This window comes from Sphingomonas adhaesiva (assembly GCF_002374855.1).
GTDB lineage: Bacteria > Pseudomonadota > Alphaproteobacteria > Sphingomonadales > Sphingomonadaceae > Sphingomonas > Sphingomonas adhaesiva.
Map to the genome: position 1 here is coordinate 1 of NZ_NWVC01000005.1, position 114,284 is coordinate 114,284.

The following is a 114,284-nucleotide window of genomic DNA, read 5'->3' on the forward strand; positions in this document are numbered from 1 at the left end:
TTGGACGGCACGTCGCGCCACGGCGCACCACACCGCAGCCGCCAGAGTATGCCGTTGACGATCCCACGGTTCTGTTCGGGAGGCCTGCCCCGGCCCCGGTTTTTGCGCTCGATCGGCAGCAAATCCTTCAGGATGCGCCATTCCGCCTCGGTGAGATCGCCCCGGCTCAAGCCTGCCTCCAAAAGGCAGTGTTGAATCAACCTCTGGCCACCGCGTCAATCTCGGCGCTACCAATCACAGGAAGCGGATGAATATTTCAATCGTGCCTATTCGGAGGTGCTATGGCTCTGGTTGAGGTGATCGAGGACGAGGATGCGACACAGCCCTTGTTCGTGGCGGAGTTCGACTTCTTGCCGCGCGTGGGCGAGCATCTCGCGCGCGATACAGAGGGCTACTTCCAATATTACAACATCATCAAAATCTGGCACCGCAGGACACGGAGGACGGAGCCTTCCGAGCGTGCCTCCTTGTTACACTCGACGATTAATCATGCGGAATTTGTCCACGCCGCCTAGAAGAGCGGTTGTGCTGTCGTTGTTTTCTGCACTGACGGCGGGCACATGACACCCGCCAAGGTGTTGGTCAGGGCCTGTCTCTTGGGCAGGCCGGTGCGATTGCAGATACGCGATCCTGACCGATGGCAGCCCATCGTGCGGGGGCAGTTTCATCGATGACGGCCTCCACTCTAGTTTTGGCAACACAACATGGCTCGCTGCGGCTAACGCCGCACGTCATGCCGCGGCTTTCAAGCTTCCCGATTGAGAACCTGTAACGGGAATTCCCAGCCCAGCCCCGCATCTGGCAGCCGCCTGCTGGTTCCGCATTCCCGAAACCATCCACCGGAGACGGGATAACGGGAAAGAAGCGTCGCCCGATCCGGATCGGCGGATCGACCCAGTCCGATGTCCTCAGCGCACTGCCGCCGCCAGCACGGCGCGGGTGCCGGCGTGGGCTGAATCATATTCCACGATCGAATCGAGGCTCTGCGCCATGGCGCGGATCAGGCGGGTGCCCACGCCGGTGCCCTTGGGCGTGGCGTCGCCGATGCCGATGCCGTCGTCCTCCACCGTCAGGCGGAAGCGTTCGTCGCCTTCGCGGATCAGCGCGACGCGCACTTCGCCCTGGCCGTCGGGATAGGCGTATTTGCAGGCGTTGCTGACCAGTTCGGTGACGATCACGCCCAGCGACACCGCGCGGTCGGTCGGCAGCTGCACCGATTCGGCATCCAGCAGCAGCGCGCGCGGGCGGTCGGTGGTCGACCAGGTTTCCGACAGTTCGCGGATCAGCTGCGCCAGATAGTCGCGCATGTCGACATGTTCGACGTCATGGCCGGTGTAGAGGCGGCGGTGGACGTGCGCGATCGCGACGATGCGGCGCTCGGTATCCTCCAGCGCGGCGCGCGCCGCGGCATCGGTGACCGACCCGGCCTGCAGCCGGACCATCGCCGAGACGAGCTGGAGCGAATTGGCGACGCGGTGGTTCACCTCCGCCAGCAGCGCCTCCAGCCGGGCGTTGCTGGCGCGCAGCGCGGCCTCCGCCTGCGACTTTCCGGCATGCAGCTCGGCGCGGGCCAGCACCTGCTTGAACGAGGCGTCGAGCAGGTCGAAGAAATCCTCGCCCGGCGTCTTCACGACGTAATCGGCCGCGCCGGCGCGCAGCGCCGCGACCGCGACGCGCGTTTCCTCCGATCCGGTGACGTAGACGATCGCGGGCGGGGCGGGCAGCTGCATCAGCTGCGCCATCGTCTCCAGCCCGTCGATGCCGGGCATGTAGTGATCGACCGCGACCAGATCGAACCCGCCGGCGCGCGCCGCGGCCACGCCGGCCTCACCGCCGTCGGCGGTCACCACCGCATAGCCGCGGCGGGTCAGCGCCCGCTCGACCAGCCGGCGGATGCCCGCATCGTCGTCGATGTAGAGGACGCGCGGGCCCATGATCTGGCTCAGCCGACATCGCCGAGATCGGGTACCTGGATCACCGACAGGAACAGCCCGAGCTGGCGGATCGCCTGCGCGAAATTCTCGTAATTCACCGGCTTGGTGATGTAGACGTTGGCGCCCAGATCGTAGCAGCGCTGGATTTCGCGGCTGTCGTCGGTGGTGGTCAGCACCACCACCGGGGTACGCCGCACCGCCGCGTCGCCGCCCTTGATCCGCGCCAGGATGTCGGTGCCGCTCATGTCGGGCAGATTGAGATCGAGCAGGACCAGCGCCGGGCCGTTGTGCGCCGGGCCGCCGTCGTCGTTGAAGATGAAGTCGATCGCGCTGGTGCCGTCGGTGAAGTGACGGATATCGTTCATGATCCCGGCACGACGGATGTTCTTCTCGATCAGCCGGGCGTGGCCTTCGTCATCCTCGATCATGATGATGCTGACGGACTGGTGCGCGTTCATTGGCCGGATTCCTGCGATGCGTAGGTCATGGGTAGCGACAATCGGAACGTGGCGCCTTCACCCAAAGTGGAAGAGAGGTCGATCAGCCCGCCGAGACGGAACACCAGCGCGCGCACCGTGGCAAGCCCGATTCCCTCGCCGGGGCGATCCTGCGCGCCGGAACGGCGGAACAGATCGAACACGCGCGCATGGTCGCGCGGGTCGATGCCGCGGCCGTTGTCGGCGATTTCGAACACCGCACGCGCTCCCTCCCGGTGCCCGCGGACCACGATCCGTCCGGGAACGCCGGGGCGCAGATATTTCACCGCATTCTCGATCAGGTTGGACAGGATCTGGTCGATCGAGAACCGGTCGCTGACGATCTCGGGCAGCGTGCCTTCCACCTCCAGCGTGGCGTCGGCGTCGGCCAGCCGGTGCGCCAGCGTCTCGCGGATCTGCGCGACCATCGCGGCGATGTCGAGCGGTTCGGGCGCCAGCGCGCGGCGCCCCTGGCGCGACAGCTGGAGGATGGCGTTGATCAGCCGGTCCATCTTCTGCGTCGAGGTGCGGATGAAGCCGATCGCCTCGGGCAGGTCCTCGCGCGCGGCGAAGCGGGCGTCGTCGGTCAGCAGCTGCGGCGCATCCGCCTCGACCCGGTCGACCAGCTGCGACAGCTGACCGGTCGCGCTTTCCAGTTCCGCGGTGAAACCCATGACGTTGACCAGCGGGGAACGCAGGTCGTGGCTGACGATATAGGCGAAGCGCTGGATTTCCTCGTTCGCGCGCGTCAGATCGGCGGTCCGTTCGGTGACGCGATCCTCCAGCCCGGCGTTGAGCGCGCGGAGCGCATCGTGCGATCGCGCCAGGTCGCGGGTGTAGCCCAGCACCGTCAGCAGCGAGGCGATGACCGCGACCGCCAGCAGGATGCCCGCCACGACGAGGACGACGTAGAACATCCGCTCGCTGTTGACGACGTCGCGCTCGCGGCTTGCCAGAAGGCGGCGCTCCTCCTGCGCCATGTGGTCGAGCGTGGTACGGATCGACGCCATCGGCAGCGCGGAATGTTCGACATCGAACGCGGCACGCGCGCCGGCGACGTCGCCCGCGGCGATGCGCCCGATCGACTCTTCACGCATCGTCACCAGCTTGCGGACCTGGTCGAGCAGCGTCGCATAACTGGCGACCTGAACCGGGTTGTCGCTGGTCAGCCGCCGGATCCGCTTCAGCGCGGGCGGCAGTGCGCGCGCGCTGTTGCGATAGATCACCAGGAAATCGCGCTGCCCGGGCGCCAGCAGATAGCCGCGCCGCGTCGTCTCGCCGCGTTCCAGCAACTGCCGCGCGTCGAGGATCGCATTCTCCACCTCATAGGTGTGCGACAGGGCGCGGATATGCTGCTGGCTGCGACCGGTCATCCATGCGGCTGCCCCGCCGGCCAGGATCAGCGCCAGGAACGCGACCGCCATGACCCCGCGCAGGCGGCGGCCGATCCCTTCGTCCCGAAGGATCGCGCGAATGTCCAAGGGTGCCATCGTCAGTGCGCGTATCGCGCATGACCGCGCGGCGCCAGCCCCGGCGGCGAATTACAGCAGCAATTCCTGCGGGCTGATCCGCCCGACATGCCCGCCGCCGCGGCGCCGCGCCATCTCCGTTTCGGCGGTGAAGCGGATGTCGGGATCGCGATCGGTCATGAACTTGACCAGGCTCTCCTCCTCGATCTCGCGCCATTCCTTGCCGCGATCGGGGCCGTAGCGGACGCGCGGCAGCAATCCCGGCGCCTTCGACCATTCGATCAGTTGCGCCACGGACGCCTCGTTCAGCTGGTCGCGCAGATGATGCGCGGTGACATAGGCGTCGGGAAAGGCGCGATGCGCGGGCAGGCCGCGTTCGTGCTCCAGCCCCGCCGGCTTGCGCCAGTAGCGCAGCACCTGGTTGGAGAAGCTGGGTGAATCGGGCCACAGCCGCAGCGCGCATTTCCACGTGCAGATCCAGTCAGCGCCATGCGTCAGCGCGGGGGTGCAGAACTGTTCCTCGAACGCGGCCCGATGCGCGGCCAGCGCGATGCGGCGCGGCCACGGGTCCAGCACCTGCCGCGCGACATCCTGCCACCAGGGTGCGTCGGCGACATCCTCGTCACGGATATGGTGGACCGCCTGGGTAATCGGCGGCATCGGCCGGCCGGGGTTGACCAGGATGTTGCCGCCCTCGCCATGCAATTCCCACCGGCCGTCGGCGCCCAGCGCCACGTCCTGCCAGCCGACCTCGCACACGCCATGGACGGGCGGGGGGGAGCCGGTCGTCTCCAGGTCGATGACGCGGATGATCTGGCTCTGGGTACGGCGGGGATACATCATCGGGAATATAGTGGGCGTTCAGGTGCGCGAATACCACCGCACGCCGTCACGCATCGCATGGACCGCGCGCCCGCTCAGCTCCAGCCGGCGCAGGTGCGCCAGCGTCTCGCCGGTGGCCATGCCGATCACGTCCGGGCCGATCGGGCGGCGGAACAGCTGGCCGAAACAGTCGACCGCGCGCCGCGGCGTCGCCAGATGCGCCTCCAGCGCGTCCAGCCGGTCGAGATGCTCGCGCTCCAGCGCGTCGAGCCGGGCATGCAGGCCATAGAAGGGGTCGCCATGCCCCGGCAGCACCAGCAGGTCGTCGGGCAACGCGCGGAACCGCTCGATCGAGGCGAGCCAGTCGCCTAGCGGGTCGCCCCCCGGTTCGTTGGCGTGGAGCGAGACGTTGGAGCTGATCCGCGGCAGCACCTGGTCGCCGGCGATCAGGATGCGGCGTTCCTCGTCCAGCAGGCAGGCGTGTTCGGGGCTGTGCCCGCTGCCCACCACCACGCGCCATGCCGCGCCGCCGATCGACAGCGTCTCGCCGTCGCGGATGCGGGTGTAGCCGAGCGGGAGCGGCGCGATCATCTTCCCAAACTGCGCGAAGCCGCCTTTCGACGCCTCGGCGATCTGCGCATCGTCCCAGCCGGCGGCGCGCCAGAAGGCGACCTGTTCCTCCGGCACTTCCGGCCGGGCATCGGCCGACAGCATCCGCGCCATCAGCCATTCGGTGCGCGTCATCAGGATCGGCGCATGGGCGAAGCGACGTGACAGCCAGCCGGCCAGCCCGATATGGTCGGGGTGCATGTGCGTGCACAGAATGCGCGCGATCCGCTGACCGGCAAGCGGGCCGTCGAGGATCGTGCGCCACGCCTCCGTCGAGCGCGGCGAGGCGGTGCCGGTGTCGATCGCCAGCAGCTCGCCCGATCCGTCCGCGCCATCGTCGAGGATCAGGCCGTTGACGTGCTTGAGCGGCCCCGACATCGGCACCCGCCACCAACGGATGCCGGGCGCGATCGTCAGCAGCTCGCCCGGCTGCGGCGCGCGGTCGCCGAACGGGAAGGTGAGGCCGGCGGCGCTGGTCGGCACCAGGCTTTCGTCGCCGATCAGGCCGCGCTGGAAATGGGTTGCCATGCCCGTGACGCTAGGCCCGGCGGGCGGGCGATGTCACGCGCTAAGTGAAGCGGGCGGCTTAGCAGCGGCCGCCCGGCCCCGTCGGGCTTATCGCTTGAACGGATCCTCGAACCCGCCGATCCGGGCCGGCTCGCCCGCGCCTTCCGCCTCGCGGCTGGCCTGCTCGCGCTCGGCGCGCAGCGACGCGATCAGCGCCTCGCGATCGCCGTCCAGGCGAGTGTCGGTCTGCTGCTGCTCGATGCCCGCGGCCTTCGCCGCCTTCGACACCGCGGCGTCCAGTTCGCGCTGCGTGGTCAGGCCCAGCGTGACCGGGTCCTTGGGCGTGATGTTGGCGATGTTCCAGTGGCTGCGATCGCGGATCGCGGCGATGGTGGTGCGGGTGGTGCCGATCAGGTTGCCGATCGCGCCGTCCGAGATTTCCGGGTGGTTGCGGATGATCCAGGCGATGCCGTCGGGCTTGTCCTGCCGCTTGCTGACCGGGGTATAGCGCGGCCCCTTGGTGCGGCGCACCTGGTCCGGCCCCTTGGTCATCTTCATGCGGTAATCGGGGTTGGCCTGCGCCTTGTCGATTTCGTCCTGCGTCAGTTCGTGCGCACGCACGGGATCGCGGCCAGTCAGCTTCGTCGCGGCGGTATCGTCCGCGATCGCCTGCACCTCCAGGATGTGCAGGCCGCAGAAATCGGCGATCTGTTCGAACGACAGCGCGGTATTGTCGACCAGCCAGGAGGCGGTGGCATGCGGCATGAGCGGCTGGGCCATGCGGGGAACTCCATAAATACAAAGGGCCGCCCCTTACCGGAGCGGCCGCAATCTCCCCTGACTTAGTGCACGCCGCCCGCAAGGGCAAGCGCGCGGGTTACGCCGCGCGTGCCAGTGCCGAACCGAACGGTTCCAGCGCGTCCAGGAACTGTCGCGCGCTGGCCGCCCAGGTGAAGCGCGCACCCGCGGCGGCGCAGGTGTCGCGGTCCAGCGCCAGCGCGCCCGCGATCGCGGCGGGAAGGTCCGCGTTCATCACCCCGGTGTCGGGGGTCAGCACGTCGAGCGGGCCGGGCACCGGATAGGCGGCGACCGGCGTGCCGCACGCCAGCGCCTCGATCATCACCAGCCCGAACGTGTCGGTGCGGCTGGGAAACACCAGCGCATCGGCGGAGCGATAGGCGGCGGCCAGATCGTCCGCGAACAACGCGCCCAGGAAGATCGCGTCGGGGAACTGCCGTTGCAGCGCCGCGCGCGCCGGCCCGTCGCCGACCACCACCTTGGTGCCGGGCACGTCTGCCGACAGGAAGGCGGCGATGTTCTTTTCCACCGCCACGCGCCCGACGTGCAGCAGCACCGGCCCGGCCAGCCCCTGCATCGCCGGCAGCCGCGCGCCGTCGGGGGAGAAGACCGGCGCCACCCCGCGGCCCCAGCGCCGCACGCGCGGCAGCCCATGGTCGCGCAGCGCGCCCTCGATCGTCGGCGTGGACGCCAGGATCGCGGCGGCGGGGGCATGGAACCAGCGGACGTAGCGCCAGATCCATTCAGGGTCCGCACCGGTGCGCGCGGCGACATATTCGGGGAATTGCGTGTGATAGGCGGTCGTGAACGGCAGGTGCCGCGACAGGCACCAGCGCCGCGCCGCCACCCCCAGCGGGCCTTCGGTGGCGATATGCACCGCCTGCGCCCCGAACGCGGCGATGCGCCGCCCGATCGCGGCGGGGGTCATCAGCGCAAGCCGGATTTCCGGATAGGTGGGGCAGGGCACCGAACGCACCCCGGCGGGGGAGACGACCAGTATCTCATGCCCCTGCGCGCGCAGTTCGGCGATGACCGATTCGAGCGTGCGCACCACGCCGTTGACCTGCGGCGCCCAGGCGTCGGTGACGATCGCGATCCGCATCGCCCGCCTCAGGCCGCGGCCAGCGCGAGCGGTTCGTCGGCGGTTTCGCGGCGTGCGATCTCGTCCGCCCAGTGGAGGATTTCCATCGTGCCGTCGAAATGCTCGACCAGCGCGGTGCACCCCTCCACCCAGTCGCCGTCGTTGTAATAGGCGACGCCGGCGATCTCGCGGATCTCGGCGGTGTGGATATGGCCGCACACCACCCCGTCGACGCCGCGGCTGCCCGCTGCCTCGGCGACGATTTCCTCGAAGCGGGAGATGAAGGCGACCGCGTTCTTCACCTTGGCCTTGGCATGCTTGCTGAGCGACCAATAGGGCATGCCGAACTTGCGGCGCACCGCGCTGACCGCGCGGTTCAGCGTCATCAGCGCGGTATAGGCCGCATCGCCGACATGCGCGAGCCAGCGGTGCGACAGCGTGATCGCGTCGAATTCGTCGCCGTGCAGCACCAGCAGGCGGCGGCCGTCGGCGGTTTCGTGCACCGCCTTGCGCCGGATCCTGATCCCGCCGAAGTCCAGCCCCGCGAACTGGCGGAACATCTCGTCGTGGTTGCCGGGGATGTAGACCATGCGCGTGCCGCGCCGCGCGCGCTTCATCAACCGCCAGATGACGTCGTTGTGCGCGGCGGGCCAGAAGAACCTCTTCTTCAGCTGCCAGCCGTCGATGATGTCGCCGACCAGGTACATCGTGTCGCTGTCGACATGGTCGAGGAAGTCGATCAGCATGTCAGCGTTGCAGCCGCGCGTGCCCAGGTGCACGTCGCTGATCCAGATCGTGCGATAGCGACGGCGGTCGCTGCTCGCCTGTTCCGGGCGATGCGGGCGCGAGTTCGCGAAGTCGAACAGATCGGTGACGTCGGCGAAATGGCCGGTGGCATCGGTCGCGTCGGTCGTCATGTCCGTCAGCTGCATCGGGGTCGTCCTCCCTCGCCCGCCAGCTATGCCGCCGGTATGTTACGCGGCCATCACGCGGCCATGACGGTTGCGCGGCCGCGGCGTGACGGTTGTGGGTCACTCGCGTGCCCGCCCGCTGTTGCAGCGCGGGCACGGTCGGCGGGAGAAATGCCGCTGTCGCGTGACTGCAACATGGCGCTGCTTTAGGGGCGGGATGCGCGCCCGGCGCAACGTCCGCTTCGTGCAGGGCCGGGGGCGTCAGGGAGAAGTTCGATGATCCGTTTCACCAAGTTCACCGGCGCCGTCGCCGCCGCGGCGCTGCTGTCGCTGTCCACCGCCGCCGCCGCCGCCGCGCCCGCCAACCCGGCCGCGTCGCTGTCGGTCGCCAAGAGCGCGCGTGCCGCCGCGCCGGCCGCCAGGTCGAGCAAGATCGGCGCGGACGTGCCGGGCAGCACGCTCATCAACATCGGCATCCTGGCGGCGCTGGTCGCCGGCGTGCTGGTCGCGACCGGCAGCGGCAACGACAGCGACAGCAACTAAACCATGCTGCCACCGGGCGGCGTCCCTGCCGCCCGGACATGCGCACCCGTTACGGGCATCAGGCCGCCGCGATCATTCGACGGTGAGCACGATCTTCCCGATATGGTCGCCCGCCTCCATCCGGCGATGCGCGTCCGCCGCCTGGTCGAGCGGGAAGGTGCGGTCGATCACCGGTTTCAGCCGTCCTTCGGCGACATGCGGCCAGACGGTGCGCGCGATCTCATCGGTGACCAGCGCCTTGAACCCCGCGTCGCGCGCGCGCAGCGTCGATCCGGTCAGCGTCAGCCGGCGGCGCATGATCTCGAACAGCGGGACCGTGGCGTTCGCGCCGCCCTGTACCGCGATCGACACGTGCCGCCCGTCGTCGGCCAGGCATTTGAGGTTGCGCGGCACGTAATCGCCGCCGACCATGTCGAGCACCGCCGCGCACCCGTGCCCGCTGGTGATCTCCTTGACGCGCTCGACGAAATCCTCGGTGCGATAGTTGATCGCATGATGCGCGCCCAGCGCGCGCGCGGCCTGCGCCTTCTCATCCGATCCTACCGTGACGATGATCTCCAGCCCGAACAGCCGCGACAGTGCGATCGCCATCGTGCCGATCCCCGACGTGCCGCCATGGACCAGCACGATATCGCCCTCCACCGCGAAGGCGCGTTCGAACAGGTTGGTCCACACCGTGTACAGCGTCTCGGGGATGGCGGCGGCCTCCACCATCGTCAGCGCGTCGGGCACGGGCAGGCATTGCGCCGCGGGGGCGAGCACATAGTCGGCATAGCCGCCGCCCGCGACCAGTGCGCAGACCCGCTGGCCCAGCAGCGCCGGTTCGGCCCCATCGCCCAGCGCGACGACCGTGCCCGATACCTCGAGGCCCGGGATCGACGGTGCGCCCGGCGGCGGAGGATAGAGGCCGCGGCGCTGCATCACGTCGGGCCGGTTCACCCCGGCGGCGGCGACGCGGATCAGCACCTCGTCCGCGCCGGCGACGGGGATCGGCCGTTCCACGACGTGCAGCACCTCCGGTCCGCCGGCTGCCTCGGGGTCGATCGCCCGCATCGTTCGTGGTCCGTCGCTCATCGCCTCGCCCGTCCCCCTCGTGCGGCTGGTCGATCGCCTTATTGACTTGGCGCCGCGGCCGGTCAACGTTCGTCGCGTGGACCTGGACGACATCCTTGGGCCGCGGCCCGACGACCCGCTGACCGCGCTGATCGCGCAGGACCTCGATCGCCTGTCGGTCGCCGAGCTGGAAGCGCGGGTCACCGCGCTGGAGGCGGAGATCGCCCGCACCCGCCGCAAGATCGACGGCGCCGTCAGCCACCGGGCCAGCGCCGACGCGCTGTTCAGGCGGTGAGCGGACGCGCACCGACGCGGCGGCCCCGGCCGGCCGGCGGTGCGACATTCTCCGCGCCCGATCCGGCGGTGCTTGATGCGCGGCCCGTCCGTCACGACATTCGTGTGAAAGGCGACATGTCCCCTGCGTGCCGCCTGCAAGGAGTATCGTAATGCCTTCATTCGCCAGCGCCCTTGAGACCACGCTGCACAAGGCGCTCGAGGCCGCTTCCTCGCGCCGCCACGAATATGCGACGCTGGAACACCTGCTGCTCGCGCTGATCGACGACGAGCATGCCAGCCAGGTGATGACCGCGTGCGGGGTGGACACGGGCGAGTTGAAGACCACGGTCGCGCATTATCTCGACACCGAGCTGGGCGCGCTGAAGGTCGATGCCGCGACCGATCCGTCGCCGACCAGCGGGTTCCAGCGCGTCGTCCAGCGCGCGATCCTGCACGTCCAGTCGTCCGGCCGCGACGAGGTGACCGGCGCCAACGTGCTGGTCGCGCTGTTTTCCGAACGCGAAAGCTATGCGGTCTATTTCCTTCAGCAGCAGGACATGAGCCGGCTGGATGCGGTCAGCTACATCAGCCACGGCGTCGGCAAGGGGAATGCCACGCCCGAGGCGACGAGCGTGAAGGGCGCCGCCGAGGAAGAGAAGAAGGAAAAGGCCGAGGCGGGCGGCAAGAAGGGCGAGAGCGCGCTCAAGCAGTTCACCGTCGACCTCAACGAAAAGGCGAAGATCGGCAAGGTCGATCCGCTGATCGGGCGCTCGGCCGAAGTCGATCGCACGGTGCAGATCCTGTGCCGCCGATCGAAGAACAATCCGCTGTACGTGGGCGATCCGGGCGTCGGCAAGACCGCCATCGCCGAGGGGCTGGCGCGCAAGATCGTCGAGGGCGACGTGCCCGACGTGCTGAAGCCGGCCGTCATCTACTCGCTCGACATGGGCGCTTTGCTGGCGGGCACCCGCTATCGCGGCGACTTCGAGGAGCGGCTGAAGGCGGTTGTCAATGAATTGGAGAAGCTGCCTGACGCCGTGCTGTTCATCGACGAGATCCATACCGTGATCGGTGCCGGCGCGACCAGCGGCGGCGCGATGGATGCGTCGAACCTGCTGAAGCCAGCGTTGTCGGGCGGCACGATCCGCTGCATCGGGTCGACCACCTACAAGGAGTTTCGCAACCATTTCGAGAAGGACCGAGCGCTGCTGCGCCGGTTCCAGAAGATCGACGTCAACGAACCGACGATCGAGGACACGATCAAGATCCTCGCCGGCCTGCGCTCCGCGTTCGAGGAGCATCACAGCGTCAAGTACACGCCCGACGCGATCAAGAGCGCGGTGGAGCTGTCGGCGCGCTACATCAACGACCGCAAGCTGCCCGACAAGGCGATCGACGTGATCGACGAGGTGGGCGCGATGCAGATGCTGGTGCCGCCGTCGAAGCGCAAGAAGACGATCACCCCCAAGGAGATCGAGGCGGTGATCGCGACGATGGCGCGCATCCCGCCCAAGAGCGTGTCCACCGACGACAAGAAGCAGCTGGAGACGCTGGAAACCGACCTGAAGCGCGTCGTGTTCGGGCAGAACGTGGCGATCGAGAAGCTGGCGTCGGCGATCAAGCTGGCGCGCGCGGGGCTGCGCGAACCGGAAAAGCCGATCGGCAACTATTTGTTCACCGGCCCGACCGGCGTCGGCAAGACCGAGGTGGCCAAGCAATTGTCGACGATCCTGGGCATCCCGCTCCAGCGGTTCGACATGAGCGAATATATGGAGCGGCATTCGGTCAGCCGGCTGATCGGTGCGCCGCCGGGCTATGTCGGGTTCGACCAGGGCGGGCTGTTGACCGATGCGGTCGACCAGAATCCGCACTGCGTGCTGCTGCTGGACGAGATCGAGAAGGCGCATCCCGACCTGTTCAACATCCTGTTGCAGGTGATGGACAACGGGCGGCTGACCGACCAGCACGGCAAGACCGTCGATTTCCGCAACGTCATCCTCATCATGACGACCAATGCGGGCGCGTCCGACATGGCGCGCGAGACGGTCGGCTTCGGCAACCTGACCCGCGAGGGCGAGGACGAGCAGGCGGTGCAGCGGATGTTCACGCCGGAATTCCGCAACCGCCTCGATGCGATCGTGCCGTTCGGCTACCTGCCGACCGAAGTGGTGGCGCGTGTCGTCGACAAGTTCATCCTGCAGCTGGAACTGCAGCTGGCCGACCGCGACGTGCACATCAAGCTGGACGAGGAGGCCAAGAAGTGGCTGACCGAAAAGGGCTATGACAAGCTGTACGGCGCCCGCCCGATGGGCCGCCTGATCCAGGAGAAGATCAAGCAGCCGCTGGCCGAGGAACTGCTGTTCGGCAAGCTGGTGCATGGCGGCGAGGTGACGGTGCATCTGAAGGACGGCGCGCTGACCTTCGCCATCGAGCCGGCCGCACCGAAGAAGCCGGGCAAGAAGAAGGGTGGCAAGGCCGCGCCGGTCGAGGCCGGCTGAGCCGCGCCATTGCCGCCCGGATGAATGATGCCTGCGGACGGGCCGGGTGGTGACACCCGGCCCGTTTCGTTCATCGCGATGCCAGCGCCGGCGTCAAATTTCGTCCGTCATCCCGGTATTTACCTTCCCTTTGCCTCCGCGCTGCTAGGGCGCGTGGCATGGTGCCGCACCTGTTCCGTTCCTGGCTGGTCCTGCTTGCTGCGATGGTGGCGGGCGCCGTCGCCGTCGCCTGGGCGTCGCCCGCGGCGGCGTGGAGCGGGACGCCGGTGGCGACCTGTCTCAAGCGGGTCGCACCCGGCGACACGCCCGCGGCGATCTTCGCCAGCCTTGGTGGCTTCGACTGTTCCGGACGGGAACGGCGATGGGGCGCGGGGGATTTCTGGGTTCTGTCGGGGCCGCTTTCCACCGATGGCGGGCAGCGATCGCTGGTGCGATCGGCGAGCGTCTATCAGGAAGGCGCGACGCTCTACTCGCGCGGCGACGACGGGCGGATCGCGCACATCGCGTTCGACCGGCACGATGCGTGGCGGCGGTTGCGGATCGGTGCGTTCTTCGAACTGCCGGTCCCGGTCGCCGATTCCCGCACGGTCCAGTTGCTGTGGCGGGTGAAGGGTACGACCAATACCCGCGGCGTGGTGCTCAACCCGCGCTTGCTGACGGTGGACGAGGGGCAGCGCGACGACCTGATGCTGACCGCTTTCTACGCGGGATTCGCCGGACTGTGCCTGTCGTTGCTGCTGTCGAACTTCGCGCTGTGGCGGGCGCTGCGGCAGGGGTACCACCCTTATTATTGCGCGATGATCCTGTGCCTGCTGGTCTACGCCGCCAGTTCGTCCGGCTGGCTGGGCATGGTGACGGGGATGGACAACAACCTCCGCCTCAAGCTCAACGTCACGCTGCTGGGCGGAGCGATCATCGGCGCGATCGCGTTCGCGCGCGTCTTCCTGGGCAGGCAAATGATGCCCGAGGCGGTGCGCCGCCTGACGCGGGCGGTGGCGGTGTTCCTGCTGGGCGCGATGGCGACCTATCTGATCGTGTGGCCGCACTGGCCGCTGGCGATCGACCGGCTGCTGCTGGTCGCGTTTTCCGCCACGCTGGCGCTGGTGGTTCCGGTGCTGTGGGGGGCGTGGCGCGCGCGCGTGCCCTATGCGCGGATCTTCGCGATCGCGTGGAGCGCGCCGATCACGCTCGCGATGCTGCGGATCGCCCAGGCCGCCGGATGGATCGGGTGGAGCTTCTGGCTCGACAATTCGACGCTGGTGTCGATGGCGCTGGAGGCATCGTTCAGCGCGCTGGCGATCGCCTGGCGGATCAAGGTGGTAAGCGAGGAGCGCGATGCCGCGCGCGAGAAGGAGACGCTGGCGCGGATGCTGGCGGACAGCGACGCGCTGACCGGGCTGCTCAACCGCCGCAGCTTCCTGCGCGAGGCGATCGGCGATCCCGCACCGCGGCTGCTGGTGCTGATCGACATCGACCATTTCCGCCGGGTCAACGAAACGCTGGGGCATGACGGGGGCGACGAGGTGCTGCGCGTGTTCGCTGCGGCACTGCGCGAGGCGGCGCCCCCGGGCGCGCTGATCGCGCGGATGGGGGGTGAGGAGTTCGCGATCCTGGTGCCCGCGCATCTGACCGGATTGCCGGAACAGGTGCTGGACACGATTCGCGGCGCACAGATGCCGTTCGACCTGAAGGTGACCGCCTCGATCGGCAGCGCGCTGGGCGTGATCGGGACCGAGGCGGATTGGGTCGTGCTGTACCGCGAGGCGGATCGCGCGCTCTACGATGCCAAGCGCGCCGGGCGCGACCGGGTACGCTGGGTCAAGGCCGCCTGAAAACGCTCGAATTCGACCCGCGATGCGCGTAACGTCCGCCGCCGAGGGAGCAGTGCCATGGATCGTCAGCCGGATTATCGTCGTCCCCGGATCGTCGTCGCGGCCATGGCGCTGGGGCTGCTGGCGCTGTCGCAGCGCGAGACGCCGGTGGTCGGGACGATCTCGATCGACGTCGACGCTGCCCACGCCCCGCAGATCGCCGCCACGCTCGCCCCGCCGCTGGACCGGGTCGCGATGGTGATGATCGACATCGGCGGCCGGCTGATCCGCTAACGTCGCGGCGATCCGGCGGCGGCGCGACGGCGGTTGCCGTCACCGCCGCGCTTGCTTACAGTCGTGTCAATGACGGATGAGGAAGCCTGGCGCAGCGCCTATCGCCACCCCGTGCCCTGGGGCACCGATTATCCGCCGATGTCGATGGTCGACCTGTTCGGCCGGTCGGCGGAGCGCCACGCCGTGCGGCCGGCGATCGACTTCATGGGGCGGCGCTACGATTACGGGCAATTGGCCGATGCGGTGCGCCGCGTCGCGACCGGGCTGGCGCGGATCGGGGTGGGGAAGGGGGACCGGGTCGGCCTGTTCCTGCCCAACGTCCCGCATTACCTGGCCGCCTATCACGGCGCGCTGCGCGCCGGTGCGACGGTCGTCAATCTCTCCCCGCTCTATACCGTCGATGAATTGTGCCATCAGATCGAGGATTCGGGCACGCGCGTGCTGTTCACGCTGAACGCAGCCCAATTGTTGCCGACCGCGCTGGCGGTATTGGACAAGAGCGCGCTGGAGCGCGTGATCGTGGGGTCGATCGCCGGCGTGCTGCCGCCCGTCAAGTCGCTGCTGTACCGATGGTTCAAGCGCGCGGAGACCGCGCCGCGCCCCGACGATGCGCGCGTCACCGCCTTTTCGCGACTGATCGACAATCGCGGCGATGCGCCGCCCGTCGCGATCGATCCCGAACGCGACATCGCGCTGCTGCAATATACCGGCGGGACCACCGGCGTGCCCAAGGGGGCGATGCTGACCCATGCCAACGTCGCGGCCAATGCGCGGCAGGTCTCGGACCTCGATCCGCATCGCGAGGCGACCGACCGCATCCTGGGCGTGCTGCCGCTGTTCCACGTCTTCGCCAATACCTGCGTCATGAACCGGACGATCGCGACCGGTGGCGAGATGGTGCTGCTGCCACGGTTCGACGCCAGACAGGCGCTGGCCGCGATCACGCGCACGCGCCCGACGGCGCTGCCCGGCGTGCCGACGATGTACCAGGCGCTGCTGGACCATCCCGCGCTGGCGGGCACCGATTTCTCGTCGCTGCGCGTCTGCATCTCGGGCGGCGCGCCGCTCAACGCCGAACTGAAGCAGCGGTGGGAAGCCGCGACCGGATCGGTGCTGGTCGAGGGTTATGGCCTGTCGGAATCGAGCGGGGTGCTGAGCGTCAATCCCTATGAAGGCGCGCAGAAGGCCGGGACGATCGGCCAGCCGCTGCCCGCGACGATCCTGCGGCTGGTCGACAAGGAAGACCCGGCGCGCGACGCGCCGCCGGGGCAGCCGGGCGAGATCGTCGCGCGCGGGCCGCAGGTGATGGCCGGTTACTGGAACCGTCCGGACACCGACGGCACCACCTTCGCCACCGACGCGCAGGGGAACCGCTGGCTGCGAACCGGCGATGTCGGCACGATCGATGCCGACGGCTTCGTCGCGATCGTCGACCGGCTGAAGGACATGATCGCGGTCGGCGGGTTCAAGGTCTTCCCCAGCCAGATCGAGGCGATCCTGTACCGCCATCCCGCGGTTCGCGAGGCCCTGGTCATCGGAATGCCGGATGCGTACCGCGGCGAGGTGCCGCGCGCCTATGTCACGCTGGCCGATGATGCCGCGCCGGGGATCGACGGCGCCGCGCTGATGGCGTGGCTGAACCCGCAACTGGGCAAGCATGAACGGGTCGATGCGGTGGTGGTGCGCGATACCCTGCCCAAGACGATGATCGGCAAGCTCAGCCGCAAGGACTTGTTGATCGAGGTGCGGGCGGCGGCGAGCAGTTGACCGCCGCCCACCCGGATCAGCCGAACACGGTCTTCAGATTCATGAATTCGTGGAGGCCGTAGGGGCCGAGTTCGCGCCCGTGGCCGGAGCGCTTGACCCCGCCGAACGGCGCCTCCGGCGAGGAGGCGAGCATCCGGTTCACCGCGGTCATCCCCGCCTCGATATCGCGGACGAAGCGTGCCTGTTCGTCGGCGTCGTTGGTCCACACCGACGATCCCAGTCCGAACGGCACGTCATTGGCCAGCGCAATCGCGGCGTCGATGTCGTCGGCGCGGAACACCATCGCGATCGGGCCGAAGACCTCCTCCTGCGCAACCGGGTGGTCGACGGGCACGTCGACGACGACGCCGGCGGACATGAACGCGCCGCGACCCGGCAGCGCCTCGCCGCCCAGCAGTAGGCGCCCGCCCGCGGCCTTCAGCTGTTCGATCTGGTCGAGCACGGTGTCGCGCTGCTCGATGCTGGACAGCGGCCCCATGTCGGTGGCCGGGTCCATCGGATCGCCGGCGGCGACCGCTCGCATCGCAGCGCAGAAGCGGTCGAGGAATGCATCGTAGACGTCCGCATGGACGATCATCCGCTTGGCGCAGATGCACGACTGGCCGGTGTTCTGCACCCGCGCCTTGGCCGCGACCTTTGCCGCCTCATCCAGATCGGCGGAGGGCATGACGATGAACGGGTCGGAGCCGCCCAGTTCCAGCACGACCTTCTTGAGCGCGCGGCCCGCCGATTCGGCGACCTTCATCCCCGCGCCCTCGCTGCCGGTCAGCGTCACCGCGACGATGCGCGGGTCGGCGATCAGCGCATCGACCTTGTCGGCGCGGATCGGCAGGTTCTGGAACACGCCGGCCGGGGCGCCGGCGGCGATGATCGCCTCATCGATCGCGGCGGCGCACCCTTGCGTCAGCGAGGCGTGCTTGAGCAGCCCGACATTCCCCGCCAGCAGCGTCGGCGCGACGAAGCGCACCACCTGCCAGTACGGGAAATTCCACGGCATCACCGCCAGTACCGGCCCCTGCGGCAGGTAATGGGTGGTGGCCGGACCCGCGGCGGTCTGAAAGGTCACCGGCTCGAGCATCGCCGGGCCGTTCTGCGCGTAGTGGCGGAAGCCGGCGGCGCATTTCCCCACCTCGGCGATCGCGGAGGCGAGCGTCTTGCCCATTTCGCGCGTGGCGATTTCCGCCAGGCGGCGCTTGTCCGCCTCGAACCGCTCGGCGATCCGTTCGAGCAGCGCGGCGCGCTCTGCGAGGGGGACGAGCCGCCACTGGCGATAGGCGTCGTGCGCGCGGGCGATGCGCGCCTCCACCTCGTCTGTGGTCAGTTCGGCGAAGGTGGCGCCGGGCGTGCCGGTCGCGGGGTCGATGCTCTGGAACATGGTGGCGGACAACGTATCACGCCGTGCGAGGTTCAGCGAGACGCCAACAACTTCGCGCCGCCGTTCTTGACCCCCGGGGCGGCCCCGTCGCATAGCGGGGCGATGGAGCAGGACATCGAGACGCTGTCGTTCGAAGCGGGTTTGCGCGAACTCGAGGAGATCGTGGGGCGGCTGGAGTCCGGCGATACCCCGCTGGAGGAGGCGATCCGCCTGTACGAGCGCGGCAGCGCGCTGCGGCAGCGGTGCGCTGACCGGCTGGACGCGGCGCAGGCGCGGATCGAGGCGATCCGCCTGGGCGCGGACGGCAAGCCCGCCGGTACGCAGCCGTTCGCCGCCGGATGAGCGGCGTCATCACCGCGAACCCGGCGCTGCACGCCGCGCTGAAGGAAGTCGCGGCCGAGATGGACCGCCGCTTCGACGCGCTGCTGAAGGTGCCGGACGATCCGCGCGCGCCGCTGTACCGCGCGATGCGCCATGCGACGATCGGTGGGGGCAAGCGGCTGCGCCCGCTGCTGGTGTTCGCCACCGCGCGGCTGTTCGAGGTGTCGCGCGATGCCGCGGGGCGGGTGGCGACCGCGCTGGAGGCGATCCACGTCTATTCGCTGATCCATGACGATCTGCCCGCGATGGACGACGACGACCTGCGCCACGGCAAGCCGACGGTGCACAAGGCGTTCGACGAGGCGACCGCGATCCTGGCGGGCGACTGCCTGCACGCGCTGGCGTTCGAGGTGCTGGCCGATCCGGCGACCCATGCCGACCCGTTCGTCCGTGCCGAGCTGATCGCCGACCTGGCGCGCGCCTCCGGCCCATCCGGCATGGCCGGGGGGCAGGCGATGGACCTGGCCGCCGATGGCGCGCAGTTCGACCTGGGTACCGTCACCCGGTTGCAGCAGATGAAGACCGGCGCGCTGATCGGCGCGGCGGTGGAGGCGGGCGCGATCCTGGGTCGCGTGGCGCCCGAGGGGCGCGTCCACCTGCGTGGCTATGCGCACGACCTGGGGCTGGCGTTCCAGATCGTCGACGACCTGATGGACGTCGAGGGCGACGAGAAGCTGGCGGGCAAGAAGCTGCGCAAGGACGGCGAACAGGGCAAGGAGACGTTCGTCTCGCTTCTGGGGATCGACCGCGCGCGCCAGCAGTCGCGGCTGCTGGTCGACCAGGCGATCGACCACCTGCGCTCCTATGGCGCAGAAGCCGACCTGTTGCGCGCGATCGCCCGCTACGTCGTGGAACGCGACCGGTGACCGACGCGGCCGTCGCCGTCGCGGCGTGCCGACCCATCCCCTCCTGCTGGTGACGAGCATCATGACCGCATCCCCCCGCATCGGCGTCTATCCCGGCACGTTCGACCCGATCACTTTGGGTCACATGGACATCATCCGGCGCGGCGCGAAGCTGGTCGACCGGCTGGTGATCGGGGTGACCACCAACCCCAGCAAGTCGCCGATGTTCTCGCTCGACGAACGCATGGCGATGGTCCGCCGCGAGGTGGAGGCGATCGGGGGGGAGATCCACGTCGTCTGTTTCGATTCGCTGCTGATGAACTTCGCCGAGCGCGAGGGGGCGAGCATGATCGTGCGCGGGCTGCGCGCGGTCGCCGACTTCGAATACGAATATCAGATGGCGGGCATGAACCAGCAGCTGAACGACCGGATCGAGACGGTCTTCCTGATGGCCGACGTGGGGCTGCAGCCGATCGCATCGAAGCTGGTGAAGGAAATCGCGATGTTTGGCGGCGATATCGCCAAGTTCGTCAGCCCCGACGTGTGCCGCGACGTCGTGGCGCGCGTCGAGAAGATCGGCCGGCGCGGCAGCTGATCGCCGCCCGTTTCGCCGTGCGCCGGGCGAATCCATTCAGTTTGGCGCAAGCCGGCTTTTGCTTTAGGACCGCGCGGGTTCCCGCTTCTCGAACGAAAGTCACGATGCGTCCGTTCGCTATCCTCGCCGCCCTGGTGGCCGCGTTCGTCACCCTTCCCGCCGTTGCGCAGACCACCGCCGCCGCGGCGCCGGTCGCCCCGCCGGCGATCACCGACAAGAGCAACATCTGGGTGCTGGACCTGTCCACCGGCGGGCGGGTGGAGATTCTGCTGCGTCCCGACGTCGCGCCGAAGATGGTCGAGCGGGTGAAGACGCTGACCCGCCAGCATTTCTATGACGGGCTGGTGTTCCACCGCGTCATCGACGGCTTCATGGCGCAGGGCGGCGATCCGCGCGGTGACGGCACCGGCGGCAGCCAGCTGCCCGACCTGCCGGCGGAGTTCAACTCGCTCCCCCATGTGCGCGGCGCGGTCGCCGCCGCGCGGGCGGAGAAGGAAGACAGCGCGAACAGCCAGTTCTACATCGTCTTCCAGCCGCGCTTCCAGCTCGACCGGAAATATACGGTGTTCGGCCGCGTCCTGACCGGCATGCCCTATGTCGACGCGATCGAGCGCGGCGAGCCGCCGGCCAATCCGTCGCGCGTGATCCACGCCTATATCGCCAGCGACAATCCCCCCGCCTACGCGCCCCCGCCGCCCGCGATCACCGCGCCCGCGACGCTGCCGACGCTGGCGGGGACGACGCCGAAAAAGGCGAAGCCGCCGGTCCGGGCCAGCACCCGCCCGCGCTGAGGCGCGCGACGACGATGCTGGTCGACCTGTTCGATTTCGCGCTGCCGCCGGAGCGGATCGCGCTACGCCCCGCCGCGCCGCGCGATACCGCGCGGATGCTGGTGGTGACGCCCGATGCGCTCGCCGACCGGATCGTGCGCGATCTGCCGTCTCAGCTGCGGCGCGGCGATCTGCTGGTGTTCAACGATACGCGCGTGATCCCGGCGCAGCTGGAGGGGACGCGCGGCGACGCGCGGATCGGTGCGACGCTGCACAAGCGCGAAGGCCCGCGCCGCTGGCGCGCGTTCGTGCGCAATGCGCGGCGGCTGCGCGACGGCGACCTGATCGACTTCGGCGCCGGGGTCGCGGCGGCGGCGCGCGATCGGGCGGACGACGGCAGCTGGGCGCTGGAGTTCGCCGGCGACGAGCCGGTCGAGCTGCTGCTGGAGCGCGCCGGGCGGATGCCGCTGCCCCCGTACATCGCGGGCAAGCGCGCCACCGACGCGCGCGACGCCGACGATTACCAGACGATGTTCGCCAACGAACCCGGCGCGGTCGCCGCCCCGACCGCGGCGCTGCACTTCACGCCGGATCTGCTGGCTGCGCTGGCGGCGGCCGGGGTCGACCATGCGACGCTGACGCTGCATGTCGGCGCGGGGACGTTCCTGCCGGTGAAGGCCGACGATACCGCCGACCATCGGATGCACGCCGAATGGGGGCGGATCGACGCCGCCACCGCCGAGCGCCTCAACACAGTGCGCGCGGCCGGCGGACGCGTGATCGCGGTGGGCACCACGTCGCTGCGGCTGATCGAAAGCGCGGCGGGCGACGATGGCGTGATCCGCCCGTTCGAGGGCGACACCGCCATCTTCATCACCCCGGGCTATCGCTTCCGCGGGATCGACGGCCTGATGACCAATTTCCACCTGCCGCGCTCGACGCTGTTCATGCTGGTCTCGGCACTGATGGGGCTGGAGCGGATGCAGGCGGCCTATGCGCATGCGATCACGCGGGACTATCGCTTCTACAGCTACGGCGACGCATCGCTGCTACTGCCCTGATCGTGTGCCCGATCGGCCGGCGTGCGGGTCGCCAGCGCCAGCGCGACCGCATGGGCGACCAGCGCGTGGCCGTGCGGGTTCCAATGGCCGTCGAGGGGTGCCCGGTCGATCGGGCGATGGTCGCGCGCCACCGCGGCGGCGAAGATCGGCGCCGTCGCTACCGTCCGGATTCCCGCCGCATCCGCTTCGCGACGGAGCCACGCGCGCGCCACATCGTCGCGATCGGGGCAGGCGGGGGGCGGCGCGGCCGCTGCGGCGACCGGCGCGGGGTGCTCGCCGTCGAACACCAGCACGACCCGCTGCGGCGGCAGCGACAGCGCGGTCGGCAATGCCGCCAGCCACCGCGCCAGCAGCCGCCGGTCGGCGGCTTCCAGTCGTGCCGGCACGCAGCGCGTTGCCCGTTCGCTGGCGAAGCCGGAGGCGAACAGCGTCGCGGCGCTGAGCTTCAGGTTGCCACGCGCATAGCGCAGCACGGCCAGATCGCGCGCCATCTTCGCCATCCGTCCGCGCCGCCGTTCCGGCACGATCCGGATCAGGTCGGGCCCGTCGTCCCAGCGGAAGAAGCCCGGCGCGCTGCCGAACCCCTCGACAACATCGCCCTTGGTCACCAGCACGACCGCCCAGCGCGGTCGATAGCGCGCGCCCGCGAGCCGTGCCACGCCCAGGTAATGCGGCAGCGACGCGCCGGAGGATCCGAAATTGTAGACCTGATCCGCGGGCAGGCCCAGATCGTGCGCGAGCCGCGCCTGGAGCATCGTCGGATAGGGGTTCATATAGCCTTCGACGAAGCTGTCGCCGATCACCACGCCCACGTGCGCGCCGTCGCGATAGTCGAACGGGGCGATATAGCCGGCATTGTTGATCGTGCCGCGCTGCACGTTCTCCAGCGCCCAGCCCGACGAGGACGTGAACCGCGAATTCGGAACCAGCCGATGCGCGGGCCAGCCCGGGACCGGATCGGCTGCGGCGATCCCGGCGGGGATCGGCAGCGCGCGCAGGACCAGTTCCGCAAGCAGCACCGCGGCGATCAGGCCGGCGAGGAGGAAGCCGAGGGGCCGGGCCAGCATCGTCACCCCTAGAAGTTGAAGTAGATGAAGGCGCTGTTGGTGCGCGACGCCGCGACCATCGCCAGCCAGATCACGACGATCAGTGCGCCGCCGATCGCGATCATCGCGCCGTCACCGCGCCGGGCCAGCGACCGGTCCAGCGCGGCGGCGAGCGGCCCGTCGACGATCCGCTGCGAATTGGGCAGCAGCGCCGCTGCGGCGGCCAGCGGGACGAGCACCAGCCAGTGCGACGGCGTCGCCGCCAGCACGTCCTGCGACGGCTGCCGGCCCGCCATCGCGCCGAGCATGTGCATCGCCTCACCCACCGACGTCGCGCGGAAGAATACCCAGGCGACGACGACGGCGACCATCGTCAGCCCCCATCCGATGATCCGGCCACCGCGACCGCCGCGATCCGGGCCGAGGGCGAGGCGCGCCGCCGCCCAGTTCCAGACATGGTTGATGATGAGATAGACGCCGTGCAGCGCGCCCCAGATCACGAAGGTCCACGCCGCGCCGTGCCACAGGCCGCCCAGCACCATCGTGACGAACAGGTTCACGTATCGCCGCGCCTTGCCGCGCCGGTTGCCGCCCAGTGCGATGTAGAGATAGTCGCGCAGGAACCGCGACAGCGTCATGTGCCAGCGGCGCCAGAAATCGACGATGCTGGTGGATTGATAGGGCGAATCGAAATTGAACGGCAGCCGGATGCCGAACAGCAGCGATATGCCCACCGCCATGTCCGAATAGCCCGAGAAATCGAAATAGATCTGCAATGCATAAGCGATCGCGCCTTCCCAGGCATGCGCCGGGCCGACCGCCCCGCCGGCCGCGGCGTTGAACGCCGCGTCGGCCATGTCCGAGATGCTGTCGGCGACCAGCACCTTCTTGGCCAGCCCGATGACCAGGAACCCCAGGCCCAGGCCGATATTGCGCAGCCGCGGGCGATAGGTCGCGCGGTCCGCGAACTGCGGCATCATTTCGGCGTGGTGCAGGATCGGCCCGGCGATCAGGTGCGGGAAATAGGTGACGAACAGCAGATAGGACAGCGGCCGGTGTTCGCGCACCTTCCCGTGATAGGCGTCGACCAGATAGGCGATCTGGGTGAAGGTGAAGAAGGAAATGCCGATCGGCAGCACCACCGACAACGCCGGCCAGGCGATGCCGATCGCGCCCAGCGATTCGGCGAAGAAGTTGTAATATTTATAATAGCCAAGGATCAAAAGATCGGCCGCGATGAACAGCGCGGCGCAGTTCCACGCGCGTCTGCGCGACCCCGCGCCCGCGATGACCAGTCCGCCGCAGAAATTGAGCGCGATCGACCCCAGCAGCAGGATCAGAAACTGCGGAACCCAATAGCCGTAGAAGGTCAGCGATGCCGCGGCGAGCCACGCGATCCCCGCCGCCGCGCCGCCGAACCGCGCGACGACAAAGAATCCGGCAAGCGTGATCGGCAGGAAGAGGAACAGGAACAGTCCGGACGTGAAGAGCAACGCAACGCCCCTGACATGCTGTCGTCGTCCAGCGCTAGGCAGTGGCGCTTGCCCGTGTCAAGGACGATCGCCCAGGGCAAGGCGGAGCGGGGCGGGTTGCTATGCCGGCCCCGTGCCGCCCCGCCGCGGCATCACGCCTCCACGATCAACGGGCGATCCCGCCGGCCGCGAGCACCGCCAGCGTCACCAGTTCGCTGGCGGTGGCGGTCATCGCGGCGATCTGCACCGGCTTTTCCATGCCGACCAGCATCGGGCCGATCATCTGGTCGCCGCCCAGTTCGCGCAGCAGCTTGGCGGAGATATTGGCCGATTGCAGCCCCGGCATCACCAGAATGTTGGCCGGCCCGGACAGGCGGGCGAACGGGTAATTGGCCAGCTGGCGCGGGTTGAGCGCGACGTCAGGGGCCATTTCGCCTTCATATTCGAAGCTGACCTGCCGCTTGTCGAGCGCGGTCACCGCCTCGCGGATATTGTCCAGCCACTGGCCCGACGGATTGCCGAAGGTGGAATAGCTGAGGAAGGCAACGCGTGGTTCGTGGCCCATGCGGCGCGCGACCGCGGCGGTCTGTTCCGCGATGTCGGCCAGTTCCTCCGCCGTCGGGCGCTCGTTGACGGTGGTGTCGGCGATGAAGACGGTGTGCGACTGGCCGACCATCACATGGATGCCGAACGCGGTGCGGCCGGGCGCCGGATCGATCACGCGCCGCACCTCGCGCATCGACTGCGCCCAGGGGCGGGTGACGCCGGTGATCATCGCATCCGCCTCGCCCAGCTGAAGCAGGACGGAGCCGAAGATGTTGCGGTCCTGGTTGATCATCCGCTCGACTTCGCGGCGCAGGAAACCGCGGCGCTGGAGGCGGGCGTAGAGGAAATCGACCATCCGCGGCACCAGCGGCGACACGCGGCTGTTGTGCAGTTCATATTCTTCCGGGTTGGCGATCCCCAGTTCGCGCAGCCGGTCGTACACGTCGTCGCGCCCGACCAGCACCGGCGTGCCATAGCCGCCTTCCTTGAAGGCGATCGCGGCGCGCAGCACCACTTCCTCCTCGCCCTCCGCGAACAGCACGCGCTTGGGATGCGCCTTGGCGCCTTCATAGGCCAGGCTGAGGACCGCCGTGGTCGGGTTGAGGCGGGCGCGCAGCGCATCGCGATAGGCGGCCATGTCGAGGATCGGCTTGGTCGCGACGCCCGAATCCATCGCCGCCTTCGCCACCGCGACCGACACCAGTTCCATCAGGCGGGGATCGAACGGCGCGGGGATGATATATTCGGGGCCGAACGAATGGCGCACGCCATAAGCGGCGGCGACCTCTTCGGGCACGCGCTCACGCGCCAGTTCGGCGATCGCATTGGCGGCGGCGATTTTCATCGCATCGTTGATCCCCGTCGCGCGCACGTCCAGCGCGCCGCGGAAGATGAACGGGAAGCCGAGCACGTTGTTGACCTGGTTCGGATAGTCCGACCGGCCGGTGGCGACGATCGCGTCGGGGCGCGCGGCCTTCGCCAGTTCGGGGCGGATTTCCGGTTCCGGGTTGGCCATCGCGAAGATGATCGGCGCGGGCGCCATGTCCTTGACCATTTCCGGCTTCAGCGCGCCGGCGGCGGACAGGCCCAGGAACACGTCGGCGCCGCTCAGCGCCTCGGTCAGGGTACGGCGGTCGGTGTTGGCGGCATGCGCGGACTGCCACTGGTTCACACCGTCGCGGCCCTGGTAGATCACGCCGGTGCGGTCGCAGATCAGCACGTTGTCGTGGCGCACGCCCATCGCCTTGATGAGTTCGGTGCACGCGATCGCCGCCGCGCCCGCACCGTTCACGACGACCTTCACCTCCTCCAGCTTGCGCCCTGTCAGCAGACAGGCGTTGATCAGGCCCGCGGCGCAGATGATCGCGGTGCCGTGCTGGTCGTCATGGAAGACCGGAATGTTCATCCGCTCGCGCAGCGTCTGCTCGATGATGAAGCACTCGGGCGCCTTGATATCCTCGAGGTTGATCCCGCCGAAGCTGGGTTCCAGCAGCGCGACCGCGTTGACGAAGGCGTCGACGTCCTCGGTCGCGACCTCCAGGTCGATCGAATCGACGTCGGCGAACCGCTTGAAGAGCACCGCCTTGCCCTCCATCACCGGCTTGGAGGCGAGCGCGCCGAGATTGCCCAGCCCCAGGATCGCGGTGCCGTTCGAGATGACCGCGACCAGATTGCCCTTGGCCGTATAGTCGTAGGCGGTCGCCGGATCGTCGGCGATCGCGCGCACCGGCACGGCGACGCCGGGGGAATAAGCGAGCGCCAGATCGCGCTGCGTCGCCATCGGTTTGGACGCGACGATCTCGATCTTGCCGGGGCGCCCTTCCGAATGGAACAGCAGCGCCTCGCGCTCGGAAAACTGGATGTTGCGATCTTCGGTGGCGGTGCGGTCGTCGGTCATGCCCTGCCCTTAGGGAAAGCGGCGGGAAATGGGAACGGTCGGGACGCAAACCGGTACGATCAGGCAACAAAATTTCCGCAATCCAGCGAGCGTGCGTCGTCAGGCGTCGGCCAGCTCGTCCATCGCCACCATCTGGGCGATCGTCGGCGCCATCGGCACCTGTCCCAGCCGGCGGATGTCGAGCGCGGTCACGCCGACCAGCGCCACGTCGCCAAAGCGCCGGTCGCCGGTTTCGACGACGATGCCGTCATAGGTCTGGCGCAGCATCGGCCACGCAACCTCTAGCCCTGCAACCCGCCGGCCGCGGATGCGCAGCAGCGCGATGCGCGCGTCCGACAAAAGCACCAGCGCGGCGCGTCCGTCGGCGGAGATCACCGCATCGACCGCCTGCGTCCCCGGCAGTGCGTCGTGCGCGGCGTCCAGCGCCTCGTCGATCGTGCGCATCATGCGATCGGGACGGCCGATCTTCAGCAATGCCGCAAGCCCCATCGTCGCGCCCTCAGCCCGCTTGCTGCGCCACCGCGTCCATCAGCGGGCGCAGGCCGGATATGTCATAGCCCGCGCCGGCGGCCTTGGCGGTCAGCGTGTCGGGATCCTCGCCCAGCCCGGCGCCGGCCAGCGCCCACAGGTTGCACGAGCGCGTGCCCGAGCGGCAATAGGCCAGCACCGGCCCGCCGGCATCCTCCAGCGCGGCGATCATCGCCTGCACCTGTGGAAACGAAAAGCCGGCGTGGGTGACCGGGATCGCGGTATACGACAGCCCGGCGGCCTCCGCCGCGGCGCGGATCGCATCGCCATCCGGCTGGCCCGCTTCCTCGCCATCGGGGCGGTTGTTGACGATCGCGACATAGCCGGCGGCCGCGATGGCGGGGATGTCGTCTGGCCGGATTTGCGGCGCGACCGCGATCATGGCGTCGATGGATCGGAGCATGCCGGCGACACTAAACCAGCCGAATCGACATTACGAGTGGTCGGCGATCACTTTCAGGAAGGCATCGCCATAAGCATCCAGCTTTCGCTGGCCCACGCCGGTGATCCGCCCCAGCGCGGCGGGCGTGGCGGGGCGCATCGCCGCCATGTCGCGCAGCACCGAATCGTGGAAGATGACGTATGGCGGCACGCCCTGTTCCTTCGCCAGATCGCGGCGGCAGGCGCGCAACCCCTCGAACAGCGGATCGTCGACCGGATTGGCATCCGCCCCGCCGCCCGCGCCGCGGCGCCGCCGCTCGCGCTTCGGCGGTTCGACCAGCGGCAGCGTCGCCTCGCCCTTTAGCAGCGCCCGCGCGGACGGGCCGAACTCCAGCCCGCCGTGCGGGTTGGTGCGCAGCGCGTCCTTCAGCAGCAACGCGCGCGCCACCGGCTTGAGCAGGCGCAGTTCATCCGCGGTGACGATATTCCACACCGACAGCGCCTCATGCCCGTTCATCAGGCTGCGCTCGGTCGACTGGCCGGTCAGCACCTGCTCGATATAACCCGCACCAAACATCTGCCCGGTGCGGAACACCGCGGACAGATATTTCTGCGCCACCTGCGTCGCGTCGACGGCGGCGGGCGGGTTCAGGCAATTGTCGCAATTGCCGCAGGTTTCGGGCGGCTGCTCGCCGAAATGCCGCAGCAGGATCGCGCGGCGGCACCCCGCGGTCTCGACCAGCGCGCCCAGCGCCGTCAGCCGCGCGCGCTCGCCCGGCTGGCGCGCCGGCTCGACCTCGGCGATGCGCTGGCGCGCGCGGGCGAAATCCTCCGCCCCCCAGAACAGGTGCGCGACCGCCGGATCGCCGTCGCGCCCGGCACGCCCGGTTTCCTGATAATAGGCCTCGATCGACTTGGGCAGGCCGGCATGCGCGACGAAGCGGACGTCGGGCTTGTCGATCCCCATGCCGAACGCGATCGTGGCGCAGATCACCATATCCTCGGATTCGACGAACGCGGCCTGGTTGGCGGCGCGCACCGATGCGTCCAGTCCGGCGTGATAGACGCGCACCGGGCGCCCGGTGCGGGCGAGCGATTCGGCCATCTTCTCGGTGCCCGCGCGTGACTGGACATAGACGATGCCGGGGCCGGGGGTGCGTGCGATCAGGTCCGCGATCTGGCGCGGCGTATTGTCGCGCGGGGTGATCGTGTAGCGGATGTTCGGCCGGTCGAACCCGGCGACGATCATACCGTCGTGCGGGATGCCCAGCTGTTCCAGCACGTCGGCACGGGTATGTTCGTCGGCGGTGGCGGTCAGCGCCAGCCGGGGTACGTCCGGGAACCGGTCCAGCAGCGGGCGCAGCAGGCGATAGTCGGGGCGGAAGTCATGCCCCCATTCGCTGACGCAATGCGCCTCGTCGATCGCGAACAGCGCGATGCGGCCACGGTCCAGCAGGTCGCGGAAATCCCCGGTAGAGGCGCGTTCGGGCGCGACGTAGAGCAGGTCGAGATCGCCATCCAGGAAGCGCCCGCGTGTCTCCGCACGGTTTTCGTCCACGCTGGTCAGCGTCGCGGCGCGCAACCCCACCGCCTGCGCTGCGCGTAACTGGTCGTGCATCAGCGCGATCAGCGGGCTGACGACGACGCACGTCCCCTCCAGCATCGCGGAGGGCAGCTGGTAGCATAGCGACTTGCCCGCGCCGGTCGGCATCACCGCCAGCGTCCGCTGCCCGGCGAGCACGCGCGCGACCACCTGCTCCTGCACGCCGCGAAACGCGGGGAAGCCGAAAATGCGGTGAAGCGCGGAGACGGGATCGCTGACGGCGGCCATCGCGGCGTCATCTAGGACGGGCAGCGGCGAGGGACAACCGCTGTCGCAGGCGACGCGGGGGAGGAGCGAGGCGGAACGCGCGAGCGCGCGGCGCGTAGGGCGCTTCGTATCCCGTCAGGAGCAATGCATGTCCCCGCGTCCCAATCTGGCCCTGTTCACCTTCGGCGCCGCCGCCATCCTGTCCGCGTGCGAGCGGCGGACGGAGGATCACGGCGCCAACGCGGTCGCGCCGATGGCCGCGGCGCCCGCCGCCAAGGGGGTGGACGCGCCGGTGCCGGCCGAGGCAGGGCCGAACTGATGAACCGGGTACACGACAACCGTTCCGAACAGGAATTCGAGATCACCGTCGACGGCCACCGCGCCGTCGCCGCCTATCAGCTGGAAGGCGATACGATCGTCTTCACGCACACATTGGTCCCGGCCGAGATCGAGGGGCGCGGCGTGGCGTCCAAGCTGATCCGCAGCGCGCTGGACAGTGCGCGCGACCACGGGTTGAAGGTGGTGCCGCAATGCCGCTTCGTGCGCGCCTATATCGACAAGCACCCCGAGGTTCAGGACCTGCTGGCGTAGCGGCCTCTGGTGTTCCGACATTCGCCGGAACACCAGACGTGCCGGTTACGGATTGATGCGGTTGCCGTTGGCGTCGAGGCCCAGGCCGTTGAGAAGCGGCGTGACCTCCGGATCCTTGCCGTAGAAGGCCCGGAACATCGTCGCATAATCCTCGGTATGCCCCTTCGACAGGATCATGTCGCGGAACCGCTGGCCGTTGGCGCGGGTCAGCCCGCCGTTCTTCTCGAACCAGGAATAGGCGTTTTCGTCCAGCATCTTGGTCCACTGATAGGCGTAATAGCCGGCCGAATAGCCGTTGCCCCAAATGTGCAGGAAATAGCTGGAGCGATAGCGCGGCGGCACGTCGGTGGTGTCGAGACCGGACGCCGCCAGCGCCTTGGCCTCGAACGCATCGGCGTCCTGGCGTGGGGCGTCGGCGGGCAGTGAATGCCAGCTCATGTCGAGCTGCGACGCGGCCAGTGCCTCACCGAAGCCGTAGCCTGAGTTGAACGTGCCCGCGCGCTTGATCTTGTCGACCAGTGCCGCCGGGATCGGCTTGCCGGTGCGATAGTCGACCGCGTAATGCGCCAGCACCTTCGGGTCGAGCGCCCAATGTTCGTTGAACTGCGACGGGAATTCAACGAAGTCGCGCGCGGTATTGGTGCCCGACACGCTGGGATAGACCTGGTTCGCGAACAGCCCATGCAGCGCATGGCCGAATTCGTGGAACATCGTGGTCACATCGTCGAAGGTGATGAGCGCGGGCTGCCCCACCGCCGGCTTGGTGAAATTGCCGACGTTGTAGATGACCGGCTTCGTCCCCAAGAGCTTCGACTGGTTGACGAAATTTGACATCCACGCGCCGCCGTTCTTGTTGTCGCGCTTCCAATAGTCGAAGTACATCAGGCCAAGCGGCTGGCCGTTTTCCTCGAACACCTCGTACACCGACACGTCGGGATGCCAGACGGGCAGGTCGGTGCGCTTCTTGAACGACAGGCCGTACAGCTGGTTGGCGGCGTAGAAGACGCCGTCGTTCAGCACCTTGTCGATCTCGAAATACGGCTTCAGCTCGTCCTGATTGAGGTCGTACTTCGCCTTGCGCAGCTTTTCGGAATAGAAATCCCAGTCCCACGGCTTCAGGTCGAAATTGCCGCCCTCGGCCCTGATCTGCGCCTGCAGCTCGCCGGCCTCGCGCTTCTGTTCGACCGCCACGGGCGCGGCGATCTGGCGGATGAAGGACAGCGCGGTGGCGGGGTTCTTCGCCATCTGGTCGGCTAGCTTGTAATCGGCCCAGCTGGCGAAGCCGAGCAACTTGGCCTTTTGCGCGCGCAACTGCGCGATCTGCGCGATCGTCTGGCGCGTGTCGTTGGCATCGCCCTTTTCCGCGCGGGTCCAGCTGGCGTTGAACAGCGCCTCGCGCGTCGCGCGATCGGTCAGCGTCGCCAGCAGCGGCTGCTGCGTGGTGTTCTGGAGCGACAGGACATATGTGCCCGGCAGCCCGCGCGCAGCGGCGTCGGCGGCCGCCGCGGCGATTTCCGCGTCGGACAGGCCCGCCAGCTTCGCCTTGTCATCGACGACCAGCGCGCCCGCCTTGGCGGCGGCGAGCAGCCGCTGCTTGAAGCTGGTTTCCAGCGTCGACAGCTGGCCGTTGATCGTGCGCAGCGTCTGCTGGTCCGCGGCCGACAGCTGCGCGCCCGCGCGCACCATGTCCTGATAGGTTTCGGTGAGGACCATCGCCTGTTCCGGCGTCAGCCCCAGTGTGGCGCGCCGGTCGTACAGCGCCTTCACCCGCGCGAACAGCTTCGCATCCAGGTTGATCGCGTCGCTGTGCGCCGCCATCAGCGGGGCCAGTTCTTCCTCGGTCTTCTGCAGGACATCGTTGGTGTTGGCGCCGTTGACGCCGTCGAAGGCGTTGTTGGCGCGCTCCAGCAACCGGCCCGAGCGTTCCAGCGCGGCGATCGTATTGTCGAACGTCGGCGTGGAGCGGTCGGCGGCGATCCGCGCGATCTCGGCGCGCTGTTCGGACATGCCCGCCTTGATCGCGGGCAGATAGTCGGTGTCCTTGATCCGGTCGAACGGCGGTGCCTGGAACGGCAGCGTGCTGGGCCTGGCGAACGGATTGCTCGCGGGCAGCGTCTGCGCCGACACGGCGGTGGTGGTCATCAACGCCGCGGTGGCGGCGGCAAGCAGCGAACGCATTCGAACTCCTCGTGATCGCGGATCCATGTCAGGCAGATGCACCGTGCCGCACGATGCGGCAAGGCTGCTGTCGTACCGCTGAACGAACCTGCGCCGCGTGCGCTCATGCCGCCGCGCTCTCCGCCTCCGCCTCGCCGCTTTCGGCGGCCTGGCGCGCCCACATTTCGGCATAAAGGCCGCCGTGCGCCAGAAGATCGGCATGGCTGCCGCGTTCGACCACACGGCCGGCTTCCAGCACGACGATCTGATCGGCGTGGACGATCGTCGACAGGCGGTGCGCGATCACCACGGTGGTGCGGCCGCGCTCGATCGCCTCCAGCGTCTCCATGATCTCCGCCTCGGTACGGCTGTCGAGCGCGCTGGTCGCCTCGTCCAGGATCAGGATCGGCGGGTTCTTGAGCAGCGTGCGCGCGATCGCGACGCGCTGCTTCTCGCCCCCCGACAGCTTCAGCCCGCGTTCGCCGACGCGGGTCGCATAGCCTTCGGGCTGGCGTTCGATGAAGCCGGCGATCGCCGCGCCGCGCGCCGCCGCGGCGATATCCGCTTCGCCCGCGCCTTCGCGGCCATAGGCGATGTTGTAGCCGATCGTGTCGTTGAACAGCACCGTATCCTGCGGCACGATGCCGATCGCGGCGCGCAGGCTGTCCTGCGTGACGGCGCGGATATCCTGCCCGTCGATCGTGATCCGCCCCGACCCGATGTCGTAGAAGCGGTACATCAGCCGTGCGAGCGTCGACTTGCCCGCACCCGACGGCCCGACTACCGCCAGCGTCGTGCCGGGCGGCACGTCCAGGTCGATGCCCTTCAGGATCGGCTGGCCGGCGTCATACCCGAATTCGACCGCCTCGAACCGCACGTGCCCGCGCGCCACCGCCAGCGGCGGCGCGCCGGGGGCGTCGACGACCTCCGACGGCGTGTCGATCAGGTCGAACATCGCGCCCATGTCGATCACCCCCTGCCGCACGGTGCGATAGACCATGCCGAGCAGGTCGAGCGGGCGGAACAATTGCGCCAGCAGCGTCGACACCAGCACCACGTTGCCCGCGGTAAACCGCCCCTGGCTCCACCCCCAGGCGACCCAGGCCATTCCGGCGCCCAGCATCGCATTGGTGATCAGCGCCTGCCCGATGTTGAGCCACGCCAGGCTGTTCTCGCTCTTCACGGCGGCCTGCGCATAGGCGCGCATCGCACGATCGTAGCGTTGCGCCTCGCGCTCCTCGGCGCCGAAATATTTCACCGTCTCGAAGTTGAGCAGCGAATCGACCGCGTGCGCGACCGCGCCGGTATCCAGATCGTTCATCTTCTCGCGCAGGCTCGATCGCCAGTCGGTGACGACGCGCGTGAACCAGATGTAGACGACGACCATCACGATCGTCGCCGCCACCAGCGGCCAGCCGAACTTCACCTGGAAGATGCCCAGCACCAGCACCAGTTCCAGCACCGTCGGCGCGATGTTGAACAGCAGGAAGTACAGCATCGTGTCGATGCTCTTGGTGCCGCGCTCCACCACCTTGGTCACCGCACCGGTGCGCCGTTCCAGATGGAAGCGCAGCGACAGGCGGTGGAGGTGGCGGAAGACGCGTGCCGCCAGCCGCCGGGTCGCTTCCTGCCCGACACGCTCGAACACGGTATTGCGCAGATTGTCGAACAGGGTGGTGCCGAACCGCGCGGCGGCATAGCCCACGACCAGCAGCACGATCAGCGACACCGGGGTCGTCGCCACGCCCATCCCATCCACCGCGCCCTGCAGGGCAAACGGCGCGCCATAGACCTGCACCAGCTTCGACAGGACGACGAGCGCCATCGCCCCCACCACCCGCCGCCGCATCCCCGGCGCGTCGTTGGGCCACAGATCGGGCAGGAAGCGGCGCAGCGTCGGCAGCAGGGGGCGATCGGCGCCGGAGGAACGGGTCATCGTGTCGGGAGGCATCGCCCTGACATGTCGGCCTCGTGGTGCGCTGCGTCAACCACGCCGGCCTCGCCGGGAACGGTGCGCCGAATCGAGCGTTTTCAGCGGTGTAGGGAGGCAGGCATGGAACCGGTGTTCTTCGTTCTGGCGATCATGGGCTGCGGCGACGGGGCAAGTGACTGTGCGCAGGCGCGAATCGAGCCGGCGCATTATGCCACGATCCAGCAATGCCAGGCGGCGATGCCCGCGGCCCTCGCCCGCAACACGGACGTGGACTACCCCGTCGTCAGCGCCGCCTGCCGCCGCAACGGCCCGCAGATCGTCTATCGCGGTGCGGTCCGGAAGCGCAGCTGAGCGTCAGTTTCTCCGCGCGGTGACGAAATAGTCGAGCGTGGTCGACCCGCCCAGGGTGAACCCCTTGGTCCCCAGCGTCAGGCCGGTAACGTCGATCACCTCCAGTCCGGCGTCAGCGATCATCGCAGTCAGTTCGTCCGGCGCCAGGAACCTGTCCCAGTCATGCGTGCCGCGCGGCACCTGGCCCAGCCGCTCCGCCGCCTCGACCAGTGCAAACCGGCTCAGCCACGTGCGGTTGGGCGTGCTCATCACCAGCAGCCCACCCGGCGCCACGCTCGCGGCCAGCGCGGCGACGAAGGCGTGCGGATCGGCGACATGCTCGACCACCTCCATCGAGGTGACAAGATCGAACGTCTCGCCCGCCACTGCCTCGACACCACCGACGCGATAGTCGACCGTTAACCTGCGGCCCTCGGCATGGAGCCGCGCCACCGCGATGCTTTCGGCCGCCGCGTCCACCGCGGTCACCGCCGCGCCCATCCGCGCCAGCGGCTCGGCGAGCAGCCCCGCGCCGCACCCCATGTCGAGCGCGCGCCGCCCGGCCAGCGGGGTGAAGCCGGCATCGTCCAGATCCCAATGTCGATCGATCGCACCGCGCAGATAGCGCAGCCGCACCGGGTTGAGCCGGTGGAGCATTGCCGACGACCCCTTGGGGTCCCACCATTCCTGCGCCAGCTTGCCGAAATGCGCCGCCTCCGCCGCGACGATCGACGGATGCGGAGTGGTTGCGGTTGTTACGCTTGCGTCGGTCATGCGCGCTTCCTATCAGGACGCCCCTTCTATCCCAAGGCGTTTGGACAGGCTGTGGCGCGCATCGTCATGAAATTCGGCGGCACCTCGATGGCGGGGAGCGAACGGATTCGCTCGGTCGCCGCGCGGGTGAAACGCGAGGTGGCGGCGGGCAACCAGGTCGCGGTGGTCGTGTCGGCGATGGCGGGCGAGACCGACCGGCTGGTCGGTTTCTGCCGCGAAGCCTCGCCACTGTACGATCCGCGCGAATATGACGTCGTGGTCGCCGCGGGCGAACAGGTGACCAGCGGGCTGCTGGCGATCGCGCTGCAGGCGATTGGCGTGCCGGCGCGCTCGTGGCTCGGCTGGCAGCTGCCGATCCACACCGACGACGCCCATGCCAAGGCGCGGATCGGGGAGATCGACACCGGGGCGCTCGACGCCAGCCTGGCCGCGGGCGAGGTCGCGGTCATCCCCGGGTTCCAGGGCGTCACCGACGACGGCCGGATCACCACGCTGGGCCGCGGCGGATCGGATACGTCGGCGGTGGCGATGGCGGCGGCGATGAAGGCCGACCGCTGCGACATCTACACCGACGTTGACGGTGTCTACACCACCGATCCGCGCATCGTGCCGCGCGCGCGCAAGCTCGCCAAGGTCACGTATGAAGAGATGCTGGAACTGGCCAGCGTCGGGGCCAAGGTGCTCCAGACGCGCTCGGTCGGTCTGGCGATGAAGAAGAACGTCCGCGTTCAGGTGCTGTCGTCGTTCACGGGCGAGGACGCGCCGATGGCGGACACGCTGCCCGGAACGATGATCGTGGGCGAAGAGGAGATAACCGACGTGGAACGCCAGCTCATCACCGGTATCGCGCACGACAAGAACGAGGCGAAGATCACGCTGACCGCGGTGCCCGACAAGCCGGGCGCGGTGGCCAGCGTGTTCGAGCCGCTGGCCGCGGCGAACATCAACGTCGACATGATCATCCAGAATATCGCGCACCAGAGCGCGGGTTCGGCCAGCGCGACCGACGTGACCTTCACCGTCCCCGCCGCCGATCTGGCGCGTTCGATCGAGGCGCTGAACCAGGCGCGCGGCGCGATCGGCTTCGCCGATCTGGTCCACGACACGCGCGTGGCGAAGGTCAGCGTCGTCGGCGTGGGGATGCGCAGCCACGCGGGCGTCGCCAGCACGATGTTCACCACGCTGGGCGCGCGCGGGATCAACATCCAGGCGATCTCCACCAGCGAGATCAAGGTCAGCGTGCTGATCCACGAGGACGAAACCGAACTGGCGGTGCGCGTGCTGCACACCGCCTACGGGCTGGACGCGGAAGAGGCGGCGTAACCGAACGGCGTCATCCCGGCGCCGGCTGGGATCTCGTGCCGCAGACCTACGGCTGACGGGCAAAGGCCCCGGCCTGCGCCGGGGCGACGGCGATCGTTACCCCGCGGGCGCCTCGCTCGCGACCTGCGCATCGGGGATGCGCGTCGCCTCCGCCTGGAACCCCAGCGTCGCACGGCCGTGCGCGACGCCCGCGATGTCGGCGACGAGGTAAAGCGGGCGGCGCTTCGCCTCGATATACAGCCGGCCGAGATATTCGCCGATCATCCCCAGCACGAACATCTGGATCGCGCTGAGCACCACGACGACCAGCATCGTCGAGGTCCAGCCCTGCACGCGCCCGCCGCTGAAATAGCCGAAGGCGATGTAGAACAGCAAAAGCAGCGAACAGCCCGCCAGGATCACCGACAGATGGCTGGCCCAGCGCAGCGGCGCGGTGGAGAAGCCGGTGACCGCGTCGAGCGCGAGGCGGATCATCTTGGCGAGCGGATAATTGGTCTCCCCCGCGTGCCGCTCCGCACGGTCATAGGGAAACGGCACCTGCCGGAAGCCGACCCACGCCACCATCCCGCGGATGAAGCGCGCCTGTTCGGGCAGCGCCAGCAACGCGTCGAGCGCGCGGCGTGTCATCAGACGGAAATCGCCGGTGTCGAGCGGGATCGGCGTGTCGGTGACGCGGTCGAGCACGCGGTAGAAGGCCGCGGCGGTCGCCTTCTTGAACCAGGTTTCCCCGGCGCGCTGGCGGCGGACGGCGTAGACGACGTCGGCGCCGTCGCGCGCCATCACCGCGCGCATCTCGGTCAGCAGTTCGGGCGGGTCCTGCAGATCGGCGTCGATGATGAGGATCTGCTGCCCCGAACACAGGTCCAGCCCGGCGGTGAGCGCGAGCTGGTGGCCGTGGTTGCGCGACAGATTGATCGCGACGACGTGGCAGTCGGCGGTCGCCAGCGCCTGCATCACCGCCCAGCTGTCATCGCGCGAGCCGTCGTTGACGAGCACGATCTCATGATCCGCGCCGACCGCCGCGAAGGCGGCGGCCGACACGCGGGCATGGAGAAGCGGCAACGTGGCTTCTTCGTTGTAGCAGGGGATGACGACCGAGAGCGCGGGACGGTGCATGGTGGCGCCGCGCTTTAGCGGCGGATCAGCCCGACGTCACGACCTTTACCAACATTCCGGGACGAAGCGTGGCGTCCGCGTCCAGCCCGTTGAGCGTCAGGAAGCGGTCCCGCTGGAGCGTGGGATAGGCCATCTGGCGCGCAAAAGTGTCGATCGTGTCGCCGTTCTTCACCGTCAGGATGCGGATCCGCTTGCCCTTGATCGCCGATGCGTCCGCCGAGGACAGCGTCGCCATGCTGGCCACCAGCGGCTGCAACGCACCCGTCCCGGCGCCCGCCGGAGTCACGATCGTCCAGTAATTGGTCGCATCGGGGAAGCGATAGGCGACGATCGTCGCGTCGACCGCGCGCCCGTTCGCGGCGGCGCGCACGGTGGACACGGCGTAGGGAAGGCCGTTGGCGGAGCCGGTGCGCACGTCATCGGGCACGGACGTCGCGCCGAGCGCGCGGAAACGCGCCGCGATGAACCCGGGCAGATCGCCCGTCGCGGTGGCGGTGCGCAGCTGCGCCTGACCGCCATTGCCCGCGACGGTGACCGCCTGCGTCCCGTTCGCGATCGTGTAACCGGCCGGTGCGGTGAAGCGCAGCCGCAGTCCGGGGTGGCGGAAGGTCTGCCCCTCGATCACGCCCTCGCGCGGATCGTCGTCGTAGCGCAGGCCATCGAGGCGGCGCAGGAATGCCGTATCCTGCGCGGGCTGCACCTCGGGACGCCCGGTCGCCGCGGCCAGCTTCGCGGCGCGACGGATGCGGTCGATGCTGTTGGGATGGGTCGACGCCCAGGTCGGCACGGCATTGGCATCGCGCCCCGCCACCCGTGCCTGCAGCGTGGTGGCGGCGTTGAGCTGCGCCAGCATGTCGGCGGCGGCATAGGGATCGTAGCCCGCGGCGGTGATATATCTGACCCCCAGCGAATCGGCGGCATATTCCTGATCGCGGCCGTATTTCAGCGTGTACAGCCCCGCCGCCTGCTGCGCGCCCGCGCCGACCAGCTGGCCGACCGCGCCATTGCCCGCCACCGCGCCGACGATCCCGGCGAGAACGCCCGCGATCGTCCCGGTCTTCTGCCGGCCGGCGGAATGGCGCGCGGCGACGTGCCCGACCTCATGCCCCATCACCGAGGCCAGTTCCGCTTCCGAGTTCATCAGCGCGAGCAGCTGGCGCGTGACGTAGATATAGCCGCCGGGAATCGCGAAGGCGTTTTCGACGGGCGAGTTGAGCAAGGCGACGGTGAAATCGCCCTGCGCGTTCGACAGCCCGGACTGGACCGCCACGCGCTTGCCGACCTGTTCGACATAGGCGGCCTGCGGCCCGTCGTAGCGCCCGCCGAATTCGGCCAGCAGCTGCGGATTGGCCTGCGCGCCCTGCGCCTTGTCCGAAGCGGAGATGCTGCGCACCGCGTTCGATTGCGCGAGGGCGGGCGCCGCCGACGAGGCGAGCGCGGCGGCGATGGTGATGTGGCGCAACATGGATCAGTGTCCTCCCGTTTCCCCACACAATGCCCGATCCGGCACGGGGTTTCCGCGCGACCGTTCGTTACCGGCGCGGCACGATCGGCGAAACTTTTTTGATGGTCGGGCGTGAGGACGTGCCACAAGCGTGCGTCATTCCCGATGAAGCCGCCCGCGAACGAGGCGGCCCATCCAGGGATCCATGCCATGCACCAGCGACCTGATCGCCGCTCTCTCCTTGCCCTCGGCACCTGCACGCTCGCGCTGATCGCCGCGCAGGCGCACGCGCAGACGGCCGTGCCCGAAAGCCCGCCGCCGTCGGTCGAGGAAGCGCGCGAGAGCGAGGCGCCCGCCGCGGGCGAGGAGATCGTCATCACCGGATCGCGCATCGCGCGCCCCGATTACGTCGCCAATTCCCCGATCGTGTCGCTGTCGCAGGACACGCTGGAAAATACCGGGCGGGTCACCGTCGAAAGCGCGCTGACCCAGCTGCCGCAGTTCAGCGGCGCGTTCGGCGCGGGCAACGGCGGCAGCACGTCGACCGGGCTGAACGGCGGGCAGGCCTATGCCAGCCTGCGCGGGCTGGGGTCGAAGCGGACGCTGCTGCTGCTCGACGGGCGGCGCATCCAGCCGTCGAACCCCGACGGGTCGGTCGACCTCAACATCCTGCCCGAGGCGCTGATCGAGAATATCGAGGTCATCACCGGCGGCGCGTCGACCACCTATGGGTCGGACGCGACCGCGGGCGTCGTCAATTTCCGGCTGAAGCGCAATTTCAAGGGGCTGGAGTTGAACGGCCAGACCGGCGTCAGCGATTACGGCGACGGCAATTCCTATCGCCTGACCGCGACGATGGGGTCGAAGTTCGCCGACGATCGCGGATCGGCGGTGCTGTCGATCGACTATACCAACCGCGAACGCGCGTTGCAGCAGGGGCGCGATTACTACGTGTTCCGCCAGTCGACGCCGGGGCTGGCGACGATCCCGCAGGGCACCGTGCTGTTCGGCAGCAACACGCCGACGCTGGCGTCGGTCAATGCAGTGTTCCAGGGCCAGTACGGCACGCCCGCGCTGACCGGCAATGCGGCGGGCCGCTACACCGGGCAGATCGGCTTCAACACCGACCAGACGCTGTTTTCGACGTCGGGCGTCCCCGTCTACAACTTCCGCGATCCGCAGACCGACGAGGCGTATATCGTCAATTCGGGGACCAATTCGCAGCAGGTCAATTTCGGTTACAACGGCGCGTCGCTGCAATCCGACCTCGACCGGTGGAGCGTGTTCGGCAAGGTCGATTACGACGTGTCGGACGATGTGAAGGCGTTCGTCCAGGCGACCTACACCACCTATACCTCGCTGGGGGTCGCCAACCCGACGCTGGCGTCGAACGTCTACGGCCTGACCGTGCCGACGACCAATCCGTTCATCCCGGCGGCGTTCAGGACGATCCTGTCGACGCGCGCCAACCCCAATGCCCCCTTCACCTTCTACAAGGCGCTGAACATCCTGGGGCCGCGGTATCAGCAATACGATTATGACGTGTGGCAGGTGACGGCCGGGCTGTCGGGCAAGCTGGGCATCCGCGACTGGACCTGGGACCTGTACGCATCGACCAGCCAGGCCAAGTTCCGCAACGAACAGCGCGGCGGCGCCAGCGCCAGTGCGACCGCGCAGCTGCTCAATTCGCCGACCGGCGGCACCGAGCTATGCGCGGGCGGGTTCAATCCGTTCGGCAACCTGACCCCGTCGCAGGCGTGCATCGACTATATCAGCCGCCGCACGCTCAACACCAACGACCTGAAGCAGCGCACCGTCGAGGGGACGATCCAGGGCGGGCTGTTCACCTTGCCCGCCGGCGAGGTGCGCTTCGCGGTCGGCGGCGACTATCGCTACAATTCCTATGGCTTCCAGCCCGACAGCCAGCTGTCGCTGCCCAACGGCACCAGCGACGTCCTGGGCTATTCGGTGCTGCGCGCGGCGGGCGGATCGGTCAGCACGGGCGAAGCGTTCGGCGAATTGCTGGTGCCGTTGCTGCACGATATCCCGCTGATCCAGCAGCTCGATCTGGACCTGGGCTATCGTTATTCGAACTACGATTCGGTCGGCGGCGTCCATGCGTACAAGGCCGACGTGACGTGGCGCGTGTTCGAACCGCTGCGGCTGCGCGGCGGGTACAATCGCTCGATCCGCGCGCCGAGCGTGGGCGAGCTGTTCGCGCCGGTATCGACCGGGTCGGTGGCGATCGGCACCGCCAGCAGCACGACGACCAACGGCGATCCGTGCGACACGCGCTCGTCGTACCGCCGCGGCGCCAATGCCACGCAGGTGCGCAACCTGTGCCTGGCGCAGGGCATCCCGACGTCGATCATCGACAGCTACCAGCTGGGCACGGCGCAGGTCTTCGCGCTGACCGGCGGCAACCCGCAATTGAAGGAGGAAACCGCCGACACCTTCTCCGCCGGCGGCGTGCTGCAATCGCCGTTCGCGGGGGTGTTCAAGAACCTGTCGCTGTCGGTCGATTTCTACTCGATCAAGATCAAGGATGCGGTGGGGCCGCTGTCGATCGCGCAGGCGTTCCAGTTCTGCTTCAATTCGGGCGGCAACAACCCGAATTACGCGGCGAACAACTATTATTGCTCGCTCATCACCCGCAACACCGACACCGGCGTGCCGGTCAACCCGCTCCAGCCGCTGCTGAACCTGGGCACGTACGAGGTGCGGGGCGTGGACATCCAGTTCGACTGGCGCTTCCCGATCGGCGCCAATGCGGGGACGTTCGCGATCAATTCGGCGGTCAGCTACCTCGACCGGTTCCGGATCCAGGCGCTGCCCGGCGCGCCCAATTACGATTACGCCGGGTCGATCGGCGTGGGCGTGGAGACCACCGCGGGCACCGCGCATCCGCGGTGGAAGGCGATCACGTCGGCCACCTATACGCTGGGTCAGGCCAGCCTGGGGCTGCGCTGGCGCTATATCGACAGCATGATCAATTCGGCCAAGGTGGTGTCGCCCGCCAGCACGACGCGCGGGGTACGGGCGTATAACGTCTTCGACCTGAACGCGCGGTTCGACGTCGACGACAATACACAGTTCCGCATGGGCGCGACCAACCTGTTCAATCGCGCGCCGCCGCAGGTGGGCGACCAGGAAGGCAATTACGACCCGCAGAATTACGACGTGATCGGCCGCTATTTCTTCATCGGCGCAACAAAGAAGTTCTGATCGTGATACGACCGGTCAAGGGAGGATCGATGATGACCAAGATGATGACCGCCGCCGCTGCGCTGGCCGCCGGCATGCTGCTGGCGGCGGCCCCCGCCACCGCGCAGCTGGCGCCCGCCGACAGCAGCCAGATCCTGGCCAATGCCGCCGCGGGCGAGAAGGCGATGGCGGACGCGGCGCTGCAGATCTGGAAGTTCGCGGAAGTGGGCTATCAGGAAACGCAAAGCTCCGCCTTGTTGCAGGCGCGGCTGAAGGCGGCGGGCTTCGCCGTGACGCCGGGCGTCGCGGGGGAGCCGACCGCGTTCGTCGCCAGCTTCAGGAACGGGGCGGGGCCGGTGATCGGCGTGCTGGCCGAATTCGACGCGTTGCCCGGCCTGTCGCAGGCCGCGGCGCCGACGCGCCAGCCGCTGGGCGGGCCGGCGGGGCATGGCTGCGGCCACAATCTGTTCGGCGCGGCCAGCAGCTATGCCGCGATCGCGGTGAAGGAGTGGATGGTCAAGAACAACGTCAAGGGCGAGATCCGCGTCTATGGCACCCCGGCCGAGGAAGGCGGATCGGGCAAGGTGTACATGGTGCGCGAGGGGCTGTTCCGCGACGTCGACACCGTGCTCCACTGGCACCCCGGCAATGCCAACAGCGCGGCGCAGGGGCCGAGCATGGCCAACATCTCCGGCAAGTTCCGCTTCCACGGCATCTCCGCGCACGCCGCGGGCAACCCCGACAAGGGGCGCTCGGCGCTCGACGGGGTGGAGGCGATGGACGCGATGGTCAACATGATGCGCGAGCATATCCCCGACCGCACGCGCATCCATTACGTCATCACTAACGGCGGCAAGGCGCCCAACGTCGTCCCCGACGAAGCGGAGGTCTATTATTACGTCCGCCACACCGACCCCAAGGTCGTGCAGGCGGTGTGGGAATGGGTGAAGCAGGCCGCCAGCGGCGCGGCGATGGGCACGCAGACCAAGGTCGACGTGGAGGTGACCGGCGGCGTCTATTCGCTGCTGCCCAATGCGGCGCTGATGAAGGTCATGGACCGGTCGCTGCGCGGCGCGGGGACGATCACCTGGACGCCCGAGGAACTGGCGTTCGGGCAGAAGATCCAGCAGACGTTCGCGAACGGCGGGGCCGGCGCGCCCGCGCTGGCCAGCGTGGGCGAGGTGCAGCCCGCGGTGCTGGTCGACGATGCGATGGGCGGATCGACCGACGTCGCCGACGTCAGCTGGGTGGTGCCGACGGTGGGGCTGTCGACTGCCACCTTCGTCCCCGGATCGGCCGGGCACAGCTGGCAGAACGTCGCCGCGGCGGGCAGCAGCATCGGCATCAAGGGCGCCGCGCTGGCGACCAAGACGCTGGCGCTGGCTGCGGCCGACCTGTTCCGGTCGCCCGACGCGATCGCCGCGGCCAAGCAGGAATTCGCCGCCAAGCGCGGGGCGAGCTTCCAGTACAAGGCGCTGCTGGGCGATCGCCAGCCGCCGCTCGACTATCGCAAGACCGCCGGCGAGTGAGACGGGTGGCGCCCCCGGCCCGGGCCGGGGGCGCTACGCCTTGAACGCCAGCCCGGCGAGCACCGCCAGCGCGATCAGCGCGGCCATCTGCACCGTCGTCCAGTCGATCCAGCCGACCGCGTCGAGGTCGCGCCGCCGGCCGCGCCGCGCCTGCCGCCACGCGGCGAACAGCGCCAGCAGCGCGCAGCCGGCCGCCAGCCCCGCCAGCAGGGCTTGTGCATCGCTCATCGCTGCGCCAGCCTCCCGCGCATCATCACCGGGAGAATGAGATGCCGTACCGCCGTTCGTCCGTGCCGATCGCCGTCATCGCGATCGCCGGCTCCGCCGCCATGCTCCACGCCGCGCCAGAACCGCGCGTCGATCCTGCGGTGGCGCGCGCCGTCGCCGCCCCCGAACGCAGCGCCGCGGACCGCGCCCGCGACGCCGCCCGCCACCCCGCTCAGACGCTTGCCTTCTTCGGCGTGACGCCCGCGGCGAAGGTGGTGGAATTCTCCCCCGGCGGCGGCTGGTACACGCAGATCCTGGCGCGCATCCCGGCCGGCGGCGGCAGCTATACCGCGCTGACCACCCCCGGGAAGGGCGCGGACGCGGCGCGCGCGATGCTCGCGGCCAAGGGGCTGAAGGGCAATGTCGCCACGATCGACCCGGCGACCGGCGCCACCGACGTGCCCGCGGGCAGCCAGGACGTGGTGCTGACGTTCCGCAACGTCCACAATCTGACCATGGCGGGCGGCGACGTGCCCGCCAATGCGTTCAAGGCGTGGTTCGCGATGCTGCGCCCCGGCGGCACGCTGGGCGTGGTCGACCACCGCCTGCCGGAGGACGCGGACGCCGCGCGCGAGCGCGACAGCGGCTATGTCAAGCGGTCCAGCGTGATCCGGCTGGCCGAGGCGGCGGGATTCCGGCTGGCGGGCGAAAGCGCGGTCAATGCCAATCCGAAGGATACGCACGATCATCCCCAGGGCGTGTGGACGTTGCCGCCGACCTTCGCGCTGAAGGACGTCGACCGCGCCAAATATGCCGCGATCGGCGAAAGCGACCGCATGACGCTGAAGTTCGTCAAGCCGCGCTGACCCGCGCGCGCGGGCGGCTCAATCGCCGAGCTTGTCGACCTTCTCGCGGAGGCTGGCCAGCTCGGCCTTGAGCGCGGCGATCTCGCTGTCCTTGGTGCCGTTGGCGGGGGGCGGCGACGGGGCGGCGGTGCCGGGCGCGACCGCACCCGACTTGAACGCATTGGCCGCCGCCTCGAACATCGCCATATTGTGCTTGGCGATCTCCGCGAAGGGCGAGCCGGCGAACGCGCCCTCCACCGCGGTCTTGAACTGCGACTGGTTGCGGCGGAAACTGTCCATCGACGCGTCGAGATAACCGGGCACCATCGCCTGCATCGAATCGCCGTACAGCGCGATCAGCTGGCGCAGGAAATTGACCGGCAGCATCGTCTGCCCGCGGCTTTCCTCCTCCATGATGATCTGGGTCAGGACGTTGTGGGTGATGTCCTCATCGGTTTTGGCATCGACGACGCGGAATTCGCGCCCCTCGCGCGTCATCGCGGCAAGATGTTCGAGGGTGATGTAGGAGGAGCTTTCGGTGTTGTAGAGCCGGCGATTGGCGTATTTCTTGATGACCACGGCCCCGTCGGCGTTCGACTGCTTCTTCATCGTGAAAGCTCCCCATGACCGTTTTTCCATGCGGTACCGCACAAAATACCGCGCCGCAACACGGGCCTAGGCCGCTGCCGCTGTTCATCGACATGCTGCGCCGCGAAACCGCAGCATCGCCGGAGCGCCGCGCCGCCGCGCTGGCGGGGCTGCGCCGCTATCAGGAGGCGCCGCGCACGGTGCGGCGGATGAAGCCCGCGCGGTACCGCAAGGGCGCGGCGCGGCTGCGCGATCATCGTACCGGCGGCGACACCGGGCTGCCGCCGGTGGTGTTCATCCCCTCGCTTATCAACCCGCCGTTCGTGCTGGACCTGGCGCCGGGGCGCTCGCTGGTCGGGCATGTCGCGGCGGCGGGGTTTCCGGCGTGGCTGGTCGATTGGGGCAGCCCGCGCCCGCAGGACGTCGGGCTGGATCTGGCGGGGCATGTCACCGACCGGCTGCTGCCGCTGATCGCCAGGCTGGAGCGGCCGCCGGTGCTGGTCGGCTATTGCCTGGGCGGCACGCTGGCGCTGGCGGCGGCGCACCTGCTGGGCGATCGCGTCGCGGGGGTCGTGACGATCGCCGCGCCGTGGCGCTTTGCGGGCTATGGCGAGGCGGCGCGCGCGGCGCTGGCGGCGCTGTGGGACGAAGCGGGGCCGGCGTCGCGCGCGCTGGGGGTGTTGCCGATGGAGGTGCTGCAGACCGCGTTCTGGCGGCTCGACCCCGCCCGCACCGTGGCGAAGTACGAGGCCTTCGCGACGATGGACGCAGAGCGCGCCGCCACCTTCGTGCTGCTGGAGGACTGGGCCAACGGCGGCGCGCCGCTGACCCATGCCGCGGGCGCCGACCTGTTCGACACGCTGGTGGCGCAGGACCGGCCGGGGCAGGGCGAGTGGCGGGTCGGCGGCATGGTGATCGACCCGGCGGCGCTGCGCTGCCCGGCGGCCGAATTCGTCTCGCTCAGCGACCGCATCGTCCCCGCCGCCACCGCCGCCGGCCTCGCCGATCGCCGCGACCTGGCGATGGGGCATGTGGGGATGGTGATGGGCGGCGGGGCGAAGGGGGCGGTGTGGGGTCCGCTGGTGGAGTGGCTGCATGATGCGCGCTGAACGATGCGACGTACTGATGCACGAATGTAACGAAGCATTTCCGTTTTTGTCGCAAATTTGCAACACGGATTAAAAAACGATGACAGACCGTCGCCAGTATCTTGCCAAAGGAGGCGCGAAACCTGTCTGTTAGATGAACGGAAATCACCGTTCATCGAGGGTCAGATGAAACTCAACGCTTTTCTGGGCGCGACTGCGCTCATGGGTACGCTTGTGCTCGTTCCGTCCGTTTCTGCGCAGGCGTCGTCACGGGACGACACCGGTCAACAACTTGCGCAGGAGCAGGTCGCGGAGGCCGAAGCCGGTACGGAGATCGTCGTCACCGGTTCGCGCATCAACCGCCCCAATCTTGCGTCGACGATTCCGATCACTTCGGTCGGTCCGCAGGACATCCTTGCGACGGGCACGATCTCGGTCGGCGATCAGCTGAACGAACTGCCGCAACTTCGCGCGACCTACAGCCAGGCCAATTCGACCCGCTTCATCGGCACCGCCGGATCGAACTTCCTCGATTTGCGCGGCCTTGGCATCGACCGCACGCTGGTGCTCGTCAACGGCCGTCGCCACGTGTCGACCTCGCCCGGCGGGTTCCAGTGGGACGTGAACAACATCAACGCCGACCTGCTGGAGCGCGTCGACGTCGTCACGGGCGGCAACTCGGCGATCTACGGGTCGGACGCGGTCGCGGGCGTGGTCAACTTCATCCTGAAGCGCGACTATGACGGCCTGCAGCTGCGCGGCCAGGGTGGCATCTCCGGCGAGGGCGACCGCGGTTCCTATTCGGTGAGCGGCATCGCGGGGAAGAATTTCGCTGAAGGTCGCGGCAATATCACCGTTGCCGTGGAGTATGCGAAGGCGAACCCGCTGTTCTACAACCAGCGCGAACAGGGGCGTGACCGTCGCCAGTTCCAGCTGGTGCAGAACACCTCCTCCCAGAACAACCCGTCCAACGGTCCGATCCGAGGCGTGGAGCCGGCGACGGGTGACGGCATCCCCGACACCGCGTTCATCGGCGGGCTGCGTCGCACGGAAACCTCGGAATACGGCCTGTTCGTCGCCACCTGCCCGGTTGCACCGGCAGCGGGCGAATCGACGGCCGCGTTCAACGCACGTCGCGGTCTTGCCTGCTCGGGCCTGTTCAATCCGAACAGCACGAATGCGCTGGCGCAGTTCGGCAACGGCTTCGTCTTCCAGAACGACGGCACGCTGATCCGCAATCCATGCGGCACCGATTTCCGGCCGTTCCAGTCGGGCAATTGCATCGGCGGGCTCGGCTCCACGCTGCGTGGCAATGGCCAGTTCCAGCCCGGTCTGGAGCGCGTCAACGCCAACATCAACGCCGCGTTCGAAGTGTCGCCGGCGTTCCGTCCGTTCGTCGAGGCATCCTATACCCGCGTGAATGCGTTGCAGGAATCGTCCCCGACCTTCGGCACCTACACGCTCAGCACCGCCAACCCGTTCCTGACCGATCAGGCGCGCGCGCTGCTGCAGAGCGTGCTGGCACCGGGCGTGACGACGTTCACCATCGGCCGCAACAACCAGGACTTCGGCCCGCGTGGCGAGCGCCACAAGCGTGAGACGTTCCGGATCGTCGGCGGTGTCGGCGGCTCGTTCGCCGATAACTTCCGATACGAGGTGTCGGCCAACTACGGTCGCTACGACGGCTATTACGAAACCGGCGGCAACATCCTGTCCTCGGGCAGCGGGTTCAACTTGGCCAGCCCGTTCGGCAAGGCCGTAAATGCTGTTGCAGCACCGGCGGGGTACACCGGCACCAACTTCGTTACCGGTCCCAACGGTGTGCGCGCGATTTGCGCGGTGAACGGCGACGCGAGCACCGCCAACGACGATCCGAACTGCGTGCCCGCCAATCTCTTCGGCATCGGCAACGTCGATCCGCGATCGCTGGCCTATTTCGGCTACACGTCGTGGCGCAAGCAGCGCAACGAGCAGTTCGTCCTGTCGGGCTTCCTTTCGGGCGACACGGCGAGCTTCTTCAACCTTCCGGGCGGCCCCGTGGGCTTCGCGGTGGGTGGCGAATACCGCACCGAGAAGCAGTTCGCGACCTATGATCCGCGCACCGCGGCGGGCGAGACCTTCCTGAACATCATCCCGGCGTTCACGCCGCCGACGTACAAGATCAAGGAAGCCTATGCCGAGGTGCGCTTACCGCTCCTCGCCAATACGCCCTTCTTCCACGAACTGACGGTCGAGGGCGCGGCGCGCGTCTCCGACTATAACCTTGGGCAGACGGGCACGGTGTGGGCCTGGAACGGCGGCGTCACCTGGGCGCCGGTACGCGATCTGCGTTTCCGCGGCAGCTATCAGCAGTCTGTGCGCGCGCCGACGCTGGGCAACCTGTTCAGCGCGGCGAGCCAGACGTTCAACAATGCGTTCGCCGACCCGTGCAGCACGATCAACATCAACAACAATCCCAACCGTCCGCGCAATTGCGCTGCCGCTGGCGTGCCGACGACGCAGACCTTCACGGTCGGCGGCGTCACCACGACGGAGCCGTTTACCAACCGCCCGAACGGCGGCGTGGCAGCGGCCAACACGGGCAACCCGCTGCTGCGGGAAGAGCGTGGGCGCAGCTTCACGCTGGGTGGCGTGTTCCAGCCGAGCGCGCTGCCGGGCTTCAACCTGTCGGTCGACTATTGGAACATCGAGGTGAAGAACGTCATCTTCACGCTCGCGCCGCAGACCGTTCTTGAGCAGTGCTACGACAATCCGTCGGGCATCGACAATCCGTTCTGCGCCTCGGTCAACCGCCTGCCCAACGGGACGTTCGCCGGCCAGACGACGGTCATCCAGGGCGGTTCGGTCGTCACCATCAACAACCCCGGCTTCTCCACCTTCGGCCGCCCGTTCAACTACGCACGGCAGAAGACGAGCGGGATCGACGTCGACGCGGGCTATCGCCACGATTTCGGGGACGGCGTGACGTTCAACATCCGCGGTCTGGCGAGCTACCTCATCAACCGGGACAACTACACCGACATCAGCCAGCCGAACTTCATCAACCAGCAGAAGTTCGAACTGGGTGATCCGGAATGGCGCTTCCAGGTGACGAACATCCTGGATACGGGTGCCGTCTCGTTCAATTACCAGGTGCAGTACATCGGGAAGCAGATCCTGAACGGGTACGAGTACGAAACGTTCTTCCCGCTGCAGGGCCGTGCGCCCTATAACCCCGATGCGACGCCGTTTCCCTTCTATCCGGCGCAATGGTACCACAACATCCGCGCCGAATTCGATATCGAGCAGGGGTCGCAGTTCTACGTCGGCGTCGACAATTTCACCAATACGCGGCCGCCGTACGACCTGCTCGGAAACGAAGGTGGGTCATTGTACGATCCGACGGGCCGCTTCTTCTACGCGGGTTTCCGCGCGAAGTTCTGAGCCGGTCTTCTACGTTACTGACGGGCCGCTTCCCCCAGGGAAGCGGCCCGTTTCTTATGCCCAGATCCGGTCGAACCGCTTCCCCAGGCCGGTGAGCAGTTCGTACTGGCTGCGGCCCGACGCGGCGGCGGCGCGGGGCAGGTCGGGGTCGAAGGCGATCCAGTCGCCTTCCGCCAGCGCGGTGCCGGTCAGGTCCAGCGCGACCAGGTCCATCGAGACGCGGCCGATCACCGGCAGCCATGCGCCGTCGCCCGCCAGCGCGCGCGCGCGTCCGCGGTCGGAAAAGCCGCGGCCGTAGCCGTCGGCATAGCCGAGGTTGGCGATGCCCACCGGCGTGTCGGCGGGCGCGGTCCAGGTGGCGTTGTAACCCACCACCTCGCCCGCGCGCACGATGCGGCGCTGGAGCAACTGCGCCTCGATCGTGACGACCGGGCGGATCGTGTCGGCCAGCGCGGGGCAGGGGATGCCGCCGTACAGCGCCAGCCCCGGGCGGGTGAGGTCGAAGGCATAGTCACGGCCCAGCGCGATCCCGGCGGAATTGGCCAGGCTCATCCGCCGCGCGCCCGTCGCCCCGCGCAGCGCGGCGAAGCGGCGCAGCTGGTCGCGGTTCATCGCCGCATCGGGTTCGTCGGCGCAGGCCAGGTGGCTCATCAGCGTGTCGATCGCGAGGCCGTCGAGCAGCCCGTCGGCGATGTCCGCGGCGGCGATGCCCAGCCGGTTCATGCCGGTGTCGACCATCACGTCGCACGCCCGCCCCCCGCCGCCGGCGCGCCAGCGTGCGACCTGTTGCGGGGTGTTGAGCACGGGGCGGACGTGCGGCAGCGCGGCGGCGGCCGCCATGTCCTCGGCGCGGACGCCGTGCAGGACGGAGAGGCCTAGCGCGCTCTCGACAGGCAGCGCCGCCGCCTCCGCCCAGGACGAGACGAACAGGTCGCGGCACCCCGCCGCCGCCAGCCGCTGCGCCACCGCCGCCGCGCCCAGCCCGTAGCCGTCGGCCTTCACCGCCGCGCCGCATGCCGCGCCCGCACCGCTCATCCGCGCCAGCGCGCGCCAGTTGGCGACGAGCGCATCGGCGGACAGGCGCAGGCGGTGAGGGGCGGTGTCGGGGAGGGGCGTCATCCCCGCGCAGGTAGCGCGCGCGGCGCGATCACGCCACCGCGGCCGCGCCGTGGCGATCATCCTTGAGGCCGAACAGCGTGACCAGCAGCGCCAGCACCACGACCGCGAACGTGTACCACAGCCCGGCATAGGGATCGCCGGTCCTGGCGACGATATACTGGCTGATGAACGGCAGGAACCCGCCGAAATAGCCGGTGCCCAGATGATAGGGGATCGACAGCGAGGAATAGCGGATCGCGGGTGGAAACATCTCCGCCAGCAGCGCCGCGACCGGGCCGTAGGTGACCCCCGACAGCAGCGACATGGCGAGGATCGCGACCAGAATCAGCGCGATATTGCCCGGCGACGGGCGCACCGGCGTCAGATCGTACCCGGCCCGCGCCAGTGCGGCGTCGAGCGCGGCGGGATCGGCGACAGGCGCGGCGCCCGTGCCGATCGCGGCATAGGCGCTGGGACCGGCCACCACGGAATAGGGCACGCCCCTTTTCGACAGATGGTCGAGCAGCTTGCCGCACGGGGTCGCCTGCACCTTGTCGAACGGGCTGTAGCTGCATCGCGGGCCATGGACGACCACCGGCTGCGTCGCCGCCGCGCGGGCCAGCCCCGGATTGGCGGCCGCGCCCATCAGCCAGAAGATCGGGAACAGCAGCACCAGCGTCAGGATATAGCCCGCGACGATCGGCTTCTTGCGCCCGATCCGGTCGGACACGTGCCCGAACAGCAAGAACCAGCCGACCCCCGCCGCCACGCCGACCCCGGTGATGACCTGCGCGGTGGTTTCCTCCACGCGCATCGTCGTCTGGAGGAAGGACAGGACGGTGAACATCGCGGTGTACCAGATCACCGTCAGCCCGGCGGCGATGCCGAACAGCGCGACGATCATCCGTTTCAGGTTGCCCGGATAGGTGAAGCTTTCCTTGATCGGGTTGGCGACCTGCTCCCCGGCGGCGCGCATCTTTCGGAAGACCGGGCTTTCGGACAGTTTCAGCCGCATCCACAGCGAGATGGCGAGCAGCACGACCGAAAAGAGGAACGGGATGCGCCAGCCCCATGCGCTCCACGTCGCGGCGGGCAGCATCGCCTTCACGATGAGGATCACCGCCAGGCTGAGCAGGAAGCCGCCGACCACCCCGGCCTGGATGAAGCTGGTGTAGAAGCCCGACCGGCCGCGCGGCGAATGTTCGGCGACATAGATCGCCGCGCCGCCATATTCGCCGCCCAGTGCCAGCCCCTGCGCCACGCGCAGCAACAGGACGATCGCGGGCGCGGCCATGCCGATCGCCGATGCCTCCGGCGTCAGCCCGACGCCGGCGGTGGCGATGCCCATCAGCGCGATGGTGGCCAGGAAGGTGTATTTGCGGCCCAGCCGGTCGCCGAGATAGCCGAACACCACCGCGCCGAGCGGGCGGAAGCCGAAACCGACCGCAAAGCCGGCCCAGGCCAGCAGCGTCTGCACCGTTTCGTTGCCGGCGGGGAAGAAGGCGCGGCCGATGATCCCCGATGCGGCCAGCGTGCCGTAGATGAAGAAATCATACCATTCGAACACGGTGCCGAGCGCGGAGGCGGAAATGACCAGCCGGATGTCGGCGGTGCCCGGCGCGTCATCCGCCCCCATCGTGATGCCGCTTGTGCCGTGCGATGCCATCGCGCTCTCCCCCTCGTTATCGGCGACAGGTTTACCCGCCCGGTCGGTCGCGGCAAGGTGGGGGCATGAACATCCTGATCTTCTACGGTTCCTATCGCGCCGACCGCGCCGGTATCCGGCTGGCGCGGTTCCTGACCGAACGGTTCGCGGGCGAGGGGCATGACGCGCAGCTGGTCGATGCGCAGGAGGTCGGGCTGCCGATGCTGGACCGCATGTACAAGGAATATCCCAAGGGCGAGGCGCCGCCCGCGATGGAGGCGCTGGCGGTGCGCATCCGCACCGCCGATGCGTTCGTGTTCGTCACCGGCGAGTATAATTGGGGGCCGCAGCCCGGACTGAAGAACCTGACCGACCATTTCCTGGAGGAATGGTTCTGGCGTCCGGCGGCGATCGCCAGCTATTCGGCCGGGCGGCTGGCCGGCGCGCGCGCCAGTTCGATCTGGCACGCGATCCTTCCCGAAATGGGGATGCCGGTGATCCCCAGTACGCTGACCGTCGGGCCGATCGCGGCGACGCTGGATGCCGACGGGCGGCCGCTCGGCGATGCCGGCGCGTCGCTGGAACGCGCGTTCGGGCGCTTCGCGCGCGACCTCGCCTGGTGGGCGCAGGCGGCGCGGGCGCAGCGCGAGCGGGTGGCCCCGCCCTATTGAAGCCGCGCCCGCCTTGGTGCATCGGCGGGACGACAGGCCGGGGGAGAGCGGGATGAAGCAGTACGATATCGTCATCGTCGGTGCCGGCCATGCGGGCGCGCAGGCGGCGATCGCGCTGCGCCAGCGCAAGTTCGACGGCACGATCGCGCTGATCGGCGACGAGCCTGAACTCCCCTATGAACGCCCGCCGCTGTCCAAGGAATATCTGGCGCAGGACAAGCAGTTCGAACGCATCCTCCTGCGCCCCGCCGCCTTCTGGGACGAAAAGCAGGTGGCGATGATCCCCGGCACGCGCATCGTGTCGGTCGACCCCGCGGCGCATCAGGTCACCAGCCAGGACGGCGAGACGATCGGCTACGGCACGCTGATCTGGGCGACCGGCGGCGCGCCGCGGCGGCTGACCTGCGCCGGTCACGACCTGACCGGGGTGCATGCGGTGCGCACCCGTGCCGATGTCGACCGGCTGATGGGCGAGTTGCCGACGACGCGCCGCGTGGTGGTGATCGGCGGCGGCTATATCGGGCTGGAGGCCGCGGCGGTCCTGACCAAGCTGGGCAAGCAGGTCGTGCTGCTGGAGGCGCTGCCGCGCGTGCTGGCGCGGGTGGCGGGCGAGCCGCTGTCGCGCTTCTACGAGGCGGAGCATCGCGCGCATGGCGTCGAGGTGCGGCTGGACGCCCGCGTCGATTGCATCGTCGGCGACGGCGCGCGCGTCACCGGCGTGCGGATGGCCGATGGTGAGACGCTGTCGTGCGAGATGGTGATCGTCGGCATCGGCATCATCCCCGCGGTCGAGCCGCTGCTGGCGGCGGGGGCCGAGGGCGGGAACGGCGTGGCGGTGGACGCGCAATGCCGCACCTCGCTTCCCCACGTGCTGGCGATCGGCGACTGCGCGCTTCACGCCAACCGCTTCGCCGATGGCGCATCGATCCGGCTGGAATCGGTGCAGAACGCCAACGACCAGGCGACGATCGTGGCCAAGGCGCTGACGGGCGCGGCGGAGGATTACGAGGCGGTGCCGTGGTTCTGGTCGAACCAGTACGACCTGAAGCTGCAGACCGTCGGCCTGTCGACCGGGCATGACGAGGCGGTGCTGCGCGGCGATCCGGCGACGCGCAGCTTCTCGCTGGTGTATCTGAAGCAGGGGCGCGTGATCGCGCTCGATTGCGTCAACGCGACCAAGGATTATGTGCAGGGCCGCGCGCTGGTGGTGGCCGGGGCGGCCATTCCGGCCGATCGGCTGGGCGATGCGGGCGTCCCGCTGAAGGAACTGGCGGCGGGGTGACGCGGCGTTACCGCTCCGTCAGTCGTTCCACGTCGCTTCCGCCTGCATCGCCACCGGGCCGCCGGGGCGGGCGGTCCACAGTCGCATCGTCGCGCCGTCGCGCGGGCCGGCGTGGCAGCGCAGCGTATCGGTGTCGAAGATCGTCGACAGGCTGCGGAAGGTGAAGCGATCGGGCGCGCGCCCGCCGCGGCGCGTCGCCAGGTCGATCAGCAGCGTCGCCTGCAACGGGCCATGCACCACCAGGCCGGCATAGCCTTCCACCTGCGTGGCATAGCGATGGTCGTAATGGATGCGGTGCGCGTTGAAGGTGAGCGCGGAATAGCGGAACAGCAGCGTCGGCGACGGCACGACCGTTTCCACCACCGCGCCCTCCGGCGCCGGTTGCGGCGCGGCGGGCGGCAGCACGGTGGCGGTGTCGCGGTAGACGATCGTCTGGCGATCGCGGACCGCGCAGCTGCCGTCGGCGCGATGAAACGCATGATCGACGGTGACGAAGCACAAGGTGCCGCTGCGCCCGTCCTTCACCACCACATCCGCCACGCGCGAGCGGCGGGTGACCCCCTCTCCCACGCGCAGGTCGCCGGAAAATTCGATGTCGCCGCCCGCCCACATGCGGCGTGGCAGCGGCACCGGGGGCAGGAACCCGCCACGCCGCGGATGCCCGTCCGGTCCCAGTGCGGCGGCGTCCGCGGCGGGCTGGCACAGGCAGAAATGGATCAGCCGCGGCGCGAGGTCGCGCTCGTCGACCAGTCCCAGCGTGGCGCGGAATTTCTGGACCATCGCCGGAGCGACGATGTCGTTCGCGGCTTCTTCCGAGCCGATCCAGGCGCGCAGCTCTTTCATCGCCTTTCCCCCTCCTCCGATCCGCGTACCCCGGTCGTGCGGGCCGCATCGCGCCATGCCGTCGTCAGGCCCGGCAGTATCCTTCCCCGGACTTGACGATCAGGCAATTCTTTTTCCCTGCAAGCCACTTAAGGCCGGTTGCGTCGCCATCGCCGGGAACGGCGACCTCGTCCACGCCGTTGCGGGTGAAGCGCAGCCCCTCCGCAGTGACCGAACCCGGGAAGGTGCCGCGATGGTCGAGATCCCATTGCATCTCCAGCGTCACGCCGCCGCCCGCGCGCCTCGTGACGTTCAGGAACATTCCTTCCACGCCCACCCAACGGCCAAGATAATCGGCCTCCAGCTTCGCCGTTGCGGCGGGTAGCGGCGCGACCGCATTGGCAGCGGGGGCGACGGATGGCGTGATCGCGTCCGTCGCGGCCGCCGCAGTGGGCATTACGGCGTTGCCGGGGGCGGTGTCGGGCGCGGCGGGCTGGCCGCAGGCCGCGAGCGGGAGGGCGAGGAGCGCGAGCGCGAATGTCCTGGTCATGGATGACCAACCGATGACGATCGGTGCGTGTTCCGGGTGGCGTTCGCGGGCGCGCGCCGCTACAGGCTCGCGGACGTTCCACCGCCATGGGAGTCGCCCCCCTTGCGTATCGCGATCGCCTGCGATCATGCCGCCGTCCCGCTCAAGAACGACCTGCGCGACTGGTTGTCCGCAGAGGGGCACGAGATGCTCGACCTGGGCACGCATGACGATGCCAGCGTCCACTATCCCGATTACGGCCGCAAGCTGGCCGATGCGATCGCATCGGGCGCGGCGGAGCGCGGAATCGCGCTGTGCGGATCGGGGATCGGCATCATGATCGCCGCCAACCGCAACCCGGCGGTACGCTGCGCGCTGGTCGCCGAGCCGCTGTCCGCCGAACTGGCGCGCAGCCACAACGATGCCAATGCCATCGCGATGGGCGCACGGCTGATCGGGCCGGAAATGGCCCGCGCCTGCGTCCGCGCGTTCCTGTCCACCGATTTCCTCGGCGGGCGCCATGCCGCGCGCGTCGACATGCTCAAGGAGTCCGTATGAGCACGAACCCCGCCGCCCTCAACGACGTCCAGCCGGACGGCTTCTTCACCCGCACGCTGGCCGATGCCGATCCGGCGGTGTTCGCCGGCGTCGAACACGAACTGACGCGTGAGCAGACGCAGATCGAGCTGATCGCGTCGGAGAATATCGTCAGCCGCGCGGTGCTGGAGGCCCAGGGCTCGGTCTTCACCAACAAATATGCCGAGGGCTATCCGGGCAAGCGCTACTATCAGGGCTGCCACCCGTCGGACGAGGTCGAGACGCTGGCGATCGAGCGTGCCAAGCAGCTGTTCGGCTGCGGCTATGCCAACGTCCAGCCGCATTCGGGCGCGCAGGCGAACGGCGCGGTGATGCTGGCGCTGGCCAAGCCGGGCGACACGGTCATGGGCCTCAGCCTGGATGCGGGCGGGCACCTGACGCATGGCGCGCGCGCGGCGCAGAGCGGCAAGTGGTTCAACGCGGTGCAATATGGCGTCACCGCCGACACCCACCTGATCGACTATGACGCGGTCGAGGCGCTGGCGAAGGAACATCGCCCGCGGATCATCATCGCGGGCGGCTCGGCCTATCCGCGCCACATCGACTTCGCGCGGTTCCGCGCGATCGCGGATCAGGTCGGCGCGACCTTCATGGTCGACATGGCGCATTTCGCCGGGCTGGTCGCGGCGGGCGTCCACCCGACGCCGTTCGGCCATGCGCATGTCGTCACCACCACGACGCACAAGACGCTGCGCGGCCCGCGCGGCGGCATGATCCTGACCGATGACGAGGCGATCGCCAAGAAGATCAACTCGGCGGTGTTCCCCGGCCTGCAGGGCGGGCCGCTGATGCACGTCATCGCCGCCAAGGCGGTGGCGTTCGGCGAGGCGCTGCGCCCCGAATTCAAGAGCTATGCCGCCAGCGTGGTCGAGAACGCCAAGGTGCTGGCCGCGACGCTGAAGGAGCGCGGCGCTGACCTCGTTTCGGGCGGCACCGACACGCATCTGGCGCTGGTCGACCTGACCCCGCTGGGCGTCACGGGCAAGGACGCCGACGAGGCGCTGGAACGCGCCGGCATCACCTGCAACAAGAACGGAATCCCCAACGATCCGCTGCCGCCGATGAAGACCAGCGGCATCCGCGTCGGCAGCCCGGCGGGCACCACGCGCGGGTTTGGCACTGCCGAATTCCGCGAGATCGGCAACATGGTCGCCGACGTGCTGGACGGCCTGGCCAAACAGGGCGAGGCAGGCGACGCCGCGGTCGAGGCGAATGTGCGGGAACGTGTTCGCGCGCTGTGCGCTCGGTTCCCCATCTACCAGTAAGGAGGCCGATGGTGGCGAAGTTCGACGAGAAGATCGGTGAGGTGCAGTCGACCGTGAAGGGTACGCCGGGGCTGGGCAAGAGCATGGCCAAATGGGGTGCGCTGGGCGCGGTGGTCGCCATCCCCGTGCCGTTCGTCGGCCCGGTGTTCGGTGCGCTGGCGGGTGCCGCCTGGGCGTATCACAAGGGCACGAAGAACAAGGGGCTTTGACGCCCCGCGATGCGCTGCCCCTTTTGCGGACATGAAGCCAGCCAGGTAAAGGACAGCCGCCCCACCGACGACGGGGCGGCGATCCGTCGCCGGCGCCAGTGTGAGGGGTGCGGCGCGCGCTTCACCACGTTCGAGCGCATCCAGCTGCGCGAGCTGACCGTGGTGAAAAGCGAGCATCGCCGCGAACCGTTCGAACGCGACAAGCTGCTGCGCTCGGTCTCGATCGCTGCGCGCAAGCGCCCGGTAGAGGCGATCCAGCTGGAGAAACTGGTCAGCGGCATCCAGCGCCAGCTGGAGACGAGCGGCGAGGCCGAGGTGTCGTCCAAGCGCATCGGCGAGATGGTGATGGACGGGCTGAAGGGGCTGGATTCGGTCGCCTATATCCGCTTCGCCAGCGTGTATCGCGAGTTCAGCGAGGCGCGCGATTTCGAGGAATTCGCGGGTAGCGTGGAGGAAGCGGGGCGGGGGTAGGCGCCGTTCGCGTCGCGCAACCGAAAACACTTCCGTTCGTCCCGAGCAGCCATCGAGCTTGTCGAGAGGGCGTGTCGAGGGATAGGCGCTGTCGGATGAGCTTCTGGGTCTATATCCTGCGCTGTGCCGATGGCAGCTATTACACCGGCCATACCGACGATCTAGAACGCCGGGTCGCACAGCATCAGGCGGGAACGATTTCCGGCTATACCCACGACCGCCGACCGATCGAGTTGATGTGGGCACAGGATTTCCCGACCCGGATCGAGGCTCTTGAGCGCGAGCAGCAGGTCAAGGATTGGTCGCGGAAGAAGAAGGAGGCGCTGTTCGTGGGCGACTGGGCCGGTGTCTCCGCGGCGGCGCGTTCTCTACCGCGCGTCTCGGCTTCGCTCGACGCCGGCTCGAACCGAACGGATGGGGTAGCCACGGCTTCGTCCGATACCGGTGCGAACCCACAGGCCGCGATGGCCGCCCCACCCCCCGTCATCGTCCTGGTCCGCCCGCAGCTGGGCGAGAACATCGGCAAGGCCGCGCGGGCGATGCTCAATTTCGGGCTCACCGAGCTGCGGCTGGTCGCCCCGCGCGACGGCTGGCCCAATCCGCAGGCGGGGCCGGCGGCGTCGGGGGCGGATGTCGTGCTGGAACGGGCGACGGTGTTCGACAGCGTGGCGGAGGCGGTGGCGGATTGTGCGCACGTCTATGCCACCACGGTGCGCAAGCGCGGGGTGACCAAGCCGGTGGTGACGCCCGAGGCCGCCGCCACGGCGATCCACCGCGATAGCGCGCGCGCCGCGATCCTGTTCGGGCCGGAGCGGTCGGGGCTGGAGACCGACGACGTCGCGCTGGCGCGCACGATCGTGACGGTGCCGATCAACCCGGAGTTCGGCAGCCTGAACCTGGCGCAGGCGGTGATCCTGGTCGCCTACGAATGGTCGAAGGGGGTGGCGCTGGCCAGCCCGCCGGAGGTGGAGCTGAACCCGCCCGCGCCGCAGTTCGAGCTGGACGGGATGATCGCGCAGCTGGACGCGATGCTGGACGAGGCGGGCTATTTCTTCCCGCCCGATCGTACCATCGCGACGCGGCGGATGCTGCGCACGCTGCTGACCAAGCCGGCATGGTCGAGCCAGGAGGTGCGCACCGTGCGCGGCGTCCTGTCGGCGCTGATGCCGAAGAAGCGGCCGGGATGAGCGCGCGCGACGCGGTATCGGCGCACAATCTGGCCGCGCGGCTGGGCGATGCGGGCGATGCCGCGGGGGCGGTGGCGGCGTGCGCGCGTGCGTTCGCCGCGGGGGGCGATGCGCCGGAAACGCATCTGGTCCACGCCCGCGCGCTCCAGACGCTGGGCCGCTGGGACGATGCCGAGCGAGCGTTTGCCGCGGCGATCGCGCGGCGGCCCGATTATGCGGTGGCGCATCGCGATTGGGCGCAATTGCGCTGGATGCGCAGCGGCGATGCGGCGGCGGCGCTGCGCGCGCTGGACGCGGCGCCCGACACGATCGAGCTGGCGCTGGTGCGCGGCGCGGTGCTGAACGGTGTCGGCCAGCCGGAGCGCGCGGCGGCGGTGCTGGACCGCGCGGCGGCGCGCGCGCCCGGCACGCTTGACGTGCGGCTGGCGGCGGCGGGGATGGCGGGGCAATTGGGGCGCGCGCAGCGCCAGCTGGACCATGCCACCGCCGCGCTGACCGCCGCGCCCGCCTCCATCGCGGCGGCGCGCGCGGCGACCGAGGCGCTGCTGCATCTGGGGCGCGTGGGCGAGGCGGCGGCGCTGGCGGAGCGGGTCGTCGCGGCCGCGCCCGACGATCAGGCGGCGATCGCGCTGCTGGCGACGGCGTGGCGACTGACGGGCGATCCGCGCCATGCGGCGCTGTGCGGGGATCCCGCGCTGGTCACCGCGCGGCGGATCGCGACGCCCCCGGGCTGGGCGGACCTGCCGGCGTTCCTGGCCGATCTGGCGGCGGCGCTGGAGGGGCTGCACGGCTGGCGGGCGCATCCGCTGGAACAGTCGATCCGCCACGGCAGCCAGACGCAGGTCGACCTGTCGCGGTCGGACGTGCCGGTGATCCGCGCGCTGTTCGCGGCGCTGGACGCACCGATCCGCGCGCATATCGCGGGGCTGGGCAGCGGCGACGATGCGGTACGGCGGCGCGTGACCGGTGGTTACCGGTTCGCGGGCGCCTGGTCGGTGCGGTTGCGGCCGGGCGGGTTCCACACCGATCACGTCCACCCTGCCGGGTGGCTGTCCTCCGCCTTTTACGTCGCCTTGCCCGATGCGGTGGCGCGCGCGCCGCAGGGGTGGCTGGCGCTGGGGCGGCCGGGGGTGCCGACGCGCCCGGCGCTGGCGCCGCTGCGCCATATCCGCCCCGAAGCGGGGATGGTGGCGCTGTTCCCGTCCTATCTGTGGCACGGGACCGAGCCGTTCGATGGCGAGGCGACGCGGCTGACGGTGGCGTTCGACGTGGTGCCGGCGTGATTTTTTCGCACTGCCGGGTGCGGGGCCGGGCGATTGCTGCGTCATGACAAAGAAGAGCTGAAAACACAGCTGAAACAAGCGACAAAGGGGAATGAGGCGATGAAGACGGCCTTTCTGATCGGCGCTGCCGCGCTGGCGCTGGCGATACCCGCCGGGGCCGCCCCGATCTCCCCCAAGGTGGGCACGCTGCCGTCCCCCGCCGAGGCTTTCGCCAGCGAGCCGGGCAGCGATTACTATCTGGCCGATTACGACGATTACGAACGCTATCTGAAGACGCTGACGGCGCAGTCCGACCGGATCAAGCTGATCGACATCGGCAAGTCCGCCGAGGGGCGCACGATGTGGGTCGCGGTCGTCTCCAGCCCGCAGAACCTGGCGAAGCTGGACCGCTATCGCGACATCGCGCGCCAGCTGGCGCGCGCCGAGAACGTGACCGAGGCGCAGGCACAGGCGCTGGCGGGCGAGGGGCGCGCGGTCGTGTGGATCGACGCCGGGCTGCACGCGACCGAGACGGTGACGACGCAGAGCCAGATCCACGTCCTGTACCGGATGCTGAGCGGGCAGGATGCCGAGACGAAGCGCATCCTGGACGAGACGATCGTGCTGTTCGGTCAGGACAATCCCGACGGGCTGCAGCTGGTCGCCGACTGGTACATGCGCAACAAGGACCCGAAGGACCGCGAATTCCGCACGATCCCGCGATTGTACCAGAAGTATGTCGGGCACGATAACAACCGCGACAGCTTCATGGCGCAGATGCCCGAGACGACCGCGCTGAACCGCGTGTTCTTCCGCCAATGGTATCCGCAGATCATCTTCAACCAGCATCAGACCGGGCCGGCGGGGATGGTGGTGTTCGTCCCCCCGTTCCGCGATCCGTTCAACTACAATTATTCGCCGATCGTGATGAACGAATTGCAGGAGGTCGGCGCGGCGATGCACAGCCGGCTGGTCGCCGAGGAGAAAGCGGGATCGGGCGCCAGGTCCGCCGCACCCTATTCGACGTGGCACAACGGCATGGTGCGGTCGGTCGCCTATTTTCACAATTCGATCGGGCTGCTGACCGAGATCATCGGCGGGCCGACGCCGGAGAAGATCCCGCTGATCCCGCAGACGCAGCTGGCGCGCAACGACGAGACGCTGCCGATCGGCCCGGGCGATTGGCACCTGAAGGACAGCCTGGAATATCAGTGGACGCTGAACCGCGCGGTCATGGATTATGCTGCGCGCAACCGCGAACGGTTGCTGATGAACATCTGGCGGATGGGCCATGCCGCGATCGAGAAGGGCAGCCAGGACAGCTGGACGATCACCCCGCGCCGCGTCGATGCGGTGATGGAGGCGGCCAAGGGCAAGACCGCGCCGGGCGGCGAAACCTATTTCCGCGGGCCGCCTGCGGTCGACCCGGCGCTGTACCGCTCGGTGCTGAACGATCCGGCGATGCGCGACGCGCGCGGCTATATCCTGCCGCCCGCGCAGCAGCGCGACCTGCCGACGACGATCGCGTTCCTCAATGCGCTGCTGAAGAACGGCGTCGACGTGGAGCGCGCCGCCGCGCCGTTCACCGCGGGGGGCAAGCGCTATCCGGCGGGCAGCTATGTCGTGCGCACCGCGCAGGCCTATCGCCCGCACGTCCTCGACATGTTCGAGCCGCAGGATCACCCGCACGACGCGGAGTATCCGGGCGGCCCGCCCAAGGCGCCGTACGACATCACCGGCTATACGCTGGCCTATCAGATGGGGGTGCAGTTCGACCGCGTCGTCGATGGGTTCGACGGGCGGTTCGAGAAGGTGACCGAGGAGCTGCTGGCGCCGCCCGCGGGCCGCGTGATCGGCAGCGGCAAGGCCGGGTGGCTGATCGGGCATGAGGCGAACAACGGCTTCATCCTGACCAACCGGCTGCTGAAGGCCGGGGTGCCCGTCCACTGGGTGCCGGGCGAGAGCAAGGTCGCCGGGCGGACGCTGGCGGCGGGTGCGCTGTGGGTGCCGGCATCGCCGGCGGCGCAGGGCGTGATCGCGCAGTCCGCGCCGCTGGGGGTCGATGCCTATGCGATGGCGCGCGCACCGGCGGGCACGACGTGGAAGCTGAAGCCGGTGAAGATTGGGCTGGTCGACCGTTACGGCGGGGTGATGCCCGCCGGCTGGACCCGCTGGTTGCTGGAACAATACGAATTCCCGTTCGAGGTCGTCTATCCGGGGCAGCTCGACGCCGGGAACATCAAGGCGAAATATGACGTGCTGCTGTTCGCCGACGGCACGGTGCCGGTGGCGCGCGGCGGCGCCTATCCGGGCGGCTATCGCACCACGTTGCCCAAGGCGGAGGACATTCCGGCCGAATATCGCGGCTGGCTGGGCGAGGTGACGCAGGACAAGACCTTGCCGGCGGTGCGCGACTTCGCGAGCGCGGGCGGCACCGTCATCACGGTGGGCAGCGCCAATACGCTGGCGACGTGGCTGACGCCCACGATCCAGCCCGCCCTGGTGACGAAGAAGCCCGACGGCAGCGTCGCGGCGCTGCCGCACAAGGATTTCTACATCCCCGGATCGCTGATCCGCGCCAGCGTCGATCCGCGCCAGCCGCTCGCTTACGGCATGACGCCGACGGTCGACATGTTCTTCGACGAAAGCCAGCCGTTCGTCGCCGCCCCCGACCTGCGCCGGATCGCGTGGTTCGAGGGCGCCGCGCCGCTGCGCAGCGGCTGGGCCGTGGGGCAGGAGAAACTGAACGGCACCGTGGCGGTCGCGGAAACCGACCTGGGGCGGGGCAAGCTGTTTGCGATGGGGCCGGAGGTCACCCAGCGCGCGCAGCCCTATGCGACGTTCAAGCTGCTGTTCAACGGCATCCTCTACGGCCCGGCGGCCGCCGCCGCCCGGTAGGACGGGTCACGCCACGTCGGCGGGCGCCGCGGCGCCCAGCCGGCGGGCGATGACGGCGCAGGCGATCAACTGGATCTGGTGGAACAGCATCACCGGCAGGATCGCCAGCCCGACCTGCGCGGCGGGGAACAGTACGCCGGCCATCGGCACGCCCGCTGCCAGGCTTTTCTTCGATCCGCAGAACAGCAGCACGATCGCGTCGCCGCGCGGCAGCCGCAGCGCCTTTGCCGCATACCAGGTGACCGCCAGCACCACCGCCAGCAGCGCGGCGCACAGCGCCAGCAGCATCGCCAGATCGCCGCCGGTCACCCGCCGCCACAGCCCGTCCGCCACCGCCGCGCCGAACGCGGTATAGACGACCAGCAGGATCGACCCGCGATCCACGGTCGTCACCAGCGCCTTGCGCCGTGCGATCCACGCGCCGACCAGCGGGCGCATCAGATGCCCGGCGACGAACGGCGCGAGCAGTTGCAGGACGATCCCCTCCGCCTGCGCCAGCGAGACGTGCGCCTGACCGCCGCCCGCCATCCCCCGCATCGTCAGCGCCACCAGCGCGGGGGTGAGGACGATCCCGGCAAGGTTCGAAAAGGACGCGCTGCACACCGCCGCGGCGACATTGCCGCGCGCGATCGAGGTGAAGGCGATCGACGACTGGACCGTCGAGGGCAGCAGTGTCAGGAACAGGAACCCGCCCGCCAGCGTCGGCGTCAGCAGCGGCAGGTGCGCGACCGCGATCCCCAGCAGCGGGAACAGCGCGAAGGTGGTGGCGAACACCGCCAGATGCAGCCGCCAGTTGCGCAGCCCCTGCACGATCGCGTCGCGCGACAGCCGCGCGCCGTGCAGGAAGAACAGCAGCACGATCCCCGCATCCGCCGCCCATCCGAACCATGTCGCCGCGCGCCCGACCGGCGGCAGCAGCGAGGCGAGGAGGACGGTGCCGAGCAGCATCAGCACGAACGGCTCGAACACGGCGAGGATGCGGCGCACCATCAGCGCCGCCGGGACTGGGCGATGGTCATGTCCGCCGCTGTAGGGATGCGGGCGCCGAATGTCTTGCGGTTATACCGCGCGCCGCGCCCGCGCCCTTGAAGCCGGGCGGGGGCGGCGCCACAAGGACGCGCATGACCCGACCATCGCCGGACACCCCCGCGCTGCTGACGCGCCTGCGCGCGATCGTCGGGCGCCGGCACCTGTTGACCGGCGAGCGGGCGACCGCGCGGTTCCGCCACGGCTATCGCACTGGCGCGGGCGCGGCGGTGGCGGTGGTGCGGCCGGGCAGCCTGGTCGAACTGTGGCATGTCGCGCAGGCGTGCGTCGCCGCCGACGTGTCGATCATCATGCAGGCCGCCAATACCGGGCTGACCGGCGGGTCGACCCCCGATGGCGACGATTATCCCGGCGGGGTGGTGATCGTCGCGACGATGCGGATCGCGGGACTGCACCTGATCCGCGACGCGCGCCAGGTGGTGTGCCTGCCGGGCACGACGCTGGACGCGCTCGAAAAGGCGCTGGCGCCGCTGGGGCGCGAACCGCACAGCGTGATCGGATCGTCATGCTTCGGCGCGTCGGTGATCGGGGGCGTGTGCAACAATTCGGGCGGATCGCTGGTGCGGCGCGGCCCGGCCTATACCGAACTGGCGCTGTACGGACAGGTCGGGGCGGACGGGGTACTGCGGCTGGTCAACCGGTTGGGCATCGCGCTGGGCGATGCGCCGGAAGAGGTGCTGGCGCGGGTCGAGCGCGGGGACTTTTCCGATGCACAGGTGAAGGCGTGCGACGCGGCGCGCGCGCACGACCATGATTATGCGCAGCACGTCCGCGCGATCGACGCCGACACCCCGGCGCGCTTCAACGCCGACCCGCGGCGGCTGCGCGAGGCGGCGGGGAGCGCGGGCAAGCTGATCGTGTTCGCGGTGCGGCTGGATACCTTCCCGGTCGAGCGCGACACCGCTACCTTCTACATCGGCACCGGCGACCCGATGGCGCTGACCGGGCTGCGCCGCGCGATCCTGTCGCGCCCCGAACTGCTGCCGATCGCGGGCGAATACATGCACCGCACCGCGTTCGACATCGCCGACCATTATGGGCGGGACATGTTCGCGGTGATCGAGCGGCTGGGCACCGCGCGGCTTCCTGCGCTGTGGGCCGCGAAGGGCCGCATCGACGCGCTGTGGCCGGGTGCGAGCGACCGGTGGATGCAGCGCGCCGGGCGGTGGCTGCGCGATCACCTGCCGGCGCGGATGCGCGCGTTCCGCGACCGTTATCCGCATCACCTGATCCTGAAGATGCCGGGCGATGCCGCGGCGGCGACCCGCGCGCTGCTGGACGACACGATCGGCGCCGACGGCTGGTTCGAGTGCGACGCGGTCGAGGCGAAGAAGGCGTTCCTCCACCGCTTCGTCGCGGCGGGGGCGGCGGTGCGGTACCGCGCGGTGCATCGCGACACCGTGGAGGATATCGTCGCGCTGGACGTCGCGCTGCCGCGCAACGCGCGCGACTGGACCGAGACGCTGCCGGGCGACTTGGCGGGCGAGGTGATCCACACCCTCTATTACGGGCATTTCTTCTGCCACGTGTTCCATCAGGATTATATCGTCCGGCGCGGCACCGATCCGGTCGCGTTCGAACACCGGCTGTGGCGGTTGCTGGACGCACGCGGGGCGGAATATCCCGCCGAGCACAATGTCGGGCATCTGTACCGCGCCAAGCCGGCGCTGGCGGACTTCTACCGCGCGCTCGATCCGCGCAATCAGCTGAACCCCGGGGTCGGGCAGCTGCCGCGCGGGCGCGACTGGCGCTGAGCGGCGTTGGGTGGCGGGGCGGGGCTTCCTATATCGCCCCCGACGCATGATCCCGGAGACGATGATGACCGACTATCGCAAGACCGACGAGGCGCTGGCGCGGCTGACCCCTGAGCAATTTTACGTTACGCAGCAAAGCGGGACCGAGCGGCCCGGCACCGGCGAGTATCTCCACAACCATGCCGTCGGTATCTATGTCGACGTGGTGTCGGGCGAACCCCTGTTCGCATCCGCCGACAAATATGAATCGCATTGCGGCTGGCCGAGCTTCACCAAGCCGATCGAGCCGGCCAACGTCAACGAACTGTCCGACCGCAGCCACGGCATGGTGCGCACCGAGGTGCGATCCGCGCATGGCGACAGCCATCTGGGTCATGTATTCGAGGACGGGCCGCGCGACCGCGGCGGCCTGCGCTATTGCATCAATTCCGCCGCGCTGCGCTTCGTCCCCAAGGAGGAGATGGAGGCCGCTGGCTATGGCGTCTATCTGGATCAGGTAGAGGGCTGATCGAGCGCGAGCAGCGCGAAGGTCGCCAGCCAGTGTTCGCCCATATAGTCGTCGCCGAGATGCGGCAGGCTGGCGGCGAGATGGTCGGCGGCCGTCGCGGCGGCGCGCGCCGCGACCGGATGCGCCGGGCCGAGCGCGGCGGCGATCGTGCGCCAGCACCACGCGCGGCTGAGGTTCAGCCCGTCGAGGTGCGCGATCTTCCCGTCCGATCGGTCCGAGACGATCGCTGGGGTGAACAGCGTCGCCGGTTCCCCCGCGGCGACGCGCGGCAGGAAGGCATCGAACCAGTCGCGAAAGGCGGCGGCGTCGAGCACGCGGCTCATCACCAGCGCCTCGCACAGCGCGGGTGACAGGAATTCGTCGCCGCCCGGTTCCCATGCCTGGCAATCGCGGTCGTTCGCGAACCAGCCGGTGACGGCATCGGCGATGGCCACGCGCAGCACCGGATCGTGGCGTCTTGCCCAGTCCCACGCCAGCGTCAGCGCGAAGCCGGTGTTGAAATGCGTGCCGACCCGCAACGGATAGGTCAGCCGCGGCAGGAACGCGCAGAACCGCGCCGCGATCAGCCGCGCCAGCGGCTCCAGCGCGGCGGCCCAGGGGGCGTCGTGGCGGCTCGCCTCGTCATGCAGCGCCAGCGCCCATGCCCAGCCATAGGGGCGTTCGAACCCCGCCGCGCCGGGGCGTTCGAAATAGGCGATCTCGCCCGCGATCCCCTCAGCCGTCAGTACCGCGTCGGCGCGGGCGCGGATCGCGGGCGCGGCGTCCATGTCGGGGAAGCGGCGCGCGAGGCGCAGCAGCTGCCACCAGCCGTGGACGCAGCTGTGCCAGTCGAGGCTGCCGTAGAACACCGGGTGGAGCACCGACGGTGGCTGCGCATCCTGCGGCCCGTTCAGGACATGCAGCAGCACGTTGGGATATTCGCGGCCGACATGCCCCAGCGTCAGCGTCGCGAACCGCTGCGCCATCGCGCGATCGAGCGTCGTCATGCGACCATCGCATAGAGGAGCGCGGCGTTGAACGCGAGCAGCGGGATCGCGGTGGGCAGCTGCGCGCGGATCACGCCATAGCGGTCCTTCAGGTCGAGCAGCGCGGCGGGCATCAGGTTGAAGTTCGCCGCCATCGGCGTCATCAGCGTGCCGCAGAAACCCGCCAGCATCCCCACCGCCGCGACCACCGCCGGATCGCCGCCCGCGCCGCGGATCAGCAACGGCACGCCGACCGCCGCGGCCATCACCGGAAAGGCGGCGAAGGCATTGCCCATCACGATCGTGAACGCGGCCATCCCCAGCGCATAGGCCAGCACCGCGCCCGGCACGTTGCCCGCGGGCACGACCGCGCCGATCAGGTCGCCGACTACCGTGCCGACCCCGGCCAGCGCGAACACCGCGCCCAGGCTGGCCAGCATCTGCGGCATCACCGCCACCCAGCCGATATCGTCGGCCAGTCGCCGCCCGGCGACGAACGGTTCGGCCGGGCGCGCGCCCAGCAGGGCGAAGCACAGCGCCAGCGCGATCAGCGTGCCGCACGTCACCGCCACCAATGTCGCCTGTTTGGGGTCGATCAGCCCCGGCAGCTGCTTGAACAGCAACGTGCCCGCCAGCGCGGCGGCGGGGATCACCAGCGCGGGGACGAACACGCGGGCGCCGTGGCGCGCCGCCGCGACGGGCGCGGCGTCTGCGCGGCGCATCCGGCCGGAGGCGGCGATCGCCACCAGCGCGAGCACCAGCACGCCGTTGGCGACATCGCCCAGCCGGTCCCCGATCAGGAAGGAGGCGGCGATCAGCGCGTAGAAGGCCGCGTTCGCCACCCGCCTCTCACACAGCGCCAGCACCGCGAAGATCGCGAACACCGCGCCGGCCATGCCATAGACCAGATTCAGCCCGATCATGCCGCCGGCCCCGGCGGTTGCGTGTGCCGGGCCAGCCGCCGGTCGAGCCACAGCAGCCGCGCGCCGTGGATGGCGAAGGCGGCGATCGCGGTGGGGATCGCCCAGATCGACAGCTGGAACGGCTCCAGCACGATGCCATAGCCATCGAGCACGCCCTTCATCAGCAGGATCGAGCCGATCGCGATGAAGATATCCTCTCCGAAGAACAGCCCGATATTGTCGGTGGCGGCGGCCATCGCCTTCACCTCTTCCGCCGCGGCGTCGCCGGTCGCCCCCTGCCGCTCCGCCGCGGCCTGCGCCATCGGGGCGACCAGCGGGCGGACGGTCTGCGCCGGTCCGGCGACCGAGGTGAGGCCGAGCGCCGCGGTCACTTGCCGGAACAGCAGATACCCCGCCAGCAGCCGCCCGGCGGTGGCGCCGTGAAGGCCAGCGACCAGCCCGCGCGCGCGTTCCTGAAGCCCGCGCCGTTCCAGCAGCCCGATGACCGGCAGCACCATGTAGATGGCGGTGACGTAGCGGGTTTCGTTGAACGCATGGCCGAAGGTGGCCAGGATGCGCAGCGGGTCCAGCCCCGCCGCCCAGCCGGTGACCGCGGCGGAGGCGACGATCACCAGCAGCGGGTGGAATCGCAGCAGGAACCCGCCCGCGATGACGGCGATGCCGGCCAGCACCAGCATCAGCGCTGGTCCGCCGCGCCGTACCCGCCGCCGCCGGGGGTTTCGATGACGATGACGTCGCCGGCCGCCATCTGCGCGGTGGCGGTGGCGGCCAGCGGCTCGACGCCGCCATCGGCGCGCTCGATGCGGTTGGCGCCCGCCTGCCCGTCGCCGCCGCCTGCCAGCCCGAACGGCGCGACGCGGCGGCGGTTGCTGAGGATGCCGGCGCGCAGCGGCGCCAGAAAGCGCAGCTGCCGCACCGTCCCGTCGCCGCCGCGCCATTGCCCCGCGCCCCCCGATCCGCGCCGGATCGCGAAGCGTTCGACCAGCACCGGATAGCGCGTTTCCAGCACTTCCGGGTCGGTCAGGCGGCTGTTGGTCATGTGCGTCTGGATCGCATCGGCCCCCGCATGGCCGGGGCCGGCGCCCGCCCCGCCGGCGATCGTTTCGTAATATTGATAGCTGTCGTCGCCGAACGTCAGGTTGTTCATCGTCCCCTGGCTGCCCGCCATCGCGCCTAGCGCGCCGAGCAAGGCGTCGGTGACGACCTGGCTAACCTCGACATTGCCGGCGACGACCGCGGCGGGGTAGCGCGGGTTGAGCATCGACCCGTCGGGCACGACGATCGTCACCGGGCGCAGGAACCCTTCGTTCAGCGGCACCGCTTCGTCGACCAGCAGCCGCAGGACGTAGAGGACCGCCGCGCGCGTCACCGCCAGCGGCGCGTTGAAATTGGTCGGGCGCTGGTCGCTGGTGCCGGTGAAGTCGATCGTCGCGCTGCCGTCCGCGCGGTCGACGCGGACGGCGACCTCCACCGCGGCGCCATCGTCCAGCTCATAGCGGAACCGCCCGTCCGACAGCGTGGCGATCATCCGCCGCGCCATCGCCTCGGCATGCGACTGGACATGCGCCATGTAGCGGGTGACGACGCCCGCGCCCTGCCGCGCCGCCAGATCGCGGAGCCCCGCCGCGCCGCGGGCGCAGGCCGCGACCTGCGCCGCCAGATCGGCGATATTCTGGTCGATGTTGCGCGCCGGATGCGCGCCGCCGGCCAGCAGGTCGCGGATCGCGCGTTCGCGCAAGCCGCCGTCGGCGACGATCAGCACATCGTCGAACACCACGCCCTCGTCCGCCAGCGTGCGGCTGTCGGGGGGCATCGATCCGGGGGTGGTGCCGCCGACATCGGCATGGTGGCCGCGCGCGGCGACGAACCAGGCGGGCGCGTCGCCGCCCGCGAACACCGGCATGATGACGGTGATGTCGGGCAGATGCGTGCCGCCGCGATAGGGATCGTTGAGGGCATAGACCTCGCCATCGCGCATCGTGCCGGCGCGCGCGGCGATGACGGTGCGAATGCTTTCGCCCATCGACCCCAGGTGCACCGGAATGTGCGGCGCATTGGCGACCAGCCCGCCGTGCGCGTCGAACAGCGCGCAGGAAAAATCGAGCCTTTCGCGGATGTTGACCGAAGCGGCGCTGCGCTGGAGCGCGGCGCCCATTTCCTCCGCGATACCCATGAACAGGCCGGAGAAGATTTCCAGCCGCACCGGATCGACCGCGTCGTCGGCGGCGCCCTCGCGCGCGGCGGCGGCGCGTTCCAGCAGCAACGTGCCGTCCGCCAGCACGCGCGCGCGCCAGCCCGGTTCGACCACCACCGTCGATACCGGGTCGATCACCAGCGCCGGGCCGTCCAGCATCGCCCCCGCCGCCAGCGCATCGCGCGCATGGACGGGGACGCGCCGGTCCTCCCCCGCGAGGTACATGGCGACATGATCGAGTGGCGCCGCGCTGGCCGCGGGCAGCGCCGGGGCGGGCAACTGGCGATCGTCGTCGCGCGCGCTGGCTTCCACGCGCAGTCGTTCGACCACCAGCGCGTCGTCCGCGACGAAGCCGAACCGCCGGCGATGCGCGGCGGCGAAGGCATCGCGCATCGCATCGGCGCTGCCCCACGGCACCTCGATGCTCTGGTCGTTGCGGGCGTAGCGCAGTTGCGCCTGGACCGCGACGTCGACCGCATCGGCCGCCACGTCCTGCGCCGCCAGCGCGGCGACCGCGGCATCGCGCAGCGCCGACAGTGACGGGGCCAGCGCGACATCGCCGAGCGGCAGCGCCACCGTCGCCTCGCGCACGATGCTGCGGTCGGCCAGCCCGATGCCGACCGCGGACAGTACGCCCGCGAGCGGATGGACCAGCACCTGCGTCATTCCCAGCGCGTCGGCGACCAGACAGGCGTGCTGCCCGCCCGCGCCGCCGAAACAGGCCAGCGCATAGCCGGCCGGATCCTCGCCGCGCGCCACCGATACCGCGCGGATCGCACGCGCCATGTTGGCGACCGCGATCGCCACCAGCCCCTCCGCCGCGGCGGTGCGGGTCATCCGCTCGCCGGTGGCGGCCGCCACCTCGTCCAGCAGCGCGTCGAGCGCGGCTTCAGAGGCGGCGCGGTCGGGCGGCAGGTTGCGGTCGGGGCCGAACAGCGCGGGGAAATGCGCGGGCTGGATCTTCCCCAGGATCAGGTTGCAGTCGGTGACCGTCAGCGGCCCGCCGCGCCGGTAGCAGGCCGGGCCGGGATCCGCCCCCGCCGAGGCCGGGCCGACCAGCAGCCGACCGCCGTCGAAACGGCAGATCGACCCGCCGCCCGCCGCGACGGTATCGATCCGCATCATCGGCACCGCCACGCGCACGCCCGCCAGCACCGCGTCGGAACGGCGATCGTACTGGCCGGCATAGAGCGACACGTCGGTGGAGGTGCCGCCCATGTCGAACCCGATCACCCGGTCGAACCCGGCAGCGGCGGCGGTGCGCGCCATGCCGACGATCCCGCCCGCCGGGCCGGACAGCAGCGCGTCCTTGCCGCCGAAGGCGTTGCCGGCGACCAGCCCGCCGCTGGACTGCATGAACAACAGCCCGCGATTCGCGCAGGCGCTGCCCAGCGACGCCTCCAGCCCTTGCACGTAGCGGCGCAGCACCGGGGACAGATAGGCGTCGGCCAGCGTGGTGTCGCCGCGCGCCACCAGCCGGATCAGCGGTGCGGTGCGGTGGCTGACCGATATCTGCGTGAAACCGGCGGCGGCGGCCAGATCGGCCAGCGCCGCTTCGTTCGCGGGGTGGCGCCAGCCGTGCATCAGCACGATCGCGATCGCGCGCAGCCCGGCGGCATAAGCGCGCGCGAACGCCGCCGCCGCGGCATCGCGATCGAGCGCGGTCAGCACGCCGCCGTCCTCCGCGACGCGCTCGTCGATCTCGATCACGTCGGCGAACAGCGGCGCGGCGCGGCGGATGTCGCGCGCGAAGATGTCGGGTCGGTCCTGATAGCCGATGACGGGTGCGTCGCCGAACCCGCGGGTGATTGCCAGCAGCACCGGTTCGCCGCGCCGTTCCAGCAGCGCGTTGGTGGCGATGGTGGTGCCGATGCGGATATCGGCGGGCGGCAGCGGCCCGTCGGCGATGCCGGTCAGCTGGCGGATCGCCGCCTCCGCCGCGTCATGCGCGCGATCGGGGTCTTCGGACAGCAGCTTGGCCGTGGCCCAGCTGCCATCGGGGCGGCGCGCCACCACATCGGTGAAGGTGCCGCCGCGGTCGATCCAGAAATGCCATGAGCTCATCCGCGCTGCATGTCACCGATCGCCCGACATCGCCAGACCCCGGGGCCAGACCCGCTGCCAGTGGCCAGCCCGCCGATGGCGCGGTAAGGGCCGGGGACGAAGGAGGCATCGTCCATGGCAAGGTTGCGCTATCGTCTGCTGGCCCCGGGGCTGATGCTGGGGCTGACGCTGGGGAGCGGCGCGGGCGCCCTGGCGGCGCCAGCGACGGTGGCGGGGTGGACCGTCGCCCCCGCCGAGGATGGCGCGGGCTGCTTCGTCACCCGCACGTTCGACCGCAGCGGCGACACCACGGTGCTGCTGGGGCTGGATCGCGGCGGCACCAACCGGTTGTCGGTGCTGAACGCCAACTGGTCGATCCGCGCGCGAGAGCGGGTGAAGCTGACGTTCCGGCTGTCGAAGGCGGCCTATCCGCGCCATGCCGCGATCGGCATCGCCGCCGATGGCAAGCAGGGCTTCGTGACCACGTTCGGCAAGGATTTCCCTGCGCAGTTCGCCGCGACCCGCACGCTGGACATCGCGCGCGGCGACGTGCCGGTGGAGCGGTTGGCGCTGGACGGCAGCGGCGCGGCGGTAGCGGCGTTGCGTCGCTGCGTCGCCGCGCTGGGCAGCGGGCGGGGGGCGGAACGCCCGCGCGACGGCGCGATTCCGCGCGATCCGTTTGCGGTGCCGGCGGGGCGCGAGTCGCGACGCTGACCCGCTAGCCGCCGCACGGTTGACCGGAGAAGATGCACGGGCGGTCAGAATCCGCATTGTTGCCCCGCCGCGGCTCGGCTTGGTTGTTACGACTGGTTAACCATTACGGAAAACAGTCATGTATCGTACTGCGTCCAAGCTTGCCCCGATCGCCGTCCTGGCGGGGGCCGTCGCCCTCGGCGGCTGTGCCACCAAATCCTATGTCCGCGAACAGATCGCGCCGGTCAGCCAGCGGGTCGATTCGCTCGAAACGCGGCTTCAGGCGACCGACGCCACCGCCAAGTCCGCGCTGGCGGAGGCGCAGGCAGCATCGCAGCAGTCGCAGGGCAACGGGCAGCGGCTGGACCAGCTGAACGGCCGCGTCGACAGCGTGGAGCAGCGGTTGCAGGCGCAGGAATCGCGTCCGAAGCGTCCGCGCCACTGATCGCGGCGAACGGATGATCCGGCATCGCACGATGCTCGGCGGGATGATGGCCGGGGCGGCATGGCTCGCCCCGGCCATCGTCATGGGGGCGGCCGACGCCGCCCCGCGCCGCACGCCGGCGGCCAGAGTGCGGCCGGCCGCGAAGGCCAGCCCCGCGCCCGCGCCCGCCCCCACCATCCTGCCGTCCGAAGGCGCCGTACGGGTCGCCGAATGGATCGCGGCGGCGAAGGACAGTCACGGCCTGCCCTATGCCATCGTCGACAAGCCGGCAGCGGCGATCTTCCTGTTCGATGCCAAGGGACGCCAGCTGGCGGCCGAGCCGGTGCTGATCGGCATCGCGCCGGGTGACGATGCCACGCCCGGTGTCGGCGCCAAGACGCTGGCGCAGATCGGCCCGGCGGAAAAGACCACGCCCGCCGGCCGCTATCTGGCGCGGTTCGGGCTGGCGCTGGGACGCGAGCGGATCCTGTGGGTCGATTACGCCAATTCGGTCGCGATCCACCCGATCCCCGCCGATGCCGCACGATCGGAGCGGCGGCGCGAGCGGATGCTGTCGCCGACCCCCGACGACAATCGCATCACCTTCGGCTGCATCAACGTGCCGCGCGCCTTCTACACCGCGAAGCTGTCGCCCGCGTTCCGGCGCAAGGGCGGCTATGTCTATGTCATGCCCGACACCAGGCCGCTGGAGGCGGTGTTCCCCCGGCTGCGCGTGCAGGCGCTGGCGACGCCGCAGCCCGGCGGCGATTGAGCGCGGTGGCGCGGCGCAAACGCTACCTGACCGCGACGCTGCCCGACGGCTATGTGAAGACGATCGGGCCGACCACGGCGCCGTTCACGCATTACTGGCGGATCGTCGCGGTGCTGGAGAACGGCGCGACGGAGGTGTTCTGGGGCCATGAGGCATCGCTGAAGGAAGCGCGCGGCAAGCGCGAGGCGGCGGCCGATGCGGCGCGCCAGCGCGGATGGTGGCGGTACGACTTCGAGGTGGTCGAACTGACCGAGGATCGCGACCCGCCGGCACGGGTTTGACCGGCCCGGCGGCGCGGCTAAGCTGCGGAGGATGACGCACTTCCGGCCTTCGCGGCGCGACACCCTGACCGGTCTGGCGGCCGGCGCCCTGATGACCCACATGCCCGCGCGCGCGGCGGCGGCTGCCCCGGCGGGGGAGGCGAGCGCGCTGCTCGACCGGCTGGCGTGGCAGTTGCTGGACCTGCAACCGGGCGATGCGACGCGGCTGGGGGTGGACACGGGGGCGCATGCGGCGCTGCGCGGGCGGCTGGAGGATCGTTCCCCGGCGGGAATGGAGAAGCGGCGGCGCTTCGTGGACGACGGGATCGCCGCGCTGGCGAAGGTGCCGCGCGCGGGGCTGGATCCGGCCACTGCGACCAGCCTGGCGGTGGTCGACAGCGCGCTGTCCACCGCGCGCGACGGCATGGCGCTGCCCTATGGCGTGGCGACGATCGGCGACTGGCGCAACACCCCCTATGCGGTGATCCAGAATGTCGGCGCCTGGCTGGACGTGCCGCAGTTGCTGGAGGGCGACCAGCCGGTGCGCGACGCCGCCGATGTCGATGCCTATCTGGCGCGGGTCGAGGGGATGGCCGCGCAGCTGGACGGGGAGACGGTGCGCATCCGCGCCGCGCGCGGGCAGGGGCTGGTGCCGCCGTCGTTCCTGCTGGATCGCACGATCGAGGGCATCTCGCGCACCATCGCCGAGGCGGCGGCGGACGACGGCCCGCTGGTCGGCCCGTTGCGGCGCAAGGGCGCGGCGCTGGGCGGCGACGGCCCGGTGCGCGCGGCACGGATCGCGCGGACGGCGGTAGTCCCCGCGCTGGAGCGGCAGCTGGCGGAAATCCGCGCGCAGCGGGCGGTGGCGACCGATGCGGCGGGGATGGGCGCGCGGCCGCACGGCGCCGAGTGGTACGCCTGGGGCTTGCGCGCGGGCACGACGACGCGGCGCAGCCCGGAGGAGATCCACCGCATCGGCGTCGAGCAGGTCGCGGCGCTGCAGGCGCAGATGGACGTCATCCTGAAGGGATTCGGACTGACACAGGGGAGCGTTGCCGAACGCGCGATCGCGTTGCAGCGCCGCCCCGGCATCGGCTTTCCCGATGACGACGAGGGGCGGCGGCAGATCGTCGCCTATATGCAGGGGAAGATCGATGCGATCCGCCCACGGCTGCCGCGCGCGTTCCGGCGGCTGGTGGCGGGGCGGCTGGAGATACGGCGGATGCCCGCCGCGCAGGAAGCCGGTGCGCCCGCCGCCTATGGCGGGCCCGGGTCGCTCGACGGGTCGATCCCGGGGCGGGTGTGGGTCAATCTGGGCGATCCCGCGATCCACAACCGCGTCACCATCCCCGACCTGGTCTTCCACGAAGGCATCCCGGGCCATGTGTGGCAGGGCGAATATGCGCAGCAGCTGCCGCTGATCCGATCGATCCTGGCGTTCAACGCCTATTCGGAGGGCTGGGCGCTCTATGCCGAGCAGCTGGCCGACGAGCTGGGGATGTACGACGGCGATCCGGCCGGGCGGCTGGGGTATCTGATGGGGCTGTCGTGGCGCGCGGTGCGGCTGGTGACCGACACGGGCATCCATGCGATGGGATGGTCGCGCGAGCGCGCGCTGGCGGCGTTCGTGGCGGCGACCGGCCTGCCCGACAGCAATGCGCGCAGCGAGGTGGATCGCTACTGCGCCTGGCCGGGGCAAGCGTGCGGGTACAAATTGGGGCAGATCGAGATCAACGCGCAGCGCGACCGCGCCAAGGCGGCGCTGGGCGCGCGGTACGATCTGCGCGATTTCGACCAGGCGGTGGTCGATGGCGGCAACGTGCCGCTGGACGTGCTGGCGCAGAATGTCGGGCGTTACATCGCGGCCACGCGCGGTGGGTGACGGGCTGCATCAGGCCCGGTCGGTCGCCCCCGGCCAGGCGCGGCGCACCATCCGCTGCAATTGTTCGCGGCTGCGTTCCGACATGCTGCGTAAGCGTTCGCCGGCCAGCGAGATGTTCGAGGCGCGATCCAGCCCCTCCACCTGCATCACCCACAACTGCCGGAACGCCCCGCCGCGGTTGCGCAGCAGCTGTTGCGGCGGCCCGTCCTCCACCACGCGGCCCTGATCGATCACGACGACGCGGTCGAAATGGGCGATCGTCGACAGGCGGTGCGCGACCGCGATGACGGTGCGGTTCTCGATCAGCGCCTCCAGCCCGTTCTGTACCTCAAGCTCGGATTCGGAATCGAGCGCGGACGTCGCCTCGTCCAGCAATACGATCCGCGCATTCTTCAGGAAGGCGCGTGCGATGCCGATCCGCTGGCGCTGTCCGCCCGACAGGTTGGTGCCGCGTTCGCCCACGATGCTGTCGTAGCCGTGCGGCAGGCGGCGGATGAAATCGTCGCAGCCGGCAGCCTCGGCGGCACGGTGGACGTCCTCGTCGCTGGCATCGGGCTTGGCGAAGCGGATGTTCTCCATCACCGAGCGGTGGAACAGCAGCACCTCCTGCGGCACCACGGCCAGCGCGTCGCGCAGCGATTCCTGCGTCACCCGGTCGATCCGCTGCCCGTCGATCGACACGCTGCCGACCTGCGGATCGTGGAACCGCTGGATCAGTTGCAGCAGCGACGACTTGCCCGCGCCGGACGGGCCGACGATGCCCACCTTCTGTCCGGCGGGTACCTCCAGCGACAGATCGTGGAGGATCGGGTGGCGCGGATCGTAGCCGAAGGTGACGTGCGACAGCTCGACCCGCCCCTCGCCGACGCTGAGCCGCGCGGCATCGGGCGTATCGCTGAGCGTCTGCGGCACGCCGATGATGTCCAGCGTTTCACGCAGGTAGCTGAACTGCTGGCTGGTATCGATCAGCGCCATCGCCAGATCGCGCGAGCCGTGGAGGATGCGGAAGGTCATCGTGCTGATGACGACGACGTCGCCGGTCGAGATCGCGCCGGTCGACCAGCGCCCGATCGCCCAGATCAGCGTGCCGCCGACCAGCACCGCCAGCACCAGATCGTGCAGCCCGCGGATCTGCTCGACGAAGAACCAGCCGCGTCGCTGCGCGGTCGCCTCGTCGTCCAGGAAGCTTTCCAGCCGCGACAGTTCGCGCTGGCGCGCCGCGAACGCCTTCACCACCCAGATGTTGCCGATCAGGTCGACCAGCTCGCCGCCGACCGTCCCGGCGGTTTCGGCGAACGCCTTGTGATGGACGTGCCCGCGCAGGCCCAGCAGCACCAGCGCGACCGTGACGACGATGAAGATCGCGCCGAGCACCAGCGCCATGCGCACGTCGATGGTCAGGAAGATGATGATCGCCCCGGCGAAGGCGATCAGCGGCGGTGTGACTTCCTGTAACAGGCGGTGGACGATCGCGCCGAAGATGCCCGCCAGCCCCGAGATACGGTGCCCGAGCGATCCGGCGCGCTGGTTCTGGAAGAACGGCATCTGGTGCCCGGTCAGATAATCGACCATGTCCAGCCGGATGCCCACCCCCGACACCACCGTCGCATGGCCCAGCGTCAGTGCGGCGGCGCGTTGCAGCAGGCTTTCCAGCAGCACGAACCCCAGGAATACCGCCAGCATCGCATAGACGTGACTGCGCAGCCGGTCGGTCCCGGTCATCGCGTCGATCAGCAGCTTCATCGCATATTGCACGCCGATCGAACTGACCGACGCGCCGGCGACCAGCACGCCGAGCAACAGGAAGATCCACGGCCGCGCCGCCACGTAGTGCAGCATGAAGCGGATGGGACTGATGAGAAAAGGCAAGCCCAGGCTCCCGCAAGGTCGGCGGGACGCTGCATCGCAGCAGCGGGCAAAGCAAGGGCGTTGGACGCCGGGGCGTGGCGGCGCGGCGGCGGGCCGAGCCCGTCAGCCGCCCGTTGCCACCGCCGCTTCCCCGCTCCCGACCGGGCCGACGGGCGCTTCTTCGCCGCGCGAATAGGTGCCGGTCAGCAGCGCGGCGTCGATCACATGCCCGCGGATCGCATCGAGCAGCGCGGCGCGCCCGGCGCCTTCGTCCAGCATCGGCACCCGCGACAGGGCGAACAGCTGGAACACATAATCGTGGCTGCCGTGGCCGTTGGGCGGATCGGGCGGCAGCCAGCCGTGCGCGCCATAGCTGTTGCGGCCGATATCCTCACCCGAATCCGGCGCGATCACGCCTTCGGCCAGCGCGCCGTCGCCGGGCGGCAGATCCCATAGCAGCGCGTGGACCAGCGGGCTGGGGGTGGGCGCGTCAGGATCCTCGACCAGGAGCGCCAGCGCGGCCGCATCGGCGGGGACGCCGTGCCACATCAGCGGGGGCGACACGCCATCGCCGTCGGCGGTGAAGCGCACCGGCAGGCGCCCGCCGTCGGCGAACGCCGGGCTGGTCAGCGACAGGCGCGCGGCGGGCGGGGCGATGCCGTCCTGCACGATCGCCAGCCTGGCATGGCCGGCGCGGACCGGGCGCAACAGGCTGCCCAGCCAGTGGGGAAGATGTTCGAGCATCGCGGCCTTCCTTCCATCGTCCATCGCGAGTGTTTCAAGGGGGACAACGCCGCGGGGCGCGTTCGGTGGCGAAGGGCGCGCGATAAAGGATTACGTAACCTGAATCTGTCACCTCGGTCGGTACTTGCCATCATGTTGCCGCGCTCGATCTCGTTCCGCGCCCTATGCGCCTTCGGCCTGGTGCTCGCACTGGCGCTCGGGCTGCTGTTCAGCGGCGGCGTGATCGCGCGCGACGTCAGCCTGGAGAATGTCCGCGTCGCCGCCCTGAGCCAGATCCTGCGCGAGGAGAATAACGGGGACGAAGCGCAGCAGCACCTCCGGCTCGCGCTGGGCGACCTGACCCGCGTGGCCGAGCGTGGCGAGCCGGTGGAGCCGGCCCAGGCCGATCGCGTCGGTCGTGAGTTGCGGGTGTTCGCGGCTGGTGCCGCGGCACGCGATGACGAGTCCGTGCCCCGCGATATCGCGCCGCTGCTGGCCGAGCGCGGTGCGGCGGCGCGCGAATTCGCGGTGGAAGGCGCCGCGATGCTGGCCGCCGCCCAGCAGGACCCCGCGGCGATCAAGCGGCGGATGCCGCAGTTCCTGGGCACGCTGAACCGGCTGGAACAGGTGCGCGCCGACCTGCGCCGTGCGTTGACCCACGGGATCGACGATGCGGTGGCGCGCAGCGCGTTCAAGGTGCGGCGCAACCGCCTGCACGTGCTGATCGGCGGAACCGCGATGCTGGCGACGCTGGCGCTGCTGGTGATCTGGATGCGTCGGACGGTGATCCGCCCGATCCTGGCGATCGCGGAGCGGCTGCGCCAGTTCAACGCCGGGCAGGACGAGCGCGCCGACGTGCCGGGTGCGGATCGCCCGGACGAGCTGGGCGAGCTGGCGCGCGGGCTGGCCGAATATCGCGGGGCGATGCAGGAGCGGCGGCGCGCGGAGCGGCGGGTGGCGTTCCTGGCGCATCACGACGTGATGACCGGCCTGCCCAACCGCCTGCTGTTCGAGGAGCGGCTGGCGCATGAACTGGCGCGCAGCGCGCGCACCGGGGATACGGTGGCGGTGTTCGCCATCGACCTGGACGATTTCAAGGCGATCAACGACCGCTTCGGCCATGCCGGCGGCGATCGCGCGCTGAAGCGGGCGGCGCAGCTGCTGCGCGACGCGGCGCGCGGCGACGATCTGGTCGCGCGGCTGGGCGGGGACGAGTTCGCGATCATCCAGGCCGCCGCGCAGCAACCGCGCGCGGCCGAGGCGCTGTTGCAGCGCATCTTCGCCGCGCTGGCCGAAACCGCCAAGGAAGAGATCACGCTGCGCATGAGCGTAGGGATCGCGGTGTCCGGCCCGGACCAGGATTTCGAGGAGCTGTACAATCTGGCCGACATGGCGATGTACCGCGCCAAGTCGGAAGGGCGCAACACCGCGCGCTTCTTCGACGACCGGCTGAAGGAGGAGGTGCGGCTGCGCTGGCGGCTGGGCCGCGACCTGGACGGTGCGATCGACCGCGGCGAGATGCGGCTGCTGTTCCAGCCGATCGCCGATGCGCATACGCTGGCGACGACCGGGTACGAGGCGCTGCTGCGCTGGTCGCACCCCGAGCTGGGGGAGGTGGCCCCCGACGTGTTCGTGCCGCTGGCGGAGGCGAGCGGCGATATCGCCGCGATCGGGCGGTGGGTGGCCGACAGCGCGATGGCGCATATCGCGCGCGCCGACCCGTCGCTGTCGATCGCGCTCAACCTGTCGCCGATCCAGTTCCGCGAACCGGCGCTGGCCGCCGAGCTGCTGGCCACCGCGCACCGCCACGGTATCGCGCCGGAGCGGCTGGAGTTCGAGGTGACCGAAAGCGCGACGCTGCTGGGCCGCAACAGCGAGGCGGTGCTGGCGACGCTGCGCGAATTGCAGGCGCGCGGCGCGCGGGTGGTGATGGACGATTTCGGCACCGGCTATTCCAGCCTGGGCAATCTGCGCGAATTCCGGTTCGACAAGCTGAAGGTCGATCGCAGCTTCGTCATGTCGATGGCCGATCATGCGCCGTCGGCGTCGATCGTGCGCAGCGTGATCGCACTGGGGCGCAGCCTGGGGATCCCGGTGGTGGCGGAGGGCGTGGAGACCGAGGTGCAGCTGGCGATGCTGCGCCAATGGGCGTGCGACGAGGTGCAGGGCTATCTGATCGGGCGGCCCGCGCCGCTGCCGCTGGCGCGCGTCGCCGCCGCCTGACGCCAGGGGTGGCCCTTAGCGGCGCGTTAACCATATCCGTCCAGGATGCGCGCGCACGCGGACGGCGCGCTTGATGGGACGATGCACGTGATACCCAAGATACTGCACTTCATCTGGGTGGGCGACGAGACGATCCGTCCCGACAATTGCATCGACACGTGGCGCGCGTTCCACCCCGACTGGGAGGTGCGCGTGTGGGGCAATGCCGAGCTGGACGGTACCGAATGGGTCAACCGTCGCCACATGGCCGCGATGTGCGGACGCGAGCTGAACGGCGTTGCCGACATGATGCGCTGGGAAATCCTGCATGCGCATGGCGGGATCGTGATCGACGCCGACAGCATCTGCCTGCGCGCGCTGGACGATCACCTGCTGGATTGCGAGGCGTTCGCCTGCTGGGAGAACGAGATCGCGCGGCCGGGGCTGATCGCGGCTGGCTATTTCGGGAGCGTGCCGGCCAATCCGTTCGTCCGGCGGATCATCGACGATATCGCCGCGATGCCCAGTGTCGTAGAGGATATGGCATGGGTGACGGTCGGGCCGCAGCGGCTGACCGACAGCTATCGCCGCTACACCTATTCGGCGCTGCGCATCTATCCCAGCCATTATTTCATCCCGACGCATTTCACGGGCCTGACCTATCAGGGGCGCGACCCGGTTTATGCGCATCAATTCTGGGGATCGACGCGCGGCGTCTACGACCAGCTGCACGCCAGCGACGTGAGCGCGGAGGCGACGGCGGCGGCAGGGGCGGCGCCCGTCCCCGCGCCGGTCGCCGCGACGCCGGTCGACACCGTATCCCCGCTCGAATCGCGCCATGCCGCGCGCTGGGTGCACCGTGTCCCGGTCAGCAGCGCGATCGCCACGCTGCCGCCCGCCGACGTGTTCGCGCATATGTGCGCGGGCAAGCGCGTGCTGCACATCGGCTGCGCCGGCGACGACGGCGCGCTGTATCGCCAGCTGGCGCCGGCGTGCGGTGTGCTGGACGGCTACGACCCCGATCTTGCCGCGCTGACGCGGCTCGCGCCCGATGCAGCGGGGCGGCTGGTGACGGAGTGGGACGAGATCGCCGGTCGCTACGACGTGGTGATCGCGCCCGCGATGATGGCGCAGGTGCCCGATGCGGCGGCGTTCCTGGCGCGGCTGGAGGCGATCGACGCGCCCTGTTTCTTCGTCGCGGTGCCCGACGTGTTCCAGTGCCGCGGCGAGCGGTTCGATTATAGCGCCGAGCGTCAGACCTTCGTTGAGGTGATCCACCCCGACCACCTCGCCTGGTACACGCCCCATACGTTCGCGCAGACGATCCGCCGGTCGCGCGCGCTGTCGATGGAGCAATTGTGGTTCTTCGACGGTGCGTCGCTGCTGGCGCTGCTGTCGAAGCAGGACATGCAGCTGGCGGCGTAAGGCCCGGTCAGTCAGCGACGTCGAAGGCGGCGGGCGGCAGCCCGTCCAGCCGCCGGCGGTGCGCGGTGGCATAGGCCGCCTCGATCGCGCGGGCGTGGCGCGCGGTGTCGAACAGCGGCATCGTCCGCCGGTTCGCCGCCAGCCGCGCGCGCAGCCCGGCCAGCGCCGCACGGTCGTGCGCCAGTGCCAGCGCGGTCGCTTCATAGTCCCCCTCGCCGTGCGCGACCAGTTCGGGCAGGCCGATCGCGGTCACCAGGCTGGCACCGACGCGCGCGGCGAACTGCCGCCCCGCCAGCGTCAGCACCGGCACGCCGCCCCACAAGGCGTCGCTGGCGGTGGTGTGCGCGTTGACCGCAAAGGTATCGAGGAACAGGTCGGCATGGACGTGGCGCGCCAGATGTTCGGCATGCGGCACCATGTCGGCGAACACCAGCCGCGCCGGATCGATGCCGCGCGCCGCCGCCTCGCGCCGCAGGTTCGCCTCCGCCCAGCGATTGGGACGCAGCAGCCACAGCACCGCATCGGGCACCGCATGAAGCAGCCGCGCCCACAGGTCGAATTCGCGCGGGCCGATCTTGTACGGATGGTTGAAGCAGCACAGCACCAGCGCATCGTCCGGCAGGCCGAACGTGGCGCGATCGGTGTGCGCGGCATCGGCGATGGCGCGGCGATCGTCGTTCGCCTGATAGCTGCCGGGCAGGCGGATCACGCGTTCGCTGTAATGATGCTCCTCGCCCGGCGGGATCACCACCGCATCGCCGATGATATAGTCGAGTGCGTCGCCGCCCAGCGATCCGGGATAGCCCAGCCAGCCGATCTGCACCGGCGCGATGCGATCGACGAACAGCGACCCGCGCGCGCCCTTGGTATAGCCCTTCAGGTCGATCGCGATGTCGAGCGCGTCGTCGCGCACGCGCGCGACCGCGGCGGCATCGTCCAGCGCGCGCAGGTCGACGAAGGCGTCGAGGTGCGGGAGGATCGCCGCGCGCGCCGCGCTGCCGTCGCCGGGGCCGTAGTTATAGGCGCGCACCTCGAACCGCGAACGATCGTGTTCGCGCAGCAGCCCGGCCATCAGGTAGAGCGTGGCGTGATCGTAGAAATCGGCGGAGACATAGCCGATGCGGATGCGCGCATCGCCGCGCGGCGCGGCGGGGACCAGCGGCGGCGCGGTGCGCGCGAAGCTGGACTGCGCATAGACGCGGGCGCGCGCCAGCTGGCGGGTCGGATCGTCCTCGAACGGCAGCGCCACGAACGGCTCGATCACGCGGTCCGCCGCCGCCGCCGCGATCGGCAACGCGGCGAACGTATCGCGCGCGTGCCAGTCGGCCATATAGGCTTCCAGGAACAGCAGGTGCGCGCGCGCGTGCGCGTCGTCGGGGTCGAGCGCGGCGGCACGCGCGAGCGCGGCCTGCGCCTCATCCAGCGCGCCGGCCATTTCGGCGGCCTGCCCCAGGTTGAGCCACGCCTTGAGGTTGTCGGGCGCGGCCTGCGTCGCGCGGCGGCAGGCGGCGAGCGCCTCCGCCGGGCGATCCAGCTCGATTAGCAGCGACCCCATGTTGTTGAGGCCGTCGGCGTGATCGGGCGCGATGTCGAGCAGCGCCAGATAGCAGCGCAGCGCCGCGGTCGCATCGCGCGCGGTGCGGTGCAGGTTGGCGCGATTGTACCAGGCGGTGACGTGCCGCGGCGCCAGTGCCAGCGTGCGGTCATAGGCGGCGAAGGCGTCGGCAAAGCGCCGCTGCGCGCCCAGCAGATTGGCGAGGTTGAAATGCGCGTCGACATGATCGGGCGCGGCGGCGATCGCGGCGCGATAGGCCGCCTCGGCGTCCGCCGCGCGGCCGGTGCGACGCAGCGCCACGCCCAGGTTGCTGTGATAGGCCGCCTCGCCCGGAGCCAGCGCGATCGCGGTGCGCAATGCCGCGATCGCCGCCAGCGCATCGTCGTCCGCCAGCAGTGCGCCGCCCAGCAGCGCATGGACACGCGCATCGCGCGGCCAGTCGGCCGCCAGCGCCCGCGCGCCCGCGGCGGCGGCGGCATGATCGCCCGCGGCGTAGCGCGCGTGGAGCCGTGAGAGATCCTCGAACGGTGCGGCCTCGGCCTGCGCCGCGTGCTCCGCCAGCCGATCGGCTGCGGCGCGCGCGCGCCGGTTGGCGGGGAAGCGCGCCAGCACCGCATCCAGCAGCCGCCGCGCCTCCGCGATGTCGCCGCGCTTTTCGGCAAGGGCCGCCTTGTGCAATGCGCTGTCGAGGCTGCCCGCCATGATGGACCCTTACCGATGATTGCCATCGGCGTGTACGGTGACATGGTTAACGCGGCGTTAGGAAGCGGGCCGGAACCGCCGCGCCGCGGCGCGGGTTCAGGACACGATTTTTCGGGGGTGAGCGGACACGATGATCGACCAACGTCGCCTGGAGACGGGCGGATTCCTGTTGTTCCTGGCGCTGATCACGATCGGGCTGGCGACGATCGTGTCGGGCTTTGCCGGCGCTTTGCTATGGGCGACGCTGGCCGCGATCCTGTTCCAGTCGCTGTTCCGCTGGCTGCTGCCGCGCGTCGGCGGGCGGCGCAACACGGCGGCGGCGCTGACGCTGCTGATCATCACCGTCGCGGTGGTGGTGCCGGCGTTCCTGCTGGGTAGCCTGATCCTGGACCAGGCGATCGGCGTCTATGCCAAGGTGCGATCCGGGCAGATCAATTTCGGCGAATATTTCCGCCAGATCCGCGATGCCCTGCCGGTGCGGCTGCGCACCGCGCTGGACAATGCCGGGTTCGGCACGTTCGAACGCGCGCAGGCGCAGGTGTCGGAACTGGCCAGCAACAGCGTGCAGACGCTGGCCAACCAGGCGCTGTCGATCGGGCGCAACACCCTGTCGTTCCTGCTGGCGCTGGGCGTCGGGCTGTACGCCACCTTCTTCCTGCTGCGCGACGGCGACCGGCTGGGACCGCAGGTGCGCGATGCGTTGCCGGTCGAGCGCGGCGTCGCCGCGCGCTTGGTCGACAAGTTCGTGGCGGTGGTGCGCGCGACCATCAAGGGGTCGGTGATCGTCGCGCTGGTGCAGGGCGCGCTGGGGGCGATCACCTTCTGGATCGTGGGCGTGCCCGCCGCCTTGCTATGGGGGCTGCTGATGGCGGTTGCGGCGCTGTTGCCGGCGATCGGCCCAGGGCTGGTGTGGGGGCCGGTGGCGATCTACCTGCTGGCCACCGGCGGGGTGTGGCAGGGCGCGGTGGTGATCGCGTCGGGCGTGCTGGTGATCGGACTGGCCGACAATATCCTGCGCCCGATCCTGGTCGGGCGTGACACCGGCATTCCCGACTGGGTGGTATTGGTAACGACGCTGGGCGGGATCGAGATGTTCGGGCTGAGCGGCATCGTAGTCGGCCCGCTGGTCGCCGCGCTGTTCATCACCGGGTGGCAGATCCTGACCGAGGAGCGGCGCGGGGCGGCGACGGAGCCGGTCGCATGACGGATTTCGCCGCGACCCGCGCGGCGTTCGACCTGCCGGAGGGGGTGATCTACCTCGACGGCAATTCGCTGGGCGTGCTGCCGCGCGGTGCGGCGGCGCGTGTCGAGCGGACGATCCGCGCCGAATGGGGCGAGCGGCTGATCCGCGCGTGGAACGATGCCGGGTGGATGACCCAGCCCGCGCGCGTCGGCGACCGGATCGCGCGGTTGATCGGGGCGCCGGCCGGCAGCGTCGTCGTCGGCGACACACTGTCGATCAAGGTCTATCAGGCGCTCGCCGCGGCGCTGGCGCTGCGCCCCGGACGGCGCATCGTTCTGTCCGACAGCGGCAACTTCCCCACCGATCTGTACATCGCGCAGGGGCTGCTCGACACGCTGGGGCAGGGGCACGAACTGCGTGTCGTCGCGCCGGAGGAGGTGGCGGGCGCGATCACCGGGGATGTCGCGGCGACGCTGCTGACCGAGGTGGATTACCGCACCGGGCGACTGCACGACATGGCGGCGCTGACCCGCGTCGCGCACGAGGCGGGCGCGCTGGCGATCTGGGACCTGGCGCATTCGGCGGGCGCGATCCCGGTGGACGTGACGCGCGCCGGCGCCGATTTCGCGGTCGGGTGCACGTACAAATATCTCAACGGCGGACCGGGCGCCCCGGCGTTCATCCACGTCGCGCCGCGCCACGCCGCTGTCGCGCGCCCGGCGCTGGCGGGGTGGATGGGGCATGAGGCGCCGTTCGCGTTCGACGCGGCCTATCGTCCCGGTGCGGGGATCGAGCGGATGCGCGTCGGCACCCCGCCGGTGATCGCGCTCGCCGCGCTGGAGGCGGCGCTGGAGGTGTGGGACATGGTCGACATGCGCGACGTGCGCGCCGCGTCGCTGCGGCTGTCGGAGCGCTTCATCGCCGAGGTGGAGGCGCAATGCCCGGCGCTGGAATTGGCCAGCCCGCGCGACGCGGCGCAGCGCGGCAGCCAGGTGTCGTTCCGCCATCCGCACGCCTATCCGGTCATGGCGGCGCTGATCGACCGCGGCGTGATCGGCGACGTGCGCGCGCCCGACATCCTGCGCTTCGGCTTCACGCCGCTGTACCTGAGCGAGCAAGAGGTGGTGCGCGCCGCCGGGGTGCTGGCGACGATCATGCGCGACGAGGCGTGGCGCGACCCGCGCTTTCAGCAGCGCCAGGCGGTGACGTGAGCGACGACGGCGCGTCTGACGCCACGGCGCATGACGGCGCGCAGATGTCGTTCCGGGGGCGAATGTCCTATGGCGATTACCTGTCGCTCGACACCATTCTGGACGCGCAGCACCCCCTGTCGCACGCGCACGACGAACTGCTGTTCATCGTCCAGCACCAGACCAGCGAATTGTGGCTCAAGCTGGCGCTGCACGAGATGGAGGCGGCGTGCACCGCGATCGCCACCGACCGGCTGGACGTGGCGTTCAAGATGCTGACGCGGGTGGCGCGGATCTTCGAACAGCTGAACGGCGCGTGGGACGTGCTGCGCACGATGACCCCGTCGGAATATTCGGAGTTCCGCGACGCGCTGGGCCAGTCGTCGGGTTTTCAGTCGTACCAGTATCGCGCGGTCGAATTCGTGGCGGGCAATCGCAACACCGCGATGCTGACCCCGCATGCGCATCGCCCCGACCTGGACGCGCGGCTGCGCGCGATCCTGGCGCGGCCGAGCCTGTATGACGAGGCGATTCGGCTGCTGGCGCGGCGCGGCTTCGCGGTGGAGGCGGAGCGCGCCGACCTGTCGCAGCCGCGCGCCGACAGCGACGCACTGGTGGCGGCGTGGGCGCGCGTCTACGCCGATCCCGCCGGGCAATGGGATCTGTACCAGCTGGCCGAGAAGCTGGTCGATTTCGAGGATTATTTCCGGCGCTGGCGGTTCAACCACGTCACCACCGTGGAACGGATCATCGGATCGAAGCGCGGCACCGGGGGCACCTCCGGTGTAGCGTATCTGCGCCGGATGCTGGACGTGGTGCTGTTCCCGGAATTGTGGCGCGTGCGCACGCAAATGTGAGGTCGCGCCGGCGCGCCGATACGGCACGCCCGTCGAACGCACCGGGTGCATCGCCACGACCCGGTGCGTCGCGACGATCAGGGGATCAGCACCACCTTCACGCAATCGCCCCGCGCCTGCGCGGCGATCGCCTCGTTGATCTGCGCGAGCGGGAAGGTGCGCACCAGCCGGTCGAACGGGAAGCGGCCGTCGCGATGCAGCGCGATCAGCTGCGGGATGAACGTCTGCGGGTCGCTGTCGCCCTCCATGATGCCGACGACACGCTGGCCGTAGGTGATCATCGCGGCGATGTTGATGGTGATGCCGTCCTCAGCAGAGGGCGGCACGCCGACCAGCCCGATCATTCCACGCGACGTCAGCGCGCCCAGCGCCGCCTGGATCGCATCGACGCGTCCGCTGGTGTCGAACGCGAAATCGAACCCGTCGGGGATCAGCGCGCGCAGCGCCTCGGTCACGTCGCCAGCGGTGGGATCGACGACATGGGTGGCGCCCAGTTCGCGCGCCAGTTCGCGGCGTGCCGCGACCGGTTCGACCAGCACGATCGTGGAGCAGCCCTGAACCTTCGCGCCCATGACCGCGGCAAGGCCGACCGGGCCACCGCCGACGATCGCGATCGAGCTGCCCGCCGGACACGCCAGCGACCGCATCACGCCGCCCGCGCCGGTCTGCAGCCCGCAGCCGAGCGGGCCGAGGATGTCGAGCGGCGCGTCCGCATCCTCCACCTTCACGACGTTGCGCGCGCGCACGATCGCCTGCGCGGCGAAGCTGGACTGGCCGAAGAAGTGCGAGGAGATCGCCTCGCCGTTCGCGACATAGGCCTTCGACCCGTCCTCCAGCCGCATCCCGGCATAGTTCATCGGCGGAAAATCGCGGCAATAGCTGGGCAGGTGTTCGGCGCAGCGCGCGCACTGCCCGCAGCTGGAAAAGCCCAGGACGACGCGGTCGCCGACCGCCAGCCCCTCCACCCCGTCGCCCAGCGCCTCGATCACGCCGGCACCCTCATGCCCCAGCACGGCGGGCAGCGGGTAGGGGGCGAATTGATCGCGGAAGATCAGGTCGGTGTGGCACAGGCCGACGCCTGCGATCCTGACGCGCACCTCGCCTGCGCGGGGCGCGTCGATCGTCACCTCCTCGATGGAGAAATCGCCCTTTGGCATGCGGGCGACGGCGGCGGTGGTCTGCATCGTAACTCTCTCCGTTCATTGGTGATATGGCGCCGGCCGCTCGGCGACCGATCGGCGTGTCGGGCGGGGGGGGCGAGGGACATGGTATCGGCTGGCGACGCCGAGCCGTTCGGCGATCCTTCATTGCCGATCGCTGCCGATGAACCGCCGCCAGCGCACGAACGATTTCCCTCCCGTCCCAGGCCGCAGGAGCGCGTGACGGTCCGGGCGACCATGGGATCGGGTCGCGGGGAACATCGCGGCGGCGCTTGCCTTCCCGACGGCATATCACGGCAAGCAGATTTATAGAACAACTGTATTGCATCCTCGCCACTGGCCGCCGCGGCGGCAGCTTGATCGATGCTGGCGCCGGTCACCCCGGACGGCGATGCTCGCTGGCGTCCAGCCCATAGCGTTGCAGGCGATCATACAGGCTGCGCCGCGACACCGACAGCGCCTGTGCGGCACTGGTGACGTCGCCAGCGGCCTTGGTCAGCGCCTCGACGATGACCGCGGCTTCGAAGCGCGCGACCTGCTCGGCCAGCGGCAGGGTGCCGTCCTCCCCATCGGTGACCGGCAAGGCGAGCACCGTCTGCACCGCGAAATTGCGCAGCGCCCGCACGTTCCCGCGCCACGGATCGGTCATCAGCCGCGCTTCCACCGGCGCGGTCAGGTCGGGCACCGGGCGGCCGAACCGCTCGGCCGCCTCCTGAAGGAAATAGCGGAACAGCAGCGGCACGTCCGCGCGCCGCTCGCGCAGTGGCGGGATACGCACGCGCACCGTTTCCAGCCGGTACAGCAGATCCTCGCGGAACCGCCCCTGCGCGCAGGCCTGCGCCAGATCGCCCTTCGCCGCGGCGACGATGCGCAGGTCGACGCTGCGCGGCGATCCGCCGCCGACCGGGGGCAGTTCGCGCTCCTCGATCACCCGCAGCAGCTTGCCCTGCACCGCGGCCGACATGCTGTCGATCTCGTCCAGGAACAATGTGCCGCGGTCGGCATCACCGATCCGCCCCTGCGCAAGGCGGCTGCCGAACAGCGCCTCGTCCGCCAGATGATCGGGCAGCGCGGCGCAGTCGATCGCGACGAACTCGCGCGCGCGGCGCCGGCTCTGGCGGTGGAGCATCCGCGCGACCAGTTCCTTGCCGGTGCCGGTCTCCCCCTCAATCAGCACGTCGACCTCGACCTGCGCCAGCTGGCGGATCGCGGCGCGCAGCGCGGCCATCGCCGCGGTGGTGCCGATCAGCGGAAAATCCTCCTCCGCGGCGGGCAGCTCGGCGCGCAGGCGGCGGTTCTCCAGCACCAGCCGCCGCGTTTCCAGCGCGCGGCGGACGCTGGCGACCAGATGATCGGTCGCGAACGGCTTGGCGATGAAATCGAACGCGCCGCGCTCCATCGCCGCCACCGCCATCGGGATGTCGCCGTGGCCGGTCATCAGCAGCACCGGCACTTCCGCGTCGGCGGCGTGCACCGCATCGAACACGGCGTGGCCATCCATCCCCGGCATCCGGATGTCGGTGACCACGACACCCGCAAAATCGGGGGTGATCCGGCGCAGCGCGCTCCGCGGATCGGCATGGGGCTCCACCGCGATGCCCGCGATCGCGAACGTGTCGGCGATGGCGGCGCGCAACGCATCGTCGTCGTCGATCAGCAGGACGGTCATTGTGGTGCCTCCTTCGCCAGCGCGACGGTCACGCGGAACGCCGCCCCGCCCAGCGGCGAGGGCACGACGGCGACCATGCCGTCGAAGGCGGTGACGATGTCCCGCACGATTCCCAGCCCCAGCCCCAGCCCGTCGCGCCTGCCGGTGACGAAGGGATCGAAGATCTGGTCGGCGATCGCCGGATCGATCCCCGGGCCATTGTCCGCGACGGTCAGCGCGATGGTCGGGCCAGCGGCATCGACCGTCAGCGCGACCTGCGCGTCGGCGCGTCCCGCCACCGCGTCCACTGCGTTCTGGAGCAGGTTGACCAGCACCTGTTCCAGCCGGACCCGCCCCGCGATCACCGATGGCTGCCCGGGCGGCGGCCAGTCCAGCGCGACCCCCGCGGCGCGAACGCGGTCGCCGATCAGTAGGCGCGAGCCCGCGATCACCGCGTCGAGCGCAACCGGCCCGATCGTCCCCGTGCCGCGCCGCGCGAAGCCGCGCATTTCCTGCGTGATCGCGCCGATCCGCGCGGTCAGCGCGACCGCACTGTCCAGATTGGCGGCCACCCGGTCGAGCCGCCCGGCATCCAAATGCGCGCGTGCGTTTTCCGACAGGGTGCGGATCGTCGCGACCGGCTGGTTGATCTCATGCGCCAGCCCCGCGGTGATCGACCCCAGCGACGCCAGCCGGTTGGCCTGTGCCAGTTCCTCGCGCGCCTCGCGGAAGCGCCGGTCGATCCGCGCGCGCTCGGCGATCTCGTCGCGCAGTTCGGCGGTACGGGCGGCGACCGCGCTTTCCAGCGCGGTGCGTTCGCGGGCGGCGTCCGCGGCGCGGGTCATCCGCCACAGCAGCAGGCCGGCGACGATGCCCGCCAGCAGCGCCGCGACCAGCCCGATCAGCCGCGCCAGATTGGCCGCGTCGTGCAGCGCGCCCGCCACCGGGACGACATGGACCAGCCGCCAGCCGGGCACCGGCATCGTCGCGGTGCCGACAATCAGCCGCGCGCCGTCCGGCGCCCGCGCGGTGCCGTCGCCACGCCAGCTGTAGCGGGTCGGTGTCAACGGGGCCGCGCCGAATTGCGACGCACCGGCGATGGCGGCGCGTGCCGCGGCGGTGAGCGGGCGCGTGATGCGGAAGCGTTCGGCGGGATCGGTGGCCAGCAGGATGATGCCGCGCCCGTCGATGATGAAGGTCTGGCCGGGATCGCCGCGCCAGATCCGCACCAGCTTGTCGAATTCCACCTTCACGACGATCACGCCCGCCGGATCGTCCGCGGCGCCGATCCGGCGCGTCAGGAACAGGCCGGGGCGCCCGCTGACGTTGCCGACCGCGTAATATTCCGCCGCGCCGTCCTGCATCGCGCGGATGAAATAGGGCCGGAACCGGTAATCGCGTCCGACGAAGCTCTCCGCGGTATCGGCATTGGACGCCGACACGGTGCGGCCGGTCCGGTCGATCAGGTAGAGCACGGGGGCGCCGGTCCGCTCCGCCAGCAGCTTCAGCTTGCCGTCCATCCGTCGCCGCGCGTCGGTGTCGCCGCGGCGCAGCGCCTCGTCCAGGTCGGTATATTCGCCCAGCACCAGCGGCAGCAGGCGGAACGGCAGCAGGTCGCTAGAGAACAACCGGTTCTGCTGAGCCGCGACGCGCCTCGCCTCGTCGCGCAGATCGGCGATCGCCGAACGGTCGAGCCACGCCGCCGCCGCGAGCCAGCCGAGCAGCCCGATCGTCGCGGCGGCAAGGCAGGCCAGTATCAGGGGAAGGGCGCGGCGTGGCGGCATTGTTGCAGGATGCTGCACTTTTGCGGTGGCTGTCATGCGGAATCGTGCACAGATGGCCGGTCGCAAGGTGGCGAAGGATGGACTAGAGTTTTGATATTGCTGCAAAATAACGCGTATGCGTGAGGATTTTGCCGATCGTCCCGCCGGCATCATGCTGTCGGCATACCGAAACGTCGGTCGCGAGAGGATGGATGATGGCGTTCCCGCACCGTGATGGCCCCTGCTTCACCCGTCGCACGGTCGTGCCGGTGGGCGTCTGCCATCCCCGCTGCGCCACCCCCGCGCAGCCCGACGGTTTCCGCTTGTGATGATGCCTTCGAACGACATTGGGAGAGACGAGATGGCGGCCCAACCCATGACCTACGCCGCGCAGGACGCGCCACCGACGACCAACATGCGGCTGAAATCGATCATCGGTGGGTCGACCGGCAATTTGGTCGAATGGTTCGACTGGTATGTCTACGCCGCCTTCACCCTCTACTTCGCGCCGCATTTCTTCCCCAGCGGCAACCAGACCGCGCAGCTGCTGAGCGCCGCCGCGGTCTTCGCGGTCGGCTTCGTCATGCGGCCGATCGGCGCCTGGGTGATGGGCGTCTATTCCGACCGCCACGGGCGCAAGGCGGGGCTGACGCTGTCGGTCACGCTGATGTGCGCCGGCTCGCTGATCATCGCGCTGACGCCCGGCTATGCCACCATCGGCGTCCTGGCGCCGGCGCTGCTGGTGATCGCGCGTTTGATGCAGGGGCTGTCGGTGGGCGGCGAATATGGCGCCAGCGCGACCTATCTGTCGGAAATGGCGGGCAAGGACCGGCGCGGCTTCTTCTCGTCGTTTCAATATGTCACGCTGATTTCGGGCCAGTTGCTTGCGATCCTGCTGCTGCTCCTGCTCCAGAACGTGATGAGCAAGCCTGCGCTGGAGGAATGGGGCTGGCGGATTCCGTTCGCGGTGGGCGCGGTGCTCGCGGTCGTCGTCTTCCGCCTGCGCCGCGGGCTGGCGGAGACCGAGAGCTTCAAGAACGCCAAGAAGGGCGATGCACCGAAATCGGGCTTCCTCGCGCTGCTGCGCCATCATCCAAAGGAAACCGCGCTTGTCATGCTGCTGACCGCCGGGGGTACGCTCGCCTTCTACGCCTATTCGATCTACATGCAGAAGTTCCTGGTCAACACCTCGGGCTTCACCAAGGAAGCGGCGACGCAGATCAACGCCGTGACGCTTTTCGTGTTCATGCTGCTCCAGCCGGTGGCGGGCGCACTGAGCGACCGGATCGGGCGCAAGCCGCTGATGATCGCGTTCGGCGTGTCGGGGGTGCTGTTCACCGATCCGATCTTCACCGCGCTCCAGCACACGCAGGACATGTTCACCGCCGGACTGCTGGTTATGGCCGCGCTGATCATCGTGACGGGCTATACCTCGATCAACGCGGTGGTGAAGGCGGAGCTGTTCCCCGCGCATATCCGCGCGCTGGGCGTCGCGCTGCCCTATGCGCTGGCCAATACGCTGTTCGGCGGCACCGCCGAGTGGGTGGCGCTGAAGTTCAAGTCGTCCGGGTGGGAGCAGGGCTTCTACTGGTATGTCACCGCGATGATCGGCGTGTCGCTGATCGTCTACCTGCGGATGCGCGACACCCGTCAGGACAGCCTGATCGCGGAGGATTGAGGCGACGGGCGCCGCCGTCCGGCATGTCCGGCACAGCGGCGCGTCCCGCGCGCGACGCACGGTTCGGGTCGATGATCGGCGTCGGAAAAAATGGTGCTGCCGGTGAGGATTGAACTCACGACCTCAGCCTTACCAAGGATGCGCTCTACCACTGAGCTACGGCAGCACTCACCACCTTGCGGGCGGGAGCGGGCCTAAGAGACGAGGTGGGGCCGATTGTCAAGCCGGATCGGCGCGGGTAGCGCGAAAAGGATGAGCGATCGGGACGAACGGGGGCGGGACGAACGGGCGGCGCGGCTCGCCGAGCAGCTGCGCGCCAATCTGAAGCGGCGCAAGGCACAGGCGCGGGCTACGAAAGCCCATGAAGGGGCGACGCAGGATAAACCCGCGCCAGCCGACGGCGATCGGCCGGTCAGCGCGTCGCTGTTGCGTAATGACCCAGCGTGAAGGCGGCGGCGATTCCCTGCCATGCCCCCAGCGAGGCGATCCCCAACCCCCCGACGAATGCCGCGACGATCAGCGTGCGACGGGCGAACACCTTGACGTGAGCCATGCCAGATCCTCCGCGCCCAGCGCCGGCGCCAGTTCCTCGGCGACGCGGGCGTGATAGGCATTGAGCCACATCAGTTCGGCGTCCGTCAATAGGGCCGGATCGATCAGATCGCGGTCGATCGGCGCCAGCGTCAGCGTCTCGAACGCCAGCATCGTCGCTTCGCCGCCGGGCAGGTCGCGCTCGACCACCAGCAGCAGGTTCTCGATGCGGATGCCGTATTCACCCGCCTTGTAATAGCCCGGCTCGTTCGAGAGGATCATGCCCGGCAGCAGCGGCTCGAACGGGCCGGTGCCGCCATAGCTGGGCTTGGCGATCCGCGCGGGGCCTTCGTGTACCGATAGGAAGCTGCCGACGCCGTGGCCGGTGCCGTGCGCGAAATCCAGCCCCGCCTGCCACAGCGGCAGCCGAGCCAGCGAGTCGAGCTGTCCGCCGGTCGTCCCGCGCGGGAAGACCGCGGTGGCCAGCGCGATATGCCCCTTCAGCACGCGGGTGAAGCGGTCGCGCATCTCCGCGGTGGGCGTGCCGATCGGCACGACGCGGGTCACGTCGGTGGTGCCGTCCTGATACTGGCCGCCCGAATCGATCAGGTAGAGCTGGCCCGTCTCGATCGCGAGGTTCGATTCGTCGGTGACGTGGTAATGCGGGATCGCGCCGTGCGGCCCGGTCGCGGAGATGGCGTCGAACGACAGGTCCCTGAGAAGCCCGGTGTCGGCGCGGAAGCGGTGGAGCTGCGCCGCGGCGGACAATTCGGTCTGCCCGCCCCTGGGCGCCTCCGCCGCGATCCAGCGCAGGAAGCGCGTCAGCGCCGCGCCGTCGCGGATCGAGGCGGCGCGATGCCCGGCGACCTCGACCGGATTCTTCGTCGCCTTGGCCAGGATCACGGGGTCGCGCAGCGGCAGGACGGTGCCGCCGGCCTGTTCCACCGCCTGCGCGATCGCCGCCACGGAAAAGGCCGGGTCGATCGCGACACGCTTGCCCGACAGGTCTGCCAGCGCCGCGGCGAAGGCGGTGCGGTCATGGACGCGCACGGCATTGCCCAGATGCTCGGCGACGTCCGGCGTCACCTTGTCGGGGGCGACGAACAGGTCGGCGGTGCCGTCGGCATGGACGATCGTATAGGCAAGTGAGACCGGGGTGCGCGCGACATCGCCGCCGCGCACGTTGAGCAGCCAGGCGATCGAATCGAGCGCGGCGATCACCGTCGCGTCGGCGCCGGCGCCGACCAGCCAGTCGGCGACATCGGCGCGCTTGGCTGCCGAGGAACGGCCGGCGACTGCGTCGGGCTGGACGGTCATTACCGCATCGGACGGTGCGGGACGGTCCGGCCACACCGCGTCGACCGGGTTGGCCTCCACCGCGACCAGTTCGGCCCCCGCGGCCGCCAGCGCAGCGCGCGCCTCCGCCACCCAGGCGGCGGTGTGCAGCCACGGATCATAGCCGATCCGCGCGCCGGCGGGCGCGTGGTCGCGCAGCCAGGCGGCGATGCTGGTGTCGGGGACGCCGACGAACTGCCAGTCGTCGGCGGATACCTGTTCGCGCACCTGCAGCGTGTAACGCCCGTCGGTGAAGATCGCCGCTTCCTGCGACAGCACCACCGCCGCGCCGGCCGATCCCTGGAACCCCGTCAGCCACGCCAGCCGCTGCGCATAGGCGCCGACATATTCGCTCATATGCTCGTCGGTCAGCGGCACGACGAAACCGTCGAGGCGCGTCTGCGTCAGCTGGTCGCGAAGCGCGGCGAGGCGGGCGGAATGGGTCGACATGGCACGTCCGTTGATAAGGGGCGGCCGATGTCGTGGCACAACCGCTTCGCCGCGACCAGCCTTGACCCGGTCGCGCGTGGTGTCATCATGCCGTCACGCCGATGGGCGACATGCCCCGGCACGAAAGCGGAAAGGGGGACGTCGAAGCGTGTTCCATCCCGATCTGATCCGGCATCCGGACAGTTGCCCCACGTTGGTGCTGAACGCCGATTATACGCCCTTGTCCTATTACCCGCTGAGCATCTGGCCGTGGCAGACCGCGGTGAAGGCGGTGTTCCTGGACCGTGTCGACATCGTCGCACATTACGAGCGCGAGGTGCGCAGCCCGACGCAGACAATGCGCCTGCCGTCGGTGATCGCGCTGAAGCAATTCGTGCGGCCGTCGCAATTCCCGGCCTTCACGCGGTTCAACCTGTTCCTGCGCGACACCTTCGCCTGCCAATATTGCGGCAGCACCGCGCGCGAGCTGACGTTCGACCATGTCATTCCGCGGGCGCAGGGCGGGCGGACGACCTGGGAGAATGTCGTCACCGCCTGCGCCCCGTGCAACCTGAAGAAGGGCGGGCGCACCCCGCGACAGGCCTCGATGCCGCTGGCGATCGAGCCGATCCGCCCGACCAGCTGGCACCTTCAGGAACACGGCCGACGCTTTCCGCCGAATTATCTTCACGAAACATGGCACGACTGGCTCTATTGGGATGTTGAGCTGGAAGCGTAACGACGGAGCCGGGACAAGCATGCGGACGACATTGGTGGTGGTGGCCGGCGCGATCGCGCTGGCCGCCTGTTCCGGCACGAGCGAGGAGCAGAAGGCGCTGGAGACCGGCGAGCTCGACAATTACGTCCCCCCCTTCGTCATGTCGCGGCTGGACTATGGCGGGGTGGTGGAGCGCCGGTTCCGGCGGCTGGACGTCAACAACGACGACAAGCTGACCCGCACCGAACTGCCCAAGCGGCTGCAGGACCGGTTCGACGAGATCGACGCCAACCGCGACGGCTGGATCTCGAACGAGGAATGGAGCCGCTGGATGATGGCGCGGTTCGACCGGCAGGATGCCAATCACGACGGCACCGTGACCAGCGACGAGCGCGAGCGCGCGCGCGAGCAGCACGAAATCGACCTGCCGACCCCCGCCGACGAGCCGGCGACGAACGCGACTGCGTCGAAGGCGGGTTGACCGCGGCGCTGGTGCAGCGCAGCAAAGGCGCCATGGCCACGCTTCCTCCGATCACCAACAATCCCGATGTCCGTTACCTGGGCCGCGTTCTGGGCGACGTGATCCGCGCCTATGGCGGGGAGAAACTGTACGAGCGGACCGAGGCGATCCGTTCGGCATCGGTCGAGCGGCACCGCGGCAACCACCAGGCATCGCCCGATGCGGAGCTGGGGACGCTGGACCTGGACGAGACGCTCGACTTCGTGCGCGGGTTCATGCTGTTCTCGATGCTGGCCAACCTGGCCGAGGACCGGCAGGGGATCGCCGCGGAGGAGGGGGCCGACCTGGCCGCCGCGCTCGACCGGCTGTCGCGCGAGGGGATCGGGCGCGAGGCGGTGGCCGCGTTGCTGGACGATGCGCTGATCGCGCCGGTGCTGACCGCGCACCCCACCGAGGTGCGGCGCAAGAGCATGATCGACCACCGCAACCGCATCGCCCAGCTGATGGCGCTGCGCGACCGCGGGATCGAGACGACCCCGGACGGCGACCGGGTGGACGAGGCGATCGTGCGGCAGGTCGCGCTGCTGTGGCAGACGCGCGTGCTGCGGCGCGAGCGGCTGTACGTCGTCGACGAGGTGGACACCGCGCTCAGTTACCTGCGCGAGGTGTTCCTGCCGGTGATCCCGGCGCTGTACCAGCGCTGGGACCGCGCGATGGGCGAGCGCGTGCCGTCGTTCCTGAAGCCGGGCAGCTGGATCGGCGGCGACCGCGACGGCAACCCGTTCGTCACCGCCGATTCGCTGCGCACCGCGCTGGCGAAGGCGGCGCAGGCGGTGCTGGGCTTCTACATGGACCAGCTGCACGCGATGGGATCGGAACTGTCGATCTCCGCGCACCATGCGGCGGTCGACGAGGGCGTGCTGGCGCTGGCCGAGGCGAGCGGCGACACCGCCGAGAGCCGCAGCGACGAGCCGTATCGCCGCGCGCTGTCGGGGATCTATGCGCGCGTCGCGGCGACGTACCGTGCGATCACCGGGCAGGCGCCGCCGCGGCCGGGGCATCTGAGCGGCGCGCCCTATCCCGATCCGGCCGCGCTGCGCGCCGACCTGGTGACGCTGGCGCGGCCGCTGTCGGGCAATGGCGACGGCCTGCTGGGCACCGGCGGCGCGCTGGGGCGGCTGATCCGCGCGGTCGAGGTGTTCGGTTTCCACCTGGCCACGCTGGACCTGCGGCAGAACAGTGCGGTGCACGAGCGCGTGGTGGCCGAGATGCTGGCCAAGGCCGGCGTGTGCGACGATTATGCGGCGCTGGGCGAGGATGCGCGCGTCATGCTGCTGCGCCAGGAACTGGCCACGCCGCGCCCGCTGACCAGCCCGTTCGCCGATTATTCGGAGGAGACCGCATCCGAACTGGCGATCGTCCGCGCGGCGGCGGCGGCGCATGCGACCTACGGCGCGGCGTGCATCCGCCAGTATATCGTGTCGATGACCAAGTCGGTGTCGGACCTGCTGGAAGTGCACCTGCTGCTGAAGGAAGTCGGCCTGTACCGCCCGGGTGGCGAGGATAGCGCCGCGACCGCCGCGATCATGGCCACGCCGCTGTTCGAGACGATCGAGGATCTGGAGGCGGCACCGGCGATCATGACCGAATGGTTCGCGATTCCGGAGGTGCGCGGCATCGCCACCGCGCGCGGCCACCAGGAAGTGATGATCGGTTATTCCGACAGCAACAAGGACGGCGGGTACCTGACGTCGACGTGGCAATTGTCGAAGGCGTCGACGGCGCTGAAGCCGGTGTTCGACGCGGTGGGCGTCGGCATGCAGCTGTTCCACGGGCGCGGCGGCGCGGTGGGGCGCGGCGGCGGTTCGAGCTTCGCCGCGATCCGCGCGCAGCCGCCGGGCACGGTGCAGGGGCGCATCCGCATCACCGAACAGGGCGAGGTGATCGCGGGCAAGTACGGCACGCGCGAAAGCGCGACGACCAACCTGGAGGCGATGGCATCGGCGACGCTGCTGGCCAGCCTGGAGCCGGCGCAGCTGTCGAACGGCGAGAATGCGACGTTCGGCGCGGCGATGGACGCGCTGTCGGAGGCGGCGTTCCACGCCTATCGCGGGCTGGTGTACGGGACCGAGGGGTTCCGCACCTTCTTCCGCCAGATGACGCCGATCGCCGAGATTGCCGGCCTCAAGATCGGCAGCCGCCCGGCCAGCCGCAAGCAATCCGACGCGATCGAGGACCTGCGCGCCATCCCGTGGGTGTTCAGCTGGGCGCAGGCGCGCGTCATGCTGCCGGGCTGGTACGGCGTGGGGCAGGCGATCGCCGCGTTCGAGGACCGCGGCCTGCTGCGCGAGATGGCACAGGGCTGGCCGCTGTTCGCCGCGACGCTGGCGAACATGGAGATGGTGCTGGCCAAGTCCGACATGGGGATCGCCGGCCGCTATGCCGGGCTGGTCGAGGACGATGCCTTGCGCGACGCGGTGTTCGGCCGCATCCGTGACGGCTGGCAGCAGACGCACGACGGCTTGCTGGACGTGACCGGGCAGGCGCATCTGCTGGAACGCCACCCGGCGCTGGATGCGTCGATCCGCCTGCGGCTGCCCTATATCGAGCCGCTGAACCTGTTGCAGATCGAGCTGATGAAGCGGCACCGCGCGGGCGAGGATGACGAGCGCGTGCGGCAGGGCATCCTGCTGTCGATCAACGCGATCGCGACCGCGCTGCGCAATTCGGGCTGACGCGCCCCGACGTCGCGAATGTTGCGAATGTTGAGACGCCGGCGCGGTGCGACGTCGCCTGCGCGGCGCGCGGGTGTCGCGTCGCGGGCGCGTGGGTGGCGCGTGCGCGCGACCTGCCCCGCGCGGGCGCGGGTGCATGTGGTGGGGGATCGACGCTGCGAAGGAGCGCCGCGACCATGGCAGAGGCGGGGCGTGTAGGACAGCGCCGTGCCTGCCAGAGGCGGGGCGGGGCGGACCCGCGCGCCCGCGTTGCATCCGGGCCGGAGGTCGCGATAGGTTCGGCGCCGACAAGGTCGATGGGCCGTATGGATTGGGGAGGATGGGGAATGGGCGGATTGCGTCTGCTGCTGGTCGCGGGGTGGCTGGCGCTGGCCGGCTATACCGGGATGGTGATCGCGCGGCACGGCATGGACCTGTTGCCGATATTCCTGGGCGATATCGCGCGCGGCGGCTGGCCGGGGCAGTTCAACGCCGATTTCCTGTGTTTCCTGACGCTGTCGGCGCTGTGGACCGCGTGGCGCAACCGCTTTTCGCCCGCCGGGCTGGCGCTGGCCGTGGTGGCGTTCTTCGGCGGGGCGGGGTTCCTGCTGCCGTATCTGTTGTACCTGAGCGTGCGCGAGCGCGGCGACGTGGCGGCGATGCTGACGGGGCGGGGCTGACGGGGCGGCGGCTGACGGGCCGGGGCTGACGGGCTGGGGGCTGACGGGCCGGGGCCGGGCGTAGCGCGCGTTACTGCCCGACGAAGGTGCGCGACAGGCCGTGGTAGAGCTTTTCGCGGCAGACCCAGCGGCTGGCGGCGTCGGCGATGAAGGCGGTGGCGAACATCGGCAGCATCAGCCCGCGGCTGGCGGTGGTTTCGGACAGGATGATGACCGCGGTCAGCGGCGCGCGCACCACGCCCGCGAAATAGGCCACCATCCCCAGGATGACGACCGCGGAGGCCGGATCGGACGGGAACAGTTCGCGCAGCAGGTTGCCGACCCCCGCACCGACCGCGAGCGAGGGGGCGAAGATGCCGCCCGGCAGCCCGGCGACCGCGGTGGCGAGCGTCGCGGCGAACTTCGCGGGGCCGAACCACAGCGGCGCGTCGACGCCGGTAATCATCGCGCGCGCCGCCGAATAGCCGGTGCCCCAGGTCAGCCCGGTCGCGACGCCGAGCACCGCGACCACGGTGCCGCAGCCGCCGGCGAACAGCAGCGGATGCGCGCGCGACCATTGCGACAGGCGGTGGCGGCCATTGGCCATCCCCAGCATCAGCCGCGCGAACAGCCCGCCGGCCATCCCGCCGACGACCCCCGCGACCGGCGCGATCAACAGCGCCGACACGATCGGCAGATGCGCGCCGATCAGCCCGAAATAGACATAGTCGCCCTGTACCGACTGCGCGACCATGCCCGCGATGACGATCGCCGACAGGACCAGCAGCGTGACCCGCTGTTCATAGGCCGACGCCAGTTCCTCGATCGCGAACAGCAGCCCGGCGAGCGGGGTGTTGAACGCCGCCGCGACGCCCGCCGCGCCGCCCGCGATCACCACCGGCATCCGCAGCGGCACGCGCAGCAGCCGGTGGCTGATGCCCATCACCGCGGCGGCAAGCTGTACCGTCGGCCCTTCGCGCCCGACCGAGGCGCCGCCGGCGACCGCGCCGAGCGTCAGCACCGCCTTCACCGACACGGTGCGGGGCGAGATGAGCGAGCGGGTGGCGCCCTGCGGATCCTCGCTGGCGGCGATCACCTGCGGGATGCCCGATCCGCGCGCCAGCGGGGCGAGCCGGCGGGTCAGCCACGCCAGCGCGACGAACAGCAGCGGGGTGACGACCAGCGGGGCGTAGCGATGGGCGCGCGCCTGCGCCGCGAAGAAGGCGCCGGCCGCATCGGAGGCGGCGGCGAACAGGGTGGCGACCAGCCCGATCGCGACCGCGCCGGTCAGGATCGCCAGGCGGGTGCGGAAACGGACCGAGCGCGGGCCGGTGGCGCGCATCAGCGCCAGATAGCGGGCGCGCGTCCAGCGGCGCGGGGGGCGGGGGCGGTCGGTCATGCGTCAGCGGGCACCGATGCGGTTCCCGTCATCCCTCCAGGCTTTTCGAGGCCTGTTCGAACAGATCCTTCGAGATGTCCGGCGTGGCGACGATCCGCGCCAGTTCGGCGCGCATCCGGTCGGCGCGCACCGGATCGAAACGGCGCCAGCGGCCGAGCGGGGGCAGCAGCTTCGCCGCGGTCTGCGGGTTGAGCGCGTCGAGCGCGAGCAGCTGGTCGGCCAGCCAGCGATAGCCGTCGCCGCCATCGGCATGGAAGGCACGCTGGTTGGCGCCGAACGCGCCGATCAGCGCGCGCGCGCGATTGGGGTTGGCGAGCGTGAAATCGGGATGCTGCGCCAGTTCGGCGACCAGCGCGGGCGTATCCTCCAGCGGGGACAGCGCCTGCGTCTGGAACCATTTGTCGAGCACCAGCGCATTGCCGGCATAGCGATGGTAGAAGACGTCGAGCGCGGCGTCGCGCTGCGCCGAGCGGCCCCCGACCAGGGTGGTCAGCGCGCCGTGGCGGTCGGTCATGTTGTCCGCCGCCTCGAACTGCGCATAGGCGAGCGCGGGGGCATCGGCCGCGCCGGATGCGGCGACATAGCCGAGCGCGACGTTGCGCAGGCGGCGGATGCCCTTGTCTTCGGGCGTATAGGCGAACGGGCGGCGCAGCGCGGGGTCGCAGGCGGCGCGCCAGCGCGCGTCGAGCGCGCGGCCCAGATCGCGGCGCAGCGCCTCGCGCGCCTGGAAGATCGCTTCGGGATCGACGGTGGACAATTGGTCGCCGATGAAGCTTTCGGCGGGCAGCAGCACCGCCTCCGCGACGAACGCGCGGTCGAGCGTCGGATCGTCGAGCGTGTCGGCGACCGCGGCGATCACCGCGGCGTGATCCGCCTCCCCCTCCACGGTCGCGGCGACGAGCGTGTCGAGCATCAGCTGCTGCATCGCCTCGTACCGCGCGAAGGGATCGTCGTCGTGCCGCGCGAGGAAGGCGAGGTCGGCCGCCGACCGGTCGCTGTCGATGACCACCGGCGCGGAAAAGCCGCGGTTGAGCGAGACGACCGGGCGTTCGGTGACTGTTTCGAAGGTAATGCTGGCGGCGGTGTCGGACAGGATGACGAGCCGTTCGTCGCCGAGCGGGCGGCCGGTTTCGGCACCGAACAGCCGCAGCCGCAGCGGCAGCACCTGCGGCTGCTTGTGCGTCTGGCCGGGGGTGTCGGGCACCTTCTGCGCCAGATGGAGCGTCGCGCGGCCGCTGCCGGGCTGGTGATCGAGCGTGGCGGACACGCGCGGGGTGCCGGCCTGGCTGTACCACAGGCGGAAGCGCGTGAGGTCGACGCCGCCCGCCTCCTCCATGCAGGCCACGAAATCCTCGCAGGTGGCGGCGGTGCCGTCGAATCGGTCGAAATAGAGGTCGGTGGCGGCGCGGAAGCGTTCGGGGCCGAGGATGGTGGCCATCATGCGGATCAGCTCCGCACCCTTGTTGTAGATGGTCGCGGTGTAGAAATTGCCGATCTCGATATAGCTTTCCGGGCGGACCGGATGCGCCAGCGGGCCGGCATCCTCCGGGAATTGCGCGGCGCGCAGCCCGCGCACATCCTCGATCCGCTTGACCGCGGCCGATCCCTGATCGGCGGAGAAGCCCTGATCGCGATAGACGGTGAACCCTTCCTTCAGGCTCAGCTGGAACCAGTCGCGGCAGGTGATGCGGTTGCCCGACCAGTTGTGGAAATATTCGTGCGCCACCACCGCGGCGATCGCGTCATAATCCCAGTCGGTGGCGGTATCCGGGTCGGCGAGGATGTAGCGGCTGTTGAAGATGTTCAGCCCCTTGTTCTCCATCGCGCCGAAGTTGAAATCGTCGACCGCGACGATGTTGAACACGTCGAGGTCGTATTCGCGGCCATAGACGCGTTCGTCCCAGGCCATCGCCAGCTGGAGCGCGTGGAGCGCGTGGCCGGTGCGCGCCAGATCGGCCGCGCGCACCCAGATGCCGAGGTCGACGACGCGGCCCGAGCGGGTGGTGAAGGTGCCGCGATTGACCGCCAGGTTGCCCGCCACCAGCGCGAACAGGTACGACGGCTTGGGATAGGGATCGTGCCATTCGGCCCAGTGCGTGCCGTCGGCGTTGTCGCCGGCCGCGACCGGATCGCCATTGGCGAGCAGCACCGGGAAGCGCGCCTTGTCCGCGGTCATCCGTACGCGATAGGTGGACAGGACGTCGGGGCGATCGGGGAACCAGGTGATGCGGCGGAACCCCTCCGCCTCGCATTGCGTGCACAGGATCCCGCCCGAGGCGTAGAGGCCCATCAGCTGGGTGTTTCGATCGGGCGCGATCTCCACCTCGGTTTCGATCACGTGCGCTTCGCCCGGCAGCGCGAGCACCAGCTGTCCGCCGACGATCCGCCAGTCGTCGACCGCGATGCCGTCGACCCGCACCGCCAGCGGCACCTGCCCCGCGCCGTCGAGCCGCAGCGGTTCGTCGTGCGCGCCGCTGCGCACCACCTCCAGCCGGGCGCGGACGCGCGTGGCGAGCGGATCGAGCGCGACGTCGAGCGCGACCTGCGGCACCTGCCAGGCGGGTGGGGCATAGTCGCTGCGCCGTGTCACCACGGGCGTGGCGGGGGCGGCGGCGGTTGCGCGGGTGTCGGCCATGACCGGGACTATAGCCGGCGCGGCCGATGGTTCCATCGCAAAGCTTGCCTCGCCGCTTCAGGATCGTATCATCGGTGACGGTCGCTCCGCCATTGTTCAGAAAGTCCCGTATCTTGTCCCGTATCGCCCGATCGCTTGCGCTTGCCCTGTTGCCGCTGTCCGCCATCGCGTCCGCCCAGGGCGCCGCGCCGCTGTCGCCCGAGGAAGCGGCGCTGAAGTCGCATGTGATGTTCCTGGCGTCCGATGCGATGAAGGGGCGCGATGCGGGCAGCGGGGAGTATGACATCGCCGCCGCCTATGTCGCGGCGCAGTTCCAGGCCGCCGGGCTGACCCCCATGGGCGCGAACGGCAGCTATCTGCAACCCGTGCCGCTGGTCGCGTACAAGCTGGCCGACGGCGCGCGCGCCGCGCTGGCGGACGGGGCGGCGCTGGAGCCGGGCAAGGATATCGCGATCGCCGCCAACCCCGCCGCCAGGGCGACCGCGGTCAGCGCGCCGGTGGTGTTCGTCGGCCACGGGCTGGAGGCGCCGGCGTTCGGGCTGGACGATTATGCCGGCGTGGACGTGCGCGGCAAGATCGTCGCGTACGTCGGCGGGGCGCCCGCCGGTCTGCCGAGCGAGGTGGCCGCGACGATGGGCGGGCCGCAGGAGCGGCTGCGCGCCGCGGCGGCGCATGGCGCGGTGGGCGCGATCGCGCTGGCCGACCTGCGCACCGCCGGGCGCGGATCGCCCGCCTTCGCCGGCGCGGTCACCGCGCAGGGCAGCGAGCGCGTGACCTGGGCCACCCCCGCCGGGGTCGGCAACAGCGCGACGCCCGCCACCCCGCTGCTCGCCACGCTGTCGCCCGCGGGCGGGGCGAAGCTGTTCGGGAAGGCGTGGCCAGCGATCGTCAAGGCGGCGGCGCGCAAGACGCTGCGCCGCGTGCCCGCGGTATCGGTCGCGCCGCTGACCGTGACGAGCGCCACGACGTTCCGCGCGATGCCCAGCAGCAACGTCGTGGGCATGCTGCCCGGCAGCGACCCGGCGCTGGCGGGCGAGATGGTGGTGCTGTCCGCGCATCTGGACCATGTCGGAGTCGGCAAGCCGGTGAACGGCGATGCCATCTATAACGGGGCGATGGACGATGCGGTGGGGATTGCCACGCTGATCGAGGAAGCGCGCCGGTTCAAGGCGGCGGGCACCGCGCCCAGGCGCAGCATCCTGTTCCTGGCGGTGACCGCGGAGGAAAAGGGGCTGGTGGGCAGCGACTATTTCGTCAACCACCCGCCGGTGCCGATCGACCGGATCGTCGCCGACGTGAACCTGGACATGCCGATCCTGACGTACCGGTTCGAGGATATGGTGGCGTTCGGCGGCGACCGGTCGACGCTGGGGCCGATCATCGCGCGCGCCACGGGCGCGCTGGGCGTCGCGCTGTCACCCGATCCGATCCCGGAGATGTCGATCTTCGTGCGGTCCGACCATTACAATTTCGTGCGCAAGGGCGTGCCGTCGGTGTTCCTGTGGCCGGGGCTGAAGGGGCCGGGGCGCGCGGCGTTCGATACGTTCATGAACAATTGCTACCACCGGCCGTGCGACGACCTGAACCAGCCGTTCCTGTGGGGCGAGGGCGTCAGGTTCCTGGACGCCAATTACCGCATCGCGCGCGAGATCGCGGATGCGCCGCAGCGCCCGGTGTGGAACAAGGGCGATTATTTCGGCACCCTCTACAAGGGGCCGATGGCGCCGTAGGGGTAAGCGATGGCGGGGGAATGGATGCTGGCGGCCGGAGCGGCCGCCGCGGCGCAGGGGATGAACCCCGGTTTCGACGTGGCGGCGGCGAGCCGGGCGTATCTGGACCTGCTGTCAGGCCCGGCGCGCGCGGCGTCGGATGCCTATTTCGAGGGCGGATACTGGCTGATCGGGTGGAACGCGCTGGTCGCGGTGCTGGTGTATGGCATCGTCCTGGCGACCGGCTGGTCGGCGCGCTGGCGCGACTGGGCCGAACGGCGCACCCGGCGGCGCTGGCTGGTGCCGGCGTGGTATGCACTGCCGTTCGGACTCGTCACCAGCGCGATGCTGCTGCCGTGGTCGATCTACACCGATTTCGTGCGCGAGCATCAGTACGGCCTGTCGAACCAGACGTTCGCGGCCTGGGCCGGCGATGCGGCGATGTTGCTGGCGATCGGGCTGATCATCAACGCGATCGTGTTCGTCGCGCTGTTCGCGGCGCTGCGCCGGTTCGCGCGGATGTGGTGGATATGGGGCACGCTGGGCACGGTGGCGGCGATGCTGGTCGCCGTGGCGGTGACGCCGGTGTTCATCGCGCCGCTGTTCAACACCTATAGCGAATTGCCGGCCGGGCCGCTGCGCGACCGGATCGTCGCGGTGGCGCGCGCGCAGGGGATACCGGCGGACCATATCTACGTGTCCGACGCATCGCGGCAGACCAAGCGGATTTCGGCCAATGTCTCCGGCCTGGGGCCGACGATCCGCATCACGCTGAACGACAATCTGCTGAACCGCACCACCCCGGACGAGGTGGTGGCGGTGATGGGGCATGAGATGGGGCATTACGTGCTCCACCATATCTGGTGGCTGGTGGCGGAATTCGCCGCGGTGGTCGCAGCGCTTCTCTTCGCCGCGTCGCGGATCGGGCCGTGGCTGATCCGGCGCAACCCGCGCTGGGGGGTGCGCGACCTGGCCGATCCGGCGGCGACGCCGGTGCTGCTGGGGCTGATCGCGGTCGGCGCGCTGGTGATGGAGCCGGTCAAGAACACGATCATCCGCCACAACGAAAGCGCGGCGGATGCGTTCGGGCTGGACGCCGCGCGGCAACCCGATGCGTTCGCGATGACCGCGATCCGGCTGAGCGAGTATCGCAAGCTGGAGCCGTCGCCGGTCGAGGAGGCGCTGTTCTTCGACCATCCATCGGGCGCGACGCGCATCCGCATGGCGATGCAGTGGAAGAAGGATCACGTGCCGGGCGCGACGATCGTGCGGCCCGCGAAGCCGGCGGCGGGCGACGGCGCGCGATGACGCGGCTGTTCGTGTTCGGCCTGGGCTATGCCGCGCGCGCGATTGCGGCGGCGGCGGGCGGGGCGGTAATGGCGACGACGCGCGACGGGCGCGACGGCACGATCCGCTTCGACGACGAGGCGGCGGTGCGCGCGGGGGTGGCGGCGGCGACGCATGTGCTGTCGTCGGTGCCGCCGGAGGGCGACGCCGACCCGGTGCTGGCCCGGTACGGCGATACGCTGTCGGGGAAATGGCTGGGCTATCTGTCGTCCACCGGCGTCTATGGCGATACCGGCGGCGCGTGGGTGGATGAAGACGCGCCGGCCGATCGCGGGCGGCGCGCGAACCGCAATGCGGCGGATGCGGCATGGCGCGCGCTGGGGGCGCGGGTGTTCCGCCTGCCGGGCATCTACGGGCCGGGGCGGTCGGCGCTGGAGCGGGTGGCGGCAGGGACCGCGCAGCGCACCGGGGTGGCCGGGCAGGTGTTCAGCCGCGTGCATGTGGCGGACATCGCCGCCGGCGTGGTGGCGGGGTTCGCCGCACCGCCGGGGGTCTATAACCTGGCCGACGACGAACCGGCGCCGCAGGACGACGTGCTGGCGTTCGCGGCGCAGCTGCTGGGGCTGCCCGCGCCGCGGGTGGTGCCGCTGTCGGACCTCAGCCCCGCGGCGCGCGCCTTCCACCTGGAAAACCGCCGCGTCGCCAATGGCCGGGCGCGGCGCGTGCTGGGCTGGCGCCCGCTATACCCCGATTACCGCGCCGGCCTGCGTGCGCTGAGCGCCACCACCAGCCCGATGCCCGCCAGCACGCCCCCGGCGACGGCCAGCGGCGACCAGCGATAGCCCTCGAACAGCGTCGACAGCAGCATCGCGATGACGGGCACGATGACGCTGTTGTACGCCGCCTTCGCCGGGCCGATCGTGCGGATGATGCGGAAATAGAGCGTGAAGGCGAGGCTGGAGGCGACGACCCCCAGGTACAGCACCCCGGCGATATAGGACGGGCGCGTGTCGAACACCGGCGGGCCGGTGGTGATCCATGCCCAAGCCGCGTCCAGCCCCGCGCCGATTAGCATCGCCGCCGCCAGCGTCGGCACCATCGGATAGCGCGCGGCGGCGCGCGTCGCCTGCATCACATTGGCGGTGGAGGCCGACAGGATCGCGCACAGCGTCAGCCCGATGCCCAGCAGCGACTGGCCGGGGCCGTTGGGATCGCTGCGCGCCTCCTGCACGAACAGCAGCGCGACGCCGGCCATCGCCACCGCGCTGCCGACCAGCAGCTGCCGCCCCAGCCGCTGGCCCAGGAACAGCCGCGCGAACAGCGCATTGGGCACCAGCAGCAGCGCGAACGTCACCGCGACCAGCCCGGAAGTGATATGCTGTTCGGCGCGATAGACGAAGTTGAAGTTGAGCACGAACTGCAGCAGCCCGAGCGTCGCGGCGAAGCGCCAGAAGCCGGCGTCGCGGGTCACCGCCTCGCGCCGCGCCATCGCCACCGCCTGCAACACCACGCCCGCCACCAGGAAGCGATAGGTGACCGACCAGCTGGGCGGCACGGTGCCGAGCTGGTCGCGGATGACGATCCACGTCGATCCCCAGATCAGCGTGACGATCGCGAACGGCACCAGCACCGCGGCGCGCGTGCTGTTGGGGCGGCGTTGACCGATCAGGGCGCCCGGTGCCTCGTTCACAGCGCGGCGATCGCGTCGGCCAGCGGGCGCAGCGCGTCCTCGCGCTGGTTCCAGCTGACCACCAGCCGCGCCTCGCCCGGACCCCAGTCGTAGAAGTCGAAGCCCTGCGCGCGCAGCGCCGCCGCCTCGTCCGGGGTGACGCGCAGGAACACCTCGTTGGCCTCCACGGGGTGGATCAGCCGGTCGCCAGCGGCGGCGGCGAGCAGCGCGGCGCCGGCATTGCTGGCGCGCGCGCAGTCCAGCCACAGATCGCCGTCGAGCATCGCCAGCAGCTGCGCCGCCAGATAGCGGCCCTTGGACAGCAGGTGCCCGGCGCGCTTGCGGCGGAACAGCGTCGCTTCCGCCAGCGCGGGGTCGAAGAACACCAGCGCCTCGGCATTCATGCCGCCGTTCTTTACGAAGCCGAAGCTGAGCGCGTCGACGCCCGCGCGCCACGTCAGGTCCGCGGGGTGCGCGCCGGTCGCCACCACCGCATTGGCGAAGCGCGCGCCGTCGACGTGGAAGCCCAGCCCGCGCTCCTTCGCCAGCGCGCCCAGCGCGGCGGTTTCGGCAGCGGTGTAGACGCGGCCATATTCGGTGGCGTTGGTGATCGACAGCGCGTGCGGGCGCTGTTGATGGACGTCGTAGCGCGCCAGCGACAGCACCGCGCCGGCGGTGTCGGGCGTCAGCTTCGCGCCGTCGCCGTCGGCCAGCATCAGCTTGGCGCCATGGGTGTAGAATTCGGGCGCGCCGCATTCGTCGTTCTGGATATGCGCGTCGCGGTGGCACACGACCGCGCCGTGCGGCGGGCACAGGGCGGCGAGCGCCAGGCAATTGGCGGCGGTGCCGGTGGGCACCCACAAGGCGCGCACCTCGGTATCGAACAGCGCGGAGAAGCGCGCGTCGAGCTGTTTCGACCAGCGATCGCCGTCATAGGCGGTGTCGAGATCGTCCGCCGCGGCGATGGCGCTGAGGACGGCGGGGTGGACCGGGGCGGCATTGTCGGAAAAGAAACGCATGGCGCCGCTGTCGGTCAGCGCGCGCGGCGGGTCAATATGGCTGACCGGAATGGGGGGGCGTGGCGGTGGGCCGTGGCGTGTCCCGGCATCCACGGGGTCGCACACCGTCACAGGGGGTTGTCTTACGGCGCGATGAATCACGGACCACGTCAGGACATCTGCGAACCGTCGGACTTCCGGCCTCCTCCCCACGTCACCCCGGCGCACGCCGGGGTCCATGGTGCCGCACAAGCAGCGGCTGGTGCGTTCGTGGAACCATGGATGCCGGAACAAGTCCGGCATGACGAAGAAGGTATTGATACGTGCTGAATAACGGTTCGGCGCGACAAGCCGGGCGCGGCGCCGTCAGCCGCCCCAGAATTCGTCGGGCGGCGGCGGGGGTGGGCGATCGCGATCGGCAGGCGTGCGGTCGCGGGGGGTGCGCAGCGGTTCGGGCGGGGGTGGCAGGTCGACGCCCATGTCGCGCAGCCGGTCGTAGGCGTCGCCGATCGCGGGCCGGGTCTGCTCGATCAGGTCGCCGACCGGATCGCCCGCTTCCTCGTCCGTGCCGTTCATGTATGCCGGCTCCTCCTCCTCGACCACCGGGTCGACGACGATCGGGATGTCGAGCGCGGACATCATGAACTGGCGCCAGATCTGCGCAGGGATGCCGCCGCCGTGCAGGCCGGGATTGGGCGAATTGTCGTCGTTGCCGACCCATACGCCGACCACCAGATCGTTCGCGAAGCCGATGAACCACGCGTCGCGCCCGCTCTGGCTGGTGCCGGTCTTGCCGAAGGCCTGCACCGGCAGGTTGGCGTCGCGCCCGGTGCCGCGGATCGAGGAGCCGAGCAGGGTGCGCATCTCGTCGCGGATCTTGCCGGGCATCGCGGTGTCGCGGCCCGCGATCGCTTCGTACCAGCTGGCGTTGCGGTTGCCCTCCACCCCGCGCGGCACCACCGGATAGCGGCCCCCGGCGATCGCGGCATAGGCGGCGGTCAGTTCCAGCAGCGACACCTCCGACGTGCCCAGCCCGATCGTCGCCTCGTTGGCGATCGGCGTGGTGATGCCCAGGTCGCGCGCGGCCTTGATGACGTTGCGCACGCCGACTTCCTGCGTCAGCCGCGCGGCGACGACGTTGGAGGAGCGGGCGAAGGCGCGCTGGAGCGTGATCGGCCCCAGATAGCGGCCATCGTCGTTGCGCGGTTTCCAGCCGGCGATCTCCACCGGCGAATCGTCGCGCACGGTATCGGGCGCCAGCCCGGCGCGCATCGCGGCGAGATAGACGAACAGCTTGAACGTCGATCCCGGCTGGCGCTTGGCCTGCACCGCGCGGTTGAACGGGCTGGCGCGGTAATCGCGCCCGCCGACCATCGCCACCACCTCGCCATCGGGCTTCATCGCGACCAGCGCGGCCTGCATCCGGCGCAGCGACGCCTGGCGCACGACGCGTTCGGCGGTGCGTTGCAGCTTCGGGTCGAGCGTGGTGCGCACCGTCGCGTCGGTGCCGGCATCGCCCGCCACCTCGCGCGCGGAGGGCAGCACCCAGTCGGCGAAATAGGTGCCGGTCGGCAGGGTTTCGGGCCGGTCGGCGAGCACGCGCTGCGGCTGCACCGCATCCGCTTCGCGCCGGGTCAGGAAGCCGGCGTCGACCATCGCGCCGACCACCACCGCCTGGCGGGCGCGCGCGCCCTTCAGGTTGCCGGTGGGGGCAAGGCGCGACGGCGCCTTCACCAGCCCCGCCAGCATCGCCGCCTGGCCGACGTTGAGCCGGTCGGGCGTGCGCCCGAAATAATGCTTCGCCGCGGCGGTGATGCCGTAGACGTTGTCGCCGAAATAGACGTTCGACAGGTAGCGCGACAGGATCTCGTCCTTGGTCAGCCACGCTTCCAGCCAGAAGGCGATCATCACCTCGCGCAATTTGCGCGCGGCGGTGCGATCCGAATCGAGGAAGGCGTTCTTCGCCAGCTGCTGCGTGATCGTGCTGCCGCCCTGGCGGACCCCGCCCGAGCCGAGATTGGCGAAGGCGGCGCGCGCGATGCCGCGCGGGTCGATGCCCCAGTGCGAATAGAAGCGGCGGTCCTCGATCGCGACGAACGCCTCGCGCACGTGCGCGGGTAGCTTCGCGGCATCGACGGGGGTGCCGATGATCGCGCCGCGCCGCGCGATCGGCGTGCCGTCCGCCGCGGTCAGCGTGATCGAGGGCGGGGTGGGCGGCTTGAGCGAGCGCGACAGCGGCGCCGTCACCGCCAGCCAGATCACCGCCAGGACGAACAGCACGATCCCCGCCGCCGCGCC

Annotated in this window: 96 protein-coding genes and 1 tRNA gene (1 of these 97 running past the window's edge); 50 read left to right on the forward strand and 47 right to left on the reverse strand. The window is 69.9% G+C overall.

Features of this window, described 5'->3' with window-relative positions; genetic code table 11:
- On the reverse strand, positions 1-200 hold a 200-nt coding region (locus COA07_RS18590; protein WP_211280965.1), incomplete at its 3' end, for a transposase.
- Positions 201-281: 81 nt separating this feature from the next.
- Between COA07_RS18590 and COA07_RS11255 the strand changes: the two genes are divergently transcribed.
- Positions 282-515 carry a hypothetical protein gene (locus COA07_RS11255; RefSeq protein ID WP_066711491.1) on the forward strand — a complete coding sequence of 78 codons (234 nt, stop codon included), beginning with the start codon at positions 282-284 and terminating at the stop codon, positions 513-515.
- 393 nt (positions 516-908) lie between these two features.
- Here the strand turns inward: COA07_RS11255 and COA07_RS11260 are convergent, their stop codons facing one another.
- From COA07_RS11260 to COA07_RS11295, 8 genes are all read right to left on the reverse strand, one after another.
- Entirely contained in the window at positions 909-1,934 is a 1,026-nt protein-coding gene (locus tag COA07_RS11260; RefSeq protein ID WP_066711492.1) for a sensor histidine kinase, read from the reverse strand.
- Positions 1,935-1,942: 8 nt separating this feature from the next.
- Entirely contained in the window at positions 1,943-2,392 is a 450-nt protein-coding gene (locus COA07_RS11265) for a response regulator (protein WP_066711493.1), read from the reverse strand.
- Positions 2,389-3,900, reverse strand: a complete 1,512-nt coding sequence (locus COA07_RS11270) for a sensor histidine kinase (RefSeq protein ID WP_066711494.1) — start codon at positions 3,898-3,900, stop codon at positions 2,389-2,391. Before COA07_RS11270 ends, COA07_RS11265 begins: the two co-directional genes overlap by 4 nt.
- Positions 3,901-3,951: 51 nt before the next feature.
- Positions 3,952-4,722, reverse strand: a complete 771-nt coding sequence (locus COA07_RS11275; RefSeq protein ID WP_245842125.1) for an exonuclease domain-containing protein — start codon at positions 4,720-4,722, stop codon at positions 3,952-3,954.
- Positions 4,723-4,740: 18 nt separating this feature from the next.
- Complete coding sequence (locus tag COA07_RS11280; RefSeq protein ID WP_066711496.1) at positions 4,741-5,838, reverse strand: MBL fold metallo-hydrolase; 1,098 nt, start codon at positions 5,836-5,838, stop codon at positions 4,741-4,743.
- Between the two features lie 87 nt (positions 5,839-5,925).
- Entirely contained in the window at positions 5,926-6,597 is a 672-nt protein-coding gene (locus COA07_RS11285) for a DUF1013 domain-containing protein (RefSeq protein WP_066711497.1), read from the reverse strand.
- A gap of 97 nt (positions 6,598-6,694) precedes the next feature.
- Entirely contained in the window at positions 6,695-7,717 is a 1,023-nt protein-coding gene (locus COA07_RS11290) for a glycosyltransferase family 4 protein (RefSeq protein WP_066711498.1), read from the reverse strand.
- Between the two features lie 8 nt (positions 7,718-7,725).
- Positions 7,726-8,613 (reverse strand): UDP-2,3-diacylglucosamine diphosphatase, encoded by an 888-nt coding sequence (locus COA07_RS11295; RefSeq protein ID WP_066711499.1) that lies wholly within the window; start codon positions 8,611-8,613, stop codon positions 7,726-7,728.
- A gap of 270 nt (positions 8,614-8,883) precedes the next feature.
- On the opposite strand from COA07_RS11295, the gene COA07_RS11300 reads away from it, so the two are divergent.
- Positions 8,884-9,150, forward strand: a complete 267-nt coding sequence (locus COA07_RS11300; RefSeq protein ID WP_096641018.1) for a hypothetical protein — start codon at positions 8,884-8,886, stop codon at positions 9,148-9,150.
- Positions 9,151-9,222: 72 nt separating this feature from the next.
- Here COA07_RS11300 and COA07_RS11305 read toward each other — a convergent pair whose 3' ends face one another.
- Positions 9,223-10,203, reverse strand: a complete 981-nt coding sequence (locus COA07_RS11305) for an NAD(P)H-quinone oxidoreductase (RefSeq protein WP_066710566.1) — start codon at positions 10,201-10,203, stop codon at positions 9,223-9,225.
- A 97-nt stretch (positions 10,204-10,300) separates the two neighbouring features.
- Here COA07_RS11305 and COA07_RS11310 point away from each other — a divergent pair, with 97 nt between their 5' ends.
- The 5 genes from COA07_RS11310 to COA07_RS11330 all read left to right on the forward strand — a co-directional run bounded on the left by COA07_RS11310 (position 10,301) and on the right by COA07_RS11330 (position 16,849).
- Positions 10,301-10,498, forward strand: a complete 198-nt coding sequence (locus tag COA07_RS11310) for a DUF1192 domain-containing protein (RefSeq protein WP_066710596.1) — start codon at positions 10,301-10,303, stop codon at positions 10,496-10,498.
- Positions 10,499-10,649: 151 nt separating this feature from the next.
- Complete coding sequence (gene clpA, locus COA07_RS11315) at positions 10,650-12,977, forward strand: ATP-dependent Clp protease ATP-binding subunit ClpA (RefSeq protein WP_066486768.1); 2,328 nt, start codon at positions 10,650-10,652, stop codon at positions 12,975-12,977.
- A 158-nt stretch (positions 12,978-13,135) separates the two neighbouring features.
- Positions 13,136-14,809, forward strand: coding sequence for a GGDEF domain-containing protein (locus COA07_RS11320; RefSeq protein ID WP_066710578.1), 1,674 nt, complete (start codon positions 13,136-13,138; stop codon positions 14,807-14,809).
- Between the two features lie 57 nt (positions 14,810-14,866).
- Positions 14,867-15,082 carry a hypothetical protein gene (locus COA07_RS18300; protein WP_066710580.1) on the forward strand — a complete coding sequence of 72 codons (216 nt, stop codon included), beginning with the start codon at positions 14,867-14,869 and terminating at the stop codon, positions 15,080-15,082.
- A 69-nt stretch (positions 15,083-15,151) separates the two neighbouring features.
- A complete protein-coding gene (locus COA07_RS11330) occupies positions 15,152-16,849 on the forward strand; it encodes a long-chain-fatty-acid--CoA ligase (RefSeq protein WP_066710583.1) in 1,698 nt (565 codons plus the stop codon).
- A gap of 16 nt (positions 16,850-16,865) precedes the next feature.
- On the opposite strand, the gene COA07_RS11335 is transcribed toward COA07_RS11330, so the two are convergent.
- The gene (locus tag COA07_RS11335) at positions 16,866-18,224 is read right to left on the reverse strand and encodes an NAD-dependent succinate-semialdehyde dehydrogenase (RefSeq protein WP_066710586.1); all 1,359 of its coding nucleotides are present in this window, start codon (positions 18,222-18,224) and stop codon (positions 16,866-16,868) included.
- A 102-nt stretch (positions 18,225-18,326) separates the two neighbouring features.
- Here COA07_RS11335 and COA07_RS11340 point away from each other — a divergent pair, with 102 nt between their 5' ends.
- The 5 genes from COA07_RS11340 to queA all read left to right on the forward strand — a co-directional run bounded on the left by COA07_RS11340 (position 18,327) and on the right by queA (position 21,876).
- Positions 18,327-18,566, forward strand: a complete 240-nt coding sequence (locus tag COA07_RS11340) for an exodeoxyribonuclease VII small subunit (RefSeq protein WP_066488537.1) — start codon at positions 18,327-18,329, stop codon at positions 18,564-18,566.
- Entirely contained in the window at positions 18,563-19,471 is a 909-nt protein-coding gene (locus COA07_RS11345; RefSeq protein ID WP_066710590.1) for a polyprenyl synthetase family protein, read from the forward strand. Before COA07_RS11340 ends, COA07_RS11345 begins: the two co-directional genes overlap by 4 nt.
- Before the next feature lie 61 nt (positions 19,472-19,532).
- Positions 19,533-20,045, forward strand: a complete 513-nt coding sequence (gene coaD / locus COA07_RS11350) for a pantetheine-phosphate adenylyltransferase (protein ID WP_066710599.1) — start codon at positions 19,533-19,535, stop codon at positions 20,043-20,045.
- A 104-nt stretch (positions 20,046-20,149) separates the two neighbouring features.
- Positions 20,150-20,836 carry a peptidylprolyl isomerase gene (locus COA07_RS11355; RefSeq protein WP_066710593.1) on the forward strand — a complete coding sequence of 229 codons (687 nt, stop codon included), beginning with the start codon at positions 20,150-20,152 and terminating at the stop codon, positions 20,834-20,836.
- Positions 20,837-20,850: 14 nt separating this feature from the next.
- The gene (gene queA / locus COA07_RS11360) at positions 20,851-21,876 is read left to right on the forward strand and encodes a tRNA preQ1(34) S-adenosylmethionine ribosyltransferase-isomerase QueA (RefSeq protein WP_096641020.1); all 1,026 of its coding nucleotides are present in this window, start codon (positions 20,851-20,853) and stop codon (positions 21,874-21,876) included.
- Here queA and COA07_RS11365 read toward each other — a convergent pair.
- The 6 genes from COA07_RS11365 to recQ form a co-directional block, all read right to left on the reverse strand.
- Complete coding sequence (locus COA07_RS11365; RefSeq protein WP_141396524.1) at positions 21,846-22,943, reverse strand: SGNH/GDSL hydrolase family protein; 1,098 nt, start codon at positions 22,941-22,943, stop codon at positions 21,846-21,848. The two genes, queA and COA07_RS11365, sit on opposite strands and share 31 nt — an antisense overlap.
- Positions 22,944-22,951: 8 nt before the next feature.
- A complete protein-coding gene (locus COA07_RS11370; RefSeq protein WP_066706978.1) occupies positions 22,952-24,415 on the reverse strand; it encodes an MBOAT family O-acyltransferase in 1,464 nt (487 codons plus the stop codon).
- Between the two features lie 145 nt (positions 24,416-24,560).
- Positions 24,561-26,837, reverse strand: a complete 2,277-nt coding sequence (locus tag COA07_RS11375; RefSeq protein WP_066706980.1) for an NADP-dependent malic enzyme — start codon at positions 26,835-26,837, stop codon at positions 24,561-24,563.
- 99 nt (positions 26,838-26,936) lie between these two features.
- Complete coding sequence (locus COA07_RS11380; RefSeq protein WP_141396525.1) at positions 26,937-27,326, reverse strand: hypothetical protein; 390 nt, start codon at positions 27,324-27,326, stop codon at positions 26,937-26,939.
- Positions 27,327-27,336: 10 nt separating this feature from the next.
- Complete coding sequence (locus tag COA07_RS11385; protein ID WP_066706985.1) at positions 27,337-27,768, reverse strand: protein tyrosine phosphatase family protein; 432 nt, start codon at positions 27,766-27,768, stop codon at positions 27,337-27,339.
- A gap of 30 nt (positions 27,769-27,798) precedes the next feature.
- Entirely contained in the window at positions 27,799-29,577 is a 1,779-nt protein-coding gene (recQ, locus tag COA07_RS11390) for a DNA helicase RecQ (RefSeq protein WP_066706988.1), read from the reverse strand.
- 127 nt (positions 29,578-29,704) lie between these two features.
- Here recQ and COA07_RS18305 point away from each other — a divergent pair, with 127 nt between their 5' ends.
- Positions 29,705-29,875, forward strand: a complete 171-nt coding sequence (locus COA07_RS18305) for a hypothetical protein (protein ID WP_157085163.1) — start codon at positions 29,705-29,707, stop codon at positions 29,873-29,875.
- Complete coding sequence (locus COA07_RS11395; protein WP_066706990.1) at positions 29,875-30,147, forward strand: GNAT family N-acetyltransferase; 273 nt, start codon at positions 29,875-29,877, stop codon at positions 30,145-30,147. Before COA07_RS18305 ends, COA07_RS11395 begins: the two co-directional genes overlap by 1 nt.
- 45 nt (positions 30,148-30,192) lie before the next feature.
- On the opposite strand, the gene COA07_RS11400 is transcribed toward COA07_RS11395, so the two are convergent.
- Positions 30,193-32,325, reverse strand: a complete 2,133-nt coding sequence (locus COA07_RS11400; RefSeq protein WP_066706997.1) for a M3 family metallopeptidase — start codon at positions 32,323-32,325, stop codon at positions 30,193-30,195.
- Between the two features lie 103 nt (positions 32,326-32,428).
- The gene (locus COA07_RS11405) at positions 32,429-34,255 is read right to left on the reverse strand and encodes an ABCB family ABC transporter ATP-binding protein/permease (protein ID WP_066707000.1); all 1,827 of its coding nucleotides are present in this window, start codon (positions 34,253-34,255) and stop codon (positions 32,429-32,431) included.
- Positions 34,256-34,357: 102 nt separating this feature from the next.
- Here COA07_RS11405 and COA07_RS11410 point away from each other — a divergent pair, with 102 nt between their 5' ends.
- Positions 34,358-34,588: a hypothetical protein gene (locus tag COA07_RS11410; protein WP_066707003.1), complete on the forward strand. Its 231-nt coding sequence runs from the start codon at positions 34,358-34,360 to the stop codon at positions 34,586-34,588.
- A gap of 3 nt (positions 34,589-34,591) precedes the next feature.
- Here the strand turns inward: COA07_RS11410 and ubiG are convergent, their stop codons facing one another.
- A complete protein-coding gene (gene ubiG / locus COA07_RS11415; protein ID WP_066707006.1) occupies positions 34,592-35,341 on the reverse strand; it encodes a bifunctional 2-polyprenyl-6-hydroxyphenol methylase/3-demethylubiquinol 3-O-methyltransferase UbiG in 750 nt (249 codons plus the stop codon).
- A 51-nt stretch (positions 35,342-35,392) separates the two neighbouring features.
- Here ubiG and COA07_RS11420 point away from each other — a divergent pair, with 51 nt between their 5' ends.
- Positions 35,393-36,664, forward strand: a complete 1,272-nt coding sequence (locus COA07_RS11420; protein WP_066707009.1) for an aspartate kinase — start codon at positions 35,393-35,395, stop codon at positions 36,662-36,664.
- A gap of 96 nt (positions 36,665-36,760) precedes the next feature.
- Here COA07_RS11420 and COA07_RS11425 read toward each other — a convergent pair whose 3' ends face one another.
- Positions 36,761-37,780 carry a glycosyltransferase family 2 protein gene (locus tag COA07_RS11425; protein ID WP_066707012.1) on the reverse strand — a complete coding sequence of 340 codons (1,020 nt, stop codon included), beginning with the start codon at positions 37,778-37,780 and terminating at the stop codon, positions 36,761-36,763.
- Positions 37,781-37,805: 25 nt separating this feature from the next.
- The gene (locus tag COA07_RS11430; protein ID WP_066707015.1) at positions 37,806-39,245 is read right to left on the reverse strand and encodes a M48 family metalloprotease; all 1,440 of its coding nucleotides are present in this window, start codon (positions 39,243-39,245) and stop codon (positions 37,806-37,808) included.
- A 189-nt stretch (positions 39,246-39,434) separates the two neighbouring features.
- Between COA07_RS11430 and COA07_RS11435 the strand changes: the two genes are divergently transcribed.
- Positions 39,435-42,449: a TonB-dependent receptor domain-containing protein gene (locus COA07_RS11435; RefSeq protein WP_169803489.1), complete on the forward strand. Its 3,015-nt coding sequence runs from the start codon at positions 39,435-39,437 to the stop codon at positions 42,447-42,449.
- Positions 42,450-42,478: 29 nt separating this feature from the next.
- Positions 42,479-43,957 (forward strand): amidohydrolase, encoded by a 1,479-nt coding sequence (locus COA07_RS11440; protein WP_373853863.1) that lies wholly within the window; start codon positions 42,479-42,481, stop codon positions 43,955-43,957.
- Positions 43,958-43,990: 33 nt separating this feature from the next.
- Here COA07_RS11440 and COA07_RS11445 read toward each other — a convergent pair whose 3' ends face one another.
- Positions 43,991-44,185, reverse strand: a complete 195-nt coding sequence (locus tag COA07_RS11445; protein WP_066707026.1) for a hypothetical protein — start codon at positions 44,183-44,185, stop codon at positions 43,991-43,993.
- Positions 44,186-44,286: 101 nt separating this feature from the next.
- Here COA07_RS11445 and COA07_RS11450 point away from each other — a divergent pair, with 101 nt between their 5' ends.
- Positions 44,287-45,030 (forward strand): class I SAM-dependent methyltransferase, encoded by a 744-nt coding sequence (locus COA07_RS11450; protein WP_375182405.1) that lies wholly within the window; start codon positions 44,287-44,289, stop codon positions 45,028-45,030.
- Positions 45,031-45,048: 18 nt separating this feature from the next.
- Here COA07_RS11450 and phaR read toward each other — a convergent pair whose 3' ends face one another.
- A complete protein-coding gene (phaR, locus tag COA07_RS11455; RefSeq protein ID WP_066707032.1) occupies positions 45,049-45,618 on the reverse strand; it encodes a polyhydroxyalkanoate synthesis repressor PhaR in 570 nt (189 codons plus the stop codon).
- A 92-nt stretch (positions 45,619-45,710) separates the two neighbouring features.
- Here phaR and COA07_RS11460 point away from each other — a divergent pair, with 92 nt between their 5' ends.
- Positions 45,711-46,706, forward strand: a complete 996-nt coding sequence (locus tag COA07_RS11460) for an alpha/beta fold hydrolase (protein ID WP_245842128.1) — start codon at positions 45,711-45,713, stop codon at positions 46,704-46,706.
- Between the two features lie 213 nt (positions 46,707-46,919).
- Complete coding sequence (locus tag COA07_RS11465; RefSeq protein WP_245842129.1) at positions 46,920-50,108, forward strand: TonB-dependent receptor domain-containing protein; 3,189 nt, start codon at positions 46,920-46,922, stop codon at positions 50,106-50,108.
- Between the two features lie 54 nt (positions 50,109-50,162).
- Here the strand turns inward: COA07_RS11465 and COA07_RS11470 are convergent, their stop codons facing one another.
- Together COA07_RS11470 and COA07_RS11475 are read right to left on the reverse strand one after the other, a co-directional pair.
- Complete coding sequence (locus COA07_RS11470) at positions 50,163-51,227, reverse strand: alanine racemase (RefSeq protein ID WP_096641098.1); 1,065 nt, start codon at positions 51,225-51,227, stop codon at positions 50,163-50,165.
- A gap of 28 nt (positions 51,228-51,255) precedes the next feature.
- On the reverse strand, positions 51,256-52,872 hold the full coding sequence (locus tag COA07_RS11475) for an MFS transporter (RefSeq protein ID WP_083957042.1): 1,617 nt from the start codon (positions 52,870-52,872) through the stop codon (positions 51,256-51,258).
- A gap of 65 nt (positions 52,873-52,937) precedes the next feature.
- Here COA07_RS11475 and COA07_RS11480 point away from each other — a divergent pair, with 65 nt between their 5' ends.
- On the forward strand, positions 52,938-53,522 hold the full coding sequence (locus COA07_RS11480; RefSeq protein ID WP_066713473.1) for an NADPH-dependent FMN reductase: 585 nt from the start codon (positions 52,938-52,940) through the stop codon (positions 53,520-53,522).
- 52 nt (positions 53,523-53,574) lie between these two features.
- Positions 53,575-54,804: an NAD(P)/FAD-dependent oxidoreductase gene (locus tag COA07_RS11485; RefSeq protein ID WP_066711839.1), complete on the forward strand. Its 1,230-nt coding sequence runs from the start codon at positions 53,575-53,577 to the stop codon at positions 54,802-54,804.
- A gap of 18 nt (positions 54,805-54,822) precedes the next feature.
- On the opposite strand, the gene COA07_RS11490 is transcribed toward COA07_RS11485, so the two are convergent.
- Positions 54,823-55,647 carry an HTD2 family dehydratase gene (locus tag COA07_RS11490; protein ID WP_066711838.1) on the reverse strand — a complete coding sequence of 275 codons (825 nt, stop codon included), beginning with the start codon at positions 55,645-55,647 and terminating at the stop codon, positions 54,823-54,825.
- A 64-nt stretch (positions 55,648-55,711) separates the two neighbouring features.
- A complete protein-coding gene (locus COA07_RS11495) occupies positions 55,712-56,176 on the reverse strand; it encodes a hypothetical protein (RefSeq protein ID WP_066711837.1) in 465 nt (154 codons plus the stop codon).
- 102 nt (positions 56,177-56,278) lie between these two features.
- Between COA07_RS11495 and rpiB the strand changes: the two genes are divergently transcribed.
- The 7 genes from rpiB to COA07_RS11530 all read left to right on the forward strand — a co-directional run bounded on the left by rpiB (position 56,279) and on the right by COA07_RS11530 (position 64,044).
- Positions 56,279-56,713, forward strand: a complete 435-nt coding sequence (gene rpiB, locus COA07_RS11500; protein WP_066711836.1) for a ribose 5-phosphate isomerase B — start codon at positions 56,279-56,281, stop codon at positions 56,711-56,713.
- On the forward strand, positions 56,710-58,017 hold the full coding sequence (gene glyA / locus COA07_RS11505; RefSeq protein WP_066711835.1) for a serine hydroxymethyltransferase: 1,308 nt from the start codon (positions 56,710-56,712) through the stop codon (positions 58,015-58,017). Before rpiB ends, glyA begins: the two co-directional genes overlap by 4 nt.
- Before the next feature lie 11 nt (positions 58,018-58,028).
- Positions 58,029-58,226 (forward strand): hypothetical protein, encoded by a 198-nt coding sequence (locus COA07_RS11510; RefSeq protein WP_231738787.1) that lies wholly within the window; start codon positions 58,029-58,031, stop codon positions 58,224-58,226.
- Positions 58,227-58,235: 9 nt separating this feature from the next.
- Entirely contained in the window at positions 58,236-58,697 is a 462-nt protein-coding gene (gene nrdR, locus COA07_RS11515; protein ID WP_066488444.1) for a transcriptional regulator NrdR, read from the forward strand.
- Positions 58,698-58,792: 95 nt separating this feature from the next.
- Positions 58,793-59,884 (forward strand): TrmH family RNA methyltransferase, encoded by a 1,092-nt coding sequence (locus COA07_RS11520; RefSeq protein ID WP_083956940.1) that lies wholly within the window; start codon positions 58,793-58,795, stop codon positions 59,882-59,884.
- Positions 59,881-61,167: a 2OG-Fe(II) oxygenase family protein gene (locus COA07_RS11525; RefSeq protein ID WP_169924233.1), complete on the forward strand. Its 1,287-nt coding sequence runs from the start codon at positions 59,881-59,883 to the stop codon at positions 61,165-61,167. Before COA07_RS11520 ends, COA07_RS11525 begins: the two co-directional genes overlap by 4 nt.
- Before the next feature lie 99 nt (positions 61,168-61,266).
- Positions 61,267-64,044: a M14 family metallopeptidase gene (locus tag COA07_RS11530; RefSeq protein ID WP_066711782.1), complete on the forward strand. Its 2,778-nt coding sequence runs from the start codon at positions 61,267-61,269 to the stop codon at positions 64,042-64,044.
- A 6-nt stretch (positions 64,045-64,050) separates the two neighbouring features.
- On the opposite strand, the gene COA07_RS11535 is transcribed toward COA07_RS11530, so the two are convergent.
- Entirely contained in the window at positions 64,051-65,034 is a 984-nt protein-coding gene (locus COA07_RS11535; RefSeq protein ID WP_066711783.1) for a bile acid:sodium symporter family protein, read from the reverse strand.
- 131 nt (positions 65,035-65,165) lie between these two features.
- On the opposite strand from COA07_RS11535, the gene dld reads away from it, so the two are divergent.
- The gene (dld, locus tag COA07_RS11540; RefSeq protein WP_066711784.1) at positions 65,166-66,845 is read left to right on the forward strand and encodes a D-lactate dehydrogenase; all 1,680 of its coding nucleotides are present in this window, start codon (positions 65,166-65,168) and stop codon (positions 66,843-66,845) included.
- Between the two features lie 64 nt (positions 66,846-66,909).
- A complete protein-coding gene (gene msrB / locus COA07_RS11545; RefSeq protein ID WP_066711785.1) occupies positions 66,910-67,353 on the forward strand; it encodes a peptide-methionine (R)-S-oxide reductase MsrB in 444 nt (147 codons plus the stop codon).
- Here msrB and COA07_RS11550 read toward each other — a convergent pair.
- From COA07_RS11550 to COA07_RS11565, 4 genes are read right to left on the reverse strand one after another with little or no spacing between them, the layout of a single operon-like run.
- Positions 67,338-68,339 carry a DUF2891 domain-containing protein gene (locus COA07_RS11550; protein WP_096641026.1) on the reverse strand — a complete coding sequence of 334 codons (1,002 nt, stop codon included), beginning with the start codon at positions 68,337-68,339 and terminating at the stop codon, positions 67,338-67,340. The genes msrB and COA07_RS11550 overlap by 16 nt on opposite strands.
- Complete coding sequence (locus COA07_RS11555; RefSeq protein ID WP_096641100.1) at positions 68,336-69,241, reverse strand: 5-oxoproline transporter, DUF979 family subunit; 906 nt, start codon at positions 69,239-69,241, stop codon at positions 68,336-68,338. The genes COA07_RS11550 and COA07_RS11555 overlap by 4 nt, the downstream gene beginning before the upstream one ends.
- Positions 69,238-69,918 carry a DUF969 domain-containing protein gene (locus COA07_RS11560; RefSeq protein WP_066713983.1) on the reverse strand — a complete coding sequence of 227 codons (681 nt, stop codon included), beginning with the start codon at positions 69,916-69,918 and terminating at the stop codon, positions 69,238-69,240. Before COA07_RS11560 ends, COA07_RS11555 begins: the two co-directional genes overlap by 4 nt.
- Positions 69,918-73,499: a hydantoinase B/oxoprolinase family protein gene (locus COA07_RS11565; RefSeq protein WP_096641028.1), complete on the reverse strand. Its 3,582-nt coding sequence runs from the start codon at positions 73,497-73,499 to the stop codon at positions 69,918-69,920. Before COA07_RS11565 ends, COA07_RS11560 begins: the two co-directional genes overlap by 1 nt.
- A 114-nt stretch (positions 73,500-73,613) precedes the next feature.
- Between COA07_RS11565 and COA07_RS11570 the strand changes: the two genes are divergently transcribed.
- The 5 genes from COA07_RS11570 to COA07_RS11590 all read left to right on the forward strand — a co-directional run bounded on the left by COA07_RS11570 (position 73,614) and on the right by COA07_RS11590 (position 77,509).
- A complete protein-coding gene (locus tag COA07_RS11570; protein WP_066712238.1) occupies positions 73,614-74,192 on the forward strand; it encodes a hypothetical protein in 579 nt (192 codons plus the stop codon).
- A 118-nt stretch (positions 74,193-74,310) separates the two neighbouring features.
- Positions 74,311-74,616 (forward strand): hypothetical protein, encoded by a 306-nt coding sequence (locus COA07_RS11575; RefSeq protein WP_066489838.1) that lies wholly within the window; start codon positions 74,311-74,313, stop codon positions 74,614-74,616.
- 82 nt (positions 74,617-74,698) lie between these two features.
- Positions 74,699-75,367, forward strand: coding sequence for a hypothetical protein (locus COA07_RS11580; protein WP_066712244.1), 669 nt, complete (start codon positions 74,699-74,701; stop codon positions 75,365-75,367).
- A gap of 5 nt (positions 75,368-75,372) precedes the next feature.
- Positions 75,373-75,648 carry a hypothetical protein gene (locus COA07_RS11585; protein WP_066712235.1) on the forward strand — a complete coding sequence of 92 codons (276 nt, stop codon included), beginning with the start codon at positions 75,373-75,375 and terminating at the stop codon, positions 75,646-75,648.
- 91 nt (positions 75,649-75,739) lie between these two features.
- The gene (locus tag COA07_RS11590) at positions 75,740-77,509 is read left to right on the forward strand and encodes a DUF885 domain-containing protein (RefSeq protein ID WP_245842131.1); all 1,770 of its coding nucleotides are present in this window, start codon (positions 75,740-75,742) and stop codon (positions 77,507-77,509) included.
- A gap of 9 nt (positions 77,510-77,518) precedes the next feature.
- Here COA07_RS11590 and COA07_RS11595 read toward each other — a convergent pair whose 3' ends face one another.
- Together COA07_RS11595 and COA07_RS11600 are read right to left on the reverse strand one after the other, a co-directional pair.
- The gene (locus COA07_RS11595; RefSeq protein ID WP_245842132.1) at positions 77,519-79,348 is read right to left on the reverse strand and encodes an ABC transporter ATP-binding protein; all 1,830 of its coding nucleotides are present in this window, start codon (positions 79,346-79,348) and stop codon (positions 77,519-77,521) included.
- A gap of 132 nt (positions 79,349-79,480) precedes the next feature.
- On the reverse strand, positions 79,481-80,101 hold the full coding sequence (locus tag COA07_RS11600; protein WP_066711425.1) for a YbhB/YbcL family Raf kinase inhibitor-like protein: 621 nt from the start codon (positions 80,099-80,101) through the stop codon (positions 79,481-79,483).
- 132 nt (positions 80,102-80,233) lie between these two features.
- Between COA07_RS11600 and COA07_RS11605 the strand changes: the two genes are divergently transcribed.
- On the forward strand, positions 80,234-82,303 hold the full coding sequence (locus tag COA07_RS11605) for a putative bifunctional diguanylate cyclase/phosphodiesterase (protein WP_141396526.1): 2,070 nt from the start codon (positions 80,234-80,236) through the stop codon (positions 82,301-82,303).
- A gap of 87 nt (positions 82,304-82,390) precedes the next feature.
- The gene (locus COA07_RS11610) at positions 82,391-83,707 is read left to right on the forward strand and encodes a glycosyltransferase (protein ID WP_066711426.1); all 1,317 of its coding nucleotides are present in this window, start codon (positions 82,391-82,393) and stop codon (positions 83,705-83,707) included.
- Positions 83,708-83,714: 7 nt separating this feature from the next.
- On the opposite strand, the gene COA07_RS11615 is transcribed toward COA07_RS11610, so the two are convergent.
- Positions 83,715-85,964 carry an O-linked N-acetylglucosamine transferase, SPINDLY family protein gene (locus COA07_RS11615; protein ID WP_096641033.1) on the reverse strand — a complete coding sequence of 750 codons (2,250 nt, stop codon included), beginning with the start codon at positions 85,962-85,964 and terminating at the stop codon, positions 83,715-83,717.
- 130 nt (positions 85,965-86,094) lie between these two features.
- Here COA07_RS11615 and COA07_RS11620 point away from each other — a divergent pair, with 130 nt between their 5' ends.
- From COA07_RS11620 to kynA, 3 genes are read left to right on the forward strand one after another with little or no spacing between them, the layout of a single operon-like run.
- Complete coding sequence (locus tag COA07_RS11620) at positions 86,095-87,168, forward strand: AI-2E family transporter (protein ID WP_066711770.1); 1,074 nt, start codon at positions 86,095-86,097, stop codon at positions 87,166-87,168.
- The gene (gene kynU, locus COA07_RS11625; protein WP_066711771.1) at positions 87,165-88,358 is read left to right on the forward strand and encodes a kynureninase; all 1,194 of its coding nucleotides are present in this window, start codon (positions 87,165-87,167) and stop codon (positions 88,356-88,358) included. Before COA07_RS11620 ends, kynU begins: the two co-directional genes overlap by 4 nt.
- The gene (gene kynA / locus COA07_RS11630; RefSeq protein WP_245842133.1) at positions 88,355-89,194 is read left to right on the forward strand and encodes a tryptophan 2,3-dioxygenase; all 840 of its coding nucleotides are present in this window, start codon (positions 88,355-88,357) and stop codon (positions 89,192-89,194) included. Before kynU ends, kynA begins: the two co-directional genes overlap by 4 nt.
- 77 nt (positions 89,195-89,271) lie before the next feature.
- Here the strand turns inward: kynA and COA07_RS11635 are convergent, their stop codons facing one another.
- The 3 genes from COA07_RS11635 to COA07_RS11645 form a co-directional block, all read right to left on the reverse strand.
- Positions 89,272-90,378: an NAD(P)-dependent alcohol dehydrogenase gene (locus COA07_RS11635; RefSeq protein WP_066711772.1), complete on the reverse strand. Its 1,107-nt coding sequence runs from the start codon at positions 90,376-90,378 to the stop codon at positions 89,272-89,274.
- Positions 90,379-90,730: 352 nt separating this feature from the next.
- The gene (locus COA07_RS11640; RefSeq protein WP_066711773.1) at positions 90,731-92,023 is read right to left on the reverse strand and encodes a sigma-54-dependent transcriptional regulator; all 1,293 of its coding nucleotides are present in this window, start codon (positions 92,021-92,023) and stop codon (positions 90,731-90,733) included.
- A complete protein-coding gene (locus COA07_RS11645) occupies positions 92,020-93,786 on the reverse strand; it encodes a sensor histidine kinase (protein WP_096641035.1) in 1,767 nt (588 codons plus the stop codon). The genes COA07_RS11640 and COA07_RS11645 overlap by 4 nt, the downstream gene beginning before the upstream one ends.
- A gap of 340 nt (positions 93,787-94,126) precedes the next feature.
- Between COA07_RS11645 and COA07_RS11650 the strand changes: the two genes are divergently transcribed.
- Positions 94,127-95,443, forward strand: coding sequence for an MFS transporter (locus tag COA07_RS11650; protein ID WP_245842134.1), 1,317 nt, complete (start codon positions 94,127-94,129; stop codon positions 95,441-95,443).
- Between the two features lie 91 nt (positions 95,444-95,534).
- Here COA07_RS11650 and COA07_RS11655 read toward each other — a convergent pair.
- The 3 genes from COA07_RS11655 to COA07_RS11660 form a co-directional block, all read right to left on the reverse strand.
- A tRNA-Thr gene (locus COA07_RS11655) sits at positions 95,535-95,609 on the reverse strand.
- Positions 95,610-95,855: 246 nt separating this feature from the next.
- On the reverse strand, positions 95,856-95,996 hold the full coding sequence (locus tag COA07_RS18310) for a hypothetical protein (RefSeq protein ID WP_157085241.1): 141 nt from the start codon (positions 95,994-95,996) through the stop codon (positions 95,856-95,858).
- Positions 95,960-97,759 (reverse strand): aminopeptidase P family protein, encoded by a 1,800-nt coding sequence (locus COA07_RS11660; RefSeq protein WP_066711463.1) that lies wholly within the window; start codon positions 97,757-97,759, stop codon positions 95,960-95,962. Before COA07_RS11660 ends, COA07_RS18310 begins: the two co-directional genes overlap by 37 nt.
- Positions 97,760-97,907: 148 nt before the next feature.
- Here COA07_RS11660 and COA07_RS11665 point away from each other — a divergent pair, with 148 nt between their 5' ends.
- From COA07_RS11665 to COA07_RS11680, 4 genes are all read left to right on the forward strand, one after another.
- Positions 97,908-98,477 carry an HNH endonuclease gene (locus COA07_RS11665; RefSeq protein WP_066711464.1) on the forward strand — a complete coding sequence of 190 codons (570 nt, stop codon included), beginning with the start codon at positions 97,908-97,910 and terminating at the stop codon, positions 98,475-98,477.
- Between the two features lie 19 nt (positions 98,478-98,496).
- Positions 98,497-98,937, forward strand: coding sequence for an EF-hand domain-containing protein (locus tag COA07_RS11670; protein ID WP_066711465.1), 441 nt, complete (start codon positions 98,497-98,499; stop codon positions 98,935-98,937).
- Between the two features lie 32 nt (positions 98,938-98,969).
- The gene (gene ppc, locus COA07_RS11675; RefSeq protein WP_066711466.1) at positions 98,970-101,651 is read left to right on the forward strand and encodes a phosphoenolpyruvate carboxylase; all 2,682 of its coding nucleotides are present in this window, start codon (positions 98,970-98,972) and stop codon (positions 101,649-101,651) included.
- Positions 101,652-101,977: 326 nt separating this feature from the next.
- On the forward strand, positions 101,978-102,310 hold the full coding sequence (locus COA07_RS11680; RefSeq protein WP_066712478.1) for a hypothetical protein: 333 nt from the start codon (positions 101,978-101,980) through the stop codon (positions 102,308-102,310).
- A gap of 70 nt (positions 102,311-102,380) precedes the next feature.
- Here COA07_RS11680 and COA07_RS11685 read toward each other — a convergent pair whose 3' ends face one another.
- Both COA07_RS11685 and pepN read right to left on the reverse strand, forming a co-directional pair.
- Positions 102,381-103,688: a chloride channel protein gene (locus COA07_RS11685; RefSeq protein WP_066712475.1), complete on the reverse strand. Its 1,308-nt coding sequence runs from the start codon at positions 103,686-103,688 to the stop codon at positions 102,381-102,383.
- A gap of 28 nt (positions 103,689-103,716) precedes the next feature.
- Positions 103,717-106,323 (reverse strand): aminopeptidase N, encoded by a 2,607-nt coding sequence (gene pepN / locus COA07_RS11690; protein WP_066712473.1) that lies wholly within the window; start codon positions 106,321-106,323, stop codon positions 103,717-103,719.
- 149 nt (positions 106,324-106,472) lie between these two features.
- Between pepN and COA07_RS11695 the strand changes: the two genes are divergently transcribed.
- The 3 genes from COA07_RS11695 to COA07_RS11705 are packed head-to-tail and all read left to right on the forward strand — an operon-like array spanning position 106,473 to position 110,161.
- Entirely contained in the window at positions 106,473-108,053 is a 1,581-nt protein-coding gene (locus COA07_RS11695; RefSeq protein ID WP_245842135.1) for a M28 family peptidase, read from the forward strand.
- A gap of 9 nt (positions 108,054-108,062) precedes the next feature.
- The gene (locus tag COA07_RS11700) at positions 108,063-109,340 is read left to right on the forward strand and encodes a M48 family metallopeptidase (RefSeq protein WP_245842136.1); all 1,278 of its coding nucleotides are present in this window, start codon (positions 108,063-108,065) and stop codon (positions 109,338-109,340) included.
- Positions 109,337-110,161: a Rossmann-fold NAD(P)-binding domain-containing protein gene (locus COA07_RS11705; protein ID WP_066711723.1), complete on the forward strand. Its 825-nt coding sequence runs from the start codon at positions 109,337-109,339 to the stop codon at positions 110,159-110,161. Before COA07_RS11700 ends, COA07_RS11705 begins: the two co-directional genes overlap by 4 nt.
- Here the strand turns inward: COA07_RS11705 and COA07_RS11710 are convergent.
- The 3 genes from COA07_RS11710 to COA07_RS11720 form a co-directional block, all read right to left on the reverse strand.
- Entirely contained in the window at positions 110,071-111,009 is a 939-nt protein-coding gene (locus tag COA07_RS11710) for a DMT family transporter (RefSeq protein ID WP_245842137.1), read from the reverse strand. The genes COA07_RS11705 and COA07_RS11710 overlap by 91 nt on opposite strands.
- Positions 111,006-112,007, reverse strand: coding sequence for a threonine aldolase family protein (locus COA07_RS11715; RefSeq protein ID WP_066711719.1), 1,002 nt, complete (start codon positions 112,005-112,007; stop codon positions 111,006-111,008). Before COA07_RS11715 ends, COA07_RS11710 begins: the two co-directional genes overlap by 4 nt.
- 345 nt (positions 112,008-112,352) lie before the next feature.
- Positions 112,353-114,284, reverse strand: the 3' portion of a protein-coding gene (locus tag COA07_RS11720) for a transglycosylase domain-containing protein (RefSeq protein ID WP_096641038.1). The gene runs 273 nt beyond the window's last position; 1,932 of the gene's 2,205 nt are visible here — the last part of the coding sequence; the start codon falls outside the window, past its right edge; its stop codon occupies positions 112,353-112,355.

What these genes read in the sequence shown, in the direction of transcription:
- COA07_RS11670 (WP_066711465.1), top strand. Translation starts at nt 98,497, where the DNA reads ATGCGGACGACATTGGTGGTGGTGGCCGGCGCGATCGCGCTGGCCGCC.
- COA07_RS18310 (WP_157085241.1), bottom strand. Translation starts at nt 95,996, where the DNA reads ATGGCTCACGTCAAGGTGTTCGCCCGTCGCACGCTGATCGTCGCGGCA.
- COA07_RS11570 (WP_066712238.1), top strand. Translation starts at nt 73,614, where the DNA reads ATGGCAAGGTTGCGCTATCGTCTGCTGGCCCCGGGGCTGATGCTGGGG.
- COA07_RS11490 (WP_066711838.1), bottom strand. Translation starts at nt 55,647, where the DNA reads ATGAAAGAGCTGCGCGCCTGGATCGGCTCGGAAGAAGCCGCGAACGAC.
- COA07_RS11255 (WP_066711491.1), top strand. Translation starts at nt 282, where the DNA reads ATGGCTCTGGTTGAGGTGATCGAGGACGAGGATGCGACACAGCCCTTG.
- COA07_RS11305 (WP_066710566.1), bottom strand. Translation starts at nt 10,203, where the DNA reads ATGCGGGCGATCGACCCCGAGGCAGCCGGCGGACCGGAGGTGCTGCAC.
- COA07_RS11650 (WP_245842134.1), top strand. Translation starts at nt 94,127, where the DNA reads ATGGCGGCCCAACCCATGACCTACGCCGCGCAGGACGCGCCACCGACG.
- COA07_RS11320 (WP_066710578.1), top strand. Translation starts at nt 13,136, where the DNA reads ATGGTGCCGCACCTGTTCCGTTCCTGGCTGGTCCTGCTTGCTGCGATG.
- COA07_RS18305 (WP_157085163.1), top strand. Translation starts at nt 29,705, where the DNA reads ATGTCCCCGCGTCCCAATCTGGCCCTGTTCACCTTCGGCGCCGCCGCC.
- COA07_RS11275 (WP_245842125.1), bottom strand. Translation starts at nt 4,722, where the DNA reads ATGATGTATCCCCGCCGTACCCAGAGCCAGATCATCCGCGTCATCGAC.
- COA07_RS11605 (WP_141396526.1), top strand. Translation starts at nt 80,234, where the DNA reads ATGTTGCCGCGCTCGATCTCGTTCCGCGCCCTATGCGCCTTCGGCCTG.
- COA07_RS11680 (WP_066712478.1), top strand. Translation starts at nt 101,978, where the DNA reads ATGGGCGGATTGCGTCTGCTGCTGGTCGCGGGGTGGCTGGCGCTGGCC.
- COA07_RS11380 (WP_141396525.1), bottom strand. Translation starts at nt 27,326, where the DNA reads ATGGGGCTTGCGGCATTGCTGAAGATCGGCCGTCCCGATCGCATGATG.
- COA07_RS11300 (WP_096641018.1), top strand. Translation starts at nt 8,884, where the DNA reads ATGATCCGTTTCACCAAGTTCACCGGCGCCGTCGCCGCCGCGGCGCTG.
- COA07_RS11295 (WP_066711499.1), bottom strand. Translation starts at nt 8,613, where the DNA reads ATGACGACCGACGCGACCGATGCCACCGGCCATTTCGCCGACGTCACC.
- COA07_RS11620 (WP_066711770.1), top strand. Translation starts at nt 86,095, where the DNA reads ATGATCGACCAACGTCGCCTGGAGACGGGCGGATTCCTGTTGTTCCTG.
- COA07_RS11715 (WP_066711719.1), bottom strand. Translation starts at nt 112,007, where the DNA reads ATGCGTTTCTTTTCCGACAATGCCGCCCCGGTCCACCCCGCCGTCCTC.
- COA07_RS11660 (WP_066711463.1), bottom strand. Translation starts at nt 97,759, where the DNA reads ATGTCGACCCATTCCGCCCGCCTCGCCGCGCTTCGCGACCAGCTGACG.
- glyA (WP_066711835.1), top strand. Translation starts at nt 56,710, where the DNA reads ATGAGCACGAACCCCGCCGCCCTCAACGACGTCCAGCCGGACGGCTTC.
- COA07_RS11450 (WP_375182405.1), top strand. Translation starts at nt 44,287, where the DNA reads ATGCTCCACGCCGCGCCAGAACCGCGCGTCGATCCTGCGGTGGCGCGC.
- COA07_RS11640 (WP_066711773.1), bottom strand. Translation starts at nt 92,023, where the DNA reads ATGACCGTCCTGCTGATCGACGACGACGATGCGTTGCGCGCCGCCATC.
- COA07_RS11440 (WP_373853863.1), top strand. Translation starts at nt 42,479, where the DNA reads ATGATGACCAAGATGATGACCGCCGCCGCTGCGCTGGCCGCCGGCATG.
- pepN (WP_066712473.1), bottom strand. Translation starts at nt 106,323, where the DNA reads ATGGCCGACACCCGCGCAACCGCCGCCGCCCCCGCCACGCCCGTGGTG.
- COA07_RS11530 (WP_066711782.1), top strand. Translation starts at nt 61,267, where the DNA reads ATGAAGACGGCCTTTCTGATCGGCGCTGCCGCGCTGGCGCTGGCGATA.
- COA07_RS11265 (WP_066711493.1), bottom strand. Translation starts at nt 2,392, where the DNA reads ATGAACGCGCACCAGTCCGTCAGCATCATCATGATCGAGGATGACGAA.
- queA (WP_096641020.1), top strand. Translation starts at nt 20,851, where the DNA reads ATGCTGGTCGACCTGTTCGATTTCGCGCTGCCGCCGGAGCGGATCGCG.
- COA07_RS11520 (WP_083956940.1), top strand. Translation starts at nt 58,793, where the DNA reads ATGAGCTTCTGGGTCTATATCCTGCGCTGTGCCGATGGCAGCTATTAC.
- COA07_RS11475 (WP_083957042.1), bottom strand. Translation starts at nt 52,872, where the DNA reads ATGGCATCGCACGGCACAAGCGGCATCACGATGGGGGCGGATGACGCG.
- COA07_RS11560 (WP_066713983.1), bottom strand. Translation starts at nt 69,918, where the DNA reads ATGCTGGTGCTGGCCGGCATCGCCGTCATCGCGGGCGGGTTCCTGCTG.
- clpA (WP_066486768.1), top strand. Translation starts at nt 10,650, where the DNA reads ATGCCTTCATTCGCCAGCGCCCTTGAGACCACGCTGCACAAGGCGCTC.
- COA07_RS11555 (WP_096641100.1), bottom strand. Translation starts at nt 69,241, where the DNA reads ATGATCGGGCTGAATCTGGTCTATGGCATGGCCGGCGCGGTGTTCGCG.
- COA07_RS11470 (WP_096641098.1), bottom strand. Translation starts at nt 51,227, where the DNA reads ATGACGCCCCTCCCCGACACCGCCCCTCACCGCCTGCGCCTGTCCGCC.
- COA07_RS11430 (WP_066707015.1), bottom strand. Translation starts at nt 39,245, where the DNA reads ATGTTGCGCCACATCACCATCGCCGCCGCGCTCGCCTCGTCGGCGGCG.
- COA07_RS11365 (WP_141396524.1), bottom strand. Translation starts at nt 22,943, where the DNA reads ATGCTGGCCCGGCCCCTCGGCTTCCTCCTCGCCGGCCTGATCGCCGCG.
- COA07_RS11435 (WP_169803489.1), top strand. Translation starts at nt 39,435, where the DNA reads ATGCACCAGCGACCTGATCGCCGCTCTCTCCTTGCCCTCGGCACCTGC.
- COA07_RS11400 (WP_066706997.1), bottom strand. Translation starts at nt 32,325, where the DNA reads ATGCGTTCGCTGCTTGCCGCCGCCACCGCGGCGTTGATGACCACCACC.
- COA07_RS11410 (WP_066707003.1), top strand. Translation starts at nt 34,358, where the DNA reads ATGGAACCGGTGTTCTTCGTTCTGGCGATCATGGGCTGCGGCGACGGG.
- COA07_RS11685 (WP_066712475.1), bottom strand. Translation starts at nt 103,688, where the DNA reads ATGACCGACCGCCCCCGCCCCCCGCGCCGCTGGACGCGCGCCCGCTAT.
- COA07_RS11600 (WP_066711425.1), bottom strand. Translation starts at nt 80,101, where the DNA reads ATGCTCGAACATCTTCCCCACTGGCTGGGCAGCCTGTTGCGCCCGGTC.
- COA07_RS11340 (WP_066488537.1), top strand. Translation starts at nt 18,327, where the DNA reads ATGGAGCAGGACATCGAGACGCTGTCGTTCGAAGCGGGTTTGCGCGAA.
- COA07_RS11535 (WP_066711783.1), bottom strand. Translation starts at nt 65,034, where the DNA reads ATGGTGCGCCGCATCCTCGCCGTGTTCGAGCCGTTCGTGCTGATGCTG.
- COA07_RS11635 (WP_066711772.1), bottom strand. Translation starts at nt 90,378, where the DNA reads ATGCAGACCACCGCCGCCGTCGCCCGCATGCCAAAGGGCGATTTCTCC.
- COA07_RS11345 (WP_066710590.1), top strand. Translation starts at nt 18,563, where the DNA reads ATGAGCGGCGTCATCACCGCGAACCCGGCGCTGCACGCCGCGCTGAAG.
- COA07_RS11580 (WP_066712244.1), top strand. Translation starts at nt 74,699, where the DNA reads ATGGGGGCGGCCGACGCCGCCCCGCGCCGCACGCCGGCGGCCAGAGTG.
- COA07_RS11700 (WP_245842136.1), top strand. Translation starts at nt 108,063, where the DNA reads ATGGCGGGGGAATGGATGCTGGCGGCCGGAGCGGCCGCCGCGGCGCAG.
- phaR (WP_066707032.1), bottom strand. Translation starts at nt 45,618, where the DNA reads ATGAAGAAGCAGTCGAACGCCGACGGGGCCGTGGTCATCAAGAAATAC.
- COA07_RS11335 (WP_066710586.1), bottom strand. Translation starts at nt 18,224, where the DNA reads ATGTTCCAGAGCATCGACCCCGCGACCGGCACGCCCGGCGCCACCTTC.
- COA07_RS11480 (WP_066713473.1), top strand. Translation starts at nt 52,938, where the DNA reads ATGAACATCCTGATCTTCTACGGTTCCTATCGCGCCGACCGCGCCGGT.
- COA07_RS11355 (WP_066710593.1), top strand. Translation starts at nt 20,150, where the DNA reads ATGCGTCCGTTCGCTATCCTCGCCGCCCTGGTGGCCGCGTTCGTCACC.
- nrdR (WP_066488444.1), top strand. Translation starts at nt 58,236, where the DNA reads ATGCGCTGCCCCTTTTGCGGACATGAAGCCAGCCAGGTAAAGGACAGC.
- dld (WP_066711784.1), top strand. Translation starts at nt 65,166, where the DNA reads ATGACCCGACCATCGCCGGACACCCCCGCGCTGCTGACGCGCCTGCGC.
- COA07_RS11270 (WP_066711494.1), bottom strand. Translation starts at nt 3,900, where the DNA reads ATGGCACCCTTGGACATTCGCGCGATCCTTCGGGACGAAGGGATCGGC.
- COA07_RS11280 (WP_066711496.1), bottom strand. Translation starts at nt 5,838, where the DNA reads ATGGCAACCCATTTCCAGCGCGGCCTGATCGGCGACGAAAGCCTGGTG.
- ppc (WP_066711466.1), top strand. Translation starts at nt 98,970, where the DNA reads ATGGCCACGCTTCCTCCGATCACCAACAATCCCGATGTCCGTTACCTG.
- COA07_RS11575 (WP_066489838.1), top strand. Translation starts at nt 74,311, where the DNA reads ATGTATCGTACTGCGTCCAAGCTTGCCCCGATCGCCGTCCTGGCGGGG.
- COA07_RS11550 (WP_096641026.1), bottom strand. Translation starts at nt 68,339, where the DNA reads ATGACGACGCTCGATCGCGCGATGGCGCAGCGGTTCGCGACGCTGACG.
- kynU (WP_066711771.1), top strand. Translation starts at nt 87,165, where the DNA reads ATGACGGATTTCGCCGCGACCCGCGCGGCGTTCGACCTGCCGGAGGGG.
- COA07_RS11645 (WP_096641035.1), bottom strand. Translation starts at nt 93,786, where the DNA reads ATGCCGCCACGCCGCGCCCTTCCCCTGATACTGGCCTGCCTTGCCGCC.
- COA07_RS11290 (WP_066711498.1), bottom strand. Translation starts at nt 7,717, where the DNA reads ATGCGGATCGCGATCGTCACCGACGCCTGGGCGCCGCAGGTCAACGGC.
- COA07_RS11525 (WP_169924233.1), top strand. Translation starts at nt 59,881, where the DNA reads ATGAGCGCGCGCGACGCGGTATCGGCGCACAATCTGGCCGCGCGGCTG.
- COA07_RS11405 (WP_066707000.1), bottom strand. Translation starts at nt 34,255, where the DNA reads ATGCCTCCCGACACGATGACCCGTTCCTCCGGCGCCGATCGCCCCCTG.
- COA07_RS11615 (WP_096641033.1), bottom strand. Translation starts at nt 85,964, where the DNA reads ATGGCGGGCAGCCTCGACAGCGCATTGCACAAGGCGGCCCTTGCCGAA.
- COA07_RS11285 (WP_066711497.1), bottom strand. Translation starts at nt 6,597, where the DNA reads ATGGCCCAGCCGCTCATGCCGCATGCCACCGCCTCCTGGCTGGTCGAC.
- COA07_RS18300 (WP_066710580.1), top strand. Translation starts at nt 14,867, where the DNA reads ATGGATCGTCAGCCGGATTATCGTCGTCCCCGGATCGTCGTCGCGGCC.
- COA07_RS11445 (WP_066707026.1), bottom strand. Translation starts at nt 44,185, where the DNA reads ATGAGCGATGCACAAGCCCTGCTGGCGGGGCTGGCGGCCGGCTGCGCG.
- COA07_RS11705 (WP_066711723.1), top strand. Translation starts at nt 109,337, where the DNA reads ATGACGCGGCTGTTCGTGTTCGGCCTGGGCTATGCCGCGCGCGCGATT.
- ubiG (WP_066707006.1), bottom strand. Translation starts at nt 35,341, where the DNA reads ATGACCGACGCAAGCGTAACAACCGCAACCACTCCGCATCCGTCGATC.
- COA07_RS11385 (WP_066706985.1), bottom strand. Translation starts at nt 27,768, where the DNA reads ATGCTCCGATCCATCGACGCCATGATCGCGGTCGCGCCGCAAATCCGG.
- COA07_RS11395 (WP_066706990.1), top strand. Translation starts at nt 29,875, where the DNA reads ATGAACCGGGTACACGACAACCGTTCCGAACAGGAATTCGAGATCACC.
- COA07_RS11485 (WP_066711839.1), top strand. Translation starts at nt 53,575, where the DNA reads ATGAAGCAGTACGATATCGTCATCGTCGGTGCCGGCCATGCGGGCGCG.
- COA07_RS11590 (WP_245842131.1), top strand. Translation starts at nt 75,740, where the DNA reads ATGACCCACATGCCCGCGCGCGCGGCGGCGGCTGCCCCGGCGGGGGAG.
- COA07_RS11595 (WP_245842132.1), bottom strand. Translation starts at nt 79,348, where the DNA reads ATGCTGCACTACGTGGCGGCGCGGCCGTGGATCTTCCTGTTGCTCGGC.
- COA07_RS11495 (WP_066711837.1), bottom strand. Translation starts at nt 56,176, where the DNA reads ATGACCAGGACATTCGCGCTCGCGCTCCTCGCCCTCCCGCTCGCGGCC.
- COA07_RS11260 (WP_066711492.1), bottom strand. Translation starts at nt 1,934, where the DNA reads ATGGGCCCGCGCGTCCTCTACATCGACGACGATGCGGGCATCCGCCGG.
- COA07_RS11330 (WP_066710583.1), top strand. Translation starts at nt 15,152, where the DNA reads ATGACGGATGAGGAAGCCTGGCGCAGCGCCTATCGCCACCCCGTGCCC.
- recQ (WP_066706988.1), bottom strand. Translation starts at nt 29,577, where the DNA reads ATGGCCGCCGTCAGCGATCCCGTCTCCGCGCTTCACCGCATTTTCGGC.
- COA07_RS11375 (WP_066706980.1), bottom strand. Translation starts at nt 26,837, where the DNA reads ATGACCGACGACCGCACCGCCACCGAAGATCGCAACATCCAGTTTTCC.
- COA07_RS11460 (WP_245842128.1), top strand. Translation starts at nt 45,711, where the DNA reads ATGCTGCGCCGCGAAACCGCAGCATCGCCGGAGCGCCGCGCCGCCGCG.
- msrB (WP_066711785.1), top strand. Translation starts at nt 66,910, where the DNA reads ATGACCGACTATCGCAAGACCGACGAGGCGCTGGCGCGGCTGACCCCT.
- coaD (WP_066710599.1), top strand. Translation starts at nt 19,533, where the DNA reads ATGACCGCATCCCCCCGCATCGGCGTCTATCCCGGCACGTTCGACCCG.
- COA07_RS11565 (WP_096641028.1), bottom strand. Translation starts at nt 73,499, where the DNA reads ATGAGCTCATGGCATTTCTGGATCGACCGCGGCGGCACCTTCACCGAT.
- COA07_RS11425 (WP_066707012.1), bottom strand. Translation starts at nt 37,780, where the DNA reads ATGCACCGTCCCGCGCTCTCGGTCGTCATCCCCTGCTACAACGAAGAA.